The sequence below is a fragment of the Microbacterium enclense genome, assembly GCA_038182865.1.
Lineage (GTDB): Bacteria > Actinomycetota > Actinomycetes > Actinomycetales > Microbacteriaceae > Microbacterium > Microbacterium enclense_B.
Genome location: CP116226.1, coordinates 3,421,363 through 3,536,403, shown reverse-complemented (window position 1 = coordinate 3,536,403; position 115,041 = coordinate 3,421,363). Strand labels below are relative to the sequence as shown.

General features: G+C 69.0%; 105 protein-coding genes and 5 tRNA genes (1 of these 110 only partly in view). 30 read left to right on the top strand and 80 right to left on the bottom strand.

All coding sequences use genetic code 11. The features are described 5' to 3' along the window. Positions 1 to 941, top strand: the 3' portion of a protein-coding gene (locus tag PIR02_16805) for a hemolysin family protein (protein WZH36401.1). The gene continues 463 nt to the left of window position 1, outside the view; the window shows 941 of its 1,404 coding nt (coding positions 464-1,404); the start codon falls outside the window, past its left edge; the stop codon is at positions 939 to 941. Then, entirely contained in the window at positions 938 to 1,960 is a 1,023-nt protein-coding gene (locus PIR02_16800; protein WZH36400.1) for a CNNM domain-containing protein, read from the top strand. The genes PIR02_16805 and PIR02_16800 overlap by 4 nt, the downstream gene beginning before the upstream one ends. 58 nt (positions 1,961 to 2,018) lie before the next feature. On the opposite strand, the gene PIR02_16795 is transcribed toward PIR02_16800, so the two are convergent. Together PIR02_16795 and PIR02_16790 are read right to left on the bottom strand one after the other, a co-directional pair. Beyond that, positions 2,019 to 2,948 (bottom strand): methyltransferase, encoded by a 930-nt coding sequence (locus PIR02_16795; GenBank protein WZH36399.1) that lies wholly within the window; start codon positions 2,946 to 2,948, stop codon positions 2,019 to 2,021. Between the two features lie 99 nt (positions 2,949 to 3,047). Then, positions 3,048 to 3,998, bottom strand: coding sequence for a LysR family transcriptional regulator (locus tag PIR02_16790; GenBank protein WZH36398.1), 951 nt, complete (start codon positions 3,996 to 3,998; stop codon positions 3,048 to 3,050). A gap of 104 nt (positions 3,999 to 4,102) precedes the next feature. Here PIR02_16790 and PIR02_16785 point away from each other — a divergent pair, with 104 nt between their 5' ends. Next, positions 4,103 to 5,095: a DUF1852 family protein gene (locus tag PIR02_16785; protein ID WZH36397.1), complete on the top strand. Its 993-nt coding sequence runs from the start codon at positions 4,103 to 4,105 to the stop codon at positions 5,093 to 5,095. Then, on the top strand, positions 5,092 to 6,135 hold the full coding sequence (locus tag PIR02_16780; protein ID WZH36396.1) for a methionine synthase: 1,044 nt from the start codon (positions 5,092 to 5,094) through the stop codon (positions 6,133 to 6,135). Before PIR02_16785 ends, PIR02_16780 begins: the two co-directional genes overlap by 4 nt. Before the next feature lie 122 nt (positions 6,136 to 6,257). Here the strand turns inward: PIR02_16780 and PIR02_16775 are convergent. Both PIR02_16775 and PIR02_16770 read right to left on the bottom strand, forming a co-directional pair. Continuing rightward, positions 6,258 to 6,331, bottom strand: a tRNA-Ile gene (locus PIR02_16775). A gap of 187 nt (positions 6,332 to 6,518) precedes the next feature. After that, positions 6,519 to 7,481 (bottom strand): DMT family transporter, encoded by a 963-nt coding sequence (locus tag PIR02_16770; protein ID WZH36395.1) that lies wholly within the window; start codon positions 7,479 to 7,481, stop codon positions 6,519 to 6,521. Between the two features lie 41 nt (positions 7,482 to 7,522). On the opposite strand from PIR02_16770, the gene def reads away from it, so the two are divergent. Beyond that, the gene (def, locus tag PIR02_16765) at positions 7,523 to 8,089 is read left to right on the top strand and encodes a peptide deformylase (protein ID WZH36394.1); all 567 of its coding nucleotides are present in this window, start codon (positions 7,523 to 7,525) and stop codon (positions 8,087 to 8,089) included. Between the two features lie 55 nt (positions 8,090 to 8,144). Here the strand turns inward: def and PIR02_16760 are convergent, their stop codons facing one another. Both PIR02_16760 and PIR02_16755 read right to left on the bottom strand, forming a co-directional pair. Further along, complete coding sequence (locus PIR02_16760; GenBank protein ID WZH36393.1) at positions 8,145 to 9,449, bottom strand: glutathionylspermidine synthase family protein; 1,305 nt, start codon at positions 9,447 to 9,449, stop codon at positions 8,145 to 8,147. Further along, complete coding sequence (locus PIR02_16755) at positions 9,449 to 9,823, bottom strand: tRNA-dihydrouridine synthase (protein WZH36392.1); 375 nt, start codon at positions 9,821 to 9,823, stop codon at positions 9,449 to 9,451. Before PIR02_16755 ends, PIR02_16760 begins: the two co-directional genes overlap by 1 nt. Before the next feature lie 129 nt (positions 9,824 to 9,952). On the opposite strand from PIR02_16755, the gene PIR02_16750 reads away from it, so the two are divergent. Beyond that, a complete protein-coding gene (locus PIR02_16750; protein ID WZH36391.1) occupies positions 9,953 to 11,029 on the top strand; it encodes a hypothetical protein in 1,077 nt (358 codons plus the stop codon). Between the two features lie 10 nt (positions 11,030 to 11,039). Here the strand turns inward: PIR02_16750 and glsA are convergent, their stop codons facing one another. The 14 genes from glsA to PIR02_16680 all read right to left on the bottom strand — a co-directional run bounded on the left by glsA (position 11,040) and on the right by PIR02_16680 (position 24,924). Next, entirely contained in the window at positions 11,040 to 11,978 is a 939-nt protein-coding gene (gene glsA / locus PIR02_16745; GenBank protein WZH36390.1) for a glutaminase A, read from the bottom strand. A 41-nt stretch (positions 11,979 to 12,019) separates the two neighbouring features. After that, positions 12,020 to 14,407 (bottom strand): acyltransferase family protein, encoded by a 2,388-nt coding sequence (locus tag PIR02_16740; protein ID WZH36389.1) that lies wholly within the window; start codon positions 14,405 to 14,407, stop codon positions 12,020 to 12,022. 200 nt (positions 14,408 to 14,607) lie between these two features. Then, positions 14,608 to 14,680: transfer RNA gene (locus PIR02_16735), tRNA-Asn, on the bottom strand. 63 nt (positions 14,681 to 14,743) lie between these two features. Continuing rightward, positions 14,744 to 15,517 (bottom strand): ATP-binding cassette domain-containing protein, encoded by a 774-nt coding sequence (locus PIR02_16730; GenBank protein ID WZH36388.1) that lies wholly within the window; start codon positions 15,515 to 15,517, stop codon positions 14,744 to 14,746. A gap of 45 nt (positions 15,518 to 15,562) precedes the next feature. Continuing rightward, positions 15,563 to 17,410: a DNA primase gene (dnaG, locus tag PIR02_16725; protein ID WZH36387.1), complete on the bottom strand. Its 1,848-nt coding sequence runs from the start codon at positions 17,408 to 17,410 to the stop codon at positions 15,563 to 15,565. Next, complete coding sequence (locus PIR02_16720) at positions 17,410 to 18,744, bottom strand: deoxyguanosinetriphosphate triphosphohydrolase (GenBank protein ID WZH36386.1); 1,335 nt, start codon at positions 18,742 to 18,744, stop codon at positions 17,410 to 17,412. Before PIR02_16720 ends, dnaG begins: the two co-directional genes overlap by 1 nt. After that, entirely contained in the window at positions 18,734 to 19,900 is a 1,167-nt protein-coding gene (gene dusB / locus PIR02_16715; GenBank protein WZH36385.1) for a tRNA dihydrouridine synthase DusB, read from the bottom strand. Before dusB ends, PIR02_16720 begins: the two co-directional genes overlap by 11 nt. 81 nt (positions 19,901 to 19,981) lie before the next feature. Then, the gene (locus tag PIR02_16710; protein ID WZH36384.1) at positions 19,982 to 20,665 is read right to left on the bottom strand and encodes a DsbA family oxidoreductase; all 684 of its coding nucleotides are present in this window, start codon (positions 20,663 to 20,665) and stop codon (positions 19,982 to 19,984) included. 49 nt (positions 20,666 to 20,714) lie between these two features. Then, on the bottom strand, positions 20,715 to 21,518 hold the full coding sequence (locus PIR02_16705; GenBank protein ID WZH36383.1) for an isoprenyl transferase: 804 nt from the start codon (positions 21,516 to 21,518) through the stop codon (positions 20,715 to 20,717). Then, a complete protein-coding gene (gene recO / locus PIR02_16700) occupies positions 21,515 to 22,243 on the bottom strand; it encodes a DNA repair protein RecO (protein WZH36382.1) in 729 nt (242 codons plus the stop codon). The genes PIR02_16705 and recO overlap by 4 nt, the downstream gene beginning before the upstream one ends. A gap of 47 nt (positions 22,244 to 22,290) precedes the next feature. Then, positions 22,291 to 22,671, bottom strand: coding sequence for a hypothetical protein (locus PIR02_16695; GenBank protein ID WZH36381.1), 381 nt, complete (start codon positions 22,669 to 22,671; stop codon positions 22,291 to 22,293). A 1-nt stretch (position 22,672) separates the two neighbouring features. Beyond that, the gene (locus tag PIR02_16690) at positions 22,673 to 22,957 is read right to left on the bottom strand and encodes a MafI family immunity protein (GenBank protein ID WZH36380.1); all 285 of its coding nucleotides are present in this window, start codon (positions 22,955 to 22,957) and stop codon (positions 22,673 to 22,675) included. Between the two features lie 412 nt (positions 22,958 to 23,369). Continuing rightward, on the bottom strand, positions 23,370 to 24,125 hold the full coding sequence (locus tag PIR02_16685) for a hypothetical protein (protein ID WZH36379.1): 756 nt from the start codon (positions 24,123 to 24,125) through the stop codon (positions 23,370 to 23,372). Between the two features lie 55 nt (positions 24,126 to 24,180). Beyond that, positions 24,181 to 24,924, bottom strand: a complete 744-nt coding sequence (locus PIR02_16680; GenBank protein ID WZH36378.1) for a hypothetical protein — start codon at positions 24,922 to 24,924, stop codon at positions 24,181 to 24,183. A gap of 17 nt (positions 24,925 to 24,941) precedes the next feature. Between PIR02_16680 and PIR02_16675 the strand changes: the two genes are divergently transcribed. Next, on the top strand, positions 24,942 to 25,313 hold the full coding sequence (locus PIR02_16675; protein ID WZH36377.1) for a hypothetical protein: 372 nt from the start codon (positions 24,942 to 24,944) through the stop codon (positions 25,311 to 25,313). Between the two features lie 307 nt (positions 25,314 to 25,620). Here PIR02_16675 and PIR02_16670 read toward each other — a convergent pair whose 3' ends face one another. Continuing rightward, positions 25,621 to 31,029 (bottom strand): DUF6531 domain-containing protein, encoded by a 5,409-nt coding sequence (locus PIR02_16670; protein ID WZH36376.1) that lies wholly within the window; start codon positions 31,027 to 31,029, stop codon positions 25,621 to 25,623. Positions 31,030 to 31,275: 246 nt separating this feature from the next. On the opposite strand from PIR02_16670, the gene PIR02_16665 reads away from it, so the two are divergent. Both PIR02_16665 and PIR02_16660 read left to right on the top strand, forming a co-directional pair. Next, entirely contained in the window at positions 31,276 to 31,557 is a 282-nt protein-coding gene (locus PIR02_16665; protein ID WZH36375.1) for a pyrophosphorylase, read from the top strand. Between the two features lie 111 nt (positions 31,558 to 31,668). Next, the gene (locus PIR02_16660) at positions 31,669 to 32,373 is read left to right on the top strand and encodes a TRIC cation channel family protein (GenBank protein ID WZH36374.1); all 705 of its coding nucleotides are present in this window, start codon (positions 31,669 to 31,671) and stop codon (positions 32,371 to 32,373) included. A 15-nt stretch (positions 32,374 to 32,388) separates the two neighbouring features. Here the strand turns inward: PIR02_16660 and PIR02_16655 are convergent, their stop codons facing one another. Together PIR02_16655 and PIR02_16650 are read right to left on the bottom strand one after the other, a co-directional pair. Continuing rightward, positions 32,389 to 33,177, bottom strand: a complete 789-nt coding sequence (locus PIR02_16655; protein WZH36373.1) for an MOSC domain-containing protein — start codon at positions 33,175 to 33,177, stop codon at positions 32,389 to 32,391. A gap of 27 nt (positions 33,178 to 33,204) precedes the next feature. Then, the gene (locus PIR02_16650) at positions 33,205 to 33,744 is read right to left on the bottom strand and encodes a TetR family transcriptional regulator (protein WZH36372.1); all 540 of its coding nucleotides are present in this window, start codon (positions 33,742 to 33,744) and stop codon (positions 33,205 to 33,207) included. Positions 33,745 to 33,812: 68 nt separating this feature from the next. Here PIR02_16650 and PIR02_16645 point away from each other — a divergent pair, with 68 nt between their 5' ends. Then, on the top strand, positions 33,813 to 34,526 hold the full coding sequence (locus PIR02_16645; protein ID WZH36371.1) for an SDR family NAD(P)-dependent oxidoreductase: 714 nt from the start codon (positions 33,813 to 33,815) through the stop codon (positions 34,524 to 34,526). Between the two features lie 18 nt (positions 34,527 to 34,544). On the opposite strand, the gene PIR02_16640 is transcribed toward PIR02_16645, so the two are convergent. From PIR02_16640 to lepA, 15 genes are all read right to left on the bottom strand, one after another. After that, complete coding sequence (locus PIR02_16640; protein ID WZH36370.1) at positions 34,545 to 35,333, bottom strand: methyltransferase domain-containing protein; 789 nt, start codon at positions 35,331 to 35,333, stop codon at positions 34,545 to 34,547. Between the two features lie 20 nt (positions 35,334 to 35,353). Beyond that, positions 35,354 to 37,114, bottom strand: a complete 1,761-nt coding sequence (gene leuA, locus PIR02_16635) for a 2-isopropylmalate synthase (protein ID WZH36369.1) — start codon at positions 37,112 to 37,114, stop codon at positions 35,354 to 35,356. A gap of 171 nt (positions 37,115 to 37,285) precedes the next feature. Further along, positions 37,286 to 37,810: a GNAT family protein gene (locus tag PIR02_16630; GenBank protein WZH36368.1), complete on the bottom strand. Its 525-nt coding sequence runs from the start codon at positions 37,808 to 37,810 to the stop codon at positions 37,286 to 37,288. 59 nt (positions 37,811 to 37,869) lie between these two features. After that, the gene (locus tag PIR02_16625) at positions 37,870 to 38,817 is read right to left on the bottom strand and encodes an NADP-dependent oxidoreductase (protein ID WZH36367.1); all 948 of its coding nucleotides are present in this window, start codon (positions 38,815 to 38,817) and stop codon (positions 37,870 to 37,872) included. A 33-nt stretch (positions 38,818 to 38,850) separates the two neighbouring features. Further along, positions 38,851 to 39,744, bottom strand: coding sequence for a GTPase Era (era, locus tag PIR02_16620; protein ID WZH36366.1), 894 nt, complete (start codon positions 39,742 to 39,744; stop codon positions 38,851 to 38,853). After that, entirely contained in the window at positions 39,741 to 41,048 is a 1,308-nt protein-coding gene (locus PIR02_16615; protein WZH36365.1) for a hemolysin family protein, read from the bottom strand. Before PIR02_16615 ends, era begins: the two co-directional genes overlap by 4 nt. Then, positions 41,045 to 41,512 (bottom strand): rRNA maturation RNase YbeY, encoded by a 468-nt coding sequence (gene ybeY / locus PIR02_16610; GenBank protein ID WZH36364.1) that lies wholly within the window; start codon positions 41,510 to 41,512, stop codon positions 41,045 to 41,047. Before ybeY ends, PIR02_16615 begins: the two co-directional genes overlap by 4 nt. After that, entirely contained in the window at positions 41,509 to 42,534 is a 1,026-nt protein-coding gene (locus PIR02_16605; GenBank protein ID WZH39030.1) for a PhoH family protein, read from the bottom strand. Before PIR02_16605 ends, ybeY begins: the two co-directional genes overlap by 4 nt. Before the next feature lie 49 nt (positions 42,535 to 42,583). Next, positions 42,584 to 42,931, bottom strand: a complete 348-nt coding sequence (locus PIR02_16600; protein ID WZH36363.1) for an HIT domain-containing protein — start codon at positions 42,929 to 42,931, stop codon at positions 42,584 to 42,586. 56 nt (positions 42,932 to 42,987) lie between these two features. After that, on the bottom strand, positions 42,988 to 43,722 hold the full coding sequence (locus PIR02_16595) for a 16S rRNA (uracil(1498)-N(3))-methyltransferase (GenBank protein ID WZH36362.1): 735 nt from the start codon (positions 43,720 to 43,722) through the stop codon (positions 42,988 to 42,990). A gap of 2 nt (positions 43,723 to 43,724) precedes the next feature. After that, positions 43,725 to 44,846: a molecular chaperone DnaJ gene (gene dnaJ / locus PIR02_16590; GenBank protein WZH36361.1), complete on the bottom strand. Its 1,122-nt coding sequence runs from the start codon at positions 44,844 to 44,846 to the stop codon at positions 43,725 to 43,727. Between the two features lie 69 nt (positions 44,847 to 44,915). Beyond that, positions 44,916 to 45,956, bottom strand: coding sequence for a heat-inducible transcriptional repressor HrcA (gene hrcA, locus PIR02_16585; protein ID WZH36360.1), 1,041 nt, complete (start codon positions 45,954 to 45,956; stop codon positions 44,916 to 44,918). Positions 45,957 to 46,135: 179 nt separating this feature from the next. Then, positions 46,136 to 47,353, bottom strand: a complete 1,218-nt coding sequence (hemW, locus tag PIR02_16580) for a radical SAM family heme chaperone HemW (protein WZH36359.1) — start codon at positions 47,351 to 47,353, stop codon at positions 46,136 to 46,138. Beyond that, positions 47,353 to 47,997 (bottom strand): DUF1990 family protein, encoded by a 645-nt coding sequence (locus PIR02_16575; protein WZH36358.1) that lies wholly within the window; start codon positions 47,995 to 47,997, stop codon positions 47,353 to 47,355. The genes hemW and PIR02_16575 overlap by 1 nt, the downstream gene beginning before the upstream one ends. A gap of 14 nt (positions 47,998 to 48,011) precedes the next feature. Beyond that, positions 48,012 to 49,856 (bottom strand): translation elongation factor 4, encoded by a 1,845-nt coding sequence (lepA, locus tag PIR02_16570; protein ID WZH36357.1) that lies wholly within the window; start codon positions 49,854 to 49,856, stop codon positions 48,012 to 48,014. An 86-nt stretch (positions 49,857 to 49,942) separates the two neighbouring features. Between lepA and PIR02_16565 the strand changes: the two genes are divergently transcribed. After that, positions 49,943 to 50,665, top strand: coding sequence for an alpha/beta hydrolase (locus tag PIR02_16565; protein WZH36356.1), 723 nt, complete (start codon positions 49,943 to 49,945; stop codon positions 50,663 to 50,665). 118 nt (positions 50,666 to 50,783) lie between these two features. Beyond that, complete coding sequence (rpsT, locus tag PIR02_16560) at positions 50,784 to 51,044, top strand: 30S ribosomal protein S20 (protein WZH36355.1); 261 nt, start codon at positions 50,784 to 50,786, stop codon at positions 51,042 to 51,044. A 260-nt stretch (positions 51,045 to 51,304) separates the two neighbouring features. Here the strand turns inward: rpsT and PIR02_16555 are convergent, their stop codons facing one another. The 8 genes from PIR02_16555 to pabB all read right to left on the bottom strand — a co-directional run bounded on the left by PIR02_16555 (position 51,305) and on the right by pabB (position 61,878). Next, positions 51,305 to 52,342: a DNA polymerase III subunit delta gene (locus PIR02_16555; protein ID WZH36354.1), complete on the bottom strand. Its 1,038-nt coding sequence runs from the start codon at positions 52,340 to 52,342 to the stop codon at positions 51,305 to 51,307. Next, on the bottom strand, positions 52,339 to 54,684 hold the full coding sequence (locus PIR02_16550) for a ComEC/Rec2 family competence protein (GenBank protein WZH39029.1): 2,346 nt from the start codon (positions 54,682 to 54,684) through the stop codon (positions 52,339 to 52,341). Before PIR02_16550 ends, PIR02_16555 begins: the two co-directional genes overlap by 4 nt. 5 nt (positions 54,685 to 54,689) lie before the next feature. Next, the gene (locus tag PIR02_16545; protein WZH36353.1) at positions 54,690 to 55,310 is read right to left on the bottom strand and encodes a ComEA family DNA-binding protein; all 621 of its coding nucleotides are present in this window, start codon (positions 55,308 to 55,310) and stop codon (positions 54,690 to 54,692) included. A gap of 96 nt (positions 55,311 to 55,406) precedes the next feature. Then, positions 55,407 to 55,775, bottom strand: coding sequence for an SdpI family protein (locus PIR02_16540; protein WZH36352.1), 369 nt, complete (start codon positions 55,773 to 55,775; stop codon positions 55,407 to 55,409). Between the two features lie 110 nt (positions 55,776 to 55,885). Continuing rightward, positions 55,886 to 56,551, bottom strand: a complete 666-nt coding sequence (locus tag PIR02_16535) for a response regulator transcription factor (GenBank protein WZH36351.1) — start codon at positions 56,549 to 56,551, stop codon at positions 55,886 to 55,888. After that, a complete protein-coding gene (locus PIR02_16530) occupies positions 56,548 to 57,702 on the bottom strand; it encodes a histidine kinase (GenBank protein WZH36350.1) in 1,155 nt (384 codons plus the stop codon). Before PIR02_16530 ends, PIR02_16535 begins: the two co-directional genes overlap by 4 nt. 289 nt (positions 57,703 to 57,991) lie before the next feature. After that, positions 57,992 to 60,565, bottom strand: a complete 2,574-nt coding sequence (gene leuS, locus PIR02_16525; GenBank protein WZH36349.1) for a leucine--tRNA ligase — start codon at positions 60,563 to 60,565, stop codon at positions 57,992 to 57,994. A gap of 65 nt (positions 60,566 to 60,630) precedes the next feature. Then, positions 60,631 to 61,878, bottom strand: a complete 1,248-nt coding sequence (gene pabB / locus PIR02_16520) for an aminodeoxychorismate synthase component I (GenBank protein ID WZH36348.1) — start codon at positions 61,876 to 61,878, stop codon at positions 60,631 to 60,633. A 42-nt stretch (positions 61,879 to 61,920) separates the two neighbouring features. On the opposite strand from pabB, the gene PIR02_16515 reads away from it, so the two are divergent. From PIR02_16515 to PIR02_16495, 5 genes are all read left to right on the top strand, one after another. Continuing rightward, on the top strand, positions 61,921 to 62,601 hold the full coding sequence (locus PIR02_16515) for a DedA family protein (protein ID WZH36347.1): 681 nt from the start codon (positions 61,921 to 61,923) through the stop codon (positions 62,599 to 62,601). A 5-nt stretch (positions 62,602 to 62,606) separates the two neighbouring features. Beyond that, on the top strand, positions 62,607 to 63,638 hold the full coding sequence (locus PIR02_16510) for a DUF2183 domain-containing protein (protein WZH36346.1): 1,032 nt from the start codon (positions 62,607 to 62,609) through the stop codon (positions 63,636 to 63,638). 60 nt (positions 63,639 to 63,698) lie between these two features. Next, entirely contained in the window at positions 63,699 to 64,409 is a 711-nt protein-coding gene (locus tag PIR02_16505) for an SOS response-associated peptidase (GenBank protein ID WZH36345.1), read from the top strand. Further along, positions 64,406 to 65,311, top strand: a complete 906-nt coding sequence (locus tag PIR02_16500; protein ID WZH36344.1) for a 3-methyladenine DNA glycosylase — start codon at positions 64,406 to 64,408, stop codon at positions 65,309 to 65,311. Before PIR02_16505 ends, PIR02_16500 begins: the two co-directional genes overlap by 4 nt. 43 nt (positions 65,312 to 65,354) lie before the next feature. Beyond that, a tRNA-Ala gene (locus PIR02_16495) sits at positions 65,355 to 65,427 on the top strand. A gap of 80 nt (positions 65,428 to 65,507) precedes the next feature. Here PIR02_16495 and PIR02_16490 read toward each other — a convergent pair. After that, positions 65,508 to 66,896 carry an MFS transporter gene (locus PIR02_16490; protein ID WZH36343.1) on the bottom strand — a complete coding sequence of 463 codons (1,389 nt, stop codon included), beginning with the start codon at positions 66,894 to 66,896 and terminating at the stop codon, positions 65,508 to 65,510. Between the two features lie 188 nt (positions 66,897 to 67,084). Here PIR02_16490 and PIR02_16485 point away from each other — a divergent pair, with 188 nt between their 5' ends. From PIR02_16485 to PIR02_16475, 3 genes are read left to right on the top strand one after another with little or no spacing between them, the layout of a single operon-like run. Beyond that, positions 67,085 to 67,741, top strand: coding sequence for a response regulator transcription factor (locus tag PIR02_16485; protein ID WZH36342.1), 657 nt, complete (start codon positions 67,085 to 67,087; stop codon positions 67,739 to 67,741). Then, positions 67,738 to 69,126: a HAMP domain-containing sensor histidine kinase gene (locus PIR02_16480; GenBank protein WZH36341.1), complete on the top strand. Its 1,389-nt coding sequence runs from the start codon at positions 67,738 to 67,740 to the stop codon at positions 69,124 to 69,126. The genes PIR02_16485 and PIR02_16480 overlap by 4 nt, the downstream gene beginning before the upstream one ends. Beyond that, on the top strand, positions 69,123 to 70,058 hold the full coding sequence (locus PIR02_16475) for a TAXI family TRAP transporter solute-binding subunit (protein ID WZH36340.1): 936 nt from the start codon (positions 69,123 to 69,125) through the stop codon (positions 70,056 to 70,058). The genes PIR02_16480 and PIR02_16475 overlap by 4 nt, the downstream gene beginning before the upstream one ends. Positions 70,059 to 70,200: 142 nt before the next feature. Here the strand turns inward: PIR02_16475 and rsfS are convergent, their stop codons facing one another. From rsfS to rplU, 9 genes are all read right to left on the bottom strand, one after another. Further along, entirely contained in the window at positions 70,201 to 70,578 is a 378-nt protein-coding gene (gene rsfS, locus PIR02_16470; GenBank protein WZH36339.1) for a ribosome silencing factor, read from the bottom strand. Further along, the gene (locus PIR02_16465; GenBank protein ID WZH36338.1) at positions 70,575 to 71,588 is read right to left on the bottom strand and encodes a hypothetical protein; all 1,014 of its coding nucleotides are present in this window, start codon (positions 71,586 to 71,588) and stop codon (positions 70,575 to 70,577) included. Before PIR02_16465 ends, rsfS begins: the two co-directional genes overlap by 4 nt. Then, the gene (gene nadD, locus PIR02_16460; protein WZH36337.1) at positions 71,585 to 72,181 is read right to left on the bottom strand and encodes a nicotinate-nucleotide adenylyltransferase; all 597 of its coding nucleotides are present in this window, start codon (positions 72,179 to 72,181) and stop codon (positions 71,585 to 71,587) included. Before nadD ends, PIR02_16465 begins: the two co-directional genes overlap by 4 nt. 10 nt (positions 72,182 to 72,191) lie before the next feature. Continuing rightward, complete coding sequence (locus tag PIR02_16455) at positions 72,192 to 72,416, bottom strand: hypothetical protein (GenBank protein WZH36336.1); 225 nt, start codon at positions 72,414 to 72,416, stop codon at positions 72,192 to 72,194. A gap of 50 nt (positions 72,417 to 72,466) precedes the next feature. Beyond that, complete coding sequence (locus tag PIR02_16450) at positions 72,467 to 73,726, bottom strand: glutamate-5-semialdehyde dehydrogenase (GenBank protein WZH36335.1); 1,260 nt, start codon at positions 73,724 to 73,726, stop codon at positions 72,467 to 72,469. Positions 73,727 to 73,730: 4 nt separating this feature from the next. Continuing rightward, a complete protein-coding gene (proB, locus tag PIR02_16445) occupies positions 73,731 to 74,567 on the bottom strand; it encodes a glutamate 5-kinase (protein ID WZH36334.1) in 837 nt (278 codons plus the stop codon). Then, positions 74,564 to 76,108 (bottom strand): GTPase ObgE, encoded by a 1,545-nt coding sequence (gene obgE, locus PIR02_16440; GenBank protein WZH36333.1) that lies wholly within the window; start codon positions 76,106 to 76,108, stop codon positions 74,564 to 74,566. Before obgE ends, proB begins: the two co-directional genes overlap by 4 nt. Positions 76,109 to 76,206: 98 nt before the next feature. After that, on the bottom strand, positions 76,207 to 76,464 hold the full coding sequence (rpmA, locus tag PIR02_16435; protein WZH36332.1) for a 50S ribosomal protein L27: 258 nt from the start codon (positions 76,462 to 76,464) through the stop codon (positions 76,207 to 76,209). Between the two features lie 18 nt (positions 76,465 to 76,482). Further along, the gene (gene rplU, locus PIR02_16430) at positions 76,483 to 76,791 is read right to left on the bottom strand and encodes a 50S ribosomal protein L21 (protein WZH36331.1); all 309 of its coding nucleotides are present in this window, start codon (positions 76,789 to 76,791) and stop codon (positions 76,483 to 76,485) included. A gap of 212 nt (positions 76,792 to 77,003) precedes the next feature. Here rplU and PIR02_16425 point away from each other — a divergent pair, with 212 nt between their 5' ends. Continuing rightward, on the top strand, positions 77,004 to 77,282 hold the full coding sequence (locus PIR02_16425; GenBank protein ID WZH36330.1) for a DUF4031 domain-containing protein: 279 nt from the start codon (positions 77,004 to 77,006) through the stop codon (positions 77,280 to 77,282). Positions 77,283 to 77,353: 71 nt separating this feature from the next. Here the strand turns inward: PIR02_16425 and PIR02_16420 are convergent, their stop codons facing one another. Then, a complete protein-coding gene (locus PIR02_16420; GenBank protein WZH36329.1) occupies positions 77,354 to 79,975 on the bottom strand; it encodes an Rne/Rng family ribonuclease in 2,622 nt (873 codons plus the stop codon). A gap of 285 nt (positions 79,976 to 80,260) precedes the next feature. Here PIR02_16420 and PIR02_16415 point away from each other — a divergent pair, with 285 nt between their 5' ends. Together PIR02_16415 and PIR02_16410 are read left to right on the top strand one after the other, a co-directional pair. Then, positions 80,261 to 80,857, top strand: coding sequence for a vitamin K epoxide reductase family protein (locus PIR02_16415; protein ID WZH36328.1), 597 nt, complete (start codon positions 80,261 to 80,263; stop codon positions 80,855 to 80,857). Between the two features lie 37 nt (positions 80,858 to 80,894). Continuing rightward, positions 80,895 to 81,131, top strand: a complete 237-nt coding sequence (locus PIR02_16410; GenBank protein WZH36327.1) for a PLDc N-terminal domain-containing protein — start codon at positions 80,895 to 80,897, stop codon at positions 81,129 to 81,131. Positions 81,132 to 81,266: 135 nt separating this feature from the next. On the opposite strand, the gene ndk is transcribed toward PIR02_16410, so the two are convergent. The 8 genes from ndk to PIR02_16370 form a co-directional block, all read right to left on the bottom strand. Next, positions 81,267 to 81,683, bottom strand: a complete 417-nt coding sequence (gene ndk / locus PIR02_16405; GenBank protein ID WZH36326.1) for a nucleoside-diphosphate kinase — start codon at positions 81,681 to 81,683, stop codon at positions 81,267 to 81,269. 4 nt (positions 81,684 to 81,687) lie between these two features. Continuing rightward, positions 81,688 to 82,101, bottom strand: a complete 414-nt coding sequence (locus PIR02_16400; protein ID WZH36325.1) for a DUF4233 domain-containing protein — start codon at positions 82,099 to 82,101, stop codon at positions 81,688 to 81,690. After that, positions 82,089 to 83,441 (bottom strand): bifunctional folylpolyglutamate synthase/dihydrofolate synthase, encoded by a 1,353-nt coding sequence (locus PIR02_16395; GenBank protein ID WZH36324.1) that lies wholly within the window; start codon positions 83,439 to 83,441, stop codon positions 82,089 to 82,091. Before PIR02_16395 ends, PIR02_16400 begins: the two co-directional genes overlap by 13 nt. Then, entirely contained in the window at positions 83,438 to 86,848 is a 3,411-nt protein-coding gene (gene ileS, locus PIR02_16390; GenBank protein WZH36323.1) for an isoleucine--tRNA ligase, read from the bottom strand. Before ileS ends, PIR02_16395 begins: the two co-directional genes overlap by 4 nt. Before the next feature lie 318 nt (positions 86,849 to 87,166). Beyond that, complete coding sequence (locus PIR02_16385) at positions 87,167 to 88,732, bottom strand: ABC transporter ATP-binding protein (protein WZH36322.1); 1,566 nt, start codon at positions 88,730 to 88,732, stop codon at positions 87,167 to 87,169. After that, entirely contained in the window at positions 88,729 to 89,547 is an 819-nt protein-coding gene (locus PIR02_16380; protein WZH36321.1) for an ABC transporter permease, read from the bottom strand. The genes PIR02_16385 and PIR02_16380 overlap by 4 nt, the downstream gene beginning before the upstream one ends. After that, complete coding sequence (locus PIR02_16375) at positions 89,544 to 90,521, bottom strand: ABC transporter permease (GenBank protein ID WZH36320.1); 978 nt, start codon at positions 90,519 to 90,521, stop codon at positions 89,544 to 89,546. Before PIR02_16375 ends, PIR02_16380 begins: the two co-directional genes overlap by 4 nt. 36 nt (positions 90,522 to 90,557) lie before the next feature. Continuing rightward, positions 90,558 to 92,171, bottom strand: coding sequence for an ABC transporter substrate-binding protein (locus PIR02_16370; protein ID WZH36319.1), 1,614 nt, complete (start codon positions 92,169 to 92,171; stop codon positions 90,558 to 90,560). 268 nt (positions 92,172 to 92,439) lie between these two features. Between PIR02_16370 and valS the strand changes: the two genes are divergently transcribed. Together valS and PIR02_16360 are read left to right on the top strand one after the other, a co-directional pair. Further along, a complete protein-coding gene (valS, locus tag PIR02_16365; GenBank protein WZH36318.1) occupies positions 92,440 to 95,007 on the top strand; it encodes a valine--tRNA ligase in 2,568 nt (855 codons plus the stop codon). Continuing rightward, entirely contained in the window at positions 95,007 to 95,255 is a 249-nt protein-coding gene (locus PIR02_16360) for a hypothetical protein (GenBank protein WZH36317.1), read from the top strand. The genes valS and PIR02_16360 overlap by 1 nt, the downstream gene beginning before the upstream one ends. Before the next feature lie 55 nt (positions 95,256 to 95,310). Here PIR02_16360 and PIR02_16355 read toward each other — a convergent pair whose 3' ends face one another. Continuing rightward, complete coding sequence (locus PIR02_16355) at positions 95,311 to 95,532, bottom strand: hypothetical protein (GenBank protein ID WZH36316.1); 222 nt, start codon at positions 95,530 to 95,532, stop codon at positions 95,311 to 95,313. After that, a complete protein-coding gene (locus PIR02_16350; GenBank protein WZH39028.1) occupies positions 95,529 to 96,122 on the bottom strand; it encodes a helix-turn-helix domain-containing protein in 594 nt (197 codons plus the stop codon). The genes PIR02_16355 and PIR02_16350 overlap by 4 nt, the downstream gene beginning before the upstream one ends. A 78-nt stretch (positions 96,123 to 96,200) precedes the next feature. Here PIR02_16350 and PIR02_16345 point away from each other — a divergent pair, with 78 nt between their 5' ends. Further along, complete coding sequence (locus tag PIR02_16345; protein ID WZH36315.1) at positions 96,201 to 98,252, top strand: M3 family metallopeptidase; 2,052 nt, start codon at positions 96,201 to 96,203, stop codon at positions 98,250 to 98,252. 12 nt (positions 98,253 to 98,264) lie between these two features. On the opposite strand, the gene PIR02_16340 is transcribed toward PIR02_16345, so the two are convergent. From PIR02_16340 to PIR02_16310, 7 genes are all read right to left on the bottom strand, one after another. Then, the gene (locus tag PIR02_16340; protein WZH36314.1) at positions 98,265 to 98,738 is read right to left on the bottom strand and encodes a hypothetical protein; all 474 of its coding nucleotides are present in this window, start codon (positions 98,736 to 98,738) and stop codon (positions 98,265 to 98,267) included. Between the two features lie 89 nt (positions 98,739 to 98,827). Further along, positions 98,828 to 100,096: an ATP-dependent Clp protease ATP-binding subunit ClpX gene (gene clpX, locus PIR02_16335; protein WZH36313.1), complete on the bottom strand. Its 1,269-nt coding sequence runs from the start codon at positions 100,094 to 100,096 to the stop codon at positions 98,828 to 98,830. Positions 100,097 to 100,375: 279 nt separating this feature from the next. Beyond that, positions 100,376 to 101,038, bottom strand: coding sequence for an ATP-dependent Clp protease proteolytic subunit (locus PIR02_16330; GenBank protein WZH36312.1), 663 nt, complete (start codon positions 101,036 to 101,038; stop codon positions 100,376 to 100,378). Between the two features lie 23 nt (positions 101,039 to 101,061). Next, the gene (locus PIR02_16325) at positions 101,062 to 101,646 is read right to left on the bottom strand and encodes an ATP-dependent Clp protease proteolytic subunit (GenBank protein ID WZH36311.1); all 585 of its coding nucleotides are present in this window, start codon (positions 101,644 to 101,646) and stop codon (positions 101,062 to 101,064) included. A 78-nt stretch (positions 101,647 to 101,724) separates the two neighbouring features. Next, positions 101,725 to 102,213, bottom strand: a complete 489-nt coding sequence (locus PIR02_16320) for a tetratricopeptide repeat protein (protein ID WZH36310.1) — start codon at positions 102,211 to 102,213, stop codon at positions 101,725 to 101,727. Positions 102,214 to 102,383: 170 nt separating this feature from the next. Continuing rightward, a complete protein-coding gene (gene tig, locus PIR02_16315) occupies positions 102,384 to 103,904 on the bottom strand; it encodes a trigger factor (protein WZH36309.1) in 1,521 nt (506 codons plus the stop codon). Between the two features lie 72 nt (positions 103,905 to 103,976). After that, positions 103,977 to 104,050, bottom strand: a tRNA-Pro gene (locus PIR02_16310). Between the two features lie 190 nt (positions 104,051 to 104,240). Between PIR02_16310 and PIR02_16305 the strand changes: the two genes are divergently transcribed. Then, positions 104,241 to 104,314, top strand: a tRNA-Gly gene (locus PIR02_16305). A gap of 311 nt (positions 104,315 to 104,625) precedes the next feature. Next, the gene (locus PIR02_16300; GenBank protein ID WZH39027.1) at positions 104,626 to 107,406 is read left to right on the top strand and encodes a carboxypeptidase-like regulatory domain-containing protein; all 2,781 of its coding nucleotides are present in this window, start codon (positions 104,626 to 104,628) and stop codon (positions 107,404 to 107,406) included. Between the two features lie 12 nt (positions 107,407 to 107,418). On the opposite strand, the gene PIR02_16295 is transcribed toward PIR02_16300, so the two are convergent. The 4 genes from PIR02_16295 to PIR02_16280 form a co-directional block, all read right to left on the bottom strand. Next, the gene (locus PIR02_16295) at positions 107,419 to 107,814 is read right to left on the bottom strand and encodes a hypothetical protein (protein WZH36308.1); all 396 of its coding nucleotides are present in this window, start codon (positions 107,812 to 107,814) and stop codon (positions 107,419 to 107,421) included. Between the two features lie 32 nt (positions 107,815 to 107,846). After that, positions 107,847 to 108,194 (bottom strand): SdpI family protein, encoded by a 348-nt coding sequence (locus PIR02_16290; GenBank protein WZH36307.1) that lies wholly within the window; start codon positions 108,192 to 108,194, stop codon positions 107,847 to 107,849. Between the two features lie 36 nt (positions 108,195 to 108,230). Beyond that, complete coding sequence (locus PIR02_16285) at positions 108,231 to 109,439, bottom strand: IS110 family transposase (GenBank protein ID WZH36306.1); 1,209 nt, start codon at positions 109,437 to 109,439, stop codon at positions 108,231 to 108,233. Between the two features lie 258 nt (positions 109,440 to 109,697). Further along, positions 109,698 to 110,906, bottom strand: coding sequence for an IS110 family transposase (locus PIR02_16280; protein WZH36305.1), 1,209 nt, complete (start codon positions 110,904 to 110,906; stop codon positions 109,698 to 109,700). Positions 110,907 to 111,375: 469 nt separating this feature from the next. Here PIR02_16280 and PIR02_16275 point away from each other — a divergent pair, with 469 nt between their 5' ends. Beyond that, positions 111,376 to 113,016, top strand: coding sequence for a glycosyl hydrolase (locus PIR02_16275; protein WZH36304.1), 1,641 nt, complete (start codon positions 111,376 to 111,378; stop codon positions 113,014 to 113,016). Between the two features lie 10 nt (positions 113,017 to 113,026). On the opposite strand, the gene PIR02_16270 is transcribed toward PIR02_16275, so the two are convergent. Both PIR02_16270 and PIR02_16265 read right to left on the bottom strand, forming a co-directional pair. Further along, positions 113,027 to 113,587, bottom strand: coding sequence for a gamma carbonic anhydrase family protein (locus PIR02_16270; GenBank protein ID WZH36303.1), 561 nt, complete (start codon positions 113,585 to 113,587; stop codon positions 113,027 to 113,029). 14 nt (positions 113,588 to 113,601) lie between these two features. Then, positions 113,602 to 114,297, bottom strand: coding sequence for a prolyl oligopeptidase family serine peptidase (locus PIR02_16265; protein WZH36302.1), 696 nt, complete (start codon positions 114,295 to 114,297; stop codon positions 113,602 to 113,604). Positions 114,298 to 114,475: 178 nt separating this feature from the next. On the opposite strand from PIR02_16265, the gene PIR02_16260 reads away from it, so the two are divergent. Further along, positions 114,476 to 114,961, top strand: a complete 486-nt coding sequence (locus PIR02_16260) for a DNA starvation/stationary phase protection protein (protein ID WZH36301.1) — start codon at positions 114,476 to 114,478, stop codon at positions 114,959 to 114,961. Positions 114,962 to 115,041 lie beyond the last annotated feature (80 nt).

Below are 115,041 nucleotides of genomic sequence, written 5' to 3'. Positions count from 1 at the left end.
TCGGCTGGCTCATCACCGTCTTCGACGTCGCCGCCAACGCGTTGTTGCGTCTGCTGCGCATCGAGCCGCTCGAAGACGTCGATGAGAGTGCCACCGCGCGCGACCTGGAGGCCATCATCGAGGAGTCGCGCCAGAGCGGTGACCTCCCTGACGACCTGTCGATGATCATCGACCGCATCCTCGACTTCCCCCAGCGTGACGTCGAGCACGCGATGATCCCGCGCTCCCAGATCGACTCGGTCACCCCCGACACCACCGTGGGCGAGGTGCGCGCCCTCATGGCATCCGGTCATACGCGGTACCCGGTCATCGGTGACGAGGACTCCCCGGTGGGTGTGGTCGAGCTCATCGACCTTCTCCGCGAGCAGCCCTCCGACGATGCGACGGTCGCCACGGTCATGCGCCCCGCGGTCGTGCTCCCCACCTCGATGATGTTGCCGGTCGCCCTCGACCGGATGCGCAAGACCCGCAACGAGCTCGCGTGCGTGGTCGACGAGTACGGCAACTTCGATGGCATCCTCACCATCGAAGACCTCACCGAAGAAGTGATCGGCGAACTGTCCGACGAGCACGACGCCGAGACCGCGGAGGTCGCCGCCGTCGGCGACGACGCGTGGACGGTACCCGGCGACCTGCACCTCGACGAGCTCGAGCGCGTCATCGGCCACGACCTGGCCGAGACCGACGCCGAGACAGCAGCGGGACTCGTCATCGAGACGCATGGCGACCTGCCGACGATCGGTGCCGTCGTCCGCGTCGATCTGCCCGAGAGGCCGTCCGAGAGCGTGCAGGGTCTCGACATCGAGAGGTGGCTGACCATCGAGGTCGTCGAGGTCGATCGTCACGTGCCCTCCCAGCTCGCGGTGCGCCTGCACGAGGTGGACCGGGATGCCGAGCCCGTCACGCAAGAGCCGGGCCTCGACGAGGAGGTGGCCCGATGAACGGCTGGACAGTCGCCCTCGTCACCGCGTTGCTGATCGTCGCGAGCGCGTTCTTCGTGATCGTGGAGTTCGCGCTGCTCGCCGCGCGCCGTCACCGCCTCGAGGAGGAAGCGGCCACGAGCGCCTCGGCGCGCGCCGCCCTGCGCGGTGTCAACGAGCTGACCGTCATGCTCGCCTTCGCGCAGCTGGGCATCACCGCGTGCACCTTCCTGCTCGGTGCCATCACGAAGCCGGCGATCGACTATGCGCTCGCGCCGGTGTTCGAAGCGTGGGGTCTGCCGTACATCCTCGCCGACATCATCGCGTTCATGCTCGCGCTGATCGTCGTCACCTTCCTCCACCTCGTCATCGGTGAGATGGCCCCGAAGTCGTGGGCGATCGCGCACCCCGAGACAGCGGCGAAGGCGACCGGCATCCTGGCCCGAGCCATGACCTGGCCCCTGCGTCCGTTCCTGCTGTGGATCAACCACATCGCGAACCGCCTGGTGAAGGCGTCGGGAGTCGAGCCTGTCGACAAGGCGGCCGCGGGTGGACAGGACGCGGACACGATCCGCGAGCTCGTGGCGCACTCGCGTCAGGCGGGCACGCTCGAGGTGCAGTACTCCGAGCCGATCGCCCAGGCGATCGCCCTGGGTACGCTGACCGTCGGTGACATCGTGCGGACGGACCGCTCCCCCACGAGCGTCCCGGCCGAGGCAACCGTGGCGGACATCCAGGCCGTGGCGGCATCATCGACGCACTTGCGGATCCTCGTCGGCACGGGCGCGTCGTCTCGTGTCGCGCACGTGCGCGAGACGTTGACGGTCGACCCGGCGACCCCGGCTCTGGAGATCGCCCGCGAGCCTCTCGTGCTGGAACCGGATGCCTCTGCGTACGACGCCCTGGCCCGCATGCGCCGCGGGCGCGTGCAGTTGGCCACGGTGGTCGACGGAGAGCGCCTCCTCGGTGTCGTCACCCTCGACGATCTGCTGCGCGAGATCCTGCCCGGCCCGGGTGAGCTCGCGGAGGTCACGCGGTAACGACGAGTCGCCGGCCCCGCTCCCACCCGACGGGTGGGGGACGGGGCCGGCGTCGTGTTCACGCCCGCGCCGACAGTCGAGGCACCCAGCAGCGCACGTGCTCGCTGTATCGGCGATAGTCGTCGCCGAAGGTCGAGGCGAGGTCGGCCTCTTCGTGGGGGCGGATCGCGTAGTTCCACACGAGAGAACCCACGAGCGCCCACATCACCACGAGCCATGACTGCAGGATCAAGCCGACGCCGACCCCCTGGACGATTCCGGCGACGGCCATCGGGTTCCGTACCCAGCGGTAGGGTCCGGCGATGACCAGCCGGTTCGGCATCGCCGAGGGCAGCGGTGTTCCGTCTCCCTTCACCGTCAGCGCCGCGGCCGCGGCCAGGCCCAGCAGGCTCGCCGCACCGACGAGGACAGCTCCCACCAGGGCAGTTCCCGCGGGCAGCGGGAGGGCGAGACCCCACCGCTGCTCCAGGAAAGCGATCACCAGCGGGAAGACGACGAGGAACATCCCCCAGAACACGACGATCTGGACCGCCGTCGCACGCACGTGCGCGAGAGGAGATTCGCGCGGTCGGGCCGGGCGGAATGCGAACGGGCCGACCAGGAGCCAGGCCGTCGGGATCCGGCCGAGCCACAGAAGAGACAGAGCCAGCATCGACCCCGAGGATGCCGCGACCATGATCAGCACACCCCACCCGGCGAGAGTCGTGAGTGTCGCGTAGAGAGCGAGCGACAGGGTGACCGCGATCGTCCACGCGGTAGCGATCAGACCGGCGATGCGCGCAACGCGCCGCGGCGCCACGGCGGCGAGACCGGATGCCGCCACGAACAGCGGGATGTCGACGACCGCGACGATCACCGGGTCGAGACCGCCGAGCGTCGCGGTGCGAACGAGGGGAACGGTGAACACGGCGACCCACCATGCGGCTCCGCCGGTGGCCTGGACGGCGAAGTACAGCCGCGCCAGGACGTCGGCGGTGTTCCTGCTCACGCGATGGGGCTCCCGTCGTTTCGATCAAGCGTCTTGATCGAGCGTATTGGTCGCGTCGGATGCCGGCATCCGGGTGGGCGACGGGAAGCCCCGGCGGTGTCACGCGTTGTTCTCGGCCAGCGCCACTCCCGCCTCGACGACGACCGAACGCATCTCGGCGAGGTAGCGCTGGGCGAGCTCGGTGAGCGGGATCGCCGTGCGACCGATCCAGCCGATCTCGATGCGTTCGTCGACATCGAGCGGGACGGCGACGATCTCGGGGTCGAGGTCGTCGCTGATGATGCCGGTCGAGATCGTGTACCCGTCGAGACCGATCATCAGGTTGAAGATCGTGGCGCGGTCGGATACCCGGATCTCCTGCGCGCTCGAGAGAGTGGAGAGGATCTCTTCCGCGAAATAGAACGAGTTGTTCGCCCCCTGGTCGAAGGTGAGTCGTGGCAGCCCCACGAGATCGTCGAGGGTGGCGCGATCGCGTGACGCGAGCGGGTTGCGTCGCGAGACGAAGATGTGGGGGTCGGCGATGAACAGCGGGTGGAAAGCCAGCCCCGAGTCGCGGAGGAGCTTGTCGATGACATTGCGGTTGAAGTCGTTGCGGAAGAGGACCCCGAGCTCGCTGCGGAGCGTGCGGACGTCTTCGATGATGTCCCAGGTGCGGGTCTCGCGTAGGGAGAACTCGTACTCGGCCGCGTCCGTGGCCTTGACCAGGCGCACGAAAGCATCGACGACGAACGAGTAGTGCTGCGCCGAGACGCCGAGCAGGCGCCGGGACGGCGGGCGCCCGAGGTAGCGCTGTTCGAGGAGCTCTGCCTGTTCGACGACCTGACGCGCGTATCCGAGAAACTCGACACCGTCGTTGGTGAGGGTGACCCCGCGGGCGGAGCGCACCAGCAGGTCGCGCCCGACACGGCTTTCGAGGTCGCGCATGGCCGCCGACATCGTCGGCTGAGCGACGTACAGGAGGTCGGCCGCGGCGCTGATCGAGCCTTCCGCGGCGACCTCGATGAACGACTGAAGCTGTTGCAGCGTGATGCCGCTCGGACGACGGGACATAGCCTCAGGCTATACCTCCACATAGAGAGGCCGGATTACCCGATGTCTTCCGCTCGCGAGCACGATGAGGGGGCAGCATCCCGCCCCTCTCCGATTGGCATGCCATGGCGAACGACATCACGTTCAGCATCACCACCACCCGCTTCGACGAGGACTACGCTCCCGCCGAGAATTCACGCGTCACGACGAACTTCGCCAACCTGGCGCGGGGCGAGGGGCGACAGCAGAATCTTCGCAACGCCCTGTCGATGATGGATCGCCGTCTGAACGAGCTGGTGGCATCCCACGAGCCCGACCGTGACCGCTACCGAGTCGAACTCGACATCGTGTCGGTGCATCTGCAGTTCTCCGACGGCGCCGACGACGAGAAGTTCCCCGTCATCGAGGTGCTCGACGTCCACATCGTCGACTCGACCACGGGCGAGCGGCACCGAGGCATCGTCGGCAACAACTTCTCGTCGTATCTCCGGGACTACGACTTCAGCGTCGTGCTCCCCGCCGCCAATGCCGAAGGGACCGGCTTCACGGTTCCCGACGACTTCGGCGACCTGCACGGCAAGATCTTCCAGTACTTCCTGGAGTCGTCGGCCTACCGCGAGCTCTTCCCGCTGTCACCGGTGATCTGCATCAGCGTCTCCACGAGCCGCACCTACCGTCGCACCGGTGTGGAGCATCCTGTCTTGGGCGTCGAGTACGAGCAGGACTCCTTCTCGCTGACCGACGAGTACTTCGCCAAGATGGGCCTGCGCGTTCGCTACTTCATGCCGCGCGGGAGCGTGGCACCGCTCGCCTTCTACTTCCGTGGCGATCTCGTGGCCGACTACTCCGATCTGCAGCTCGCCGGGACGATCGCCACGATGGAGACGTTCCAGAAGATCTACCGCCCCGAGATCTACAACGCCGTCGCCCCCGCCGGTGAGGTCTACCGTCCCACCCTCGATCAGGCCGATTTCGTCCGTACCGACATCGACTACGACCGCGAGGAGCGCAGCCGACTGGCGGTCACTCAGGGCCGCTACGCGGAGGAGCACTTCGTCACCCCGCACCGCCGTGCCCTCGACGAGTGGGCCGCGAACGTCGAGGCGGTGCTGCGATGACCGATGCACTCCTTCCCACCGCGCTGGTCGGCAGCCTTCCCAAGCCCGCATGGCTCGCCCGGCCCGAGATCCTCTGGGCCCCGTGGGAACTGGAGGGTGACGCGCTCGTCGAGGGCAAAAAAGACGCGCTGCGCTCCGCCGTGCACGAGCAGGAGCGCCGTGGAATCGACATCATCAGCGACGGCGAGCAGACCCGCCAGCACTTCGTGACGACCTTCATCGAGCACCTCGACGGCGTCGACTTCGAGAACCGCGAGACGGTGCGCATCCGCAACCGCTACGATGCGAGCGTGCCGACCGTCGTCGGGGCGGTGAGCCGTCGCCAGCCGGTCTTCGTTCAGGATGCCGCGTTCCTGCGCACCCAGACCGACCGTCCGATCAAGTGGGCCCTGCCGGGACCCATGACGATGATCGACACGCTGTCCGACCGTCACTACCGCAGCCGCGAGAAGCTCGCCTGGGAGTTCGCGACGATCCTCAACCAGGAGGCGCGCGAGCTCGAAGCGGCGGGCGTCGATGTCATCCAGTTCGACGAGCCCGCCTTCAACGTCTTCTTCGACGAGATGAAGGACTGGGGCGTCGCCGCCCTCGAACGCGCGGCCGAGGGGCTGCGTGCCGAGACGGTCGTGCACATCTGTTACGGCTACGGGATCAAGGCCAACACCGACTGGAAGGCGACGCTCGGGTCGGAGTGGCGTCAGTACGAGGAGTCGTTCCCGCTGCTGCAGCGCTCGACGATCGACGCCGTCTCGCTCGAGAGCCACCATTCGCACGTGCCGATCGACCTGATCGAGCTCATCCGCGGCAAGAAGGTCATGCTCGGCGCGATCGACGTGGCCAGCGAGACGATCGAGACTCCTGAAGAGGTCGCGGACACACTGCGCCGGGCGCTGCAGTTCGTGGACGCCGACAAGCTGATCCCGAGCACGAACTGCGGCATGGCACCCCTGCCGCGTCCCGTGGCTTTGGAGAAGATGAGCGCACTCTCGGCGGGTGCTGCGATCGTGCGCGACGAGGTGTCGTCGCCGGCTCTGGTGTGACGCGCGGGGCCGCGTGACGGCAGGAGGGCCGGGGACGAACGGAGGATGGATGCCGGGTCCCGGCCCTCCGCTCGTCCCCGGCCCTCCGCTGATCGCGCGGACGGGTCGGGCGGGCGTCTCAGTAGGGCGGGTGGGACTTGAACCCACGATCGTCGGGTTATGAGCCCGCTGCCTTGACCAGCTTGGCCACCGCCCCCAGCGACGACGAGCCTACCGGCATCCGTGTCCCGTCACCCACGGCGGACCGGGTGCCTCGGTGATTCCCCTCGAGATCACACGTCCCGTCCGAGGTCGCACGATGAGGCGCGGCCGGTCCGTGTGCGCTCGCGCTGATCGTGTGATCTCGGCGCGCGAGCGCGGCGACGAGCGGCGCGCCACAGGCGTCAGTGGACGCGCGGCTGCTTCGGCTTGCCGTCGGCGGCGATCTGCGGGTGGTGCTTCGTCAGCTGGATGACGCCCCACGTGGCGATCGCGCCGGCGATCACGAACCCGATGAGTGCCCAGGCGGGAGCGGTCGAGGCTTCGCCGAGCACGAGAAGGCCGATCAGCACCGCGACGATCGGGTCGATGACCGTGAGGCCGGCGATGACGAGGTCGGGCGGACCGACGGAGTAGGCCGTCTGCACGAAGTAGGCCCCGACGGCGACGGCCGCGAGCAGCGCGACGACGCACAGCAGCGTCAGCCACTCGAAGTTGCCCGCCTGGATGCGGCTGATGATGACCTTCGCCAGGGTCGCCACGAAACCGTAGATGACACCCGCAGCCATGATGTAGAACAGCGCCTGGGCGCGGCGGCGCACCAAGACCCAGAAGACACCGAACACGAGGACCACGACGGCCAGGACGCCGAGGATGATCAGCAGCTCACGTTCGGTGACCTCGTGCTCTGTCGCGAAGAAGGCGGCGATCGTGACGAAGATGAAGATTCCGCCGACGCAGGCCGCGATCGCGATGAGCGACTGGCGGGTCGGCTTGTGGCGCGTGACGCGGGCATTGAGGATCGTCGTGATGACGAGCGCGATCGCCCCCAAGGGCTGCACGAGGATCAACGGCGCGACCGAGAGCGCCGCGAGCTGACAGACGATGGCGAGCCCGAGCATGATCGTGCCCGCGACCCACGAGGGGCGGGTGATCAGCGAGGTCAACTGCGAACGCGACAGACCACCGGTGGTCTTGCCCGAGAGGCGCTCGACCTTCTGCACACCGCGGTGCTGGTACTGCGCACCGAACGACATGAACACCGCGCCGAGCAGGGCCAGCGGAATGCCGAGGAGGATGCGGGGGTCGCGGAAGACACCGACGAGTTGGTCGATTCCGTCGCTGAGGGAGACATCGAGCGGGATCACTCTCCGACGATAGCCGCCTGCTCGCTGGATAGGCTGGTGACGTGGCCGTTCTCCCGATTCGCATCATGGGCGATCCCGTGCTGCATGCCCCCGCCGCCCGCGTCGACGAGATCACCGATGAGGTGCGCGAGCTCGTCGCCGACATGTTCGAGACGATGGATGCCGCACCCGGCGTCGGTCTCGCCGCGCCCCAGGTCGGCGTGGGTCTGCGCATTTTCACGTACACGTACGAAGACGACGAGGGCCTGCCGTGGCGGGGGGTCGTCATCAACCCCGAGCTCTGGATCCGCCCGCTCGAGCCGGGCTACCCCGATCCGGATGACGAGTCGGAGGGGTGCCTGTCGTTCCCCGGTGAACGATTCCCGCTTCGCCGGTCCGAGGCCGCTCTGCTGACGGGGGTCGACCTCGAGGGCCAGCCGGTCCGGATCGAGGTCACGGGTTGGCGTGCGCGCATCCTCCAGCACGAGTTCGATCACCTCGACGGCATCCTTTACGTCGATCGGCTCGACGACGACGACAGTCGAACGGTCGCGAAGATCGCCAAGAAGCGCAAGTGGGGCAAGCCCGGGGCCTCGTGGATGCCGGGAGTCGACGACATCGACGCGTGAATCACCGGTTTCTGTCGCCGGTCCGTGGGCGCCTCGTGGCGGCCGGACTTCCCCGTCAGGCCTCGATGATGTTCGGAGCGAACCGGCAGTAGTAGTCGGTGATCGGTCCGTCCGATTCTCGGATGCCGACCCCGTAGCTCTCGTCGTTCACGACCCACGACCCGAGCACGGGGTGGTTGCTCCCGTTCGATCCCGGGAAATCGGGGAGCTCGTGATACTCCTGCCACACGCGCTCGCGTCCTGTGCCTTCGCGGCGGTACTCCTGCCCGTTCGATGTGACGGTGCCGTCGGCGCGGTGGACGCGGATGCCGTCTCCCTCGCGGCCGAACACCGGCTTGACGACGTAATCGGTCATGCCGTTCGGGCCGTCGGCGTAGGCGGGCAGCAAGTTGGGGTGTCCGGGGAACAACCGCCACAGGGCGACGAGCAGGAGCTTGTTCGAGAGGAACATCTTCCACGCCGGCTCGTACCAGTGCCCGAACAGGCCGCGTCCGGCGATCAAGAGGGCACCGAACTCCTGGTCTCCCACGATGCGGTCCTCGCCCGAGACGAGGTCTTCCCAGGGGTAGAGCTTGAACAGGTTTCGGATGACGGGGTACTGCGTGCCGGGTTCGTCGCCGGGGAGGGCCGCGATGCTGCGCGACGAGCCCCACGCCTCGGGGACGCCGACGAACTGCCGCGCGCCATGGTGCCAGCCGATGTCCTTCATCTCGATACCCGTGTGCTCCCACCCCGCCTCGGCCGCGAGGTCGCGCATGTAGGCCACGGTGTCCCAGTCTTCGCCGTAGATATCGGCATCCGAGTGGGCGACGAACAACCGCCCGCCCTCACCCTCGGTGAGCGAGCGATGCAGCAGGACGCGCCAGCGCTCGACGAGGGCCTCGTGAAGTCCGTTCCACTGGTCGGTGTCGGCGGGGAGCGCGCCGCTCTTCAGACGGTCCTGCAGCCAGAACCACTGGGTGAGCGAGGCCTCGATGAGACCGGTGGGGGTGTCGGCGTTGTACTCGAGCATCTTTGCCGGGGAGCCGTCGCCGGTGTACGCGAGGTCGAAGCGGGCGTACACATCGGGTTCGTCCTGCTCGAGCGACCACTGAGCGAGTTCGAATGCTTTCGGGGTCAGCCCGAGGTTCCCCAGTTCTCCGGATGCCAGATACCTCGCCGCCTCGCGGCACATGCGGTGCAACTCCTCGGTCTGCCGCTCGAGCTCTTCGACCTCGGGCAGGGTGAAGACGTAGGCGGCGCCGTCGTTCCAGTACTCGACCGCGCTGCCGTCGTCGCGGAGGGAGCGCGAGTAGATCAGACCGGACTGCTTGATGGTGCGTTCCCAGTCGGGGCGCGGGTCGAGCTCGATGCGACGCATCAGCCGCCGTGGCTTCCGTCGGAGCCCGAGCCGCCGAAGCCTCCGCGCGAGACGCTCGCTCCGTCGCCGGAGATGCCTTTCGCCGCAGTCTTGCCGGACGGCAGCGCGTCGGTGCCGCCCGTGGCCGGCTGACCGACCGCGGGGACGTTCCTCCCGCTGGACCCGAGCGGCAGGAAGTACCAGTGCGCTCCCCCGCCGTGGTTGTTGCAATCGTCGTCGGGCAAGCGCTTCTCGGTCGCGTTGTCGCGGCAGATCTGCGCGTAGTCCTCGGATACGTTCGTGCCCTGGCCACACCCGGTGAGGGTTGCGGCGAGGGCGGCGACGACGCCGATCGACACGGAGCGAGAGGCGCGGCGGCGCACGGCGGGCTGCATCAGGTCTCCTTCGCGGACGCCACGGAGCCACGTCCTCGCCGATGCTCTCACATCCCGGCGGGTCTGCGACCCTCCGTGCAAGCCCTGGCTGTGAATGCGCACGGGCCGGTAGAGAGGAGCGGGGGGATCATGACACCGAAACGTTCCGGGGCGATGCTCATCGTCGTGGCTGTTGTCGCGGCGGTGATGTTCGTCACGCTGCTCCCAACAGGAGGAGGGGTGAGTCTTGCGGCGGCCATCGGGCTCGCCGCGGCTGTCGCCCTCGCGGGTTTGGGTGCCGTCTGGCTGAGCCGGACGACCTGGGGGCCCGAACCGGCGCCGTCCGGGGACACGTGGGATCCCGATCGGCGACGCCGGATGGCTGCCCGCGGCGCTTTCGTCCAGGCGTCGGTGCTCCTGTTCCTGGGAGCAACGGGTGCCGTGACGCTCGTTCTCTTCCTGCACGAGTACCCGGGCGAGATCGGCCGGTTGTCGATCCTCGCTGTGTTGGTCGTCACCTCGCTGGTGATCGGCATCGCGTCTCTGCGCGCCATCCGTGCGTCGAGCCGATCCGCGTCGCTCGAGGAGCCCCTCCCTGAGGCGGCGACGGAAACGGCGGCCGAACCGGTGGCCCCCGGATGGGTGCTCGTGACGGCTCGGGATGCCGGCACCATCGCTCTCTACAGTTCGGTCGGCGTCCTGGGCTTCGGTGTGCTGGCCTGGCAAGCGTTCAGCGTCCTCCTCGGCCGCGACCTGGGCGCGATCGGCACCGCGATCGTCCTGGGCGTACTGGTGCTCGCAGCGATCCTGCTGTGGCGCTGGCTCCTGCATCAGTTCCCGGAAGTGTGGGTCGACGTGCGGGCGCGCCGCCTGCGCGCGGGCACGAAGGAGGCGCCGTGGTCTGACATCACGGCGGCCCGGGTGTCCGTGGCGCGACTCGTGCCCGGTGCGCCCCGGACGCTCTTCCTGACGCTCGAGGGCACGGACAAGCTGACGGCGCCCCTCGTCCTGCGGCGCGGCGGGCGCCTCGGAATGACGGACGATCAGCGTCGCGCGGCTCTCGCTCTGGTCGAGGGGGCGGGCATCCGTCTCCCCCGGGCTCGCGAGGACGCGGGAGGCCGTTTCTCCCGCGCGCTCTTCCCCGCGCACGTCGACGCCGAAGAAGCGAGAGAACTCTTGACGCGACCGCCGCGGAGCGATGACGACCTGCCCGTGAAGCTCGTCTGAGCAGGCGTCGTCACGCGTTCCCGGTGGCGAAGCTGTGCAAGCGGAGCTCGTCGCTCAGCACCTCACTCGCCTTGTGTCCCCGTACGCTCGTGCCCTGCGCGTCCAAAGGCGGGCTCACGACGGCCGCGCCGAGGCGACCAGGAGCTGCGAGGACGATCGCGCCCGACACGCTGGACTTCGCCGGGATGCCCACCGCTCGCATCCAGCGTCCCGAACCGTCGTACACCCCGCAGGTCGCCATGACCGCGACGACGTCGCGCGCGATCCGCTCGGGCACCACTCGAGCGCCGGTCTGCGGGTTGACGCCGCCCAGCGCGAGGGTCGCCCCCATGATCGCGAGGGTCGCGGCATCCACCAGGGTCGCGCACGCGCGGGCGTAGACGGCGACAGCGTCGTCTGCGGAGGCGACGAGTGTGCCTTCGGCGCGCATCAGGTGCGCCAGGGCGTGGTTTCGATCGCCGAGCAGATGCTCGTTGTGCGCGACGTCTTCGTCGACCTCGAGGTCGCGACCGGCGAACGCGGCGAGGCCCCGCGAGATACGCGCGCTGCGCTCCTCCGGCCCGTTCCCCTCGACGAGCGACGCCGTGAGCAGGGCGCCCGCATTCACCATCGGGTTCGGCGGCCGACCGGTGCCGCTCTCGAGCTTGATCGCATCGTAGGACTCGCCCGTCGGTTCGATGCCGACCCGCTCCAGCGCGTCGCCGTCGGTGTCGAGCAGGGCGAGGGCGAAGAGGAACGGCTTCACCGCCGACTGGATGCTGAACGCGATCTCGGCGCTCTCGCTGCGTCGCACCGTTCCATCGGGCAGGGCCAGGGCGATCGCGCAGAGGTCGGGGTCGGCCTCGGCGAGCTGTGGGATGCTGTCGTCGACCTCTCCCCCGCGCTCATCGAGCAGACGGGAGCGGAGGGCATCCGGGTCGAAGTGGCGGGGGTCGGGTGCGGGGGTCACCGTCCCAGCCTCGCAGCGATCGTGGCTGCGCGGGCCGTGTGCTACAGCAGACCGCGGGCGTTCAGCTCGGCCATCAGGATCGGTGTCAGGCGCTCGGCGTAGGCGGGCGTGATGTGGATGTCGTCGTAGCGGACGGGCGTATCGCCGGCGAACGCGGGACAGACGAGGTTCACGCAGCTGAACGGCAGTGCGCTCACGGTCGCAGCCCCGGTGGTCGCGGCGTGCGCTTCGATCGCCGTCTCCATCTGCGTCCACACGTCGTCGACCGCGGCAAGACACGCCGCGGGTCCGGCGAGCGCGGAGTAGCAGCGCCCGAGATCGGCGCCGTGGGGTGGTGGAGACAGGTACACCGTCCGCCCGGCGGGTGCCCATGGTTCCACCTCCGCGGAGACGGCGGATGCCAGGTCGTCCGCGCTGAGATCGCGTCCGTCGACCGTACGTCCCAGAGTGAAGGCGTTCGAGACGACGACGAGGTCGGCGGGGGCGGCCGCGATCATGGCCGCGACGTCGCTCTTGCGCTGGGCGCACGCGGCCATGACCGCGGGGTCCCGGCTTTCGACGAGCACATCGGTGAAGCGGCATCCGTACATTCCGACGGTGGTGACCCGCCACTGATCCCCGCTGTTCTCGGCGAGCTTCGCGAACGCCGGGGCGTAGGCCATGGCGCTGGAGTCCCCCACGAGGTAGAGGTGGCGAGGCGCGTCGCCGTCGCCCCACGTGCACTGCTCCGCGCCGGGGAGCGGGTCGGGCGTGAAGCAGTCGTGCGCGCGGTTGGCGGCGGAGGACTCCCGCATCGCGTCGTCCATCGACGGATGCAGCTCCGGCCACGCGGTCGCGGCCGCTGCGGCCGCGAGGTCGGCCTGCAGCGTCGTGAGGGCGCTCGCCCCGTCATCGATGGGAGCGGGGGCTGCAGCGGCGGGAATCGATGCCGGGGCGAAGTCGGGCGCGCCGTACGCGACGATGAAGGTGAGCACGCTCGCCCCCGCTCCGATGACGAGGGTGGCGGCCGCGAGTCCCATCCGCGGTGCGAACCGGGAACGCCAGTCCGCCCACGTCGAGGCGGTCGGGGCGGCCGCCGCCGGAGTGGCTACAGGTGCCGTGGGAGGTGTCGCCGTGCGAGCCGGCGCGGCGTGCTCGGGGCGACGCGCCTCGATCGCCGCGCCTCCGGGGGCAGGAGCCCCAGCCCTCGGAGCCGGGCGCGACCCAGGATAATACCGCTGCCCCGGTACCCATCCCGCGGGACGTGAGGCGAGGGCCGCGGCGCGCGGGACCGACACCGGAGACGGGGCGAGGGGGGCCTCGGCCGGGATGCTCACGCGGTCATCACGGGACGGTTCCGCGGGGCGGCGGCCTCGCCGGTCCAGCCAGGGCGAGCGGTGGAGCGGCTGCTCGATGCCGAGGTAGGTCGAGACGGTGAGCACCGCAATGACCAGGGCGGTGAGGGGAAGAACCGCCGGCCCCGGAGCCAGCAGCAGCCCGGCCAACACGATCACGGGGAGGTGCCAGAGGTACAGCGAGTACGACACGTTGCCGATGGCCACCGTCAGCGGGTTCGTCAGAACGAAGAGATGCCGATGCCCGGGATCACCCCCGATCCCCCCTGCGATGATGAGGGCTGCCCCCGTGACAGGGAGGAGCGCCCAGGGTGCCGGGAACGCAGACGTCGAGTCGATGATGAGAAACGCCGTGATCACGACCGCGACGCCACTCCACGCGAAGAGAACCCGGAGCGCGGCGGGCAGACCGGAGAGCGCGGGCGCGAGGCCGGCCAGCGCGGCACCTACGGCGAGTTCTCCGGCGCGCGTGACCGTCGAGAAGTACGCCACGCTGGGATCGCTCGACGTCTGCCCCCACGCGATTGTCCCGGATGCCACGACGACCAGGACCGCGGTGGTCGTCACCGTGGCGCGTCCCCCGCGTCCCCGACGGGCGACCGCGGGGACGACCGCGAGGGCGAGCAGCACGAGAAGAGGCCATGCCAGAGAGAACTGCTCCTCCACCGACAGCGACCAGAAGTGCTGAAGCGGAGAGAGGTCGGCGGCGGAGAAGTAATCGCGCCCCTCGAGCGCGAAGCGCCAGTTGGAGACGAGCGCGACCGCACTCAGGGCGTCACCGAGCACGGCCTCCGCACGGACGCCCGGGAAGACGATGAAGCCTGCGCCGACCACGGTGACGAGAACGAGGAGAGCGGCGGGGAGGAGGCGCCGGACGCGACGGGCGTAGAACGTCGCCAGATGGACGGTGCCGCTGTCGCCGAGATCGCGAAGGAGGATCGTGGTGATGAGGAAACCCGACAGGACGAAGAACACGTCGACGCCGACGAACCCGCCTCGAGGCCACCCCGTGAGATGGGCGGCGACGACCGCCAGCACCGCGATGGCGCGAAGTCCCTGCAGATCGCGGCGCACCCGGGGTGTCACTGCCGGCACGGCGGAATCCTCTCCGGCCGCAGGCGACGGCCGGAGCGAGTCTAGTGGAACCGCTCCCATGACGCGGCGCCGGCTCCATGTTGCACCGGGCTGCGCGGGCGATGCGGACGCGACGGAGAGGTATCGCAGGAAAAGGTAAGGCCCGGGGTGGAAGCCCGGGCCTAAGGTGAGAGCCACGCTAGATAGGCGCGGACTTCTCGCTCCCCGGCTTGGACTCGAACCAAGAACCTATCGGTTAACAGCCGATTGCTCTGCCAATTGAGCTACCGAGGATCATGCCTCGCCTTGCGGCGGGCAACCACACGATACTAACAGCACCGCGGGCCGGGCGAAAAATCAGGCGGTCGAAACGCGACCGTCGGGCGCGCCGCCGGGGGTCCACTGCAGCTCCTCCGAACCATGGCCGTAGGCCACGGCATGACCCCCGTGCAGAACGAGAACGTCGGCGTCGAGATCTCGGGGCGCGTCGGCGTCGTTCGTCACGACGAGCGAGGCCATCCCGTGTCCGTCGCGGCGCCGCACGATCGCTGCGCGCGCTGCCGCGCGGACCTCGACATCGAGGTTGGCGTACAGGTCGTCCGCGACGAACAGGCGAGGCTCGAGCACGAACGCCCGGGCCAGGGCCACGCGCTGACGCATGCCGGCACTGAGCTCGTACGGGTACTTCGGAGCCGCTCCGAGGGGCAACTCCATCTCGTCGAGGAGGGTGGCCACGCGCACCGCCAGTGCCCGGCTGTTGACGCGCCGGTCACGAGCCGTGATCGGTTCAGCGATCACGTCCTGCACGGTCAACCGCGAGGGTAACGACGCACCGGCACCTTGCGGAAGGTACCCCGTGTGGAACGTCCACTCGCGTATCGCTCTCCCCGGTCGCCGGGCTGAGATGCCGTGCACGCGCGCGTCACCCCCCACTACGCTCAGGCCCTCATCGGGGCGGCCCGCCAGCATCGAGACGAGCGAGGTCTTCCCCGATCCTGTCGCGCCCTTGACGATCAGCGAGTGTCCGAAGGTCAACGTCAGGGTGATCCCGTCGATCACGCGGACGCCGCCTCGGGCGAGCGAGAGATCGTCGGCGCGGATGGCGACATCGGTGTCGAGGGTCCGAGGCATTTCCTCATCCTCTACGACGGAGCCGGACCGTGCCACCGCGACGCGCTAGACGCTGATGAGCTTTTGACGATCGGCGTCCAGTTCGCGCAGTCTGAGCCGCAGACGACGCCCTTCCTCAGAGTCGGCCGGCACACGCTGGATGCCACGAAGGAGCTCGTTCTTCTCGCGCTCCAGTTCGCGCACGAGGAGACCTCTCGCCAGATCGTTCGCCGACGCCACGGCTCCCTCCTCGGTGCGCGCGGGGAACTCAGCCGTCAGCAGTTCGGCCGCGAGCGAGCGGAAGGGTTCGCGGACGGCCTCGACAGCGGTCACGGCCCACCCCGGCTGCGACAGATCGGTGGCCGCCAATGCGCTTCGCACGGCTTCGAGGGCGGGGTGGCCGAACGGCGTCTGCAGGGCGCGGAGGAACACGTCGGGCTCGATCCGATGCCCGTACTGCAAAAAGGCCATCATGGCGCCTCGCTCGAGGGCGACATCGCGGGTGTTCGGCAGCGAGGCCATCGTCACGGAGATCGCGACGGGCGCGCGCTCCGGTTCCCCCGTCATGCGCTGGGCTTCGCGCTTCTCCGCCCGGTCGGCTCCGCGAGCAGCGCGCTCCACCGCTGACTGCACCTCGGGCATGTCGAGTCCGAGCCGACGGGCGAGGACGCGCACGTACCCGGGCCGCAGCGCGGGGTCGCGGATGTCGGCGACGATCGGTGCCGCAGCGCGAAGGGCACCCGCACGTCCCTCGACACTCGAGAGGTCGAAGTCCTTGAGCCTTTGATCGATGACGAACTCGAACATCGGAGCCTTGTTCTCCATCAGCGCCCTGACGGCGCCATCGCCTCGCTGCAGGCGCAGGTCGCAGGGGTCGAGTCCCTCGGGCGCGACCGCGACGTACGTCTGGGCGGCGAAGCGCTTCTCATCGGCGAAGGCGCGCAGCGCCGCCTTCTGCCCCGCGGCATCCGGATCGAAGGTGAAGACGACCTCGCCCGACGAGCTGTCGTCTCCCATGACGCGGCGCAAGACCGTGATGTGATCGCTGCCGAACGCGGTACCGCACGACGCGATCGCCGTGGTGACACCCGCGAGGTGGCACGCCATGACGTCGGTGTAGCCCTCGACGACGACGACACGGTGCGAGCGCGAGATGTCGCGCTTCGCGAGGTCGAGTCCGTACAGGACCTGCGCCTTCTTGTAGATGGGCGTCTCGGGGGTGTTGAGGTACTTGGGGCCCTGATCGTCGTCGTAGAGCTTGCGGGCGCCGAAACCGATGACCTGGCCCGTCACGTCGCGGATCGGCCAGACGAGGCGGCCGCGGAAGCGGTCATAGACGCCGCGCTGCCCCTGAGAGACGAGTCCCGCCTGCAGCAGCTCGTCGCGCGTGAACTTCTGGCCGAGCAGGTGGTCCATCAGGTTCGACCAGCCCTTGGGGGCGTAACCGACCCCGAAGTGCGCGGCAGCGCCGGCATCGAAACCGCGGTCGCCCAGGAATCGCCTGCCGGTGTCGGCTTCGGGCGTCATGAGCTGTGCGCGGAAATACTCCGCGGCGGCGGCGTTCGCCGCATACAGACGCGAGCGGCCGGTGGTCTCGGGGGCGGGACCGCCGTCTTCGTAGTGCAGCGTGTACCCGACTCGGGCGGCCATGCGCTCGACGGCCTCGGTGAAGGAGACGTGATCCATCGCGCGCAGGAACGAGTAGACATCGCCGGACTCGCCGCACCCGAAGCAGTGGTAGTACCCGACCTGGGGACGCACGTGGAAGCTGGGGCTGCGCTCGTCGTGGAAGGGACACAGCCCCTTCATGGAGCCGACGCCGGCCGACTTCAGCGCGACGCGCTCACCGACGACGTCCGCGATGTTGACCCGCGCTTTGACCTCGTCGACGTCGGATTGGCGGATGCGCGGCATCAGGCATCCGTTCCGCGGGATGCCCGGCCACCCGGAGCCCACACGCCGAGCTCGGAGGCATCGACTTCGCCCACGAGCCGGTTGTGCCAGGCGATCGCCAGCTGATCGGTGAGGCTCGCGACCTGGTCGACGATGACGCGGCGACGGGCGGTGTCGTCGTCGGCGGCGGCGAAATCAGGGGCGTGGAGCGCGTCGAGGGCGCCGGGGTTCTCCCAGAGAGCGGATGCCAGCCGCTTGAGCACGTGCCGCTGCTCTCGGTAGAGCACCTTCCGACCGTCGATCGAGACCACCGTGGCACCGATGATCCCCTTGAGCACCGCCATCTCGGTCTCGACCTCGCCCGGGACGATGACCTGGGCGCGGTACCGGGTGAGCTCGTCGGCGGGGTACGCCTCGCGTGTCGCGGAGGTCGCGGCGCGCGCGAAACGGCCGATGAGGTCGGAGGTGAGGTTCTTCAGGCGCGCGAGGGCCGGGCGTGTTCCGTCGAAGGAACCGATCCACTCGGGCATCGCCATGAGACGGTCAAGTCCCTGGGCAAGGTCGTCCCGGGGGAAGTCGTAGCCCACCCACCGCTGGATCGCGTCGAGCAGGCCCTCGCGGCCGACCCGGGATGCCAGACGCGCAGGATCGACGTAACGGTTCACGACAGCGTCCTCGAAGTCGTGCACCGAGTAGGCGATGTCGTCGGAGAGGTCCATGACCTCCGCTTCGATGCAGCGCTGGCGGGCGGGTGCGTCTCCGCGCATCCAGTGGAACACCGGCTCGTCGTCGGGGTAGACCCCGAACTTCAAGCGTCCTCCCGGGTCGGGCACGGGCTCGTCGACCGTCCACGGGTACTTGCAGGTGGCGTCGAGGCTGGCGCGCGTGAGGTTGAGACCGAACGGCTCCCCGTCGGCGCCGAACACCTTGGGCTCGAGACGGGTGAGGATGCGCAGCGTCTGCGCGTTGCCCTCGAAGCCACCGATGTCGGACGCCCAGTCGTTCAGCGCCCGCTCGCCGTTGTGACCGAACGGCGGGTGTCCGAGGTCGTGGCTCAGGCACGCGGTGTCGACGACGTCGGGTGAGAGCTGGAGGGCGGTCGCGAGCTCTCGACCCACTTGCGCGACCTCGAGCGAGTGCGTGAGGCGGTTGCGGGCGAAGTCCGCGGGGCTCGCCGGGCTCAGCACCTGCGTCTTCGCGGCGAGGCGTCGAAGGGCTGCCGAGTGCAGCACACGGGCGCGGTCACGCGCGAAGTCATCGCGCTGGGAGCGGTGCTTCTCTTCGTGGAACCGGGCGGCATCGGCATCCGCGTATCCGAGGGGCCGGGCGGCCGCCACCGTCACCTCAGCCCCCACTGTGGTGCAGCTCCGCTTCGGCCAGGTCGCGTCCGGCGGCGTCGCCGATCTCGTGCGAGTCGAGCCACCGGTCGGGCAGCGCGGGACGCTTCGGGGTGCCCGCGCGACCGCGCTGGCCCTCCGCCGCGGCTCCCGGGTAGGGGGCGTCGAGCTCCATCGTGGAGAGAAGCTCGTCGATCTCGTCAAGAGTTGAGGCGGTCGCGAGGCTCGCGCGCAGTTCTCCCCCGACCGGGTAGCCCTTGAAGTACCAGGCGACGTGCTTGCGGATGTCGCGGCATCCGCGCCCTTCATCCTCGAAGAACTCGACGAGCAGTTCGGCGTGGCGGCGGAAGGCGCGCGCGACGAACCCCAGGGTGGCGTTGACGGGCGCGCCGTGAGCGGCGCCCGGTTGACCCAGCGCGCGGGCGAGGTCGCCGAACAGCCACGGGCGACCGAGACAGCCGCGTCCGACGACGACGCCGTCGCAGCCGGTCTCGGCCATCATGCGCACCGCGTCGTCCGCCGACCAGATGTCGCCGTTGCCGAGCACGGGCACGCTCGTGACCGTCTCCTTGAGCTTCGTGATCGCCGACCAGTCGGCATGGCCCGAGTAGAACTCGCTCGCGGTGCGCGCGTGCAGGGCGATGGATGCCACGCCGGCGCCCTCCGCGATCCGTCCGGCCTCGAGATAGGTGAGGTGGTCGGCGTCGATGCCCTTGCGCATCTTGACGGTGAGGGGTTTGTCGCCCGCCGCGTGCACGGCCCGCTCGACGATCTCGCGGAACAGCGTGGTCTTCCAGGGCAGGGCGGCACCGCCGCCGCGCCGGGTGACCTTCGGGACAGGGCAGCCGAAGTTCAGGTCGATGTGATCGGCGTGGTCTTCGTCGACGATGATGCGCACGGCCGCTTCGACTGTCGCCGGGTCGACGCCGTACAGCTGGATCGAACGCGGTGTCTCGGACTCATGGTGGCGGATGAGCCGCATGGTCGTGTCGTTGCGCTCGACGAGGGCGCGCGTCGTGATCATCTCGCTCACGTACAGCCCGGCACCGTATTCGCGACACAGGCGACGGAACGCCGTGTTCGTGATGCCGGCCATGGGAGCGAGGACGACGGGGGCGTCGAGCTCGATGTTGCCGATGCGGAGCGTCCGCGCCGGAGCCAATGCCGTATCCACTGTCTCATTCTCCCAGACGTCGTGCGACAGCGGTGCCCGCGTCGGCCGAAGCCGGAAGCGGACACCGCTGTGAAGAGAAGGTCAGGCGTCGGCGGTCGCGGATGCCTCGCGCCGCTCGCCCCAGACCTGCCGCGCGATCTGCGAGAACGCCTCGACGGGCTGCGCCCCGCTCACGCCGTACTTCCCGTCGATCACGAAGAACGGCACGCCCGTGATCCCGAACTGCTGCGCCTGCTCCTGGTCGGCGCGGACCGCGCCGCGGTAGCGCTGGGACGCGAGCGCTTCGCGCGCGGCATCCCCGTCGAGACCGACCTGTACAGCGAGGGTGACCAGGTCGTCGTCACGACCCACGTGCTTGCCCTCGAGGAAGTACGCCGACATGAGGACCTCGGTCAGCTCCAGCTGCTTGCCGTTCTCCTTCGCGAAGTGGAGCAGCTCGTGCGCCTTCACGGTGTTGGTGTGCTTCAGGATGTCGAAGCGGTAGGCGAGCCCCGCGTCCGCGGCGACTCCCGTGACGCGGTCGAGCATCTCCCGTGCCTGCGCGGGCGAGATGCCCTTGTGCTGCGAAAGGTAGTCGACCTCTCCCCCGTCGAAGTCTTCGGGGGTGTCGGGTGACAGCTCGAACGAGTGGTACTCGATTTCGACAACCGGGGCGTCGTCATCGTCGGCCGTGGCAGCCAGGCCGTTCTCGAGGTTCCGCTTGCCGATGTAGCACCAGGGGCAGGCGATGTCGCTCCACACGTCGATCTTGATGGCATCCATCATATCACGTGCAACCTCTCGGATTCTCGATCTATTCCCGCAACGGCATCCGTCACGAGGTCGGGGTGTCGACGGCCCCGCCGAAGCGCCGATCGCGGGAGAGATAGAGCCCGATCGCGTCCCAGAGGTGGGTGCGGCGGAAGTCGGGCCACAGCGTGTCGAGGAAGACCATCTCGGCGTAGGCGGACTCCCACAGGAGGAAGTTCGAGGTGCGCTGCTCGCCGCTCGAACGCACGAACAGGTCGACGTCGGGCATGTCGGGTTGGTAGAGGTTCTTGCGGATGAGCTTCTCGGTCACGGCTGAGGGCTTGAGCTTCCCGGCGGCGATGTCTTCGCCGATCCGGCGCATGGCATCCACGATCTCCACGCGTCCGCCGTAGTTGACGCACATTGTCAGTGTCAGGGTCGAGTTGCCCTCGGTGAGGCGCTCGGCGTGCTGCAGCTCTTTGATGACGGAGCCCCACAGGCGCGGCTTGCGCCCCGACCACCGGATGCGCACGCCCCACTCGTTCAGCTGGTCGCGGCGGCGGTGCAGCACCTCGCGGTTGAACCCCATGAGGAAACGCACCTCGTCGGGTGAGCGCGACCAGTTCTCGGTCGAGAAGGCGTAGACCGACAGGTGCTTCACGCCGGCCTGGATGGCTCCCGCGACCACGTCGAGCAGCGCCGCCTCGCCGGCGCGGTGCCCTTCGACGCGCGTGAGTCCCTGACGGTTGGCCCAGCGGCCGTTGCCGTCCATGACGATCGCGACGTGCTCGGGTACCGACCCCTTCGGATAGACGGGCGGGTACTCCCCCGTCCAATCGAGCGGGCGGTACGGTACGGCGTCTCGGTGCGTGAAGGGCTTCGGTGTCATCGGTGCGACTCCAGGTGCGAGAGGGAACGGATGCCACGCTCCAGGTGGAACTGCGCGTAGGCCGCCACGAGGCCCGAGGCCGCCGAAATCGTTCGGCCGGGGGCAGCGTCGATGGTCTCCCACTCCCCCGCCATGAGCGCACGGAGCATGTCGACGGTGTCGCGGGCGACACGGGGCGAGCCCGCGGGGGCGCACGTCGAGCAGATGACTCCGCCGAGCTGGGCGAGGAAGTACGGATGGTCGCCGACCGTGCCGCACCGCGCGCACTCCGTGAGACCCGGCGCCCAGCCCGAGAGGGCCATGGCCCGCAGCAGGTATGAGTCGAGCACGCTCCGCTCAGAGTGGTCGCCGCGGGCGAGGGAACGAAGGCCCCCGACGAGGAGCAGGTACTGCTGCGGGGTCGCCTCGGCCTCATTCAGGCGGTCGGCGGTTTCGACCATGGCGCTGGCGGTGGTGTAGCGGTCGTAGTTCACGACGATGTCGGCGCCGTACGAGCCGAGCGACTCGGCCTGCTGCACGATGTCGAGGTTGCGTCCCTTGGACAGCTGCACGTCGGCGACCATGAAAGGCTCGAGACGCGAGCCGAACTTCGACGACGTGCGCCGCACGCCCTTCGCGACCGCGCGGATCTTGCCGTTGCGGCGGCTGAGGAGGGTGAGGATGCGGTCCGCCTCCCCGAGCTTGTGGGTACGCAGGACCACGACCTCGTCGCGGTAGGTGGGCACAGTCCATTATCGGACCCGGATGCCGTGAGCCGGCGGTGCGCCGCGCCTCAGGACGCGGGCGTCAAGGTGACGACAACGCTGCTCGCGTCGCCCGGGACATCGACGGAGACGGTCGCGCGGAAGGCGCCGGTTGTCGGCAGTGGCATCCGTTCGATCTCTCCGGACAGGAAGCTGCCGAAGGCGACGACGCCGTCGGGGAGCAGGAGCGTCGGGCTGATGATCGTCGTGAATCCCTCGAGGGCGGCCGTGTCGGTGCGGACGCGGACCGTGACCGGGCCCGCGAGATCATCGCGCGTGGCCACCAGAATCGCGGTCGTCGTGGCGACGGCGGGTTCGTCGCCGGTCTCCCACTCCGGGAACTCGGCAGAACTGGGCGAGAAGACCGCGACCTGCGCGCTCAGCGGCGTGACGCGGAGGTGTCGGTCCATGTCAGTCATCCTGCTCCCCCGGCGCGTCGACGAGGAAAGCCACGGTGTCATCGAGGCCCATCGCGCGTCCGACGGTGAGGAGGCGGCCGCGCTTCGCGACGTCGAGAGGAGCGTTCGCGTCGAGGAGTTTGTCGCAGAGCAGGTCGAGCGCGATTCCGGGCTCGGCGTGGTCGACCAGATCCGTCACATCGTGCAGCACAGCCGGATCCAGTATGCCGCCGAGCCCGGCGCAGAGCGAGGTGATCTCCGCGCGCGCCCATCGCGCGATTCCCGACGCGCCTGTCATCGGCGAATTCCCCGGTTGGGTGCTGAGGCGGCGGAGGCGCTCGTTCGTCGTGAGGCCGTCGGCGGGTACCGTGCGGTCCGTCCACATCCCGCCGCGCTGCGCCCACTCCGATCGAAATCGGCCGACGGATCTCGGCAGGGAGTCCTGGTGGCCCCACTCGACGCCGCAGCAGGGACAGTACTCGTAGGTCGGGCAGCACCCATCGAGCCCCCACGGAGGTACTTCTGAGAAGTACCCGCAGACGCGACACAGGTGCGCGAGAAAAGGGTTCATCCGCACATCTTGCGAGCGGGAACGTGGTGAGCCGTACTTCGGTCTGTTCGGCCCCCTGTCAACGCGTTGGCGAACGAGATGCGGTCGTCACCGACGGATCGAATGGAGTTCGGAGACAGATCGACGTGGGATGAGTCTGTCATTGGTCCACTCCACCCTCTGACGGGCTTCCCGGGGTGATCTGCCACCTGCGCTGCCGTTCGCGGAACGTCGTCTGCGATGCCAAGGCGGCGGCTGAGGCGTCTTTTTCGAGGAGGAAACACGGCCCGGTGTAGAAATCGTCCACGAAGGGGTCCAGGCCGAGTGCCCGACAGTACTGCTCGAGCATCCCCGGGGTGAAACGCTCGGTCGCACGGTGTCGTCGGTATGCCTCGACGTCCTCGAAGACCAGGGGTTCGCCCTTCGCCTCGAACAACCACCGGGATCCCGATTGTCGAGCGAGGTAGATCGTGCGCGACGGGACCGCGATCGAGCGTTCGTTGGCCGCATCGTATGCGGTGTAGGAGAAGACGCGCGCGCCTAGCCGGCCCAGCGTCACGCCGGACCTTTCGCGCACGTCGGGCGTGTAGACGACTTTGACCCCGTCCGTGCGAAGGTCCCTCGATAGCACGGCGATGGCGCTGGTCGGATCGTTCCCGCGCGCGGAGTTGGTGAAGACCGCAGACCAGTCGCGGTTCCGTGTCGCGGCGACGATCACTCGGGATGGATCGTGCGTGAGCGGTTCGAGGAGGGGCATCGTTCGACGCAGGTCGGTTTCGTGCGTCGTGGTGCGTGTCGGGAAGCCAAGCCTGCTCGACCACTCTCCGTAGGAGTGTGCGACGTCTTCGGCTGGTGCTCGAATGAATCCCAGTGCCTCGGTGGTGGGGTAGAACTCGTCCTGGAACAGAGTGTGCACGGCTCCTTTCCCTCTTCGGCAGCTCTCGGCGACACATCCCCCGCGGTGGCCCGGGTCAGGACCCCGGAACAATCTGCCATGTGCGTTGCTGTTCTTCGAACGTGGTGACGGTGCCGAGCGCGCTGAGATCAACGTTCTTCTCGATCAGGTAACAGGGCCCGGGATAAAAGTCTTCGTCGAAGGGGTCGATTCCGAGCTCACGACAGTACCGCTCCAGCATCTCGGGCATGAATCGGTCTTTCACCCGGCGCTGCTCGTAGGCGTCGAGGTCCTCGAAGCTCAGTGGCTCGCCCTTCGCTTCGAAGAGCCACTTCGAGCCCGATTGACGAGCCAGGTATATGCTCCTCGTCGGTGGCGCTATAGACCGCTGACTGTCAGGGTCGTACTCGGTGTAGCGGAAGACTCGGGCACCGAGCCGCCCTAGCTTGCCATCGGACGTCTCCCTTTCGTCGGGAGAGTAGCCGACAAGAACACCATCAGTTCGTAGCGCTTTCGTCAGAACCGCGATGTCGCTGACCGGGTCTCCCCCTGTTGCGAGGTTGTCGAAGATTGCTGACCATTCGGTGCTCCGCGTCGCGGCGACGACAATCCGTGTCGAGTCGCCCGTCAGAGGTTCCAGGAGCGGCATGACGCTGCGCAGGGGTGCTTCGTGAACCTGAACGCGGCAGGTGTGACCGAGCCGGTCGAACCACTCGCCGTATGCATGAACGACAGGCTCGGGTGAGCTGCGTATGAATCCCATACTCTTCGTCGCGGGATAGAAGGTGTCTTCGAACAAGCTCTGCATGTATCTGCCCATCAGTCGAGAGTGTGGAGATGGACGATCCCGAGAGGATCGTTTGCCAAGATTCTTTCTTCGTGAAGGGGGCCTCTGTTCGAACTGGTCCGGTCCCACTCCACGTAGTGTCGCTGCCCGTCGAGAGAGTACTGCAGGTCCGGACGGTTCACGCCGACGCGGTCACCGTCGAAGTTGACTTGCTGCTGGTTGACGCGAATGTCTCGTGCTCGCAACTCGATGAGACGGTTCACTTCGTCTTGTACCGCCAGGTTCTGAGAGGCGGAATTGCAATCCGTGCGGGAGCGGGGGTACCCATGGAGGGCGAAGCGCGGGATCAGGAGCTCCAAATCGCTAACTCGCCACCCGGCATCGAGATGATTTTTGTCGGAGGCTTCTCGGCGCCAGAGTAGCTCCACGCCTCGTAATCATCACTAGGCGGCACCCGTAGCAGCAGACGATTATCGAACTTAATTTGCAACTCTCCGTCGACAATGAGAACACTTGTGACCGTGCGACCGAAAAGGTCGAGGAATTCGCCAAGTGTCTTCTTATCACCGTCCGGGTCGAACCGCTGCTCGGGATCCCCATTCCTGAGCAAAAAGAAATCTGTCTCTATTGTGACAACCTCCCTCCCGGAGAAGCGAAGAGTGAGACGATGGTCGACGCCGATGAAATCGACCGTGCTACTTTCGGAGATAGTAATCAGTGCTGTGGGATCTATTGGGGCCATTGGAGATAAATCCCCTCGTAGTCGGCAGGTATATGGCTCGCTGGCTTCGAGCCTGGCTTGCCCGTTGTGGGGTCCAGCCATTGCCCGACGTCGTTGCTGTATCGCGAGTACCCGTTTGGATATCGGTCCGTTGGGTCCATGATTCGGATGGTGTTGGAGTCCGTGTTGTTGCCCGCGTTGATGACACCGACCATATCCGGATCCTGCGCGACCAGACCCTTCCCGTTGTTGGCTTCCCTGAACGCCCATCCGGAAGGTACGTCGTAGATGGTGCCTTGGGGAGTCGCAACGAAAGTCGTACCGCCGGACGGAATCACTGTCGTGTCAGTGACCGACGGTCGAACGGGAACCTCATCAAGTCTGGCGACCGCGTTGCTGGCGGGGATGCGGTTGAGGGCGCCGGCGGTGACGGTGGAGATGGCGGCGCCGGAGGCGGCGTTGGAGAGGAGGCCGCCGGGGGTGATGGGTTGGCCGCTGATGAGGTATTGGGCGGTGTTTTCGACGGCGCCTTGGGCGGCGTTGACGCCGCCGCGGGCGAGGAGGCCGCCGGCGGCTCCGGCTCCGGGGATGAGGCCGAATGCTCCGGTGAGGGCGACTTGGCCCCAGTTGACGTCGCCGGTGGTGGCTTTTTGGATGATGGTGTCGGCGCCGGCGCCGATGAGGGCGGCGCCGATGGGGCCGCCGACGCCGGTGGCGATCATGACGCCGCCGGCGATGACCATGGCGCCGCCGGCGACGTATTCCCAGTTCTCGTTCCACCATTCGCCGATGGCGTTGCCGGCGGTGGCGAGGGCGCCTTGGTGGGCGGTGGCGTAGGCGGTGAGTTGTTCGTCGGTGACGGGTTGGAGGCCGAGGGGGTCGGTGGCGTGGAGGGGGTCGTTGCCGGCGAACGAGTAGGGGTTGGCGGCCCAGGCGGCGCCGGCGGGCGCGGTGATCGGGTCGGTGCTGAGGAATCCGCGGGTGGTGGGGTCGTAGGCGCGGGCGCCCATCCACTCCAGCCCGGCGACCTCGAGTCCCCCGCCGGGGCTGAGAGCGACTGTCCCCCCGACGAGGGCGTTGGCGGTGGTGAGCGCGGCCCAGGGGTCGTCGGTGGTGGTGGTGCGGGTGCCGCGCCATCCGCCGGTGCTCCAGGCGTCGCCGATGCCGGTGATCGCGCCGGGGGCGTGGAACACGTCGGTGTCCCCGACGGTGAGCGGAGTGGACGCGTACGACCCGGCATCCCAGGTCAGGGGGATGCCATCGACCTCGGCCAGCTCACCCAGCGCATTTACCCGCAGCTCGGTGCGACGTTCTCCGTCGTCGCGGGTGCGCGCGGTGATCGCGCGGATCCAGCCACGGTCGTCCCAGTCGTAAGCGGTGTCGTCGGTGGGGGTGGTTTCCCGCGTGCGCCGGCCCTGCCCGTCGTAGGCGTAGGTCGTGTCACTGCCAGGGGCCGCGATGGTCAGCAACTGACCGGCGAGGTCGTATGCGAACGAGCGTTCGGTGTCGTCGAGAGTCTCGCGGACGAGGCGCCCCGCGGTGTCGTACTCCCACGTGTTCGCGTGTTCCTCGGACACGGCGGTGAGGAGTTGCCCGGCGTCGTCGTGCGTGTAGTGGGTGGTGCCGTCGGGTCCGTCGATGGCGGTGATGCGGCCGTCGTCGTCACGGGTGATGCGGGTGATGACCGCCCCGTCGGTGTCGGTGCGGGTGTGCGCGACGGGGTACCCGTCCTGGTATTCCCAGGTCTGGAGGCTGTCGCCGGCGCGGGCCTCCAGAATCCGTCCGAACGCATCGCGGGTGTAGTGCACCGCGCCCAGGCGGGAGTGGTCGATGCGGGTGAGGTGCCCGGCGGCATCCCTGGTGTAGTCGACGGTGGCCCCGTCGGGAGTGATCAGGCGGGTGCGGGCGCCGTCCGCGTCGTACTCCCACCGGGTGGAGCGACCCTCGCTGGTGCGCTCGGCGAGGCGGTCCAGGCGGGTGAACCGCAACGTGTGGGTGGTCGGTTCGTCGGTGGTGTGGTCGATGATCGTCGCCGTGCGGGTGCGCGCGTCGCGACGGATCTCCGTCACGACCCGTCCGTTGACGGTGAGCCCGGATTCGAGGCCGGCGTCGTCGTACGACCATTCCGTGACCGTCCCGTCGGGGCTGGTCTGCCGCACCTGCCGCCCCGCGGCGTCGTAGTCCGCGGTGGTGACCCGGCCGAGCGGGTCGGTTTGGGAGGCGACCTTGTCCAGCGGCGTGTACGTGCGGGTGGTGATCCCACCGGCGGGGTCGGTGATCGACACCACACGGCCCCGATCGTCGTACGCGTACCGGGTCACCCCACCGATGCCGTTGGTCGCGGCGACGAGTTGGCCGGCGGCGTCGTAGGAGAAGCGACGGATGCCGAACCGCGCATCCTGCGCGAACGTGGGGCGTCCGACCTTGTCGTACCCGAACCGCGCAACACCCGCACCCGGAACTCGCTCGCGCACCACCCGACCGACCTCGTCGTACTCGATCTCGGCACGCTCCCCCGTGGGAAGCACGCGCGCGATGACACGGGAGTCGGCGTCGTACTCCAGGGCGGTTCGCGCGCCCATGGGGTCGATCGCGGCGACGGGGCGACCACAGGAGTCGTACTCGTAGCGGGTGGTGCGACCGGCGGGGGTGGTGATGGCGGTGACACGACCCGCGCGGTCGCGTTCGAGGCGGGTGAGCCCGCCATCCGCGTTCAGCACCTCCACCGGACGGCCACACGGGTCGTACGTGATCAACGATGCGTCGCCCGCGGCATCCTGGATCCGTTCCGGACGACCGAAGGAGTCGTACCGGACCGAGGTCTCTTCGAACGCCGTCTGCACCGTGCGGGTCGCGTCCGCCCGTGACACCTCCGCCGACACACCCGTGGGATCCGTCGTCCGCACCAGCTCGCCGACGGCGTCGTACTCGTGGGTCCAGACGCCGCCGGCGGGGTCGGTGATCTCGCGGAGGCGGGAGAGGGCGTCGTGGGTGAAGCCCCAGGCGGCGCCGTCGGGGAGCGTGACGCCGGTGACGTTGCCGAACTCGTCGAACGACCGGTCGATCACCCGACCGAGCGGGTCGATGGTGCGGCTCAGGCCCCCGTGGGGCCCATACTCAAGTTCCGTGCGCGCACCGAGCGGGTCGATGACCGCGGTGATCTGCCCACCGGGACCGTGCTCGTACCGCCAGACCGCGCCGTCCGGGTCCTCCCGGGATGCCAGGGAACCGGTGCCGTCGTACACGTACCGGGTGACCGCCCCCAGCGGCGTGATCGCTTGGGTCACCCGACCGGACCCGTCGCGCACCATCCGCGCCACCGCGCCGTCGGCGTTGCGGGTCGCGACGAGTTCACCGTGCGCGTCGTAGTCGAAGCGGACGACGACACCCTCGGGGTCCTCCACCCGGCGGAGGAGGCCGTCGGCCCAGTCGAGTTCGGTGACCCCACCGCCGGGGTCGGTGACCCGGGACGGGTTGCGCTCGAGGTCGTTCGCGTAGTCGTACTGCACGATGCCGCCGCCGGCGGTGACGACCGTGGTGACCCGATCCTGCTCGTCGTACCCGTAGGTGATGTCCGCGCCGTCGGGGGTGACGGTGCGGGTCTTCCGCCCCCGGGCGTCGTACGCGTGGACCGTGACACGGCCCTCACGATCGGTGACGGACACGAGGTTGCCGGACGCGTCGTAGGCCATGGATTGGCGGTTGCCGTCCGTATCGATGACACCGACCAGACGGCCCTTACGGTCGGCGATCCAGGTGTTCGCGTTCGCCCCGTCCGCGTCAGCGACCTCCGTCACCCGCCCGGAAAGGTACGTGAAGCGGGTGTGACGCCCGAACTCGGTGATCTGCTCCCGCACCCGGCGCTGCGCGTCGTACACGTTCGTGCACTCAATGACCCCGGTCGCGGCGACCACCTGGTCGATGAGGTCGTCCTCGGTCCACCGATACGATCTGGTCCCCGCCGGACCCGTCACCGCCGTCAAGCGACGCTCGTCGTCGTACAGGTACTCCACCCGGCGACCGTCGGAGGAGGTGACGGATGCCACCCGCCCGTCCGCGTACTCCACCTCGACACGGCGATCGCGGGAGTGCTCCAACGCGGTCACCGCCCCGGCGGCATCCCGGATCACGGTCACGACATTGCCTGCCCCGGCACCTGTGCCGACCCAGTCGCCGCCGGTGGTGAACGCCCACCACCCGCCGGTGTTGTCGGTCACGAGCAGCCCGTCCGGGGCGTCGAGGCCCCGCGCACGGAGGTCGGCCGACCTCACGCGCGCCAGCCAGTAGTTCTCCCCCGCAGCCCGCGCCCACTCCCGCCCGTCGGCGCCGAACACGACGTGACGCCCGTCCGCCATCACGAACCGCGCCTCGTCCTCGCCCAGGCGCAGGGTGGTGTCGAGGATGGAGGACCACCCGCGGCCGAACACCCCGCCACCGTCGTCGAGGGAGTTGTACATCCGCGTCACCGACAGCAGCCCCGTCGCCGCGGGGAAGGGAAGATCGTTCTCCGGCTCCAAGAAGTTGCCCGTCGCGGAGTTCACCGGGTCGTTCACGAACCCCGTCGTCGGAGCCCCACCCCACGCCGTCGGCGGATCGATCACCAGATCCTGACGCGTCGCCGACACCCCCGCCGCCGCCAAAGACGCCGCCAACGCGGCATCCGACACCGTCCCCACCCCACCATTGGTCCCGGCATCCTCGAACGCCTGCGCGATCGTGTTCGCCCACGCCGTGTCGTTCGCATTCGCGTCGAGCCAGGCTTGGAAGCCTGTGACGACCGGGCTGACGTCGATCCCGCCGAAGTCGCACGTGCTCATGAAGTCACTCGCCGCCGACGAGAGGCGCCCGGGGTACGCCGACAGTGACGCGTCGAGATTCGCGTTGCCCGTGGCGAAAGTGCGCAGGTTCTCGGGCCGCGCCGACGAGGTGCCGCCTCCGCCGCTGCCCCCGCCCGGCGTCTGGCGTGCTGAAGCGTTCACTGCCGCCGCGTGGAACACGGGAGGTTCGATCTCGCCGCCCTGCGGCGGCGGTTCTTCACCGAAGATGTCATCCCACGTGGCATCCAGCCAGTTCGACCTTCGGGCCTCGACCCGGGCCTTCCACTCGCGTGCCCGCTTGCGACGGGCGTTCTCTTCCCGCGCCGCATCGTTGAGACGGCCGATGAACGATGAGACGTCCCGTAGACGCGTTGCCAGCTCCCGAGCGTCCCCCGCTGCGGTCGTCGCGTTGGCCGCGAAGAGTTCGCTGAAGTACCCCTGGAAGTCCTGCTCCGCGGTCGCGACGTAGGAGGCGCGTGACCCTGCTTGGCCCTCCACCGCCGATGCCGCCGCATTCGCCGCGGCGGCCACTGCGTCAGCCAGACCGAAGTCGTAGGTCAGATCCGGTGCCCCATACACCTCGAGATCGACATCGCTCATCGCTACCCCCACTCGTCACCCGGTCGCAGAGCAACCGTTCACGGCCGCAAGAGCTTAGCTCGCGCCGTCGGGGGTGTCAGCGTCTTCCGAGAGGTTCTCATCGATCGCTCATAATCGCTGGTCCAACCCCATTAAAGGGCGGCGTCGGCCCTCGTCAACACCTGGACACCTCGTGCCAGGTTGTTTATCGTCGTCACGTCACAAACGGCGTGCAGTGGGCGCGCCGCGCGAAGCAAAGGGGAAACGATGTCGCGCGTTCTTTCTACCGAGCAGGCCAAGTCGGCCATTCAGCAGATCCAGTCGATCGTCAACGGGGGCTTCACAGATCAGATCTCGCAGCTCGACGCCCAGGGCCGCATCCTGTCGGACCCGAATGTCTGGGACGGCCCCCTCGCCGCCCAGTTCCGCGGTTCGACCTGGCCCGAGACCAAGGCAGCCCTCGACAAGGCCAAGCAGGAGCTCGAGGAGCTGCGCACGCAGCTCAACTCGATCTCGCAGAACATCTTCTCGGCGGGTGGCGGCTCCTGAGCCCTTCCACCCTTGACGCGGGACACCTCGCGTGAGAACCGGCTCGCGGCCGCCCACGACACGGGTGGGCGCGAGCCGGTTCTGTTCTTCGGGTCGCGGAGAATGGATGCCGTGAACCCGCCCGTCTTCATCATCCCGCTCTGGGCCGATCTCACCGCGGTCGCTCTGGGCGGTGTGCAGGGCGCTCTTTTCGCCTCGGGCTTCCAAGGTCAGCGACGCCTCGATCTCCTGGGCGTCGCGATCATCGGCATCCTGCTCGGAATGGGCGGGGGTCTCATCCGCGACCTTCTCCTCGGCCTCACCCCCGCGACGCTGCAGAACAACTGGTATCTCCTCACCGCGACGGGTGCGGCCATCGTCGGCATGCTGCTGTCGGGGGTGTTCCAGCGGCTCAACCGGGTCATCGTCATGCTCGACGCGGTGGTGATCGGCCTGTTCGGCGTCTTCGGTACGAGCAAGGCGCTCGCTCTCGGACTCCCCGCCGTCCCGGCGGTCTTCGTCGGTGTGCTCGCCGCCGTCGGCGGCAGCGTGCTGCGCGACGTTCTCATGGGTCTTCCCGTCGCCATCATGCACGTCGGTTCGCTCTACGCGGTCGCCGCCGGAGGGGGATGCGCGGTCGTCGCCACCGCGGCTTCTTTCGGCGTGCCCCTCCCGATCGCCGCGGTGGTCGGCCTGGTCGTCACCACGATCATCCGAGTATTGGCTGTCATCTTCGATCTGTCTCTTCCGGAGCAGCGGAAGCTCTATCGTCGCAAGGTCGCCGTGGAGACAACGGGTATTCCGATCATTCGCCCTGAGAACGGTTCGCAGAGCTGATCGTCTGGACCACCCTCAGTCGACGGTGACCTCATCCCCCGCGCGGATGACCCCGCCACGTCCGACGGGAAGCAGAAGGATCCCGAGCGTCGCCTCGTCTTGCCCGAACTGGCGCGTGAGCACACCGAGCAACCGCGCATCTCGTTCGCCCGTGTCAGGATTCGCCATGATCGCCGCGCAGCGGCCGATCGGACGCTGCACCTCGAAGACGACCTCGCCGATGCGCACTCGGCCGCGCCAGTCGAGCTCGGCCCACGGTGCGGTCCCCGAAACGACGATGTTGGAGCGGAAACGGCGGTCGTCGATGGGCGCGGGAACCGTGGCATCCACCGCCTCCACGGACGCCGCCCCGTGCAGCGACACGAACCCCCGCGCGCGGTCTTGGAAGCGCGACGTGTGTCCGTCGCCGATGAGACGCAGGGGCAGGACGCCTTCGCGCTCGAGGGCGCCGGCTTCGGTTGTTGTCTCGATGTAGGCCGTGATGGCCGCTTCCAGCCGTTCACGCCCCGCGGCATCGAGCGGCGCGTCGGCCAGCAGGCGCCCGTCGGCGCGGAGGCTGAGTCGACCGTCGCGGAAAGTCGCCGTCAGCCGGGCCAGCGAGGGGAAGTCCATGAGGGCGAGACCGCGGCTCTTCGGCCAGGCCTCGAGTCCGCCGTCGTCGATCGGATCGACCGCGTCGGCGAAGCGGAAAGCGAGGACGCGGTCTCCCTGGATCCTGCCGTCATCCTGGACGATCAGCTCGTCTCGGCGCTCCGGCGTGAGGCCCTTGACGGGGTATCGGTAGAGGGCGGAAACGGTCGGCATCCCGCCATCCTCGCAGGTCGGCGTGTCTCAGTGTTCTGTGGTGGGGAGGATGCCGCTGAGCGCTCGTGCCACGTCTTCGGGGTCGGCCGCGTGGAGCGCGGGCAGTTCGAGGAAATGCCGCGCGATCGTCACGCCCAGAATGCTCGACACGAGAACAGCGGCGCGAAGCTCCGCATCGTCGCACGTTGCGGCGGCCGTCAGCTTCTCGGCGCGCTCCCTCAGGTGATCACTCATCGCTCTCGCCGCGTCCGGGGACGTGAGCATCGACCGCAGCAAGACACGGGTGGCGGCCGGAAGCTCGCGAAGCCGGACATCGAGCACCTCCGCGAGATGGCCCGGCACGTCACTCCCCTCGACCTCTGCCACCGGGGCGACGGCGAGGGCGAAGAGCTCCTGTTTGCTTCCGAAGTGCTGCATCACGAGAGACGGATCGACGCCGGCGCGGCGGGCGATGGCGCGGATCGTGGCTCCCTCTTTCCCGCGGTCGCCGAACTCGTCGCGAGCGGCGCGGAGGATGCGATCGGCGGTGGCGGCGCGACGCTCCGCACGCGACGGTGTGGATTCCATGTTCTCACTCTACAAGCGGTGAGCGAAGGTGTAAGGTTCTGCTCAACATGCGTTGAGTGGAGGATCTCATGGATACAACGGAACTCTCAGCTCACGCGTCGGTGCTGATCGTCGGCGCGTCGCGGGGACTCGGTCTCGCCATCGCGGAGGAGTACGCGAGACGCGGAGCGCAGGTCATCGCGACGGCGCGCCAGGCGGAACCCGACGCACTGAGCGCGCTGCAGCAGCGCTACCCCGGAAAGGTGGAGGTCGAACAGGTCGACATCGATGACATCGAGCAGATCGACGCACTCGCCCGGCGGCTGGGCGACCGCGAGGTCGATCTGCTTTTCGTCGTCGCAGGCGTCTCCCTCGCCCCGGTCGATCAGCCCGCAGCCGACATCGCGACCCCCGACTTCGTGCGAACGATGACGACGAACGCCCTCGGCGTCGTGCGAACGGTCGAGCGCCTCGCCGGGCACGTCTCGACATCCGGGACCATCGCGGTGATGTCATCGGGTCAGGGAAGCATCGCCAACAACACATCCGGGGGCTTCGAGGTGTACCGCGCGTCCAAGGCCGCCTTGAACCAGCTCATGCGCAGCTTCGCGGCGCGCCACGGGGGTGACGGCCGCGCGCTTCTGCTGCTCGCGCCGGGATGGGTGCGCACCGACATGGGCGGAGAAGGTGCAGGCTTGGAGATCTCCGAGGCCATTCCCCCGCTGGTCGACACCGTCGACGCACAGCGCGGGACGCCGGGTCTTCGCTACCTCGACCGCCACGGGGCGACCGTGCCGTGGTGACGCGGTCGCCCCGTCGGCTCAGGCGCGCGCGAGCACCTCTCCGTGCGGCAGCAGGATCCACCCGTCCGGGTCGGCGGCCCACTCGCGCCACGCGGCGGAGATGCGATGAAGAAGAGCGTCATCGGCGACCCCGAGCCGTCGCGCATGACCGGCGAACGCCGACGCGAGAACGCGATCCGCCCACATTCCACCCCACCAGGCGCGCTTCTCATCGGTGTCGAAGACCCAGACGCTCGCGCTGGCCTCGATTCGAGTGAACCCCGCTTCGCGGACCCAGGCCTTGAGGACTCGTCCCGCGTTCGGCTCCCCCGAGACGCCGCGGTGCACGGCGTCGTAGAGCACGAGCCATTCGTCGAGGGCCGGGATCCGCGGATGCCAGATCACGCCGCCGTAATCGACGTCGCGCACGGCCACCAGGCCCTCGGGTCCGGCTACCCGTCGGAACTCGCGCAGCGCGTCCACGGGGCGCGCGAGGTGTTGCAACGTCTGGTGGGCGTGCACGATGTCGAAGGACGCGTCGGGGACGTCGAGCGCGTATGCGTCGCCGGTGCGGAACTCGACGTTGGTGCGATCACCGATTGAGGCTCGCGCGACGTCGATGACATCCGGGGCGGCATCCACCCCGACGACACGCCCCGGGAAGACCCGGTCAGCGAGGTCGACGGTGATGGTGCCGGGACCGGCGCCCACATCCAAGATGCGTGCACCGGCAGACAGCGAAGACACCAGGTACGCCGCCGAGTCGGCGACGGTTCGTGCCGCGTGGGAACGCAGCACGCTCTCGTGGTGTCCGTGGGCGTAGGCCACGGTCGTCTCCGCGCTCGTTGTCAGACGCCGGCCAGCGCGCCGCTGGTCTGGCGGGTGCGGATAGCGCGATTCACGCCCGACACGATCGCCTTCAGCGACGCGGTCGAGATGTCGTTGTCGATACCGACACCCCACAAACGCTGGTCGTCGACCTGCAGCTCGATGTACGCGGCAGCCTGCGCGTCGCCACCTGAGCTCAGAGCGTGCTCGACGTAGTCGTAGAGCGTGACCTCGAAGCCCTGGGCTCGCACGATCTCGAGGAACGCCGCCACCGGGCCGTTGCCCACGGCGGACGCGGGGTTCGCCGACTCGCCGTCGCGCAGAGTGACGTCGAGATGCACGTCACCCGACATATCGCTCGAGGAGCGCGTCGACAGCAGCTCGAAGCGGCCCCAGCGCTGGTCGTCGTCCGTCGACGGCAGGTACTCGTCGGTGAAGATGTCCCAGATCTGATCGCTGGAGACCTCGCCGCCCTCCGCGTCGGTGCGGGCCTGCACGACGCCCGAGAACTCGATCTGGAGCTTGCGCGGCAGGTCGATGGCGTGGTCGGCCTTCAGCAGGTAGGCGACGCCGCCCTTGCCCGACTGCGAGTTGACGCGGATGACGGCCTCATACGAGCGGCCCAAGTCCTTCGGGTCGATCGGCAGGTACGGGACGGCCCACTCGATGTCGTCGATGCTCTTGCCCTCGGCCTCCGCGCGGGCCTCCATCGCTTCGAAGCCCTTCTTGATGGCATCCTGGTGCGATCCGCTGAACGCGGTGAAGACCAGGTCGCCGGCCCAGGGGCTGCGCTCGGGCACCGGCAGCTGATTGCAGTACTCGACCGTGCGCTTGACCTGGTCGATGTCGCTGAAGTCGATCTGCGGGTCGATGCCCTGCGTCAGCAGGTTCACGCCCAGGGCCACCAGGTCCACGTTGCCGGTGCGCTCTCCGTTGCCGAAGAGGCATCCCTCGATGCGGTCGGCGCCGGCCATGTAGCCCAGCTCGGCCGCAGCCACCGCGGTACCGCGGTCGTTGTGGGGGTGCAGCGACAGGATGACGTTCTCACGGTGGTTCAGGTTGCGGGACATCCACTCGATCGAGTCCGCGTAGACGTTCGGCGTGGCCATTTCGACCGTGGCCGGCAGGTTCAGGATGACCTTGCGCTCGGGCGTGGGCTGGAAGACATCGAGCACCTCGTTGCAGATGCGCAGGGCGAACTCGAGCTCGGTGCCGGTGTAGCTCTCCGGCGAGTACTCGTAGTAGACCTCGGTCTGCGGGATCGTCGACTCATACTTCTTGCACAGACGCGCGCCCTCGAGGGCGATGTCGACGATGCCCTGCTGGTCGGTGCGGAAGACGACCTCGCGCTGCAGCACGCTCGTGGAGTTGTACAGGTGGACGATCGCTTGCTTCGCGCCGGCGATGGCTTCGTAGGTGCGGGCGATCAGATGCTCACGAGCCTGCGTCAGCACCTGGATGGTGACGTCGGCGGGGATGAGGTCGTCTTCGATCAGCTGCCGGACGAAGTCGAAGTCCGTCTGGCTCGCCGAGGGAAAGCCGACTTCGATCTCCTTGTAGCCCATCTTCACGAGCAGATCGAACATGACCCGCTTGCGCTCGGGGCTCATCGGGTCGATGAGGGCCTGGTTGCCGTCGCGCAGATCGACCGCGCACCAGCGCGGCGCGACCTCGATGCGGTTGCTCGGCCATGTGCGATCGGGCAGGTCGACCCGGATCTGCTCGTGGAACGGACGGTACTTGTGCACCGGAGCGGACGTGGGCTTCTGGGTGTTCTTCATGGTGTGTCGCTTCTCTTGTTCGTGGTTCCCGCCCGGGAAGGGGCATCAGGAGGGGCCGACGACGAGCTCCGCGACGAGGATGGCCCTAGATCGAGGACTCGTCGCGGCAGCTAAGAAGAAGCAGACCACCGAAGCGCATTCTGCGATCGTACCAGCCTCGCGTCGGACGGTTCACTCCCCCGCCGTCCACTCGCGCTGCAGAAGGCCGAAATCGATCTCATCGCTCCAGCGCCCTTTGAACCACTCGTTCTCGATGAGGTGCGCCTCCCGGCGCATCCCCAGGCGCGCCGCCAGAGCGAGGGACCGGGCGTTCTCGGCGTCGATGCGCGCGACCAGTCGCCGGAGCCCGTACAGGCCGAATGCCGTGTCGATCAGGGCGCGTACGGCCTCGGTGGCAAGCCCTGCACCGGATGCCGCCGGGTCGATGACCCACCCGATCTCGGCGGTCCCCGTCAGGGCGTCGAGGTGGAAGAGCACGAGGTCGCCGACCACCGCGTCGTCGGAGGTCCGCTCGATGACCAGGACGACCCCGCCACGCTCCCCCGTCAAGGCCGTGCCCCCGAAGAGGTGGCCGATGCGGGAACGGATGTCGTCGGCTGTCTGCGGCTCGAACGGGAGGAACCGGCATACCTCCGCGTCGCCGCGGTAGCGCACCATCGCGGGGAGATCGGCATCGACGACCGGTCGCAGGCGCACCCTTCCTCGCCTCACGTCGAGCTGTGTCGGTGCCGGAGGCAGAACGAAAGGTGAAGAGGTCACGGCACCAGTGCGACCTTGCCGCCCGGGTGCCCGGCCATGACGAAGCGCACCGCGTCGACGGCTTCGGCGAGCGGGTACGTGCGGGCCAGCGGGACCTCCAGGGCCCCGGATGCCGCGAGCTCGAGGACGCGCGCTCGGGCGATGTCCCGGAACCGCGCGCTCTCGGGCCGAGAACCGGCGATCCAGAGGAAACCGTCTCGTTTCGCCCGCTCGGGATCGACGATCGTGACGATGCGGTCGCGCTCGGCGACGACGGCGAGCGAGACGTCGATCGCTTCGTCGGTACCGACGGCGTCCCACGCCGCCGCGATGGGCGCCCCGTTCGCCGCTTTCTCCACACGCTCACGCAGGCCCGGGCCATAGGCGACGGGGATGCCGCCGTATCCACGGACGCGATCCGCCGAGGCAGGCGAATCCGAGCCCACCGTGCCGATCACGCGGACACCGAGTTCACGCGCCTGCTGAAGGAGGCTCACACCCACCGCGCCCGAAGCCGCATGAAGGAGGACGGTATCGCCGGCCTCGACGCGGGTGACCTGGATCATCTCGGCGGCGGTGGTGCCGGCGAGCAGGAGGTTCGCTGCTTCCGGGTGGGACAGGTTCGCGGGCTTGGCGAACACATCGCGCGCGGGCACCGTGATGTCGGTCGCGTACGCTCCCTGCACGCGGAACGCGACCACGTCGTCGCCGACGGAGAGTTCACCCGTGCCGCCCACCGCGTCCTGACCCACCGCGACGACCTCACCGGAGAGCTCGTACCCGATCGGTACGGGGAAGGTCGCCCCGGGTCGTGCCTGAGCCACGTGCTTGGCATCCGCAGGATTGACACCCGCCGCGTGGACGCGGATCGTGACCTCGCCGCGACCGGGCGGGCTCACGTCGATCTCGTCGAAGCTCCACGTGTCGATCGGCCCCGGAGCCGACGCCGTCCACCTCTTCGCCATCATCGCGCCTTTCGTCGTACGGGTGCGGGTCGTTCAGAAACCGAGGCGGCCCAGTTGCTTCGCGTCGCGCTGCCACTCTTTCGCGACGCGGACGTGGAGCGACAAGTACACCCGACCACCGACGAGCGGCTCGATCCCGGCGCGGGCGCGGGCCCCGACATCGGCGAGGCGCGAGCCCTTGCGACCGATGATGATCGCCTTCTGGCTGTCGCGCTCGACGACGATATTGGCCCACACATCGGTCAGGTCGCTGCCCTCGCGGGGCGCGACGTCGTCGACGGTCACCGCGATCGAGTGCGGCAGCTCGTCGCGGACGCCATACAGAGCGGCCTCGCGGATGATCTCGGCGATGCGGTCTTCCACGGTCTCGTCCGTGGTCACTCCGGCGTCGTACAGCGCGGGCCCCTCGGGCATCAGCGCCAGCAACTCGTCGCTCAGTACGTCGAGCTGGTCGTTCGTCACCGCCGACAGAGGGATGACTGCGGCCCAGTCCTCGCGCAGGCTGTCGACCTCGATGAGGCGCTCGGTGATCTGCTCGCGTGTGGCAGCGTCGGTCTTCGTCACCAGCGCGACCTTCTTGGCGCGTGGATATCCCGACAGCGATTCGGCGATCCGCCGATCACCGGGGCCGACCTTCTCGGTCGCCGGAGCGCAGAACGCGATGACGTCGACGTCGCCGAGCACCTGTTCCACCAGGTCGTTCAGACGCTGGCCCAGGAGGGTGCGAGGGCGATGGATGCCGGGAGTGTCGACGACGACGAGCTGACCGCCGGGGCGGTTCACGATCCCGCGGATCGCTCGGCGGGTCGTCTGCGGCTTGTCGCTCGTGATGGCGACCTTCTCGCCGACGAGTGCGTTGGTGAGCGTCGACTTCCCGACGTTCGGGCGCCCCACGAAGGTCACGAATCCGGATCGGGTGTCGCTCATCTATCGTTCCTTTCGCGCGCGGATTCGTCCGCATCGGCGTCGTCGTCCGTCGGATCTGCACGCTCCACGAAGACGGTCGCGATGCCGCGATTGCGTCCCCGTGAGGCTCCCCCGGTCATTACCAGACCGGAGTGTTCTGCGGTGGCTCCGGGTTGCGGGATCCGCCCGAGAGCTTTGCCGAGGAGTCCGCCGATCGAGTCCACGTCTTCATCGTCGAGCTCGAGGCCGAACAGGTCGCCGACCTCGTCGAGCCCCAGGCGTGCACTCACCCGGTAACGGCCGTCGTCGAGGGCGACGACCTCGGTGGAGGGGGCGTCGTACTCGTCGGCGATCTCGCCGACGAGTTCCTCGATGAGGTCCTCGAGCGTGACCAGGCCGGAGATGCCGCCGTACTCGTCGACGGCGAGGCACACGTGCACCGCGTCGCGCTTCATCTGCTGGAGCAGCGTCTCGGCCTTCATCGACTCCGGAACGAACACGGCAGGTCGCGCGATCCGTCGGATGGGGGCATCACGCCACCCGGCTTCGTCGCGGAAGCCGAACTGGACGAGGTCTTTCAGATAGAGCATCCCCACGACGTCGTCGGCATCGTCGTCGGCGAGAGGGACGCGAGAGACGCCCTTCTCGAGGAACAGGGCGAGGGCTTCGCGGGAGGTGGCTGCGGCATCCACGGTCACCATGTCGGTACGCGGAACCATGACCTCGCGGACATAACGGTCGGTGAAGTCGAACACCGAGTGGATGAGCTCGCGGTCGTCCTGCTCGATGAGCTCGTTCTCGGCGGCCTCGTCGATGATGCTGAGCAGTTGCTCTTCGGAGGCGAACGACGTCGACTGCGACAGACCCGGGGTCACGCGGTTGCTGACCGACACGAGCCCGTGGGCGAGGGGCCCGAGGATGATGCGCATCCCGCGGATGAGGGGTGCCCCTCCGCGCAGCAGCCCCCGAGCGTGCTGCCGACCGACCGAGCGCGGGCTCGCGCCGACGGCGATGAAGGAGATGCCCGTCATCAGGACGGCGGCCGCCGCGATGGCGAGCCAGATGTTGTCGAAGATCAGCACGAACGCGGCCGTGACGAGGACGGCCGCGGTGGTCTCGGCGAGCACGCGGATGAATCCCACGGCCGTCACATGGGCGCTCGGGTCGTCGGCGATGCGCTGGAGGGCGCGGGCGTTGCGTCCGGAACTCCCCAGCTCGAGCAGGTCGGATCGGGAGGTGACACCCAGGGCCGCCTCGGACGCCGCCATCAACCCGCCGAAGGCGACGAGCAGCAGAGCGGCGACGAGGAGGAGAGCCTCGGTCATGCGCTGCGGCGGCGCTCGACGGCCTGGAAACCCGTGATGAGCTCGCGCTGCAGGCCGAACATCTCGCGCTCCTCGTCGGGCTCGGCGTGGTCGAAGCCGAGCAGGTGGAGCAGACCGTGCGTAGTGAGCAGGATCAGTTCGTCCTGCGTCGAGTGCTTGGCCGTGACGGCTTGCGCCTCGGCGACGGAGGGGCAGAGCACGATGTCGCCGAGGAGCCCGGCGGGAGTAGGTGCGTCTTCCGACCCCGGGCGGAGTTCGTCCATCGGGAAGCTCAGAACGTCGGTGGGACCCGGCTCATCCATCCACTGCACGTGCAGCGACTCCATCGCGCCCTCGTCGACGAGCACGATCGCCACATCGGCGTCGGCGCTCACATGGAGCTCGGCGAGGTTGTACTCCATCAGACGCAACAGCACCTGCTCGTCGATGTCGTAGCCGGATTCGTTGTTGATCTCGATCGTCATGAGCGGTTTCGTCTCGGGAGGTGATCGCGGGGACCCGCGGCCCGGGGGCCGCGGCGCTCCGCACGGTTGGCGAACTCGGTGGCCTCATCGCGCTCACGTCGCGCGACGAGGCGCTTCTCGTCGTACTCGGTGTAGGCGTCGACGATACGGCCCACGAGGGTGTGCCGGACGACGTCGTCGCTGGTCAAGTACGAGAAATGGATGTCGTCGACGTCGCTGAGAACCCGTGTGACGAGCCGGAGCCCCGACGCCCCCTGGGGAAGGTCGATCTGGGTGATGTCACCCGTGACCACCATGCGGGTTCCGAACCCCAGGCGCGTGAGGAACATCTTCATCTGCTCGGGCGTGGTGTTCTGTGCCTCGTCGAGCACGACGAACGAGTCGTTGAGCGTGCGTCCGCGCATGTACGCCAACGGAGCGACCTCGATCGTTCCCGTCGCCATGAGCTTGGGGACGATTTCGGGGTCCATCATCTCGTTGAGCGCATCGTAGAGCGGGCGCAGATACGGGTCGATCTTGTCGGTCAGCGTGCCCGGGAGGAATCCGAGCCGCTCCCCCGCTTCGACCGCGGGACGGGTGAGGATGATGCGGCTGACCTCTTTGCGCTGCAGGGCCTGCACGGCCTTCGCCATCGCGAGGTAGGTCTTTCCCGTACCGGCGGGCCCGATGCCGAACACGATCGTGTTCTCTTCGATCGCGTCGACGTAGGCCTTTTGTCCCGCGGTCTTGGGGCGGATGACCTTGCCACGCGACGAGAGGATCGCCTCCCCCATGACCTCGGACGGACGAGGGCCGCCGTCGGAGCGCAGCATGCGATTCGAGCTCGACACGTCGGAGGGGTCGAGTCCTTGACCGGACCGCGTCATCGCGAGCAGTTCGTCGACGAGTCCGCGTGCCGCGCGTACGGCGCCGGCCTCACCCGACAGTGTGACCTCGTTGCCGCGGACGTGCACGTCGACGGTGGGGTGCTCTTTCTCGACCACGCGCAGGAGGCGATCCTGCGGGCCGAGGAGCTGCACCATGGCGACGCCGTCGACCTCGATGCGATCGACGACGTGTTCTTCGGGGGAATCAGCCACCCAGGCTCTTTTCGTTCAGGCCGCCCGCGAGAACGTGGGCGTGCACATGGAAGACGGTTTGACCGGCACCCTCGCCGGTGTTGAAGATCAGACGGAAGTCACCGTCGGCGTGCTCGGCGGCCACGGTGTTCGCCAGTCCGACGACCTCGGTGAGGAGATCGGGATCTGCGGCGGCCAGCTCGACCACATTGCGGTACTGCTGCGTCTTGGGGATCACCAGCAGATGCACCGGGGCCTGAGGAGCGATGTCGCGGATCGCGAAGACGTTCTCGGTCTCGGCGACGATCTCGGCGGGGATCTCGCCCTGCAGGATTCGCGTGAAGATCGACGGTTCGCTCATGGCAGCAGTCTATCGACGGGCTCCGACACACGAGGCGGGTTGCGCCCGGCCACAGCTCACCAGCGCCCGTGGGCCGCCGACAGCACCGAAATCGCCGCGGCTCCCGCGGTCGAGGTGCGCAGCACCGTGTCTCCGAGGCGCACGAGCCGGGCACCCGCTTCGAGAAGCGCGTCGAGTTCCTCGGGGGCGATTCCTCCCTCGGGGCCGACCACCAGCACGACATCCCGGCCGTCGGAGGTCTCCGCGGCGACGGAGGTCAGGCGGTCGGATGCCGAGGGCTCCAGGACCAGCACGGTGGCCGTCGCGGCGAGCCGGACGAGGTCGGCCGTCCGCGCGATCCCGTCGACCTCGGGGATCCACGCGCGGTGGGCTTGCTTCGCCGCCTCGCGGACGATCGTGCGCCACCGGGCGAGACCCTTCTCAGCCTTGGCGTCCCAGCGCGAGACACTGCGGGCCGCCTGCCAGGGAACGATCGCGTCGATGCCCAACTCCGTCGCCGCCTGAACGGCCAGCTCATCGCGATCACCCTTGGCGAGGGCCTGCACCAGCACGAAACGCGGGACGGCAGCGGCGACGTCGACGCGTCCCGTGACACGCACGTCGACCTGCTTCGGCGTCGCGGCGACGACCACACCGTCGAGCCATGCGCCGTGGCCGTCGCCCAGTGTGACGGCCTCGTCGACACGGACACGGCGCACGGCCGCGGCGTGGTGCGCCTCGGCGCCGGTAAGGGAGATCGCGTCGCCCGGCTGAGCGGATGCCGCCTCGTCGGTGACGAAGTGCAGGGCCACGGTCAGTGCCGGAAGCGGTCGCGGAACTTGCTGAACATGCCCTGCTGGTGCTCCGCCAGGCGCGGCTTGGGCGCTTTCGTCCGTTTGGCGAACTCCTCGATGAGAGCGCGTTCCTTGTGGTCGAGGCGGGTGGGCGTGACCACGTGCACCCCGACCTTCAGGTCGCCGCGCTGGCTTCCGCGGAGCGGGGTGATGCCGCGTCCCTTGATCGTCAGCACATCGCCGGACTGCACGCCCGGTCGCACCTCGAGGTCGACCGAACCGTCGAGCGAGTCGATCGAGGTGGTCGTGCCGAGGATGGCATCCGGCATCGACACCTCGAGGGTGGCGACGAGGTCGTCGCCCTCCCGGCTGAACGACTCGTGCGTTTCGACCGTGACCTCGATGTACAGGTCACCGTTGGGGCCGCCGGCGGGTCCCACCTCGCCGGATCCGGGGAGCTGCAGACGCAGCCCCGACTCCACTCCGGCGGGGATGTCGACCGAAACCGTCCGCCGGGCGCGGACGCGGCCCTGACCCTGGCACGTGTTGCAGGGGTACGGGATGGTCGTGCCGTGCCCCTGGCAGACGTTGCACGGCTGGCTCGTGACGACGTTGCCGAGGAGGCTGCGGACCGTGCGCTGCACGTGGCCCGAGCCGTGGCAGATGTCGCAGGTGACCTCGCTCGTCCCGGGTGCCGTGCAGGCGCCCTGGCAGGTCTCGCACAGCACGGCGGTGTCGACCTCGAGGTCGCGGTGAACGCCGAAGACCACGTCGCCGAGCGAGAGGGTGACGCGCACGAGGGCGTCCTGCCCCCGTTCGCGCCGCGACCGCGGGCGCGGGCCGCGGCCACCGCCTCCCTGTGCTCCCCCGAAGAACGTCTCGAAGATGTCGCTGAAGCCGCCGAACCCGCCCGCTCCCCCGCCCCCGAAGGGGTTCTGGTCGCCGCCCATGTCATAGCGCCGCCGCTGCTCGGGGTCGCTGAGCACGTCGTAGGCGTGGGTCACGAGCTTGAAGCGTTCGGACGCGTCGGCGCCCGGGTTCACGTCAGGGTGCAATTGGCGGGCGAGGCGCCGGTATGCCTTCTTGATGTCTTCCGGGCTGGCGTCTCGTTCGACACCCAGGACCTCGTAGTGGTCAGCCACAATCGCCTTCCTGCCCGCTGATGCGGGGTTCGTTCTCGTCGGTGGTTCTCGTCGTCGCCGTGCGCGGTGTCAGCGCGCGCTGTCGTCGTCTTCGAGCATCCGGGTCAGATAGTGCGCGACGGCGCGGACCGCCGCGAGGTTGGAGGAGTAGTCCATGCGTGTCGGACCGAGCAGACCGACACGCGCTCCGCCCGTCGAGCCGTCGTACCGGCTGGCGAGGACGGACGCCTCGATGAGGCCGAACGGCTCGTTCTCACGACCGATGCTGGCCGAGAGGCCCTTGTCGTCGGCGACCATCTCGCTCATCAGGCGGAGCAGCGTCACCTGCTCCTCGATCGCCTCGAGCAGGGGATAGATGCTGCCGCGGAAGTCGGACTCGCGTTTGGCGAGGGTCGCGGTACCGGCCATCACGAGCCGGTCCTGGCGAAACTCCTCGAGCTCTTCGCCGACGACGCGCAGGATCGCATCCGTCACGGCGTCGAGGGCGACGCCCGGGCGAGGCCCCGCGGAGACGATCGACGCCACGTCTTGCACGCAATCGGCGACGCTGCGCCCGACGAGCGTGGCCCCTACATGCGCGCGGAGCTGGACGATGTCGGCATCCGTCGGTTCGATCGGCACGAGCGAGATGCGCTGCGAGACCCGACCGGTGTCGGTGACGAGGATCACGAGGACGCGCGGGCCGCCGAGGGCGACGAGTTCGACGTGCGAGACGTTCGCCCGCGCGAACGATGGGTACTGCACGATCGCGACCTGTCCCGTCAGCTGCGTGAGCGCGCGCACCGTGCGTGCGAGGAGGTCGTCGAGGTCGCCCGCCTGGTCGAGGAACGATGTGATCGCGCTCCGCTGCGCGGTGGAGAGGGGACGGAGCTCGGCCAGGTGGTCGACGAAGACGCGATACCCCTTGTCGGTGGGGACACGCCCCGACGAGGTGTGGGGCGCGACGATGAGCTCCTCGTCTTCGAGAAGAGCCATGTCATTGCGGATGGTCGCGGCGGACACCCCGAAGGCGTGGCGGTCGACGATCGCCTTACTGCCGACGGGTTCGCGCGTGTCGACATAGTCCTGCACGATCGCGCGGAGCACCTGAAGGCCGCGTTCCGACACCATGAGCTGCTCCTCCCGTTTGGCACTCCGGATACCTGAGTGCCAATTCTACGGGATCGGCGCAGCTGGTCGCCGGGGGCTCGCGGATGCCGCGCCGCGACAGACGCTTCTGGTGAAGACGAGCGTCTCTTCCGCGTCCGACGCCTGCGCCGTGCGCGGTCGGCATGCAGCCCCGCGTGCGATCAGGCCGTGAGCGCGCGCACCACGGCATCCGCCAGGAGGCGACCGCGGCGGGTCAGGACGATGCGCCCCCGCACGGCATCCGCGCCCTCGATGAGACCGTCGGCGATGAGGGATGCCACGGCCTTGCGGCCCTCGCCGAGGAGCTCGCTCACCGCGAGGCCCTCACGGATCCGGCTGCGCAGGAGCACCGATTCCAACCGTCGCGCCGTCTCGTCCGGCCGTTCGCGGGCCGCGGCGGGCGATTCCTCGCCGGCGAGTCGCTGCGCGTAGGCGGCCGGATGTTTGACGTTCCACCAGCGCAGCCCGGCGACGTGACTGTGGGCACCGGGGCCGAAGCCCCACCAGTCGGTGCCGCGCCAGTAGGCGAGGTTGTGACGCGAGCGATGCGCGGCGCCGCGAGACCAGTTCGACACCTCGTACCAGTCGTAGTCGGCCGCGGCGAGCAGCTCGTCGGCGAGCTCGTACATGTCGGCCTGCAGGTCGTCCGACGGCTCCGCCACGACGCCGGAACGGATCTGACGGGCGAGCTTCGTGCCGTCTTCCACGATGAGCGCGTACGCCGAGATGTGGTCGGGCTCGAGGGCCGTCGCGGCCTCGAGCGATGCCCGCCAATCGTCGAGAGATTCCCCCGGTGCTCCGTAGATGAGGTCGAGGGAGACGTCGAGCCCGGCCCGGCGGGCGGCGGCCACGGCGGTGGCGACGTTGGCGGGGTCGTGCGTGCGGTCGAGGGCTGCGAGGACGTGGGGCCGAGCCGACTGCATGCCGATCGAGACCCGCGAGACGCCGGCCGCGGCGAGCGTCGCCATGACGGCGTCGTCGACCGTGTCGGGATTGGCTTCGACGGTGACTTCCGCGCCGTCGGCGATCCCGAACTCCGCGCGCACCGCGTCGAGCATCTTCGCGAGGTCGCCGGGCGGGAGGAGCGTGGGCGTGCCTCCCCCGAAGAACACCGTGGATGCCGCACGGCGGCCGCCCGCGGCATCCATCACCTGTCCCGCCAGACGCACCTCGGCGACGAGTGTGTCGGCGAAATCGTCTTGCCGGGCGCCGCGCAACTCGCTCGCGGTGTAGGTGTTGAAGTCGCAGTAGCCGCAGCGCACGCGGCAGAACGGTACGTGCAGGTAGACGCCGAAGTCGGTCGCCGGGTCGATCGTCAGATCGTCGGGCAGCCGACCGTCCGCGGGAGCGGGATCACCGAGAGGAAGAGGCCCACCCATCAGGACGTGTACAGCGGCGAGATCGCGCGCAGGTACTGCGTGAAGAGTGCGCGACGGCGGCGACGCAGGCGGCTCGTGAACACCCGGTACGACGGCACGGTCGGACGGTCGAAAGCGCGCACGACGAACCACACCTCGTCGTTGTCGCGCCACTCGATCACGAACAGCTCCTCGCCGCTCACGATCGAGTGCCCGACGGTGCCGAGGATGAAGCCCACGCGTCGGGGCTCCTCGAAGACCGAGATGACGCGCAGCTCCGCGTCGGCGCGGTGGCCGTCGACCTTGCCGTGCAGGCGCACTCCGGTTCCCGGGCTGACGTACGGGGTGCCGTCGGCGGCGAAACGCTGCTCGGGCGCGAGGCTGCTGGGGGCCACGGGAGCGCCCTCGGCATCGAAGCCGACGCCGGAGTATCCCCCTCCTGATGCGGGGCGCACGTCGGTGATGTGGAGATCGCCCGAGCGCAGCGGAGCCCATGAGAGCAGCAGTTCGCTTGCCGCGGTGAACCGCTCCTCGCCGCTGCCGATGCGCCAGGCGTCTTCGGCGGGTACCGAATGCTCGGGCGGGTACTGCATGAGGTCGTGCGCCTGAGTGGCGCCGACCGCGGCGTAGTCGACCGTGTCGTCCGTGAAGTTCTGCCGGCGCATGCTGCCTCCCCGCTCTACTTCTTCGCCTCGACGTCTCCCGACAGGGCGGCGATGAACGCCTCCTGGGGAACCTCGACGCGGCCCACCATCTTCATGCGCTTCTTGCCCTCTTTCTGCTTCTCGAGGAGCTTGCGCTTACGGGTGATGTCACCGCCGTAGCACTTGGCGAGCACGTCTTTGCGGATGGCGCGGATGGTCTCGCGCGCGATGATGCGCGCGCCGATCGCCGCCTGGATGGGGACCTCGAACTGCTGGCGCGGGATGAGCTTGCGCAGCCGCTCGGCCATGAGCGTGCCGTAGGCGTACGCCTTCTCGCGGTGCACGATCGAGCTGAACGCGTCGACCTTCTCACCCTGGAGCAGGATGTCGACCTTGACGAGATCGGCGGTCTGCTGGCCGGCCGGTTCGTAGTCGAGGCTTGCGTAGCCCTGGGTGCGTGACTTCAAGTGGTCGAAGAAATCGAACACGATCTCGCCGAGGGGCATGTGGTACCGCAGCTCGACGCGGTCTTCGCTGAGGTACTCCATGCCGAGCAGGGTGCCGCGGCGCGACTGACACAGCTCCATGACGGTTCCGACGTAGTCCTTCGGGAGCAGGATGCCGACCTTGACGATCGGCTCCGAGACCGAGGCGACGCGGCCGTCGGGGTACTCACTGGGGTTCGTGACCGAGACGGTCTCACCGGTGTCGGTGGTGACCTCGTAGGTCACGGATGGAGCGGTGGTGATGAGGTCGAGACCGAACTCGCGCGAAAGGCGCTCGGTGATGATCTCGAGGTGCAGCAGACCGAGGAACCCGGCGCGGAAGCCGAAGCCCAGCGCGACCGAGGTCTCGGGCTCGTACTGCAGCGAGGCGTCGGAGAGCTTGAGCTTGTCGAGCGCTTCGCGCAGCTCGGCGTAGTCGCTGCCGTCGATCGGGTAGATGCCCGAGAAGACCATGGGCTTGGGGTCGGTGTAGCCGGGCAGCGCGTCGGTGGCGGGCTTGCGGTGGGTCGTGATCGTGTCGCCGACCTTCGACTGCCGCACGTCTTTCACGCCGGTGATGAGGTAGCCGACCTCGCCGACGCCGAGACCCTTGGTGGGAACAGGCTCGGGGCTGGACACACCGATCTCGAGAGCCTCGTGCGTCGCGCCGGTCGACATCATCTGCAGGCGCTCGCGCGGTTGCAGGGAACCGTCGATCATGCGGACGTACGTGACGACACCGCGGTACGCGTCGTAGACCGAGTCGAAGATCATGGCGCGCGCCGGGGCGTCGGCCTTTCCGACAGGCGCGGGGATCTTCTCCACGATCAGGTCGAGCAGCTCTTCGACGCCCATGCCGGTCTTGCCGCTGACGCGCAGCACGTCGGCGGGATCGCCGCCGATGAGGCCGGCGAGCTCGGCCGCGTACTTGTCGGGATCGGCGGCGGGCAGATCGATCTTGTTCAGCACCGGGATGATCGTCAGATCGTTCTCGAGCGCGAGGTAGAGGTTGGCCAGCGTCTGGGCCTCGATACCCTGGGCGGCGTCGACCAGCAGAATCGCGCCCTCGCACGCGGCGAGCGAGCGGCTGACCTCGTACGTGAAGTCGACGTGGCCGGGCGTATCGATCATGTTGAGGGCGAAGGTGCCGTCGGCGGTGGCCCACGGCATCCGCACCGCCTGCGACTTGATCGTAATGCCGCGCTCGCGCTCGATGTCCATGCGGTCGAGGTACTGCGCCCGCATGTCGCGGTCGCTGACCACGCCGGTGATCTGCAGCATGCGGTCGGCCAACGTCGACTTGCCGTGGTCGATGTGAGCGATGATGCAGAAGTTGCGGATCTGCTCCGGCGGGGTGGCAGACGGCTCGAGGGGCTTCAGGGCGCGCGGTGACATGTTCCGTCGATTCTACGGGGGCGGGCCGACATCACCGTCCGCGGATGCCCAGGCAGCAGATGTCCACCGCTCCTACAGTGGATGTCATGACGGTCCAGGTCGTGCTCGTGCACGGCATCCGCACGTCGGCGACGATGTGGCGCGCGCAGGTGGCCTATCTGCAGGAACGCGGCACCCCCGTCACCGCCGTGGATCTGCCCGGACACGGCACGCGCCGCGGCGAGGAGTTCACCCTCGACGAGGCGTTCGCGACCATCGACCGGGCGGTTCAGGATGCCGCGACCCGCGGGCCCGTGCTCCTCGTCGGGCATTCGATGGGCGGTCTCCTCTCGATCGAGTACGTCGGGCGAGAGGATCCGCCGCCCGTCGCCGCGTTCATCGCGGCCTCCTGCACGTCTCTCCCCCGCGGGGTGGGCCTCGCGGCCTACCGCTTCCTCGCGCGACGGTTCGACAGCCTTCCCGACCGGGGGTTGGCGCTCACCAACCGCGTGCTCGATCGGACGCTTCCGCCCGAGACTCGGCCGGACTTCGGCGCGGGCGGGTACGCCTTCGACGCACAGGACACGGCGCTGGCGTCGCTGTCGGTGCTCGATCTGCTGGCATCCGTTCGTCGTATCCGCGTTCCGCTGTGGTTCATCAACGGGCAGTGGGATCAGCTGCGCGTGAACGAGAAGCTGTTCGCCTCGCTCGCCCCGCACGCGGAGGTGATCGTCGTACCGCGCACCACCCACCTCGTCACCGCGATGCGGCCCAGGGTGTTCAACGCGCTGCTGGAGGTGGCGCTCACCACGATCGAGGCGTCGACCTGATAGAATCAGTCCTTGGCTTGCGTGTGGGGTTTTTCCCGACCTCCACGACCGCCGGTGCAGCGTCCCTCTACCGCTCGCCCGGCACTTCCAACACTCACTCAAACGAAAGACCGATGACGTGGCGAACATCAAGTCGCAGATCAAGCGCAACAAGACCAACGAGAAGGCGCACGAGCGCAACAAGGCCGTCAAGAGCGAGCTGAAGACGCACGTGCGTCGCACGCGCGAGGCCGTCCTGGCCGGTGACAAGGAGGCCGCCGAGAAGGCGCTCGTCCTCGCCACCAAGAAGCTCGACAAGGCCGTGAGCAAGGGTGTCATCCACCAGAACCAGGCCGCGAACCGCAAGTCGGCCATCGCGAAGTCGGTCGCCGCTCTCTGAGCCGCAGCACTTCTTCGACAGCCCGTCCCGCACTGTGCGGGGCGGGCTTCGTCGTTCTCGGGGCCGGGTGGTCGGCGGAGGGACGGGAGTGGTGCGTCCGACGATCTGGGCTCCGGCGCGGGGTGTAAGCCTTCCTCCGCGGCGAGGGGAGGAAATCCCGGGAGCGGAGGACGGCAGGGTCGCGTCTCGATTCTCCCGTAGCCGTATCTCCTGCCATCCCCGGGGGCGAGGTCGGACCGCCGCGGGAAGGGTGGACGGCGTCAGCGCCCGTACGGGGTGCGGGTCGCGATGACGGTGATCATCCGCTCGAGAGCGAAGACGGCGTCGCGAGACGCTCCCTTCACCTCGGCGTCGGCGCGGGCCGTCGCGTGGATCGCCCTTCCGAGGCTCGTGGCGTTCCATCCGACGAGGTCGCGGCGGGCGCGGTCGACCTGCCAGTCCTTCATTCCGAGACGCTGCGCAACCTGCGACGACGATTCGCGGGTTCCCGCGACCCGCGCCATGGTGCGCAGCTTCATCGCGACGGCGGCGACCAGCGGAACAGGGTCGGCTCCGGATGCCAGGGCGTGGCGCAGCGCGAGCAGTGCCGGGCCGTACTGTCCGGCGATCGCCGTGTCGGCCACGGTGAACGCGGAGGTCTCGACGCGACCGCCGTAGTACCGCTCGACCGTGCGCTCGTCGATGTCGCCGGGCACGTCGGCGATGAGCTGCTGGCACGCGGCTGCGAGCTCGGTGACATCGTCCGCGAAAGCGGACACCAGGGAACGCAGCGCGATGGGAGCGATGCGCTTGCCCGCGGCCTTGAACTCCCCCACCGCGAAGTCGAAGCGGTCGGAGTCGCGCTTGATCGCGGGGCACGCGATCTCGATGCCGCTCCCCTGGCCCGCGCGGATCGCGTCGAGCAGCTTCTTCCCGCGAACACTCGCGCCGGTGTGCCGGAGCACGACCGTCGCGCCGTCCTGCGGTTGTGAGAGGTACGACAACGCCTCACTCAGGAAGACGTCGCTGCACTTCTCGACCCCGCCGATGCGGACGAGGCGGGGCTCGCCGAAGAGGGACGGGGATGTGACCGACAGAAGCGTGCCGGCAGCGTAGTCGTCGGCGCGGACGTCGGTGACCTCGAGGCTCGGATCTTCGCTCTTGAGGAACTCCCGGATTCCCGCGGTCGCGCGCTCCGCGCACACCTCTTCTGGGCCCGAGACGAGAACGACCGGCGCGGGCTGCGGCGTACGCCACGACACCTGCGGGATGGCTGTCTTGGCCTTCGCCGGGGCGGAGCGTCGAGGAGCCGGGGTCACTCGTCCAGCCTACCGACCGGCTCCGACATCGCGGTCTCCGCCGGTGTGGCCGCTGACTCCCCGGGTCGAGCCCGCCAGAGGGTCAACTCGCCGTCGTCGAGGCTGACGGTGAGATCGCCGTCCGTGTCGGTGCGGCCGACGGCGACACCCAGCGCGGACAGCGTCGACAGCAGGGTCGCCGTCGGATGGCCGTAGCGGTTCTCGGCTCCCACCCCGATCAACCCCACCGCGGGGTGCAGCCGACGGTAGAGCTCGGGGTCCTGATCCGCGCTGCCATGGTGCGACACCTTCACGACCTCGACCTCCGGGACGTCGATGCGGCGCATGAGCGCGGCTTGCGCGTCGGCGCCGAGATCGCCGAGGAGGACCGTGCGGGGGAAATCCGGACCGACCACGTCGAGAGCGACGCTGGCGTCGTTGCCGGGTTCCTCATGCGCTGTCGGGCCGAGGGCCTGCCATCGCGTCTCCCCCACCGCGCCCGTCATCCCCGTCGTCGCTTGCTGCAGCAGTGCGCCTCCGGCCGCGAAGCGGTCGAGCAGTCTCTGGTCCTCCGCCGTGTCGACCGGTCCATGGATGACAAGAGCTGCCCGTTCGAGCACCGCCTCCGAACCGCCCACGTGGTCGAGATCGAAGTGGGTCAGCACGACCAGATCGAGGCGGTCGATGCCCAGGGTCTGCAGGCACTGGGCGAGGCGCTCCGGTTCGGGGCCGGTGTCGACGAGAGCGACCGCCCTCCCCGACCGCCACAGCGTCGCATCACCCTGACCGACGTCGCACATGGCGACGTCCCACGTCGTCGGCACGGTGAGTGGCCCGGCCACAGTCCGCACGGTCGTCTGCCCCGCGACCAGTCCGACCGCGACGGCGAGCAGGGCTGTCGCGATCGCGGTCAGGCGCGGGACGCGTGCGGGGCGGACCACGGCGACGACGATCGCCGCGCTCACCACCGCCAGGAGTGTCGCACCGAACATCCCGTCGGGCCAGGGCAGGTTCTGTGCCCCGATCGCGCTCGTCGTGTGGGCGACCGCGGCGATCCACGCGGCCGGGATCCACGCGAGGGCGGTGAGCCCGTCGCGTAGCCACGGCCAGGCTGAGATGCACGCGAGCACTCCCGCAATCGTCGCGGGTGCGGCGGCCGGATCCGAGACCAGGTTCGCCGCGATGCCCAGGAGCGGAACGTGGGGGTCGATCAGCACGATGAGCGGGCCGCAGACCAGCTGCGCCGCCGTGGGCACCGCGAGCGCGAGTGCCAGTGCCCGCGGCATCAACCTCTCCAGACCGCGCGCCAGGGGCCGCGCGAGCACGAGCAGCGCGCCGGTGGCCGCGGCCGACAGCGCGAACCCGAGAGACGTCGAGAGCCACGGATCGGCGACGAGCAGCACCGTCACCGCGCCGGAAAGCACCGCGACCCCTGCCGCAGGGCGACCGAGGACCACGGCGAGGAGCGCGATCGCGGCCATCGCCGCCGCGCGAACCACGCTCGGTTCGGGGGTGACGAGCATCACGAAGCCGGCGAGAACGACGAGGGCACCCACGACGCGTACCCACCGGGCAGCTCCCGCCAGAGCCAGCAGTGCGAAGGCCGCTCCCACGACGAGGGCGCAGTTCGCCCCGGAGACGGCCGTGAGATGTGAGAGGGAGGAAGCGTTCATCGCGGCGTCTGTCGCGGGGTCCAGACTCGACGTGTCGCCGACCGCCAGCCCGGGAACGAGTCCCGCGCCCGGCTGCGGGAGCCCGCGTGTCGACGCGACCAGTCCGTCGCGCACCTCCTCGAACCATGCCCACACCCCGGCGGGCGGCGGAGCACGCATCACCTCCTCGGCGCGCAGGACGAGGACGGCGCGCTCGCCTGCGCGCGCCGGGATCGCGCGTGCGCTCAGGTGCACCTCGCTCCCCTGCCCCGCCGCCGCGACCGCTGCGCGACCGTCCGCATCGACGCCGACGCGGGCCGGGATGCCTCCCGTCACCGTCACAGCCCCGGCGGCGACACGGGAGGCCACGGCGTCGAACCAGGCACCGCCGTCCGCCGTCGCGGACACATGCCCGACGACGGTCACGTCGACTTCGAGCTGGCGCCCTCCCTCGACCTGTAGAGCCTCGATCTGCGCGCGCACCGGCGCCATGGCGGCGACACTTCCCGCCGCTCCCGCCGCGCAGGCGAGCGCGACGGCGGCGATGCCGAGCGCGGGACGCCGGAGGCGGGCGAACACTCCTGCGCACGCAATCGCACAGACCGCCGCCACGGCGGCGAACCATGTGAGATCCGGAGCTGACGTGGCGAAGCCCGCTGCGGCCCACGTGACGAGCGCGACGGCGGCCGGACGGAGCGCGCGTCGGCGCATCGTCGTCACACCCGCACCAGATCGCGCAGACCCTCGAGCATCTTGTCGCCGATCCCCGGGACAGACCCCAGGTCGTCCACGCTGGTGAACCGCCCGTTCTCCTTCCTCCACGCGATGATGCGGTCGGCGATGGCCGGACCCACTCGCGGCAGAGTGTCGAGCTGCTCGCGCGTCGCGGTGTTGAGGTCGATCAGATCGCCCGCTGCGGTGGTTCCCGTCGCTCCGCCCGTCGCCGGATCGGGCGATGACCCCATCACCGGAACCACGATCTGCTCCCCGTCGGCGACCGCGCGGGCGAGGTTCACACCGGCCCGCTCGGCATCGTCCGCGAACCCGCCGGCGAGAGCGATGGCATCCGCGACGCGGTCCCCGGCTTCGAGACGGTACAAGCCGGCGGCACGAACGGCGCCTGCGACGTGCACGTAGAGGCCGGCCTCGGCGGGTACGAGCGCCGTGGCGCTCTGTGACGGACCTGCGGACACGACCTGCGTCCCGGTCGTTCCGCGCAGCATCCCGATACCGACGGTGACCGCGAAAGCCACCAGAACCAGGACGATGACGGCGCCGACGCCGAGCCGCCGCCGCGCCGGGAGGGCGACGGGTGCAGGTTCGGGATCGGCGGTCACCCGGCCACCCTAGAAAGGCACATCACACCCTCGTGGGCGCGCAGTCGCCAACCGTGGACGGATCCCGCGGCGAGTGCTGTGGGGAGGAAGGAGCCGTCACACGGACGTGCGTCGCAGCCGGTAGCGCCGTGCCGCCCGATGTGCCGGGATGATCCCCAGAATCGTCCACAGCAGAAGCCAGGCCATCCCCACCCCGAGGAAGGCCGGCGCAATGGCGCCAGCTCCGAAGAGAGCGAGCACGAGGGCCGCGAGCGCGGCGATGCCTGCGCCGATACCTCCCGTCAACGCAAAGGGGGCTGGAGCGCGGTTGACCGTCGTCCAGGCGTCTTTGTCGGAGAGCGTCAAGGGCGTCCGGTAACCGAGGAGCCAGTTCCGCGGCAGCGTGCCGCGCAGGGACGCGCGAGCCCACCAGAGCGCGAGCAGCCCGGCCACCAGCACCAAAACGGAGGCGGCAACGATCCCCATGATCTCTTCATCCCTTACGGCCGACGGCGACTCTTCTGTGAGGAACGTACTGCCGTGCTGGAAACGGCGACCACCAACCACGGGTTGAATTCATGCCGGGAAGCCGCGGCTCATGACCCCGTGATGTTCAGGCGGTGCGCGAGGATGACGGCATGGACGCGGTCGCGGAGCTTCAGTTTGCTGAAGATCTTGTTGATGTGGCTCTTCACGGTTGCCGGTGACAGGAACAGCCGTTCGCTGATCTCCGCGTTCGTCATGCCGGTCGCCATCGCCAGGAACACGTCCTGCTCGCGCGGGCTGAGGACGGAGAGCTCCGCGGACATGCCGGTCCGGCGAGAAGCGGTCCGTTCGTCGTCAGATCTCAGAGCACGATCGATCAGCTTCTGAGTGATGCGGGGCTCGACCACCGCGTCTCCCCGATGAACGGTGCGGATGGCGTCGATCACGCGTTCGGGGGCGGTGCTCTTCAAGAGGAACGCGCTGGCCCCCGACTCGAGAGCTCCGAATGCGTACTTGTCGAGGTCGAACGAGGTGAGGACGACGATCCGTGTCGTCGGGCTGGCCGAGGTGATGGCGTGAGTGGCGCTGATGCCCCCCATCCCCGGCATCCGGACGTCCATGAGGACGACGTCGGGTTGCAAGGTCTGTGCGAGGGCGATCCCCTCTTCTCCGGTCGACGCTTCTCCGACGACGCGAAGATCTGCCGCGCTGTCGACCACGAGCGAGTTTCCGAGTCGTGCAAGTGCCTGGTCGTCGACGATGAGGACGTCGATCATCGCGGCTTCTCCGTTCGCAGTGTCGTGCGTACCGCCCACCCACGCGGCGTCCGCGGGCCGTAGGTGCAGCTCCCTCCGAACGAGGCGGCTCGCTCGGAGACACCGATGAGACCGCGACCTGTTCCGAGGCTCGGAACGCTGGTGAGAAGGCCATCATCGTCGATGTCGATCGTGACGGTGCCCGTCCGGGCGGAGCACTCGATGGTGACGTCGACGCGGGTGGCCCCCTGCGCGTAGCGCAGGGCGTTGGTCAGGCATTCCTGCACAATGCGGTGAATCGCCGCGTTCAGCATCGCGCTGTCGGGGAGGTCATCGCCACGTGGGTGCAGGCGCACGGGCATCCCCGCGGCATGGAAGACCTCGACCATGCGTGCGATGGCGGGGAGGTCGGACCCGGAGTCGTGGAGCGCATCGTCGAGCTGGTGGTCGGAGTCGCGAAGTACGCGGAGGGTCCGTTGCATGTCGTCGAGGGCGGTGGCTCCGACCTCGCCCAGGTGGGTCAATGCCTGACGCGAGCGTTCCGGGTCGGTGTCCCACGCCGAGCGAGCACCGTTGGCCAGCGACACCATCACGGTCAGCGCGTGTCCGACGACATCGTGCATCTCGGCGGTGATTCTGGTGCGTTCCATCGCGCGAGCACTGTCGATCCTCTCCTGCAGAAGGGCTTCCTGCGCCCGGCGCCGCTCGACGACGTTGCGCACGACGATCCCGCCGGCGCACGCGACCACGACGTAGGGGTCGACGAGGCTCGTGCCTATTCCGACAGCGGCGTTGAAACCACCGACGGCGGGAGCGGCGAGACCCAGGGCGACCTTCATTGTCGTTCCGAGCAGCGGTATCCCGACGGCGAGGAGGTAGCCCAGCCCCGCCCGTCCCGTGGGCACCCGCACGGCAACCGTGTAGACCGAAAGGCAGAGCGCCAGCGTGAACGCGCGACCGTCGGCGGTCGATGCGAGGACCGAGACGAGGACAAGGATCGCCCACGGCATCCGCCGCCGCGCGCACAAGATCACCGCGACGACGACGAGAAGGGCCGATGTGGGTCGTTCTCCGCCTGCGCCGATAAGCCCGGGGAGGACCGCGGCCACAGCCAGCGCACCATCGACGAGCGCCCGCTGCCAGCGAGAGAAGGGGGTGCGCGTCTCGACCATGTGCGGGGAAGTCTACTGAGGGGTCCCCGCGCGCGCCGCCGACCGACGAGCGCTCTTCGAGCACCGGGCGACCCGCGTCCTCGCGGCCGGCGACACCGTCTCCGAGGCCGAGATCAACGCGCGGCTCACCGAAGTGACCGACGACGTCGCGGGCCTTCAACGCGCCCGCATCCACCAAGGTCTCGCCGCGCGCAGATCCGACGGATCCGCGTACTCCGTGGCCTGAGAACGCCGGATGCCACGCCCCCATCCGCTCGCAGGAGCGTCGGGGACGTGGCATCCAAGGTCGTCACTTGGTCGAGAAGCTGACCACCTTCGGCGGACGCACGACCGCGCGCACGATCTCTCGCTCGCCCAGTGCCCGTCGAACCTTTTCGTCCGCGCGAGCGAGCTTCTCGAGCTCGTCGCCGCCGATCTTGGCCGAGACCTCGAGGGTGCCGCGCACCTTGCCGTCGATCTGCACGACGGCCACCACGTTGTCTTCGACGAGCAGCGTCGGGTCGGCCTGACGCCAGGTCGCGAGTCCGACGAAGCCCTCGTACCCGAGGGTCTGCCACATCTCTTCCGCGGTGTGCGGGGCGAACAGGTCGAGAGTCATGGCGATGACCTCGGCGGCTTCGCGGACGGCGGGGTCGGTTGCGCCGGCCTTGCCGTCGATCGCCTTGCGGGTGGCGTTGACGAGCTCCATGAGGCGCGCGACGACGACGTTGAACTTCGTCTGCTCGACGAGGTTCGGTGCCTCGGCGAGCAGACGATGCGTCACGCGGCGCAGGGCCTGGTCGCCCTCGGCCCACACGACGTCCTTCTCGCTGTCCACGTCGTGCGCGATGCGCAGGGCGCGAGCGAGGAACTTCGCCGCACCGGTGGTGGAGACGTCGTTCCAGTCCTTGTCGTCTTCCACAGGGCCGGCGAAGGCGAGAGCCACGCGCAGCGCGTCTGCGCCGTGGGCGTCGAGCTCTTCCTGGAAGAGCACGAGGTTGCCCTTGCTCTTCGACATCTTCGCGCCGTCGAGGATCACCATGCCCTGGTTGATGAGGCTCGAGAACGGCTCGGTGAACTCCACCAGACCCATGTCGAACAGCGCCTTGGTGATGAAGCGCGCGTAGAGCAGGTGCAGGATCGCGTGCTCCACGCCGCCGATGTAGAAGTCGACCGGGCCCCACTTCGACGCCTCGCGGCCCGAGAAGGCCTCGGTGTCGCTGTTCGGCGACAGGAAGCGCAGGTAGTACCACGAGCTGTCGACGAAGGTGTCCATCGTGTCGGGGTCGCGCAGCAGCGTCTGACCCGTCTCGGGGTCGGTGACGTGCACCCATTCGGTGGCCGCGCCGAGCGGCGACGTGCCCTTGGGCTTGAGGTCGAGCCCCTCGACCGAGGGCAGCACGACCGGCAGCTGGTCGGCGGGGACGGGAGTGACCGAGCCGTCCTCCCCGTGGAGCATCGGAATCGGCGTGCCCCAGTAGCGCTGGCGCGAGATGAGCCAGTCGCGGAGGCGATAGGTCTTCGCCGCGCGGCCGACGCCCTTGGCCTCGAGCTCCTCGATCATGCGGGTGATCGCATTGCGCTTGGACAGCCCGTTGAGCGAGCCGGAATTGATCATGCGACCGTCACCGGTGAGCGCGATCCCGGTCTTCACCGGGTCGGTCTCCTCGACGTCGCCCAGCGGGTCGATCGGCACGCCTTCGTCGTCGAGTTCGATCACGGGGATCGCGCCGGTCACCGGAGCCTGCGTGTCGACGACGACCTTGACCGGGAGGTCGAAGGCGCGGGCGAAGTCGAGGTCGCGCTGGTCGTGCGCGGGTACGGCCATGACCGCGCCGTGACCGTAGTCGGCGAGCACGTAGTCGGCCGCCCAGATCGGCAGCTTCTCGTCGTTGATCGGGTTGATCGCGTAGTGACCGAGGAACACGCCGGTCTTCGGGCGGTCGGTGGCCTGACGCTCGATGTCGGTCGAGCGCTGCACCTGGGCGAGGTAGGCCTCGAACGTCTCGCGCACACCCTGATCAGCGGATGCCGCGAGCTCGGCCGCGAGGTCGGATTCGGGCGCCACGACGAAGAACGTCGCCCCGTGCAGGGTGTCGGGACGGGTGGAGAAGACCGTGATCTTCTCGTCGCGACCCTCGATCTCGAAGGAGATGTCGGCACCGACGGAGCGGCCGATCCAGTTGCGCTGCATCTGGATGACCTTGCTCGGCCAGAAGCCCTCGAGCTGGTTCAGGTCGTCGAGCAGACGGTCCGCGTAGTCGGTGATCCGGAGGAACCACTGCGTCAGCTTCTTCTTGACCACGACGGCGCCACTGCGCTCGCTCGTTCCGTCGGGGAGCACCTGCTCGTTGGCGAGCACGGTCTGATCCACCGGGTCCCAGTTGACGAGCGCATCCTTGCGGTACGCCAGACCCTTCTCGTACAGCTTCTGGAACAGCCACTGGTTCCAGCGGTAGTACTCGGGGTCGCTGGTGTGCAGTACCCGGCTCCAGTCGAACGAGACGCCGTAATCCTTCAGGCTCTCCTTCTGCTGGGCGATGTTCGCGTACGTCCACTCGACGGGGTCCGCGCCACGCTTGATGGCCGCGTTCTCGGCGGGCAGGCCGAAGGAATCCCAGCCGATGGGGTTCAGCACGTTGTAGCCGCGGTGGCGCCAGAACCGCGCCACGATGTCGGAGTAGAGGTAGTTCTCGGCGTGCCCCATGTGCAGATCCCCCGAGGGATACGGGAACATCGCGAGCACGTATTTGCGCGGGCGCTTGTCGTCGTCGCCACCGGCGCGGAACGGATCCTTGTCCGCCCACGCACGCTGCCACTTCGCCTGGATCGCGTGGGCGTCGAAAGCGCCCTCGCCGGGCACAGGTGTGGTGTTCTCAGACACGGGTGAAGCCAATCGTGAGGTCGGGAGGCCGCGGGGCCAACGTCCAGGCTATCGGACCGTGCCCGTCACCATCCCGGAGGGACGTCCGCGCCGAGCGCCGCGAGGGGCGCTCGGGCCTTGATGCCCACCTCACGCACCTCGGATGCCGCGACCGAGCGCCACGTGATGCCTCCGCCCGCGCCGACGAAGGCGGTATCCGCTTCCACGACGATGCTGCGGATGATCATCGCGAGGTCCGCGGACCCGTCGTCGCCGACCCAGCCGAACGCACCGGAGTAGATCCCGCGGGGAGCCCCCTCGAGGCGGGCGAGGATCTGCATCGCGGAAGCCTTGGGCGCACCCGTCATACTCCCGGCGGGAAAGGCGGCCGCGAGCAGCCCGCCGATCGTGGTCCCGGGCAGAAGCCTCCCCGAGACCTCGCTGACGAGCTGATGCACGTGCGGATACGTCTCGACCTCGAGGAGGCGATCCACGCCGACGCTCGACGGCTCGCACACCCGGGAGAGGTCGTTGCGCATCAGGTCGACGATCATGACGTTCTCGGCGCGCTCCTTGGCATCCGTCCGCAATTCCTCGGTCAGTGCGGTGTCACGCTCCGCGTCCGTGGCGCGCGGACGGGTGCCTTTGATGGGGTGAGTATGCACGGTTCCGTCGCGCACCTCGAGGAACCGCTCGGGGGAAGCGCTCACCAGTGCGGTCTCGCCGACGCGGATGAAGCCACCGTGGTGCGATGCCGACGTGCTCCGTAGCCGGCGGAAAGTCGTGAGCGCGTCGAAGACCCCGGCCACCGTGAAGCGCGTGGTGAGGCAGAGCTGATAAGCGTCGCCCTGCCGGATGTGCTCCCGGCAGGCCGCGATGAGACCGGCGTACTCCTCCGGTTCATGACGCCCGGATGCCACCCCTCCGGGCTCGGCCGGGGCGACGGGGCGCGGTGTCGAGGCGTCCAGCGCCCGCACGGCGAGGTCGGCGAGGGCTGCGGCATCCGTCCCCACCGCCCACACGCGGTGTGTGTCGTGATCGAAGGCCAGCGCGGCATCGACGCGGATCCACGTGGCCTCCCCCTCGTATGAGACCCAGCCGACCCACCCGCCGTGGAAGGCGCCCGCGTGGTCGTGCGACGCGTGCCCCGCCTCATGGACGAGCGGGGCGGATTCGTGGTCGGGGTGCCCGGCTCCCATCCAGCTCCAGCCCGTTGCGGCGTCGGGACCACCGTCGAGCCAGAACGCCGAGGGGTGCCTCGCCCACAGGCTCGTGAACACCGCCTCGGGGTCGACCCATCGCGGGAGGGCGAGTGGGGGCACGGAACGCGGCACGCTCTCAGGCTAGGCCGCGTCCGCGCCCCTAGAGTGACGGAGGTGAACGAGATCCTCACGTGGCTGCTCGACGTCGTGCAGAACGTCGACCCCGTGCTGCGCACGATCCTCGCGGGCATCGCGGTGATGCTCGAGACCAGTGTCCTGGTCGGTCTCATCGTCCCGGGCGACACGATGGTGATCGTCGCGGGGACGGCGATCGCCTCGCCGCTGGAGGGCGTCATCCTGGGCGCCGCGGTCGTCGTGGGGGCCCTTCTCGGTGAGAGCGGTGGCTTCTGGCTGGGGCATTACTTCGGCCCGCGGATCCGGGCGTCGCGTCTCGGTCAGAAGCTCGGTGAGCGTAACTGGGAGCGGGCCGACCGGTACCTCCGGCGCCGGGGCGGGCCCGCGATCTTCCTCTCGCGCTTCCTGCCCGTCCTGCATTCGCTGGTGCCGCTCACGGTCGGGATGAGCGGATACAGCTACCGCCGGTTCCTGGCGTGGACGGCCCCGGCCTGCGTGCTGTGGTCGACTCTGTACGTCTCGGTGGCGGCGACCGCGGCCGGCACCTATCGCGAGCTTTCCGACCGCATCCACTACGCCGGCTACATCTTCGTCGGCATCCTCGTCGTGTTCCTCGTGCTGGTGTTCGTGGGCAAGAAGCTCATCGAACGTGCCGAGCGACGGCATCTCGCCGACGACGTCCACCCCCTCGAACCCGCGGACGGTGACGTGAAAGACTAGCCCGGATGCCTCGCTCTCCTCGCGCCAAAGTGCTCTGGTTCGCCCGACTGGAGCGCCGTTTTCATCGGTGGCGCGAACGGCGTGCCCGCGCCCGTGGTCTGCGTCCCGCTGTGACGGGGTTTCCGGGGTACGGCACGGAGGAGTGGGTCCGCGTCCTGGGCCGCGTCCTGATCGCGCCGCCGATCAAGCGGACGTCGACGGGCGAGTTCGCAAGCCTGCGCGGGTGGCGGAGTTTCGCGGCCGTCCCGGTGGGAATGGCGCGGGTCAGCGTCGTCATCGACGGAGTCACCCATCACGTCTCGGCCGATCGCGGCGGCGTGATCGACGCACGCCTTCCGGCGTCGCTGCCGCCGGGCTGGCAGACGATCACGATGTCGGTGGAGGGCAGCGAACCCGCGGAGACCCGGGTTTTCATCGTCGGCTCCGATGTCCGATTCGGCGTGGTGAGCGACATCGACGACACCGTCATGGTGACGGCCCTCCCCCGCCCCTTCCTCGCCGCCTGGAACTCGTTCGTCCTGGACGAGCACGCCCGCCAGCCCGTTCCCGGTATGGCCGTGATGCTCGAGAGGCTGACGCGCGAGCACCCCGGCACGCCCGTCATCTACCTCTCCACCGGCGCGTGGAACGTGGCTCCGACGCTGACTCGCTTCATGCGCCGGCATCTGTTCCCGGCGGGGTCGTTCCTGCTCACCGACTGGGGCCCGACGCACGACCGATGGTTCCGCAGCGGTCGCGATCACAAGGAGCAGAACCTCCGTCGCATCGCGAGCGAGTTCCCCGACGTCAAGTGGCTGCTCGTCGGCGACGACGGTCAGCACGACGACGCGATCTACACACAGTTCGCGATCGAGCACCCGCAGAGCGTCGCGGCAGTCGCCATCCGTCGGCTCCTGCCCGCCGAAGCCGTCCTGGCCGGTGGGCGCACGGTCGTCGATGACCATTCCGCGGCCGAGGTGCCCTGGGTCACCGGATCCGACGGGGCCGCGCTCCTCGATCGCCTCGAGAGTGTCGGGGTCATCTCGACCGACGCCTGAGGCGGGACGCTGTCCGGCGCTGCCACGGCCGATGTCGGAGGGGGCGCGTACGGTGGAGGCATGTGCGGTCGATTCGTCGTGGCCAATGTGGCCTCGGAACTCGTGGGCGTTCTCCGTGTCGACGTCGAGAGCGATGAACTCCCCTCGCCGTCGTACAACATCGCACCGACGTCGTCCGTGGCGATCGTGCTCGACTCCGTGAAGACCGAACCCCCCGTGCGTCGCCTCGAGGTCGCCCGGTGGGGACTCGTGCCCGGGTGGGCGAAAGACGTCAAGGTCGGGGCGCGAGCCTTCAACGCGCGCTCTGAGGAGGTCGAAGACAAGCCGATGTTCCGCAATGCGCTCATCAAACGACGCGCGGTGATCCCGGCATCCGGGTATTACGAGTGGAAGACGACCGACGAGGGCAAGACGCCGCACTACATCCACCCCGCCGACGGCTCCCCCCTGTTCTTCGCGGGTCTGTACGAGTGGTGGAAAGACCCGGCGCGCGCCGACGACGACCCCGCGCGGTGGGTGCTGAGCTGCACGATCCTGACGCGCGACTCCATCGGCCGACTCGGTTCGATCCACGACCGGATGCCGTTGTTCATGGACCCCGATTTCGCCGATGCGTGGCTCGACCCGACCACCGAGAACGTCGGTGACATCCTCGACGCCGCGATCGATGCGGCCCCCGACGTCGCCGAGACCCTCGACGACCATGTCGTTTCGTCGGCGGTGGGGAACGTGCGCAACGACTCGTCCGCCCTCATCGAGCCCGTCGAGTGAGCACCGTCACCGACACACCGACGCTGTCGCGGGCCGAGTGGAGCGCGGCAGCGGCCGCGCATGCGGCGCGCGCAGACGCCCTGACCGCGGCGCACCGCGAACGCGCCGGTCGCGCCGAGAAGCACCCCGTCGAGGACTTCCTCTTCACCTACTACTCCTACAAGCCGGCGATCCTGAGGCGGTGGCATCCGGGCCCGGGCGTCATCCTCGAGGACGCCGACGAGCGCGCGCGGTGGCGCTGGTACCGCGGCGCTGCCGACGGCGTGCGAGTGGATGCCGAGGCCTTCCGCGCAGAGCGCGGGTCGCTGTACCGCGGCATCACGAACCTCCTGCGCGCGACGCTGCACCGGCCCGCGCAGTTCGGGTGCTTCGGGCTGCACGAGTGGGCCATGGCCTACCGCGTCGATGAGGTCCGTCATTCCGTGCCTCTGCGCCTCGGACGTGCGGGAACCGATGCCGTCGTCGAGACGCACGACCTCCGGTGCACGCACTTCGATGCCTTCCGGTTCTTCGCCCCCGACGCGGTGCCTCGCAACCGGCAGTCGCTGTCGCGGGACACACAGAGCGCCACCGAGCAGCCGGGTTGTCTGCACGCCGGGATGGACGTGTACAAATGGGCGGTCAAACTCGGACCCCTCGTTCCCGGTTCGTTGCTGCTCGAGGCGTTCGAGCTTGCGCGTGACATCCGCACCCTCGACATGGAGGCGTCCCCCTACGACCTGAGCGGGTGGGGGTACTCCCCCGTGGCGGTGGAGACGCCCGACGGCAAAGCAACCTACGTGGCTCGCCAGCGCGCTCTCAGCGAGCGAGCTCAGGTTCTGCGGCGCGCCGTTCTGATCGCCGTCGGTGCGGATGACGACACGCCCGGTCGGGCCGATTTCTTGCGTCGTGATCCCGTGTAGTAAGCTCATGGAGTTGCCTCGAAAGGGGCGGAAAACAAAAAACGGGCCTGTGGCGCAGCTGGTAGCGCACCTGCATGGCATGCAGGGGGTCAGGGGTTCGAGTCCCCTCAGGTCCACCTCACGAAAGAAAGCCCCCGCCTCGGCGGGGGCTTTCTTCGTCTCCGTGTGAAGCCGCGGCGACGGCGCCGGGGTCGGCTCAGCGCGGCGACGCCGCCTTGTGGGACCGCTCCTGCTGGGCCTCACGCATGACGAGCTCGTCGTCGAGCCAGTTCGGCGCCTTGTTGCGCAGAGCGAAGATGTACACCGCGAGCGAGGCGGCGATGATCACGGTCACGTAGACGATGAACAGGGGCACCTGCTGCGTGGTCTGCGCTCCCGCGTAGAGCAGCGGGGCGGTTCCCCCGAAGAGGGAGTTGGCCAAGGCGTAGCCGAGTCCGACACCGAGGGCGCGCACGTGGGTGGGGAACAGCTGCGCCTTCACCAGGGCGTTGATCGAGGTGTACCCGGTGAGGATGACGAAACCACCGACGAGGATCGCGAAGGCCGCGAATTCGTTGGTCTGCTGCGGGAGCACGGTGATGAGGAACCAGGTGTAGATCACGCCGCCGACGCCGAAGAACACCAGGAGCGTCTTCCGACCGACCTTGTCCGACAGCCAGCCGCCCAGGGGCTGCATGAGCATGAGCGCGGTGAGGGCGACGAGGTTGATGATCGTGCCGGCGACGACATCGCCGCCGGAGAACGCGGTCTTGACGATGTTCGGGCCGGTGACCGAGTAGGTGTAGAACGCGACCGTGCCGCCGGCGGTGACGGCGAAGCACAGCAGCAGCGGACGCCAGTTGTTCACGAACAGGTCGCGCAACGAGCCCGAGTCCTTCGAGCGACCCGATTTGGTGTCGGCGATGACGCTCTTCTCGAGCGACTCGTCCATGGTGCGCCGCATCCAGAACACCGCGACGGCCGCCACGCCGCCGATCGCGAAGGCGACACGCCAGCCCCACGACGAGATGGCCTCTTCGTCGAGAGTCAGCACCATCACGAGCAGTGTCGTCTGCGCCAGCACGTGGCCGCCGACGAGGGTGACGTAGTGGAACGACGAGAGGAACCCGCGGCGACCGGGCATCGCCGCCTCGGACATGTACGTGGCGCTCGTGCCGTACTCGCCTCCGGTCGCGAACCCCTGGACGAGACGCGCGAACACGAGGATGACCACGGCACCGGCGCCGATGGCCTCCGCGGTCGGGGCCAGAGCGATGACGAGGGAGCAGAACGCCATCAGCGAGACCGACACCGTCAGCGACAACCGACGCCCGTGTCGGTCGGCGAAGCGCCCGAAGAACCATGACCCGATCGGACGCATGAGGAAGGTGACGGCGAAGATCGCCCACACGTAGATCGTGGAGTTCTTGTCGTCTGAACTGAAGAACTGCGATTCGAAGTACACCGCGAAGACCGAGTAGACGTACACGTCGTACCACTCGACGAGGTTGCCCGCCGAGCCCTTCAGCGTGTTCGAGATCGAGCGCCGAAGGCTCGTGGGAATCGTCGTGGTGGTCGCCGGAGTGGCGGATGTCGTCGTTGACATGAGAGATCCGATCGGTCGATGGACGGTTCTCGTCTCGCGTGCCGTCGGACGGTCCCGGCGGCGGCGGCGAGGCGTATGTCCCTCCATGGTGAAGCGATCGCCCGGCGGCATCCGAGATCCTTACATCCGCCTTACATTCGTCGGACCGGCTGCGCGAGCACGGCGCCCGTCTTCCTTACGATGAAGCCATGCACGTACTCGTGGCCGAGGACGACGGCTCTGTCGCCGCAGCTCTCGTGGCGGCGCTGCAGCGCGCCGGCCATTCGTGCACGCGCGTCGCGCGCGGCAGCGACGTGCTGCTGCGCCACCGAGACGCCCAGGTGGTTCTGCTCGATCTCGGCCTGGAAGACATGGACGGCCTCGACGCGCTGCGTCAGCTGCGAGCGGTGAGCCCGATTCCCGTGATCGTCGTGACCGCCCGGGGCGACGAGCGCTCGACCGTCCGGGCGCTGTCGGCGGGCGCCGACGACTATCTCGTCAAGCCGGTGCGGCTGCACGAGCTCCTCGCCCGGCTGGTGGCCGTCACACGTCGCTACAGCCCGCCCGATGAGCCGACGCGGGTCGAGGTCGGTGACGTCGACATCGACGTCGACGCCCGCCGCGTGATCGCCGGCCACCGCGAGGTCGCACTCACCCCGAATGAGTTCGGCATCCTCGTCGCGCTCGCGCGGCGGGCGGGACAGGCGGTCAGCCGGCAGCGTGTGCTCGACGAGGTGTGGGGTGACGCGTACGCGACCTCGTCGCGTTCGTTCGACGTGCACCTCGGTCAGGTGCGCCAGAAGCTGCCGGAGCTGACCATCACAACCATCCGCGGGTTCGGCTACCGTCTCGAGGTCGCCGGGTGAAGCTGCGCGTCCTCCTCCCCCTGCTCGTCTTCGGACTCATCGCCGTGATCGCGGTGTTGATCCCGATCGCCCAGTCCATCGCCGACTCGCGTACGCAGCAGCTCGCCCTGCAGCGCACGGCCGCGCTCGACCAGGTGGTGCAGCGTGCACGCACGGCCCTCGTTCAGGGCGACACGGAGAGCCTGCAGGCCTACCTCGAGCGTTTCCACGCCGTCTATACCGAATCGGTGCTGGTGATCGACGAGAGTGGCGAGGTCGTCGCTGCCGCGGGAGACCTCGACCGGGATGCGCGCGTCGACGAGGTCGCCACGGCGGCGTCGCGGGCGATCCCACAGCTCACCCTGCCGCGGGTCACTCCGTGGGCGGATGCCTCCGCGCTCGTGGCCGTGCCCGTGATCGCGGCCGGAGACCTCTCGACCGGCGTGGTGGTGCTGTCGGTCGATCTGCGCGACGCGCAGGCCGACGTGACCCGTGCCTGGACGCTCATCGCGGCCATGGGGGTCCTCTTGCTCACCGCGCTGATGGTGGCTTCGCTGCTGTGGACCAGGTGGGTCCTCCGTCCCGTCCGCGCTCTCGACGCCGCCGTCGCCGACGTGACCGCCCACCGCGACCCGGCACCGCTGCGTCCCTCGGGCCCGCCCGAGCTCCGCCGGTTGAGCCGCGCGTTCGCGACCATGGCGGACGAGGTCGAGAACAGCCTCGAGCGGCAGCGCGGCTTCGTCGCCGACGCCTCCCATCAGCTGCGCACACCTCTTGCGGCCATTCGGCTGCGCGTTGACGGACTCCCGCGCGAGGGCGAGGCCGGCGACGATCTCGCCGCCGTCGACGGAGACCTCGACAGACTCGAGCACACGGTCGAGCGCATGCTCACGCTGGCCGACGCCGAGCACCGCGCCGCGGCGCACATTCAGGGGCGTGATGACGCCCGAGCGGAAGGAGCAGATCGCGAGTGTGTCGTCTCCGCCGCCGATCTCGTTGCGCGGCATCGCCCCCTCCTCGACGCGGCCGACGTGCGTCTCGAGGTCGTCCGTGGTCCGGCGGTGGCGGTGCCCTGCGGGCGAGTGGACCTCGACGAGATGGTCGACGTCCTGCTCGACAACGCCGTCAAGTACGCGGGTACGGGGGCCACGGTGCGTGTCGCTCTGACCCCGGATGCCGGGGGCCCAGCGTTGACGGTGGAAGATTCGGGGTCGGGTCTCGCCGATGGAGATCTCATTCGCATGGGCACGCGGTTCTGGCGGGCCGGGCGCGACGCGACGCAGGGTGGGACAGGACTCGGACTGGCGATCGTCGCCGAGCTGATGCGGGCGGCGGAGGGGCGTCTGGAACTCGGCCGGTCGTCGCTCGGCGGTCTGCGGGCCCGGCTCGTCTGGGAACGATCGTGACCGGCATCACTCGCCGAGGGTTTCTGGGTGCCGGGCTCACCGTCGCCGCGTTCGGGCTGACGGGGTGCTCCCCCACCGCGCCGTCGTCGGTGACGCTCGGGTGCGGTGAGGCCGGCGGGAGCTATCTGCAGTTCGGCGACCTTCTGGCGAACGTCTCGCGGGTCCGCGGCGGCGTGCAGATCTCGGCGCTCGAGACGCAAGGGAGCGTCGACAACCTCTCCCTCCTGAACGACGAGCGGATCGATCTTGCTCTGTCCCTGGCAGACGCCGTCGCGGCCTCCCCCGCGCGTGCGGAGTTCGTCGCCGTCGGTCGGGTGTACCAGAACTACCTGCAGTGCATCGTGCGCTCAGAGGATGGCCCGCGGTCGCTCGCCGATCTCGCGGGGCGCGTCGTGTCCCTCGGTGCTCCTGGCTCCGGTGCCGCGGGGACCGCTCGTCGGGTTCTGGATGCCGCAGGATTCGGTTCCGGTGAAACGGCTCCTCTCACGGTCGAACGGCCCTTCCGGGAGGCCGTCACCGACCTCGAGGAGAGCCGCATCGATGCGTTGTTCTGGTCGGGGGGAATACCGACCCCGCAGATCGCCGATCTGGCGACTCGATGCCCCATCGTGGTGCTCGACACCACGTCCGTGCTTCCCGAACTGCGCCGCCGCTCCCCCGATGCGTACGTCGCCACCTCGATCCCGGCGGGTGTGTACGGCGCGGCAGCCGCGGTTCCCGCGATCGGCGTGGCGAATCTCCTGCTCTCACGCCCGACCCTCGACGACGCGATCGTCCAGCGGCTCGTCGACGTGCTCATCGACGACGCCGCCGACCTCGTGCCGCCCGGGGCTCTCGGCATCCAGTACCTGACACCGGCGAGCCTCATCGACACGCTCCCGATCGCCCTGCATCCTGCGGCGGAGAAGCGCTATCGCGAACGGTACGGATGACGATCCCGTCTCTCGGCGGGCTTTCCGAAAGGTGACCGAGAACCTTCGCGCGGGTCCCGGGGTCGCTGAGGCATCGGGTCGGACGCCTGCAGCAAACGATGCTGCCCCGCGCCTCTGGGCACGGGGCAGCATCGTTCATCGGTCAGTCCGCGGTCGCCGGAGTGGGCAACTCGAGCGGGACGACGGGGCAGTCCTTCCAGAGCCGCTCCAGGCCGTAGTACATGCGCTCCTCTTCGTGGAACACGTGCACGACCAGGTCACCGAAGTCGAGCAGCACCCAGCGCGACTCCTGTCGGCCCTCGCGACGAAGCCGCTTGTGACCCGCTTCGAGAAGCTTCTCCTCGACCTCGTCTGCGATTGCCGCGACGTTGCGCTCGTTGCGTCCTGTCACGAGGAGGAAGATGTCGACGAGCGGCAGTGGCTCGGAGACGTCGAGGGCGACGAGGTCTTCGCCCGACTTGCTGTCGGCGGCGAGAGCGGCGATCTGCGCCATCTCCCGCCCGTTCGCGGTCGCGGTCATCCGAATACTCCTGTCGTGACGGCGATGGCGAGAGCCACCGCCACGGCGATCGCCAGAGCGCCGGTGGTGATGATGAGGCCGATGACGAGCTTGCTGCCCTTCTCGGGAGCCGGGGGGCGAATGATGTCGCCCGGCTGCTTGACGGTGCTGATCGCCGCGCTGGCGGCGATGGGGGTGGGAGACGAGGCGGCGGGGAGTTCTCCGTCGAGGAGGACGGCATCCGCTTCTCTCCCGTCGGTCGTTCCGGGGGCGTGTCCCACGGATCCGAGGCCCTGCGGCAACTCGAAGGTGCCGGTGATCATGACCTCCCCCGTCGCGGTGACGGGAGCCACGAGAGGGCCTCCGATCGGTGTCTCCGACAGGATGAGGGCGTTCGGCGTCGAGACGGAGCCTGTAGCCGCACCGCTGCGCGCGATGAGCTGGTCGAACGACGGGGGTAGCGACACATCGGGTGCCGCCCCACTCAGGAGGTCGGACCCGAGGTCGGGGTTCACGGTCGAGGAGACGGCGGGAGGGGTCGCGGGTTCCGCCCCCTCGGCCTCCTCCGCCGCGGCGGGACGGAAGATCGCGGGGAGGGCGTCCGAGGGCGCGTCGACGCTCTGGCGCGGAGCGGCCGGCGTCAGGTCGGGAGAGATCACCGGGACGGAGGCGGTGCGGATCTTCTCCTGTGCCCGCACCTGGCGTCGGGTGAGCCCGGCCGGGGCGTATGCGGACCCCTCGTCGGCCAGCGGCGTCTCGAAGCCGATCACCGCGGGATCCGGTGTGGTGCGGGGCTGGGTCGGCTCCGCCGGAGCGATCGGCGTGGCGGCACCGTCTTCTGCGGGGGCCGGACTCGCCTCGCGAGACGGCTCGACGGCGGGCTCGACCTTCTGCGCCGGCTCCTCGGGAGTCGTCTCGGCGGCGGGCTCCAGCGGGGGCACCGGGATGATCGGTGTCGCGCCGGTGTTACGGATCTCGCGCAGCTGGCGCCGCGTCAGCGGCGGGGTGCCGTTGTTCTCGGAAGTGCTCATGCGTTACTCCGGTAGAGGTGGTGCTTCGCGATGTACTGCACGACACCGTCGGGCACGAGGTACCACACGGGGTGTCCTCGGCGCACGCGGGCGCGGCAGTCGGTGGATGAGATCGCCAGGGCGGGGATCTCGAGCTGGCTGACGTCCTCGGTGGGCAGCCCCTCGGTCGTCAGCACGTGGCCCGGGCGCGAGACGGCGACGAAGTGCGCCAGGTCCCAGAGCTCCTGGTGGTTGCGCCAGCTCAGAATCTGCGCCACGGCGTCGGCCCCGGTGATGAAGAACAGCTCTGCACCCGGGCGCTGGCTCTTCAGATCTCTCAGGGTGTCGATCGTGTAGGTCGGGCCGTCGCGATCGATGTCGACCCTGCTGACGGTGAACTGCGGGTTGGACGCCGTGGCGATGACCGTCATCAGATAACGATGCTCGCTCGCCGTGACCTCGTCCTTCTGCCACGGGCGTCCGGTCGGGACGAACACGACCTCGTCGAGATCGAACGACTGCGCGACCTCGCTCGCCGCGACCAGGTGACCGTGATGGATGGGATCGAACGTCCCACCCATGACCCCGATCCGAGGGGCGCGCGTCACCGACATACGGTGGGCCTCAGTGGCCGTGCGCCTCGGGCGTCGGCTTTCCGTGCGTGCGCGTGTAGGCCTCCGCCTTGTGCGCGTGGCGGTTCGAAACGTTGCGGTAGGACAGGGTCACGAGGCTCAGCGCCACGAACCCCAGGAACGCCAGAGCGCCGATCCAGAAAGTCTCGGCCTGCACGTTGCCGCCGTGGTGGCCGGCCTCTTCGGCGGCGTGGGCGAGAAGTGAGGCGAAAGTCATCAGTGCTCCGTTTCGGGTGTCTGCGCGGGACGCAGTGCCATTTTAGGCGGTTAGGCGCGTACCTGTCCGTCGCCGCGCCCGAGCCACTTGGTGCTCGTGAGTTCGGCGAGACCCATCGGTCCGCGGGCGTGCAGTTTCTGAGTGGAGATTCCGACCTCGGCGCCGAAACCGAACTCGCCGCCGTCGGTGAATCGCGTGGAGGCGTTGACAAGCACAACGGCCGAGTCGACTTCCGCGAGGAAGCGCCGAGCCGCCGCATCGTCGTCGGTGATGATCGACTCGGTGTGGTGGGTGGAGTAGAGCCGGATGTGCTCGAGAGCGGCGTCGAGATCGTCGACCACGCGGACGGCGAGGTCGAGACTGAGGTACTCGGTCGCCCAGTCGGCCTCGGTGGCGGCGAGCACGCGAGGATCGTAACCGGTCACGGTCGCGTCGCCGTGGACCGTGACGCCGGCCTCGGCGAGAGAGACGAGGAGTTCGGGCAAGAGGCGGTCGGCAGCCTCGCGGTGCACCAGAACCGTCTCGACCGCATTGCAGACGCTCGGACGCTGGGTCTTGGCGTTGAGCACGATGTCACGCGCCCAGTCGGCTCGCGCCGTCTCATCGAGGTAGACGTGCACGACTCCCGCACCCGTCTCGATGACGGGCACCGTCGACTCCGTCACGACCGTCTCGATGAGGGAGGCGCTGCCCCGCGGGACGAGGACATCGACGAGACCGCGTGCGTTCATCAGGGCTCGCGCTCCGTCGCGACCGAAGTCGTCGACGCTCTGGATCGCCTCCGGCGAGACGCCCCGGGCAGCCAGGGCCGCACGCATCACGGCCACCAGGGCCGCGTTCGAGCTCTGCGCCGCCGAGCCGCCCCGAAGGACGACCGCGTTTCCGGACCGCAGCGCGAGTGCCGCGATGTCGACCGTCACGTTCGGCCGGGCCTCGTAGATCGACCCGACGACACCGAAGGGCACGGCGACCTTCTCGAGCTCGAGTCCGTTGGGCAGCGTTCGCCGATCGAGCACGCGGCCGACGGGATCGGGCAGGACGGCCACGTCGCGCACGGCCGCAGCCAGAGCGGCGACGCGGTCGGTGTCCAAGCGAAGACGGTCGAGCAGCGCGTCGCCGATGTCGGCGGCGCGGCCGCGCTCGATGTCGTCGGCATTCGCGGCGACGATGTCGTCGGTCGCAGCCTCGAGAGCATCGGCGACCGCGATCAGCAGAGCGGACTTCTCGTCGCTGCCGAGAAGACCGACCTCTCGAGCGGCGTCTTTCGCGAGACGCAGGCGCTCATCGACGGAGACGGCGATCGTGGTCATCGTGTCAGTCTACCGCCGCGACGACGGCCCCCACCGGGCCGGTCGAGAGGGTCACGGCATCCGGATTCGGAGCGAACCAGGTGCCGACAGACTGTCCGGAGAGCGCCTCCGCGACGAGGTCGGCACTCGTGACGAGGACCCCCACCCCGGCGGCCGAGGCGAGCTTGGCGGCCGATGCCTTGGTCGCCGCTCCCCCGGTGCCGACACCGTTGACGACACCCGCGCCGAACTCGAACTCCGAAAGGTCGTCGCCCCACGCCACGTCCGTGATGGGCCGGGCGCCGGGCTCGTTCGGGGGCGCCGTGTACAGGCAGGCGATGTCACTGAGCAGGACGAGCGCGTCGGCGCCGATCAGCTGCGCCACGAGGGCGGCGAGCCGGTCGTTGTCGCCGAAGCGGATCTCGTGGGTCGCGACCGTGTCGTTCTCGTTGACGATGGGCAGGATGCCGAGACCCAGGAGTCGCTCCATGGCTCGACGGGCATTCGACCGGGGTGTGGTGTTCTCGAGATCGCCCGCGGTGAGCAGCACCTGTCCGGCGAGGAGCCCGAAACGATCGAGAGAGGTCTGGTAGCGCCACATCAGGACGTTCTGCCCGACGGCCGCGGCCGCCTGCTGCGTTGCGAGGTCGTTCGGACGACCCTCCAGATCGAGCAGCGGGAGCGCCGTCGCGATCGCGCCGGACGAGACCAGCACCACCTCGACGCCTGCGGCATGAGCGCGGGAGAGTGCCTCGACGATCGTGTCGATCCGGTGGGCTCCGTCACCGCTGATCGATGACGATCCGACCTTCACGACGACGCGCGACGCGCGCGGGATGGCGGCGCGACTTGCGGCCGTCACCGATCCTCATCCTCGCTCAAGAAGGACGACGAGTCACCGTCGGGCGTGATCCCCGCGGCACGCGCCGCGCGACGCTCGTTCTCGAGTTCGGCACGGGCCTCGGCCTTGGCATCCATCCGCTCGTGATAGCGCTCGCGACGCTCGGACGACGTGCGACGCGGATTCTGCACGAGACGCGGGTCGGTACCGCGCGGAGCGGTCATGAGCTCCGCGGCCGAGGTGAGCGTGGGCTCCCAGTCGAAGACGATGCCGTCGCCGGGGCCGATGACGACGGTCGCGCCGGCGACAGCTCCGGCCCGGAACAGACCGTCCTCGACGCCGAGACGCGCCAGACGGTCGGCGAGATAGCCCACCGCCTCCTCGTTCTGGAAGTCGGTCTGCTGCACCCACTTGACCGGCTTGTCGCCGAGGATGCGGTAGACGGGACCATAGGTGCCGCCCTCGACCTTGATCTCGAAGTCCTTCTTCGAGCCCTGCGGACGGATGACGATGCGCTCGGCGGGGGCGTCCTCGATCGTCGCGATGCGGTGCTGCTCGACGACGTCGGCGAGGGCGAACGTGAGTTCGCGCAGACCCGCGCGGCTGACCGTCGAGATCTCGAACACGCGGAACCCGCGAGCCTCGAGATCGGGTCGCACGAAGTCGGCGAGCTCGCGGGCCTCGGGGACATCGATCTTGTTCAGCGCGACGAGCTGCGGACGCTCGAGCAGAGGGGTCTGCCCTTCGGGGACCGGGTACGCGCCGAGTTCGGCGAGGATGACGTCGAGGTCGCTGAGGGGATCGCGGCCCGGGTCGAGGGTGGCGCAGTCCAGGACGTGGACGAGAGCGGTGCACCGCTCCACGTGGCGGAGGAACTCCAGGCCGAGGCCCTTGCCCTCGCTGGCACCCTCGATGAGGCCGGGGACGTCGGCGATGGTGAAGCGCACGTCGCCGGACTGGACCACGCCGAGGTTGGGGTGCAGGGTCGTGAAGGGGTAATCGGCGATCTTGGGGCGCGCTGCCGAGACCGCGGCGATCAGACTCGACTTGCCCGCCGAGGGGAAGCCGACGAGGGCGACGTCGGCGACCGTCTTCAGCTCGAGGACGACATCGCCCTCCCACCCGGGAGTGCCGAGCAGTGCGAACCCGGGAGCCTTGCGCTTGGGCGAGGCGAGAGAGGCGTTGCCGAGACCGCCGAGACCGCCCGGGGCGACGACGAATCGCATTCCGGGGGTGAGCATGTCGACGAGGACCGAGCCGTCGGGGTTCTTCACGACGGTCCCGAGCGGAACGGGGAGCTCCTGGTCTTCGCCCTCCGCGCCCGAGCGGTGGTCGCCCATGCCGAACCCGCCGTTCCCGGCCGAACGATGGGGAGAGTGGTGGTACGACAGCAGCGTGGTCACCTGCGGGTCCGCGACGAGCACGACGTCGCCGCCGTTGCCGCCGTTGCCCCCGTCGGGACCGGCCAGCGGCTTGAACTTCTCGCGGCGCACCGACACGCAGCCGTTGCCGCCCTTGCCCGCACGCAGGTGCAGAGTGACGCGGTCGACGAAGGTGACCATGGAAGTCCTTTCGGGACGGACCGGCCGATGACCGGGGGAAGAAAAGAAGAGGGGGCGGGCTGTGCCCACCCCCTCTATCGCGCGTTCAGCGCTGTGGATTACTCCGCTGCGGCGACGATGTTGACGACCTTGCGGCCGCCCTTGTTGCCGAACTCGACCGCACCGGCGGCGAGAGCGAAGAGCGTGTCGTCGCCTCCACGGCCGACATTGGCGCCGGGGTGGAAGTGCGTGCCGCGCTGGCGGACGAGGATCTCGCCGGCGTTGACGGCCTGGCCGCCGAAGCGCTTCACGCCGAGGCGCTGTGCGTTGGAGTCACGACCGTTACGGGTGGAGCTTGCGCCCTTTTTGTGTGCCATCTCTGCGTCTCCTGGCTCTTACTTGATGCCGGTGATCTTGACGCGCGTGAGGTCCTGGCGGTGGCCCTGGCGCTTCTTGTAGCCGGTCTTGTTCTTGAACTTCTGGATCACGATCTTCGGACCGCGCTCCTCGCCGAGCACCTCGGCCGTGACCGAGACCTTCGCGAGCTTGTCGGCGTCGGTCGTGACCGCGTCGCCGTCGACGAACAGGACGGCGGGCAGCTGGATGCTCTCGCCGATCTTCGCCTTCTGGCGGTCGAGCACGACGACCGTGCCGACCTGGACCTTCTCCTGGCGGCCGCCGGCGCGCACAACTGCGTAAACCACTTCACACCTGTTTCGTTCGGGAGCGCGGGGCTCCGGTTGTCTGATGACGTTGGGAGGGTCTGATGACCCAAGTCTCGGTGCGGTCCGGCCGACGAAAGTCAGCGGGGTCACGCTCCCGTAGGGCGGACGCGACGCACCAAGGGTCAAGTTTAGCTCACCCGGCGGCATCCGGCAAAAGCATTCGACCCGCGTGTCGACCGTAGGATCGCGGGATGGCAATCCTCATCGACGACCCGCAGTGGCCCGCGCACGGTCGACTCTGGGCCCACCTGGTGAGCGACAGCGATCTCGACGAGCTGCACGCCTTCGCCGCAGCGGCCGGAATCCCCCGACGGGCGTTCGATCTCGACCACTACGACGTGCCCGATGAGCGCCACGCCGACCTCGTCGCAGCGGGAGCAGTGCACGTCGGCGGGCGCGAGCTCGTCCGCCGCCTGCGGGCCTCGGGGCTGCGCATCACGGCGCGCGAGCGTCGCTCCCGCCGCGCGTGACGGGCCGTACTCCGCCGCTTCCTTCAGATCGAAGCGGCGGAGAACGGCCCCTCGCGCGGGTGTGATGCGGGTCAGGACTCCGTCGAGGGCTGCGCGTCGACCGGGGTGCCGGTCAGGGCCGCGGTGGTGACGCGGCGGCGCGAGCGACCTTGACCCGGCGCCTTCGGCTCCGGAAGAGCCTCGAGCACGGACTCCAGCAGCGCGTCCTTCTCGGTGCGCGGAGCGCGGGGCTCGCGCTTCTTGCGCGGACGCTTCTCGCGGACGGGTGTCTCCACCTTGGCATCCAGCACCGCCTCGACCGAGGCGACCACGGCCGCTTCGACGACAGCGGGGTCTTCGACCGTGGGGTGGATCGTGGATGCCGCGATCTGCGCGAGGGCGGACTTCACGCCTTCGGTGATCACGTGCGTGCCTCCGGGAGCGGCAGCCGCTCCCCCGTTGCCGTTCGAGCCCCCGTTGCCGTTGCCGGCACCGCTGGGAGCGGGAGCGCCGTTTCCGTTGCCGTTGCCTCCGCGCGAGCGGCGGTTGCCCTGGCCCCCGGTACCGCCGCCGTTGCCGTTCGCGGGCGTGCGGTGGCGGACGACGGGGTCGTGGTGAACGACGACGCCGCGACCGGCGCAGACCTCGCACGCCTCGCTGAAGGTTTCCAGGAGTCCGAGACCGAGCTTCTTCCGCGTCATCTGCACGAGACCGAGCGAGGTGACCTCGGCGACCTGGTGCTTCGTCCGGTCGCGGCTGAGGCACTCGATCAGGCGGCGCAGCACGAGGTCGCGGTTGGACTCGAGCACCATGTCGATGAAGTCGACGACGATGATGCCGCCGATGTCGCGCAGGCGCAGCTGGCGCACGATCTCCTCGGCCGCCTCGAGGTTGTTCTTCGTGACGGTCTCTTCGAGGTTCCCGCCCGAGCCGACGAACTTGCCGGTGTTGACGTCGACCACGGTCATCGCCTCGGTGCGGTCGATCACGAGGGAACCGCCGGAGGGCAGCCAGACCTTGCGGTCGAGCGCCTTCTCGATCTGCTCGGTGACGCGGAAGGCGTCGAACGGGTCCTGCTCGCCCTCGTACTTCTCGACGCGCTCCAGCAGGTCGGGGGCGACGCCGGCGAGGTAGTTCGAGATCGTCTGGAGCGCTTCATCGCCCTGGATGAGCATGCGCGTGAAGTCTTCGTTGAAGACATCGCGGACGATCTTGACGAGCAGGTCGGGCTCGGAGTGCAGCAGCGCGGGGGCCTGGATCGTCTTCAGCTGCGTGCTCACGTGCTCCCACTGCGAGGTGAGGCGCTGCACGTCGCGCGTCAGCTGGTCTTCGGTGGCCCCCTCGGCGGCGGTGCGGACGATCACGCCCGACGACTCGGGAAGGACCTCCTTGAGGATCTTCTTCAGGCGTGCGCGCTCGGTGTCGGGGAGCTTGCGCGAGATCCCGTTCATCGTGCCGTTCGGCACGTACACGAGGTAGCGGCCCGGCAGCGAGATCTGGCTCGTCAGGCGCGCACCCTTGTGGCCCACGGGGTCTTTGGTGACCTGCACGAGCACACGGTCGCCGGACTTCAGGGCGAGCTCGATGCGGCGGGGCTGGTTGCCGGTGTCGATACCGTCCCAGTCGACCTCGCCCGAGTAGAGCACGGCGTTACGGCCGCGGCCGATGTCGACGAAGGCGGCCTCCATGCTGGGCAGGACGTTCTGCACGCGACCGAGGTACACGTTGCCGATGAGCGACGCGTCCTGATTGCGGGCCACGTAGTGCTCGACCAGCACGTTGTCTTCGAGCACGGCGATCTGGATACGACCGGCCTTGGAACGCACGACCATCACGCGGTCGACGGCTTCGCGGCGCGCGAGGAACTCGGCTTCGGTGACGACGGGGCGGCGGCGACCGGCCTCGCGACCGTCGCGGCGGCGCTGCTTCTTGGCCTCGAGGCGCGTGGAGCCCTTGATGCGCTGCGGCTCCGTGACGACCTCGACCGCGCGCTGGCGCGCGGGTGCGGGCGCAGCGTCCTCACGGTCGTCGGTCGTCGGAACCGTCGCGCCACCGCGGCGGCGGTTGCGGCGGCGGGCGTTCGCCGAGGTGCGCTCGGCAGGTGCGTCGTCGTCACTGTCGTCGCGGAGGCCGCGCTCATCGGACTCGTCGCGCAGGGCCGCCGGAAGCGGCTCCGGAGCGTAGAAGTGCAGTTGCGTCGAGACGGCCGAGACGAACACCTCGGGCAGCAGACCCAGCGAGACGGCGGTCGGGCGCTCCGGCTTCTCCGGGATCGTCGCGTCCTGGGTGGGGGCGTCGGATGCCACGGCCTCGGCGGGCTTCTCCGTCTCCTCGGTCGCGGACGCGGCGGCGTCCGCGGGAGCAGTGTCCGCCGGAGCGGTGTCCGCTGGAGCAGCGTCCTCCGGTGCGCCGGCGGGTGCCGACTCGTCGAGGACCGCGGGTGGGGCCGTGTCGAGCGCCGCAGCGCTCTCGGCATCCTGAACTGCGCCTTCTTCTTCGTCGACACCCGGGGCGTCGACGGCGGGGGTCTCGCCCGCGTCCGCCGCCGTGGCGAGGGGTGCGTCAGCGGCGGGCGCCTCCTCGGCGGCGGGAGACTCGACGGCCGCGGTGTCATCCACGGCGTCGGGCGCGGAGACCGTGCTGTCGGCCTGCTCGACCGCTGCGTCGGGCGCCGTCTGCTCGGTGCTGTTCTGTTCGTCGCTTGCGTCTGCCATTGTGGCGTACTCCCTGGCGGGGCGACACCGCGCGTCGCCCGGCGAAATCTCGTGCGGCGCCGCACCCGGCGGGGCCGCGAACTCACTCGGTCTGCAGCAGGCCGGAGGCTCGTGCTGCGAAGGGCGGTCATCGCCCGAAGTCTTCTGGTGATGCTCTCGCGGCGCGGCCGCGGTACATCGGAACACCATTATCGCACGGTCCGCTCCCAAACCTCCGCACGCGATGCTGTTCGACGCCGAGCGATCCTCAGCCGACAGCGAAGGACGCGGTGACACAATCGAGCCATGAGTGACTCCGTGCCCGCACGCCGCCCCGTCGTCGTTGCGATCTGGCTCGTCTTCGCCGGCGTCGTCGGCTGGTGGGCGGCGTTCTCACTGACCATGGAGCGCTTCGCCCAGTTGACGAACCCGGGTGAAGCGGCATCCTGCGACTTCAGCGTCCTCGTGCAGTGCTCGGCGAACCTGCAGTCGCCGCAGGGAAGCGTGTTCGGATTCCCCAATCCGATCATCGGTCTCACCGCGTGGGCGGCGCCGATCGTGGTGGGGATGGCTCTACTCGCGGGGGCGCGCTTCGCGCGCTGGTTCTGGGCGCTGTTCTGGGTCGGCTTCGCCTTCGCGCTCACCTTCGTGATCTGGCTGATCTCCCAGAGCATCTTCGTGCTCGGGACGCTGTGCCCGTGGTGCATGGTGACGTGGTCGGTGGTGATCCCGTCGTTCTTCGTCGTCACGCTGCACGTTCTGCGGGAGGGCGTCATCCCCGTCGCGCGCGTCCGGTCGATCGCCGACCGTCTGATGCCCTGGGTCCCGCTGATGACGCTCGCGGCCTTCGTCGTCATCGCGGTGCTGGCACAGCTGCGTCTGAACGTGCTCGCACAGTTCTGAGCTGGTCTCCCCCGGCCATCTGCCGTACGGTCGGGGCATGGATGCCGTGAACCCGCTGATCCCGACGGCGTACGACCTCGTCTGGTCGGGGCTCGTCATCGTCGCGCTGGGGCTGGCGGTGTGGGCGATCGTGAGCCTGTCCCGCGCAGCACCACGCCTGACGTCGGGGTCGGTGCTGGTCTGGGTGGTCGTGATCCTCTTCGTACCCGTCCTGGGGGCGCTCGCCTGGCTCGCGGCCGGGCGACGGGCCGGGGGCGAAGTCTCCCGCACCTGAGCACGTCGATCGGCGACTCCGAGACGGACCCGTCCGTGTGTCGGCGCGGCGATCGTGAGTCGGCAGACGGACGGGAACGCCCTCACGACGAAGGCCGCCCCCCTCTCGGGGTGGCGGCCTTCGTGGCATCCGGGGTCAGGCGAACCAGATCGCGAGCTCGCGCTCGGCGGATTCGACGCTGTCGCTGCCGTGCACGAGGTTCTGCTGCACCTTCAGGCCCCAGTCGCGACCGAAGTCGCCGCGGATCGTGCCCGGGGCCGCGGTGGTGGGGTCGGTGGTCCCGGCCAGCGAGCGGAAGCCCTCGATGACGCGGTTCCCGGCGAGGCGGATCGCGACGGAGGGGCCCGAGAGCATGAACTCCAGGAGGGGCTCGTAGAACGGCTTGCCCTCGTGCTCGGCGTAGTGTTGGGCGAGGGTCTCGCGGTCGGGCTCGACAAGGCGGATGTCGACGAGGGCGTAGCCCTTCGCCTCGATACGCGCGAGGATCGCGCCGGTCAGACCGCGGGCGACGCCGTCGGGCTTGACCAGGACAAGGGTCTCTTCGGTGGCCATGGGGTCATTCTCCGTTCGAGAGGTTGGGCTGAGCGGCGCGTCGGGCGTTCTCCCGGTCCAGCGCCGCTCCCTTGATGGTCGCATACGCCCACATGCCGCCGAAAATGAGAGCGACGGCGGCGAGGGCCGGGACGAGGAAGCCGCCGAGCAGCAAGAGCACCTGCAGACCCCAGCCGGCCCATACGGCCCATCGACGCTGGAGCAGTCCCGAGACGACGACCATCGCGAGCGCCATGATGACACCACCGACGATCCCCCACCACGGGTCGATGCCGAACGGCAGGACCTTCAGGCCGTACACCACGAGGCCGCCGAGGAAGACGACGATCGACTCGAAGCCGAGGACCACGGCTCCGAGTGACTCGAGGGCTCCGCGCTGACGGCGCACCCGGGGTTCGCGGGGGCTCACTCCTGCCACCCGGCCTTCCAGTCTTCGAGTTCGGAGAGCCGGAGGGCCTCCCCCGCCAGGACCACGGACCCGGCGATGACCACCGCGCGCCGGTCGGACTCCGCGGCCCACGCACGCGCGGCATCAGCGGCGTCTTCGAGGGTCGGGTGCACCGTGACGGGCAGGTCGGCCGCCTCGGCGACGTCGGCGATCGTGTCGGGATCGGTCGCGCGGTCGCTGTCGGGAGCGGTCGCGAACACCCGTGCGACAGCGGGGACGAGCGCGGTCACGATACCCACGGCATCCTTCCCGTCGAGGATGCCGACGACGGCCCCCCACTCGTCGATGTCGAATGCCTCGTCGAGAGCGGCGACCAGGGCGCGCGCGCCGTGGGGGTTGTGCGCGGCGTCCACGAGCACGGTCGGCGCCGTGCCCAGCAGCTGCAGGCGCCCCGGCGAGGTCGCGTTGCCGAGGCCGTCGGCCACGACCTCGGCGGCCAGCGGCTGGGTGCCCCCGCCGATGAGCGACTCGACCGCGGCGACGGCGAGAGCGGCGTTGTGCCCCTGGTGCGCACCGTACAGCGGGAGGTACACCTCGGGGTACGAACCGACGACGCCGCGGATGGTGAGCTGCTGCCCGCCGACGGCGAGCGTCTGCGCGGCGAGGGCGAACTCGCCGCCCTCCACCGCCACGGAGGCGCCTTCCTTCTCCGCACGCGCACGGATGACGCGGAGCGCCTCCGGGGGCTGGGCCGCGGAGACCACGGCGGCGCCGGGCTTGATGATGCCGGACTTGACCGTGGCGATCTCGGCGATCGTCGAGCCGAGACGGTCGACGTGGTCGATGTCGATCGGGGTGAAGACCGCGACGTCACCGTCGGCCGTGTTCGTCGAGTCCCACTCCCCGCCCATGCCGACCTCGAGGACGAGCACGTCGATCGGTGCGTCGGCACAGGCGACGAAAGCGAGGACGGTCAGCAGCTCGAAGAAGGTCAGCGGGGCGTCTCCCGTGTCGGCCAGCTCGCCATCGACCATCTGGACGAAGGGAGTGATCTCGTCCCACGCGTCGGCGATCGCGGCATCCGAGACCGGTTCACCGTCGATGAGGATGCGCTCGGTGAACCGCTCGAGGTGCGGACTGGTGAACAGCCCGGTCCGCAGCCCCATCGCGCGCAACAGGCTCTCGATCATGCGGCTCGTCGAGGTCTTGCCGTTCGTCCCGGTCACGTGGATCACGCGGTACGTCCGCTGCGGGTCGGCGAGCAGCTCGAGCACGCGGCGCGTGCGCTCGACGCGCGGCTGCACCCACTGCTCGCCCTGGCGCTCCAGCAGCGCCGCGTAGACGGCGTCGGCTCGGGTGCGATCGCTCATGCGGGGGCTCCGATCCGCGCGACGGCCACCGTGACGGCACCGACGTTCGCGTAGGTTCTGGCCGGGATCTCCGTCTCGTACTCGGCGGGGAGCGGCGCGCCGCGCTCGATGAGTCGGGCCTTGGGGCCAGCGAGCACGACGGCTTCGGCGAGGGTCTCGGATGCCACGCCCGCAGCGTCGAACGCCTGGGCGACGGCGTGCGCGTCGGCGTCCTCGACGAAGGTCAGGGACAGGAAGATGCGGTCGCTCACGTCGAAGCCGGCGGCCTTGCGCGTGTCCTGGACACCGCGGATCATGTCGCGTGCCAGGCCCTCGGCTTCGAGCTCGGGAGTGGTCGACGTGTCGAGCAGCAGGAATCCCTCGGCAGCGACGAGGATCGCCACCGCTTCGCCCTCCGCCAGGCTCGAGGCGTCGGTCTCGAGCGTGCCCTCGCCGTCGCCGAGCACGACCTCGCCGTCGGCGGTCTGCACGACGATGCCTCGCTCCGTCTCGGTCCAGTTCCCGGCCTTCGCCGCCTGGATGACCTGCTGCACGCGCTTGCCCAGACGAGGGCCGGCGGCGCGCGCGTTGACGACGAGCCGCTGCGCGAGGCCGAACTCGTCGAAGGACTGCGGCGTCAGCTCGACCACCTGGACGCTCTTGACGTTGAGCTCCTCGCGCACGAGGTCCTCGAACTGCGCCAGGCCTGCGGCATCCGGAGTCACCACCGTCAGGCGAGGCAACGGCAGGCGCACGCGCTTGCCCTCGCGCTTGCGCAGCGCGTTGGCGACGCTGGAGACGTCACGGACGGTGTCCATCGCGGTGCGGATGTCTTCCGCCCCGGGGAACGCCGACGCGTCGGGCCAGTCCTCCAGGTGCACGCTGCGCCCACCCGTCAGGCCCTGCCACACGCGCTCTGTCACGAGCGGCAGCAGCGGGGCGGCGACACGGGTGAGGGTCTCGAGCACGGTGTAGAGCGTGTCGAAGGCCTCGCGGCTGGACGGGTCCTCGGTCACCCCCACCCAGAAGCGGTCACGGGAGCGCCGGATGTACCAGTTGGTCAACACCTCGGCGAAGTCACGCAGACGTTCGGACGCGGTCGTGGAGTCCAGGCCTTCGAGATCGGCGGCGACGCCCTGCACGAGGTCACCGGTGAGCGCCAGGATGTACCGGTCGAGCACGTCGGTCGAGTCGGTGCGCCATTCGGCGGTGTAGCCGTCGGGGCCGGACGCGTTGGAGTACGTCGCGAAGAAGTACCACGCGTTCCACAGCGGCAGGAGGAACTCGCGCACTCCCGAGCGGATCCCCTCCTCGGTCACGACGAGGTTGCCGCCGCGGAGCACCGAACTCGACATGAGGAACCAGCGCATGGCATCCGAGCCGTCGCGGTCGAACACCTCGCGCACGTCGGGGTAGTTGCGCAGCGACTTCGACATCTTCTGGCCGTCGTTGCCGAGCACGATGCCGTGGCACGACACCCCGGTGTACGCCGGACGGTCGAACAGCGCGGTCGAGAGCACGTGCATCACGTAGAACCAGCCGCGGGTCTGGCCGATGTACTCCACGATGAAGTCCGCCGGGGCGTGCTCATCGAACCACTCGTGGTTCTCGAACGGGTAGTGAACCTGGGCGAACGGCATGGAGCCCGAGTCGAACCACACGTCGAGCACGTCTTCGATGCGGCGCATCGTCGACTGCCCCGTCGGGTCGTCGGGGTTCGGGCGCGTGAGGTCGTCGATGTAGGGGCGGTGGAGGTCCACCTCGCCGTCGGCGTTCACCGGCAGGCGGCCGAAGTCGGCTTCCATGTCGGCGAGCGAGCCGTACACGTCGACGCGCGGGTAGTTCGGGTCGTCGCTCTTCCACACCGGGATGGGTGAGCCCCAGTAGCGGTTGCGGCTGATCGACCAGTCGCGCGCGCCCTCGAGCCACTTGCCGAACTGGCCCTCCTTGACGTTCTCGGGCACCCACGTGATCCGCTGGTTGTTCGCCAGCAGGTCGTCCTTGATGTCGGTCACCCGCACGAACCAGCTCGATACGGCCTTGTAGATCAGGGGGTTCCGGCAGCGCCAGCAGTGCGGGTAGGAGTGCTCGTACGACGCTTCGCGGAGCAGCCGACCGCCCTGCTTGAGCAGACGGATGAGCGGCCGGTTGGCCTCCATCCAGAGCTCCCCCGCGACGTCTGTCACGGCCGACAGGAACCGGCCGCCGTCGTCGAGCGAGATGATCGTCGGCAGGCCCGCGGCATCCGCGAGGCGCTTGTCGTCCTCGCCGTAGGCCGGGGCCTGGTGAACGATGCCGGTGCCGTCCGAGACCGTGACGTAGTCGTCGACGAGGATCTTCCACGCATTCCGCGTCCCCCACGTCTCGGCGTCGGCGTAGTAGTCGAACAGGCGGTCGTACGACACGCCCTCGAGCTCCGAACCCAGGATCGTCGTCTGCACCGCCTGGCGGGCGGCATCCGGGGTCTCGTATCCGAGGTCTTTCGCGTAACCCGGCAGAAGGTCCTCGGCCAGCAGGTAACGGTGAGCGGTCGCCTCGATCGCCTCGTCGGGGGTGCCGTCGGGCGCGCGGTACACATCGGCGGCGCCGTGCGGACCGCCCTCGACGACGGCGTACCGGATGCCGGGACCCACCGCGAGCGCGAGGTTGGTCGGCAGGGTCCACGGCGTCGTCGTCCACGCGAGGGCCCGAACGCCGGTGAGGCCGAGGGCCTCTGCCTTTGCGCCCACGAGCGGGAAGGTGACGGTCACCGACGGGTCCTGGCGCATCTTGTAGACGTCGTCGTCCATGCGCAACTCATGCGTCGACAGGGGCGTCTCATCGCGCCAGCAGTACGGCAGCACGCGGTAGCCCTCGTACGCGAGGCCCTTGTCGTGCAGGGTCTTGAAGGCCCACAGCACGCTCTCCATGTACGACGTGTCCAGCGTCTTGTAGCCGCGCTCGAAGTCGACCCAGCGCGCCTGGCGAGTGACGTAGTCCTGCCACTCGCGGGTGTACTCGAGCACCGACTCGCGCGCCTTGGCATTGAAGGTCGCGACCCCCATGCGCTCGATCTCGTCCTTCTCGGTGATCCCGAGCTGCTTCATCGCCTCGAGTTCGGCGGGAAGACCGTGGGTGTCCCAGCCGAAGACGCGGTCGACCTTCTTGCCGCGCATGGTCTGGAAGCGCGGGAAGACGTCCTTGGCATACCCGGTGAGCAGATGCCCGTAGTGCGGCAGGCCGTTGGCGAAGGGCGGGCCGTCGTAGAACACCCACTCCTCGGCGCCGTCGCGGTTCGCGATCGAGGCGCGGAAGGTGTCGTCGGCCTCCCAGAACGCGAGCGTCTCCTGCTCGATCGCCGGGAAGCGGGGGCTGGGGACGACGGATGCCGTCTCGGCTGCCGTGCCGTCAGCGGCGGGGCCGAAAGATGAGGGGCGTGGGTAGGTCATGTCTCTCCGCAGGTTGGATCCACCTGCGGGGACGACCCTCACGGACCGCGGTACCACCCCGCGTTGCGCCTGTCCCGTTCGGAACCGGCGCCCCTCTCACTGCGGCTGTGACGGGCCTGCCCCGCGCGGTTCTACTGTCCCGGCCCCAGGTGTCGAGGGATCGGAGGTTCTTCCGCGAGCTCCCCGGTGATGGCCGGATCGGTGCTGATGGACCCAGTCTACGCGCTCTCGTCCGTCCGCGCCGCGGGCGAGGGGGTCCCGACCGGTGTCGGGGACACTCCGCGCAGGCACGGGCGCGGCAGCGCGTTCGCCTGACGCCTAGCTGGCGGCGGCGGCGCCGGTGGCCGCGAGCAGTTCCCGGGTGAAGGGATGCCGGGGCTCCGTGAAGATGTACGGCACGGGGCCGGAGTCGACGACGCGGCCGTCCTTCATGACGAGCACGTTGTCGGCGATGCCCGCGACGACGTCGAGGTCGTGGGTGATGAACACCATGGCCAGATCGCGCTCGCGCTGCAGGCTGCGGAGGCGATCGAGGATACGCGCGCGCACGGTCGCATCGAGCGCCGACACCGGTTCGTCGAGCACGAGCAGGTCGGGGCTGGTCGCGAGGGCGCGGGCGATGGCGACGCGCTGTCGTTGCCCGCCGGAGAGCTGTGCGGGCAGACGCCGACCGAACGCGGGGCTCAGTCCCACTTCGTGGAGGAGGGCATCGACCTCCGCTCGACGGCGAGCGCGCGGCACCCCCGCCGCCGCGACCGCCTCGCACAGCGTGCGTGTCACGCTCCAGCGCGGATTCAGGGAGCCCCACGGGTTCTGCTGCACCAGCTGCACGCGGCGGCGCGCCGGGCCGGTCGCGGCGTGCGGCGACCAGGGGCGACCGTCGAAGGTGAGGGTACCGGCATCGGGTTCGCTCACTCCGACGATCATGCGGGCGAGAGTGGTCTTGCCCGACCCGGATTCTCCGACGATCGCGAGGGTGCGTCCCCGCTGGAGCGCGAAGCTCACGTCGTCGACCGCGGTCCGGTCCCCGAAGCGGCGGGTCAGCCGCTCGCCGGAGACGAGGGGTGCGTCGAAACGGGGAGCGCGCAGCATCTGTTCGTGCTGCGTCGCCGCGACGAGCGCACGCGTCTGCGGGTCGCGCGGAGCGGCGAGCACGTCGGCGGTCGTCCCCGTCTCGACCACGCGACCGTCGTGCATCACGATCACCCGATCCGCGACCCGACGCACAGCGCCCAGGTCGTGGCTGATGAAGACGACCGCGACACCGCTCTCGGCGACCTCGCGCAGCTGGTCGAGGACGCGTGCCTGCACGGTGGCATCCAGAGCCGTCGTCGGTTCGTCGGCGACGATGATCGCCGGATCGGCGGCGAGCGCGGACGCGAGGAGGGCACGCTGGCGCAGACCTCCCGACAGCTCGTGGGGGTATTGCCGCGCGCGCCGATCCGGTTCGGGGAGCGCGACACGGTCGAGGATCTCGTGGACGCGCGCACGGAGCGCGGCACCGCGCAGGGCGGGTTCGTGGATGCGAAGAGGCTCCGCGACCTCGGCTCCGACGCGGCGCAGGGGGTCGAGGGAGACGAGAGCGTCCTGGGAGACGAGGGCGATGCGGCGTCCGCGGAGGCGGCGCCATCCACGTTCGTCGAGCGTGCGGGCGTCGACGCCGTCGACCTCGAGCATCTCGGCGCTCCACGACAGCGACCCCGGGACGAGCCCGAGCAGGGCCTTCGCCGTCAACGACTTCCCCGTACCCGACTCCCCCACGATCGCGACGCACTCCCCCGGCGCGACCTCGAGATCGAGGCCGCGGACGAGCTCGGTCGTGCCGGCCGCGACCCGCAGGCCGCGGACGCGCACCCCTCCCTCGACGACGGGTGCCTCGCTCATGTGGCGCTCTCCTCGGTCCGTGCCCGCAGGATGCGGCCGATCACGCTCACGCTCACGACGGTCGCCGTGATCGCGAGCCCGGGATACACCGCGACCCACGGGGCCTGCAGCAGCAGGTTGCGACCGGCCGACAGCATCAGCCCCCATTCGGGCGTCGGCTCGGTGGGACCGAGGCCCAGGAAGCTCAGGCCGGCGGCGGCGAGGATGCTCGTGCCGATTCCGATCGTGGCGAGCACGCTCACCGCGCCCAGGACGCCGGGAAGCACGTGGCGTACGTGCACGAGGGTGGCGGGGACGCCCACGATCCGCGCGGCCTCCACGTGCTCGGCGGCAGCGAGCGTTCGCGTCTGGGCGCGCGCAAGGCGGATGTACACCGGTACGGCCGCGATCGTCACCGCCACGGCGACGTTGACCGGCCCCGGGCCGAGGATCGCGACGACCAGGAGAGCGACGAGGAACTCGGGAAAGGCGAGCAGGACGTCGACGACGCGCATGGCGCCGGCATCCACGATCCGAGGGGCGACGGCGGAGAGCGAGCCGGCCGTGACCCCCGCGACGAAGGCGAGGGTCGTGGCGAGAAGACCGATGCCGACCGAACGACCCGCGCCGTGGACGACGCGTGAGTAGACATCGCGTCCGCTCTGGTCGGTCCCGAACCAATGCGCCGCGCTGGGCGGCTGGAGGGCCGCGCGGACGTCGGTGACGAGAGGGTCGTGGGTCGCGAGGAGCCCGGGCGCGATCGCCGCGAGGACGATGACGGCCAGCACCGTGCCCGCCACGGACAGTCCGATCGTTCGCGCCCGCCGCGCCGTCATGCCGGAACCCCCGCCCGCGTCTGCACCGAGGCGGCTGCGCCCCGCAGCCGCGGGTCGAGCAACGGCACCACGAGGTCGACGACGGTGTTGACGACGACGAAGACGAGCGCGCTGAGGAGGATGACCCCCGTGATGACGGGCAGATCACGATCGGTGATGGCCGTGAGCGTCACGCGGCCGATGCCCGGGCGAGCGAACACCGTCTCGACGAGGACCGCGCCGCCCAGAAGCGAGCCGACGAGGTACGCGGCGAGAGTCACCCCTCCCACGCTCGCGTGCCGAAGCGTGTGGTGCACGCTCTCACGCAGCGGCGTCGCCCCGCGGGCCCGGACGGTGAGCAGGAACGCCTCCCGCTCCGCCGACTGCACCCCGTCGCGGAGCACCTGCGCGAGCAGGGCGGCTACGGGGAGGGCGAGGGTCACCGCCGGCAGGACCATCGCCGCACCATCCCGGGCCCCCGATGCGGGGAACCACCCGAGGCGGAAGGAGAACACGCTCAACAGCACGAGGCCCGTCCAGAACACCGGCGACGACAGCACCACGAGCTCGATTCCGGATGCCACCGCCCGACCGGCGCGGCCGCGCACCAGCAGCGCAGAGGCGAGAGCCAGGACGATCGCGAGGAGGAGCGCGAGCGCGGAGAGCTGCAGGGTGGGGCCGAGCTGTCGCCCGATGACCTCGGTCACCGGCAGTCGCAGCTGATACGACTCCCCGAGATCACCGCGAACGAGCCGGGCGAGGAACGCCGCGTACTGCTCAAGTACCGGGCGGTTCAACCCCAGTTCGTCGCGGATGCCGTCTTTCACGGCCTCGCTGACCTGCGCCTGCGGCCCGAGCATCACGTCGACGGGGTCGCCCGGGATGATCCGGAACGCCACGAAAGCGAGAGTCGCCGCCCCCCAGAGCACCAGAACGACGGATGCCACGACTCCACCGATGCGCGACAGGATCGTGCGCGAGCGAGAGCGTGGCATCCGGGGTCCCGGTTCAGCGAGGAGGTCGGCGCGGGGTCAGCCGACCGACGCGGTGGCGAAGAGGGGGCGACCGTAGAGGTCGAACGTCAGGCCGGTGACGTCGGGGCGGACGGCACTGATCAGCGCGGGGCTGTACAGCGGCACGATCGCAGCGTGCTCGAGGTTCCACTGCTGCACCTGGGCGTACACGGTGTTGCGCTCCGCCTGGTCCGTGGTGGACGCACCCTGCTCGAGAAGAGCGTCGAGGGCGGGGTCGCTGACCTGTGAGGCGTTCTGGAAGCCGTCGGTGGCGAGGTGGCTGCGCAGGAGGTCGGGATCGACGCCGGAGAAGCCCCAGTCGGTCAGATCGAAGGTCTTCGGACCGTACTGCTCGTTATAGGCGCCCGGCTCGAGCACCTCGCGCTGCAGATCGAAGCCGACGGCCTTGAGGTCGCTCTGAATCGCGTTGGCGAGAGCGGCGCGGTCGTCCGGCACAGGGGTCCAGGCGATCCACCGGGCGGAGAGGCGCTGACCGTCCTTCGTGCGGATGCCGTCGGCATCCCGTCCCGTCCATCCGGCGGCGTCGAGCAGGGCATCGGCTTCGGCCGGATCGAAGGGCCAGGAGTTCTCCAGGCTCGCGTCGTAGCCGGGGGTCGTCGCGCCGAGGATGCTCCATGCCCGCGGGTACTGGCCGAAGAAGATCTCCTGCACCGCGGTGTCGACGTCGATCGCCCGGCTGAAGGCCTGACGCACGTTCTGGTCGGCGAAGACGCCGTACTTCTCGTTGAGGTAGAGCGAGTAGGGCAGCCCGGGATAGGCCAGCGAGTCGACCGTGTCGTCGGCGGGGACCTGCGAGACGAGGTTCGGCGGCAGGTTGGTGACGACGTCGGCCTGGCCGCTCGAGAGAGCACCGACGCGCACCGAGGCCTCGGGAAGGATATCGACGCGCAAGGTCTTGAAGGCGGGCTTCCCGCCCCCGTCGGGGCCCCAGGTGTAGTCGTCGTTGCGGGTGTAGACGATGTCCTGGTCGGGCGTGTACTCGGTGAGCTCGAACGGGCCGGTGCCGATGTTCACGTCGGGACCGCCGGCCTTGAGCTGGTCGGCCTTGGACGAGAGGACCGCCGGCGAGTAGAAGCCCAACAGCGCGGTGCTCGCCGCCTGGAGGAACGGCGCGTAGGGCTGCGAGAAGCGCACGCGCACGGTGTGCTCATCGACCACGTCCGTTCCGGCGTACAGCTCGCCGCCGAGCATCGACGCCGCTTGCGCCGACGCCGTCTCCGGGTCGGCGATGCGGTCGAAGTTCGCCTTCACGGCGGCCGCGTCGAAGGTCGTGCCATCGTGGAAAGTGACGTCGTCGCGAAGCTGGAAGACGTAGGTGGCTCCCCCGTCCTCGACCTCCCAGGAGCTTGCGAGCCACGGCGAGAAGGAGCCGTCGGCCTCCTGGAACACGAGCGAGTCGAGGACCGCGCGCTGCACCATCGCCGACACGTCGAGCTGGCTGGTCTGCGGGTCCATGTGCCCGGCCGACAGGTTCGCGCCCTCGATCGCCCACACGATCTCTCCGTCGCCCGAGGCCGCGGGGTCGGAACCGGCGCACGCCGAGAGGGACAGGGCGGCTACCGCCGCGACGGCGACCGCGGAGAGCACACGGCGGGAATGCACAGAAGGCATGGAGGAACCTCAGAGTTCTCGATGGGGAACCTCCAGACTACCCGTGTTCCTGGACCGGGTGCGGAAAGTCCGGACCGTGCGACCGCTTGTGACGCACATCCGGAAACGGGCCGCGAATCCGGAGGAATCGCGCGGATCGGTCCGGATCCGGCGCTCCTTCCCGGATCTGCGCCTCGAGCACGGCACATGGGGACCACCGGTATCGTGGAGGCCATACCCATCAGGCACGCTCACACAGTGCCGCCCATATCGCTCGAGGAGTACCGCCATGGCCACGATCCCTGACAAGCCCGCCCTGGAAGGCCTCGAGCAGAAGTGGGACGCCGCGTGGCGTGAGAGCGGCACCTATGTCTTCGACCGCATCCGCGCGGCCGAAGCCGGCCGTCAGGGCGTCTACTCGGTGGACACCCCGCCGCCGACGGCATCCGGAAGCCTGCACATCGGTCACGTGTTCTCATTCACGCACACCGATGTGAAGGTGCGTTTCGAGCGGATGCGCGGCAAGACCGTGTTCTACCCCATGGGCTGGGACGACAACGGCCTGCCGACCGAGCGTCGCGTGCAGAACTACTACGGCGTGCGCTGCGACCCCTCGCTCCCCTACGACGCTGATTTCACCCCGCCGTTCGCAGGTGGCGACAACAAGAGCAGCAAGGCCGCCGACCAGGTGCCCATCAGCCGCCGCAACTTCATCGAGCTGTGCGAGCAGCTGACGATCGAAGACGAGAAGCAGTTCGAGGAGTTGTTCCGCGAGCTGGGCCTCAGTGTCGACTGGACGCAGACCTACCGCACGATCTCCGACGACTCGATCCGCACGAGCCAGCTGGCGTTCCTGCGCAACATCGAGCGCGGCGAGGCGTACCAGGCGCTCGCGCCGACGCTGTGGGACGTCGACTTCCGCTCCGCGATCGCCCAGGCCGAGCTCGAGGACCGCGACCAGCCTGCGGCCTACCACCGCGTGGGCTTCGCGAAGACCGATGGCTCGGGCGACGTGTTCATCGAGACCACCCGCCCCGAGCTGCTTCCCGCGTGCGTTGCCCTTGTCGCCAACCCGGATGACGAGCGCTACCAGCCGCTGTTCGGCACGACCGTGCGCACCCCGCTGTTCGACGTCGAGGTGCCGGTGCTCGCGCACCCGCTGGCGCAGAAGGACAAGGGATCGGGTATCGCCATGATCTGCACCTTCGGCGACGTGACCGACATCATCTGGTGGCGTGAGCTCGACCTGCCCAACCGCACGATCATCGGCAAGGACGGTCGCATCGTCGCCGAGGCTCCCGACGTGATCGTCACGGACGCCGCGAAGGCGGCGTACACGGAGCTCGCAGGCAAGACGGTGTTCAGCGCCAAGAAGCGCATCGTCGAGCTTCTGCAGGAGTCCGGCGCCATGGAGGGCGCGCCGAAGCCCTTCACGCACCCCGTGAAGTTCTTCGAGAAGGGCGACCGGCCGCTCGAGATCGTGTCGACGCGCCAGTGGTACATCCGCAACGGCGCGCGGGATGCCGAGCTGCGCGAGCGTCTGATCTCCCTCGGGCGCGAGATGTCGTGGCATCCCGACTTCATGCGCGTGCGCTTCGAGAACTGGACGAACGGCCTCACCGGCGACTGGCTCGTGTCGCGTCAGCGTTTCTTCGGCGTGCCGATCCCGGTCTGGTACGCGCTGGACGAGAACGGCGAGCGGGACTACGCGCGCGTGCTGACCCCCGACCTCGCGTCGCTGCCGGTCGACCCGACCACGGATGTGCCCCCGGGCTACACCGAAGACCAGCGGGGCGTTCCCGGCGGCTTCGACCCCGAGCGCGACATCCTCGACACGTGGGCGACCTCGTCGCTCACCCCGCAGCTGGCCGGAGGCTGGCAGCGCGACGAGGAGCTGTGGAACCTCGTGGCCCCGTTCGACCTGCGCCCGCAGGGCCAGGACATCATCCGCACGTGGCTCTTCTCGACGATGCTCCGCAGCGCCCTCGAAGACGACCGGAGCCCCTGGTCGGATGCCGCCATCTCAGGCTTCATCGTCGATCCCGACCGCAAGAAGATGTCGAAGTCGAAGGGCAACGTCGTCACGCCCGCCGACATCCTGAAGCAGCACGGCTCCGACGCGGTGCGGTATTGGTCGGCGTCGAGCCGCCTCGGCACCGACGCGGCCTTCGACCCGCAGAACCCGACGCAGGTCAAGATCGGCCGGCGCCTCGCCATCAAGCTGCTGAACGCGGCCAAGTTCGTGCTGTCGTTCCCCGTGCCCGAGGGTGCGGAGGTCACGCACGCGCTCGACGCGTCGATGCTGTCGACTCTGGATGCCGTCGTGCGCGACGCCACCGCCGCCTTCGAGGCGTGGGACCACGCGCGAGCCCTGGAGATCACCGAGTCGTTCTTCTGGACCTTCTGCGACGACTACCTCGAGCTCGTCAAAGAGCGCGCGTACGACCAGACCGACGTCGGGCAGGCCTCGGCAGCCCTCGCCCTGCGTACAGCTCTGTCGACGCTCGTGCGCCTGTTCGCGCCCGTCCTGTCGTTCGCGTCGGAAGAAGTGTGGTCGTGGTTCGAGGACGGTTCGGTGCACACCGCCGTCTGGCCGGAGCCGCTCGGCATCGAGGGCGACCCGGCGGTCCTCACCGCCGTGAGCGCAGCGCTCATCGGCATCCGTCGCGCCAAGACCGAGGCGAAGGCCTCGCAGAAGACGCCGGTCACCTCGCTCACCGTTTCGGGGCCGAACGTCGAGGCGCTGCGTCTCGCCGAAGGCGACCTGCGCGCGGTCGGTCGCATCGAGAAGATCTCGTTCGCCGCGGCCGAGACCACCACCGTCACCGACATCGTGTTCGCACCCCAGGAGGACTGATGCAGCTCGGAACCCGTTGGACCGCCCGTGAGCAGCCGCCGAAGGCCGTCCCCGAGGCGCTGCACGCTCAGATCGCTGCGGTCGAGGCCGCGCTCACGCCCGATGGCCTGAGCGCGCCCGCCCCGCGGTGGACGCTCACGTTCCTGGAGGGACGCCCGGTCGCCGAGCTCGATACCGGGGTCGTCGTCACGCAGGACGCCTCGGGTGAGGTCGTCGTGCGCTACGACGAGGACGACGAGTTCGCCTGAACCGGAGTCCGTGCCATGGTGACGGTGGCGAGGCAGGGCCGATGACCCGCCGACGTCATCGCACGCGCAGCGTGAACTCCGCCTCGGCCATGGGAGAGCGGCCGCGGTCGCGGGCCGTGCGCCGGGCGTGATCTCGCGAGCCGCGATCCGCGCGCGCTTGCATGCGTGATTCCGCGGCGCGCGCAAGAGCCCGGGAGAGGGCGAGGAGCGCCCGTTCGATCGCGGTCGGAGTGAGCGTGACCGACGAGGCGGGCATCGAGGTCGTGACGGCGGTCATGAGGGTGATCCTTCTGCGGGGAGGGGGAAGACGTCGGCGCGCATGGTGACGACGCGCAATCCGTCGCCGGTCTGATCGCGGTGGCGTTCGACCGTCTCGGCGATGACGGCCTGGAGTCGATCCGCCAGCTCTGCCATCTGCTCCACCGTCAGTCGTGCGCTGGCGGTGGAGATGAGACTCTTGTCCAGCCACTGTTCGTCTTCGTCCCATCCGTGTGTGACGAAGGTCATGAGCTGCTGCTGGCGGAGTGTCAGCGTCTCGGAATGCACGGCTTCCATGACCGCGCGGCCCGCCGGCGTCGAGGCCATCTCGGGATTCACCAGGGTCACCGATCCGGCGGGGCGCTCCCACCAGCGCTCGCGTGCCGTGCCGCGTCCCGCGACCTCTCGGATCAGGTCGTGCCGTGCGAGAGCCCGCAGGTGGTAGCTCGTCGCCCCGGTGGACTCGCCGGTCAGGGCGGCCAGGCCGCTCGCGGTCTGCGCGCCGTACTGACTGAGCAGGTCGTAGAGGCGCACACGCAGCGGGTGAGCGAGGGCGCGCAGCGCCCCGGCGTCGAGGACGCGTCCTTCAGGTCGGGAATCGTTCACAATGCAAAGATATCTTTGCAAGCGCAGTTATGCAAACGATCCTTTGCATACGAGTCGACGGTGCATGATTAGGCTGGTCTGATGACGGCTGCCGTGACCAATCCCCTCCTCTCACCGCCCGCTCTCCCCTACGACCTGCCCCCGTACGGCAGCATCCGCGCCGAGCATTACCTCCCCGCCTTCCGCGAAGCGTTCGCCGCCCAGCGCGCCGAGGTCGCTGCCATCACGGAGCAGACCGCTGCCCCCACCTTCGAGAACACCCTGGTCGCTCTCGAGCGCAGCGGTGTCCTGCTCGACCGCGTGGCTCGCACCTTCTACACCGTCACCTCCGCCGACGGCACCGCGGACATCCAGGCGATCGAGGAGGAGCTCGCCCCGCTGATGGCCGCCCATCGCGATGCCATCCAGCTCGACGCGGCTCTCTTCGCCCGCATCGCCGAGGTGCACGCACACCTCGATCACCTCGACCTGGATGCCGAGAGCCGTTACCTCGTCGAACGCCACCACCGCGAGATGTCGCTGGCCGGCGCGGGACTCGACGACGGCCAGAAGGCCCGCCTGACCGATCTGAACCAGCGCTTGTCCGTTCTCACGACGACGTTCGAGAAGAACCTCCTCGCCGACACGAACGACCTCGCCGTCGTCTTCGACGATGCCGCCGAACTCGACGGTCTCAGCGAGGGTGAGCTCTCGGCCGCAGCGCAGGCGGCCACCGTTCGCGGTCTCGACGGCCGCTACGTCGTGACACTGACGTTGTATACGGGCCACCCGTACCTCGCGTCATTGACGAACCGCGAGAGCCGTCGTCGTCTCCTCGCGGCGTCACGAGCGCGGGCGGCGCGCGGCAACGACCACGACAATCGCACCGTCCTGCGCGAGATCGTCCGGCTGCGAGCCGAGCGCGCCGCCCTGCTGGGCTATCCCTCTCACGCCGCAGCGATCCTCGCGGATCAGACAGCCGGATCGCCGCAGGCCGTGCACGACCTCCTCCGCCGACTCGCCGTCCCTGCCGCCGCCAACGCCCGCGCCGAGGAGACGGCACTGCAGCGCATCGCCGAGGCCGACGGCATCCGTATCGAGGCCCACGACTGGGCGTTCTACACCGAGAAGGTCCGCGCGGCCGAGTACGACCTGGATCGCGCGGCGCTGCGCCCCTGGTTTGAAGCCGAGCGCGTCCTGCGGGATGGGGTGTTCTTCGCCGCGGAGCAGCTCTACGGCGTTCGCATCACCGAGCGGCATGATCTCCAGGGATATCACCCCGATGTGCGCGTTTTCGAAGTGCACAATGCCGATGGCACTGAGCTCGGCCTCTTCCTCCTCGACCTGTACACGCGCGACACGAAGCGCGGAGGTGCCTGGATGAACTCGATCGTCACGCAGTCGCGCCTGCGCGGCACGTCGCCCGTCGTCATGAACAACCTGAACGTCAACAAACCTGCCCCGGGCACCCCGACGTTGCTCACGCTCGACGAGGTCACCACTCTCTTCCACGAGTTCGGCCACGCCCTGCACGGGCTGTTCGCGACCGTGACGTACCCTCACTTCGCCGGCACCGCGGTGCACCGCGACTTCGTCGAGTTCCCGAGCCAGGTGAACGAGATGTGGATCCTCTGGCCCGAGATCCTGACGAACTACGCCCGTCACATCGACACCGACGAACCCCTTCCCGCCGATGTCGTCGAGCGTCTGCACGCCTCGGAGGCGTTCAACCAGGGCTTCGCGACGAGCGAGTACCTCGCGGCCTCGTGGATCGATCAGGCGTGGCACGGTCTCTCGATCGACGACTCCTCCGTCGACATCGACGTCGCAGCCTTCGAAGGCGCGGCCCTCGCCGACATCGGGCTCGACAACCCCGCCGTGCCCACCCGCTACTCGTCCACGTACTTCGCGCACGTCTTCTCGGGGGGCTACAGCGCGGGCTACTACTCCTACATCTGGAGCGAGGTGCTCGACGCCGACACGGTCGAGTGGTTCCGCGAGAACGGCGGACTCACGCGCGCCAACGGCGACCGTTTCCGGCAGCGTCTCCTCGGCGTCGGCGGATCGGCCGACCCGCTCGCCGCGTACCGCGATTTCCGCGGCCGGGATGCCGAGATCCAGCCGCTGCTCGAGCGTCGAGGACTGTCGGGCTGACCCGGGGGCTCCCTACCGCCAGCCGAGGACCTCGCGCACGAAGGCCTGAGACGCCGGCGCCCCATCGTTCGGGATGCCGTGCATCTTGGTCCGCGATACGACGCGGCCGGTGGCGTCCACCCGGTCGAGAGCTGCGGTGAGCAGCGGAGCGGCATCGTTGGATGATGTCCATCCGCGAACGGTCGGGTGCGAGAAGACGACGACCTCTGCACCGTCCTCGTGCGCTCGTGCGCTCGCGACGACGACGGTCGGTGTGGCGCGGCGCCAGAGACCGGGGACGACTGTCAGAACGGTGTCCGAGAGCATGGCATCCACGAATCCGGTGTTCCACGCCGGATCGGGGTGCCCGATTCGGACGTCCTGCGCCACCCACTCCGACCCGCGCTGCCGGAGCGCACGGGCGATGCGATCGTCGCCGAGATCGAAACGCTCCTCCCGCAGGGCATTCACCACGTGCGCCAGAGCGACGTCCGGCGTCTCGCGCACGATCAGACGAGCGCCACGCGCGAGGCCGCCGACCGAGAAGGGACGGACGCGGAGTTCCGCTCCTCGTCCCCGCCACCCGGGCACGGGGCTCAGGCGCTGCGGCGCTTCTGCGCCAGGACGATCGTCGGCTGCGCGCCGTCTTCGACCGCCGCGCGCGTGATCACGACCTTGGCGATGTCGTCGGCCGAGGGCACGTCGAACATGATCGGGCCGAGCACGTCTTCGAGGATCGCCCGGAGGCCGCGGGCGCCGGTCTTGCGCGCCACGGCGAGGTCGGCGATCGCTCGGAGGGCGTCTTCGTCGAACTCCAGCTGCACGCCGTCGAGCTCGAACATGCGCTGGTACTGCTTGACGAGGGCGTTGCGAGGCGCCGTCAAGATCTCCATCAGCGCATCCTGATCGAGGGGCGAGACGGACGCCACGACCGGCAGACGACCGATGAACTCCGGGATCAGGCCGAACTTGTGCAGATCTTCGGGAAGCGCCTCGCTGAACAGGTCGGGCGCATCTTCCTTGCGGTGCAGCGGAGCCCCGAATCCGACGCCGTGCTTGCCCACGCGCGCGGAGATGATCTCCTCCAGGCCGGCGAAGGCACCGGCCACGATGAACAGGACGTTCGTCGTGTCGATCTGGATGAACTCCTGGTGCGGGTGCTTGCGCCCGCCCTGCGGCGGGACGGAGGCGACCGTCCCCTCGAGGATCTTCAGAAGCGCCTGCTGCACGCCCTCCCCCGACACGTCGCGGGTGATGGAGGGGTTCTCGGCCTTGCGGGCAATCTTGTCGACCTCGTCGATGTAGATGATCCCTGTCTCGGCGCGCTTGACGTCGAAATCGGCCGCCTGCAGAAGCTTCAGGAGGATGTTCTCGACGTCTTCACCGACGTACCCCGCCTCGGTGAGGGCCGTGGCATCCGCCACCGCGAAGGGCACGTTCAGTCGCTTCGCGAGCGTCTGCGCGAGGTAGGTCTTGCCGCAGCCCGTGGGGCCGAGCAACAGGATGTTGCTCTTGGCGATGTCGATCTCTTCCGCGCGCGCCTCGGCGGTCTGCAGCGTGCCGTGCGAACGCACCCGCTTGTAGTGGTTGTAGACGGCGACGGCGAGGGCACGCTTGGCCGGCTCCTGGCCGACCACGTACTCCTCCAGGAAGGAGAAGATCTCGCGCGGCTTCGGGAGGTCGAACTCCGCGACCTCGCCCGCCGACGACTCGGCCATGCGCTCTTCGATGATCTCGTTGCAGAGCTCGACGCATTCATCGCAGATGTACACGCCGGGACCGGCGATCAGCTGTTGCACCTGCTTCTGGCTCTTGCCGCAGAAGGAGCATTTGAACAGATCGGCGCTTTCCCCGATGCGTGCCATGCTGTTCCTCCTCGTCACCCGGCGCCCACACGCCTGTGTGCCACCGAGCCTAACCCGTGCCCGTGCGAACCGAGGGCATTTGCGCGCGCGAGCGGGATCCTGATCGCCCAGAGCGAAGTCCCGCGCGCTCTCCGTCCGCGACGCCGACGTACGGCGGCCGGAGTCGTCCCGCGAACGGCCGTCCGCGGGGCACCTGCGGTGCCGCACGGAGCGCTCGGCGCACAAGAAGACGCCCCGCAGACCGAAACGGGTCTGCGGGGCGTCGTGCCGTGCGGCGCCTCAAGCGGTGAGAGCCGCCGGGGTGCGCTTTCGCGTGGTGAGGACCTGGTCGACGATGCCGTACTCCAGGGCTTCCTGGGCCGAGAGGATCTTGTCGCGATCGATGTCCTTATTGACCTTCGCCGCGTCCTGGCCGGTGTGACGCGCCATGGTCTCTTCGAGCCAGGTGCGCATGCGCAGGATCTCGGCTGCCTGGATCTCGATGTCGGACGCCTGCCCGTGACCGGCCTCACCCATCGCGGGCTGGTGGATCAGGATGCGGGCGTTCGGAAGCGCGAGACGCTTGCCGGGGGCGCCGGCGGCGAGCAGGACGGATGCCGCCGAGGCGGCCTGCCCGAGCACGACCGTCTGGATCTGCGGCGAGACGTACTGCATCGTGTCGTAGATCGCCGTCATGGCCGTGAACGAGCCGCCGGGCGAGTTGATGTACATGATGATGTCGCGGTCGGGGTCCTGCGACTCGAGCACGAGCAGCTGGGCCATGACGTCGTCGGCCGAGGCGTCGTCGACCTGCACGCCGAGGAAGATCACGCGGTCTTCGAACAGCTTGTTGTACGGGTCTTGGCGCTTGTAGCCGTAGGCCGTGCGCTCCTCGAACTGAGGAAGAACGTAGCGGCTCGAGGGCATGTGCGACGCGGCGCCGCCGAAGGTGGGGATGTTCATATCGGTGTCCTTTTCCTCTCGACTCAGGCCGCGGTTCCGCCGCCGCCGGTGACGTCGGTGGCGTGCTCACGCATGTGGTCGACGAAGCCGTACTCCAACGCCTGCTGGGCCGTGAACCAGCGGTCGCGGTCACCGTCCTCGTTGATCTGCTCGACGGTCTTGCCGGTCTGCGCGGCGGTGATCTCGGCCAGACGGCGCTTCATGTCGAGGATGAGCTGCGCCTGCGTCTGGATGTCGCTCGACGTTCCGCCGAACCCGCCGTGCGGCTGGTGCAGCAGCACGCGCGCGTTGGGCGTGATGTAGCGCTTGCCCTTGGTGCCACTGGTCAACAGCAGCTGGCCCATCGACGCCGCCATGCCGATACCGACGGTGACGATGTCGTTCGGCACGAACTGCATCGTGTCGTAGATCGCCATGCCGGCCGTGATCGAGCCGCCGGGCGAGTTGATGTAGAGGTAGATGTCCTTCTGCGGGTCTTCTGCGGCGAGCAGGAGGATCTTCGCGCAGATCTCGTTCGCGTTCTCGTCGCGCACCTCCGAACCGAGCCAGATGATGCGGTCCTTCAGCAGCCTGTCGAAGACGCTCGTTGCCATAAGGGGTTCGGGCATTAGTGCTCCTCTTCCGGTGATCTGCAACGAATCTACCGGCGCGTTCCGGGGCGGGATGCCGTGTTCGCCGCGGGCGGATCAGGGCGACTCGTCGGCGATTTCTCGCGCGTATCCGGTCACCGACCGGGTATAGCGCGGCAGGTGCGGTGCGAGGGCTTCGAGGGCGACGGACGCCGCACGCTCGGGCTCCCCGTTCGACACGAGTGCGAGAGCATAGAACGCGGCCGCCGCGTCGTGCAGCGGTCCGCGTGGTTCGCGGTCGTACTCCGCTCGCAGCAGCGCGAGCGCCTCCTCGGTCTTGCCGAGGTTGCGGATGGTGCTGGCGAGCTGGATCGTCGCGCGCGTGCGCTGCTCATCGTCCAGGCCGATCTCGAGAGCGCGGCGGTACAGCTCCTCGGCCTCGTCCTCGATCCCGGCCGAGTCGCGCGCCCCGGCGCGCTCGAACAGCGCGAGCGCGTCGTCCGCGTGCCGCTCCCCCGCCAGCGCGTCAATGCGGGCGATCACTTCGTCGGGCGTCAGCGCGTCGTCGGCCCACACGGCATCCACTCTGTTCTGCCAGTCGTCCATGTGTTCCTGCCTCTCTCCATTCTCAGTGCGCCCCGCACGCGCCGCTCAGTGTCCAAAACACCCGGGCGACTCGAAAAACTCTCCGGGTGTTTTGGACACTCAATCGTCAGAGCGGCGCTCGCGAACGCGAAAGGGGGCGGATGCCTCGGCATCCGCCCCCTCATCACGACTTACTCGCTGTCCGCGGCCTTCTTCTTGGCCGGGGCACGCTTCTTGGCCGGAGCCTTCGCGGGGGCTTCCTCGGCGGGGGCCTCGTCAGCGGCGGGCGCCTCCGCGGCCTTCTTCTTCGCGGGCGCACGCTTCTTGGGGGCGGGCGCCTCTTCGGCCTCGATGACGGCATCGGCGTCGGCCGCGGCGTCAGCGAGCTCCTGGGCCTCTTCGACGACCTCGTCCTCAGCGGACACTTCTTCGCCCTCGACGGCGACGAAACCGGTCAGATCAACCGGCTTGCCGTTGGTGTCGACGACGGTGACCTTGCCGAGCGCGATGGCGAGAGCCTTGTTGCGCGCGACCTCACCGACGAGCGCGGGCAGCTGGTTGCCCTGCTGGAGCGCGTTGACGAAGTCCTGCGGCGCCATGTTGTACTGCGCGGCGGACTGGATCAGGTACTGCGTGAGCTCGTCCTGCGAGACCTGCACGTCAGCGTCCTCGGCGATCTTGTCGAGCACCATCTGCGTGCGGAACTGCTTCTCGCTCGCCTCGGTGACCTCGGCGCGGTGCACGTCGTCCTCGAGACGGTTCTCACCTTCGAGGTGGTTGTGCACCTCGTCTTCGATGAGCTGCGGCGGCACGGGGATCTCGACGGCCTCGAGGAGGGCGTCGATGAACTTGTCACGCGCGGCCGAGCCCTGCGTGAAGACGGCCTGCTGCGAAACGCGCTCGCTGAGCGACTCGCGGAGCTCGCCGATGGTGTCGAACTCGGATGCCATCTGGGCGAAATCGTCGTCGGCTTCGGGAAGCTCGCGCTCCTTGACCGCGGTGATGGTGACGGAGACCTCGGCCTCTTCACCGGCGTGGTCGCCACCGACGAGCGTGGACCGGAAGGTGGTCTGCTCATCAGCGGTGAGGGACTCGATGGCCTCATCGATGCCCTCGAGCAGCTCGCCCGAGCCGACCTCGTACGAGACGCCCTCGGCGCGGTCGATCTCGGCGCCGTCGATGGTGGCGACCAGGTCGAGCTCGACGAAGTCGCCCGTCGAAGCGGGACGGTCGACCGTGACGAGCGTGCCGAAGCGCGCGCGCAGGCGGTCGAGTTCGGCGTCGATGCCGGCCTCGTCGGCCTCGACCGCGTCGACCGTCACCGTGATCGAGTCGTACGACGGCAGGTCGAACTCCGGACGCACGTCGACCTCGACGTCGACGATCAGGTCGCCCGAGAAGTCCTTGAGGTCGGGCAGCTCGACGATCTCGGCGTTGGGGCGCCCGATCACGCGAAGCTCCTGTGCCTCGACGGCCTCGCGGTAGAACCCGTCGAGACCCTCGTTGACGGCGTGCTCGATGACCGCACCGCGACCCATGCGCTGATCGATGATGGGAGCGGGGACCTTGCCCTTGCGGAAGCCCGGGATCTGCACGTCGCGGGCGATGTGCTCGTAGGCGTGCGCGATGCTCGGCTTGAGCTCGTCGGGCGAGACCGTGATGTGGAGCTTGACCCGGGTCGGGCTGAGCTTCTCGACGGTGCTGTTGACCATGCGGTGTGTTCTCCTTGTGTGGCCCGCGCGCACGCGGGGGCCGGCTAGGCCTGTGGTCTGGGGGCCGTCACGTCGGGGCGACAGGATTTGAACCTGCGGCCTCCCGCTCCCAAAGCGGGCGCTCTACCAAGCTGAGCTACGCCCCGGGGCGACGCGCGGTGCGCGTTCGACGAAACGACCCCTGAGAGTCTAGTCGATCGCGCCGCGGGGGCCGGTGCGACAGGGATTGATCGCTCGGCACGCCGGGGTGCGGGGCGCGAACCGGCCGAAACGGCATCGTGTTCGTGGCATCCCTCGTGGTGAAGTAGAGTTGTCGACGCTGCGGTTCGCCGCCGCGGGGATGTAGCTCAATGGTAGAGCCTCAGTCTTCCAAACTGATGGTGCGGGTTCGATTCCCGTCATCCCCTCCACTTCTTCCTCCCGAGCGTGATCTCCCCCATCGCTTTCCGACGCGTGGACGCTTTCCGACGCGTGGACGCTTTCCGACGCGTGGACGCTTTCCGACGCGTGGACGCTTTCCGACGCGTGGACGCCGCGGGGCCCGCGTGGTACAAGTAAGTCGAGGTTCGCATGGCCACCGGGTGCCTCGACGAGGTGGCTGCGTGCGATCCCAGGGGGGCCTGCGGTGACAACCGTCCGTGCGCGCGTGCGCACTCTTCTGTCCGTTGCGTTGACGACCGTGGTCGTCGCGACGCTCTTCACTGGCGCGCCCGGTGCAGCCATGGCCGCGACCGAATCGCTTGCGAGCGCGCCGACGACGCCGTCGCCCGCGCCGAGCACGCCCGCTCCCGCGCCGAGCACGCCCGCTCCCGCGCCGAGCACGCCCGCTCCTGCGCCGTCGGTGGCGACTCCCACCTCGACGACCACGCCGTCTCCCGGCGTGTCCTCAGCGCCGGTCGTCACCCCGTCCCCGGCGATCTCGCCGACGACATCGGCCCCGCCCGCACCCAAGGCCGTCTCGACACCGGCACCGACGCCGGCACCGACGCCGAGCGTTGCGTCGCCGCCTCCGTCGGCTACGCCGTCGGCCTCGACGGGGTTGTCCATCTCGGGGCGGGTCGTCGCGCCCTCCGGCACGACATGGCCGAGCTCAGGTGTATCGGTGAGCGTGTTCGAGGGGTGGAACACGAACGCAGCTGTGAAGACGGTCGCTGTCGACTCGTCGGGCGCGTTCACCTTCACCGGGCTTCAGGCCCGTGGGTATCACGTCCGTATGGACGTCGATGCGTCGTCGGGATTCGCCGGCGCGTGGTACCCCGCGGCACAGCTCCGATCACAGGCGAAGCTCGTCAATCTGTCTTCGGGAAATGACGCCTCGGGACTGGTGTTCCAGATGAGGAAGACCGCATCGATCGCCGGTGTGGTGACCGTCCCCGTGGGCACGATCGGCGGGGTCTCGACGGTGACCGTGACCGTTCGGACCTCCTCTGAACCCGGCCCCAACGATCAGCCCGTCGATGTGTCGGTGACCCCCGCCGCGGATGGGTCGTTCAGAGTCACGAACCTCGTCCCCGGCAACTACTACGTGGCCTACACCGCGCGCCCCGAGTCCGGTCTGATCGACATCGTGGACCGCACTCGCTATGTGTGGCTGGGGCCGGGAACGGAAAGCAAGCTCACCACGACCATGAAGGGTAGCGGGTCGATCACGGGTCGTGTGACGGTTCCGCAGAACGACTCCCTCCCTTCCGTCACCGTCTATCTCTACGACGCCCACCAGAAGGTGGTTGCCAGGGCGGGCATCATCGACGACTACGGGGCGAACTACTACCGGTTCGACAACGTCCCGGCCGGCGACTTCCGAGTGCTGTTCGACTCCCTGGACACGGGCGAGATGGTCGACAAGTGGTACGACAAGGGTTATGTCTTCTCGGCGGCCAAAGTCGTCACCGTAGCCCCAGGTCAGAAGGTCACGGGCATCGACACGACGTTGACGCGCGCGGCATCCATCTCCGGGACGGTCACCTTACCGTCGACGGTGTCGTGGAAAGACACCACGGTGAAGGTGACCGTACACAGCGTCAGCAGTGGGGCCGTGTGGACGAGAAGCACCAACTCGACGGGCGGCTACCGCGTGACGGGGCTACCTCCCGGCACCTACCGAATCGAATACACGCCTTCGGCCGCGACGCTCAAGGGCGAGTGGTGGAACGACAAGCCGGATTATGCCCGTGCGACGAACATCGCCCTGGCCTACACCCAGCAACTCAAACGCGTCGATGTCGCGCTCGCGTCGACGACGGGTCCGGCGCCGTCGCCCACTCCTCCGCCTTCCTCAGGGTGGTCGATCTCGGGCCGGCTCGCGGCTCCGTCCGGAACGGTGCTGCCGTCGTCGGGCGTGTCCGTCAGTGTGTTCGAGGGGTGGAATACGGGGCCGGCGGTGACGACGGTGCCTGTCGGGCCGTCGGGTGAGTTCGCGTTCACCGGGCTCCAGGCTCGCGGATACCACCTTCGAGTGAACGCGGAAGCCTCGACGGGACTGGCGAGCACGTGGTACTCCGCGGGGCAGGTCCGCTCGAATGCGTCGATCGTCAATCTCAGTTCCGGACGAGACGTCACAGGGTTGGTCTTCCGTGCGCAGAAGACCGCGTCGATCAGCGGGGTGGTGACGGTCCCGGCGGGCACGATCGGCGGTGCGTCGACGGTCACAGTCACTGCTCGCACGGCGGCATACGGACAGTTGCCGAGCGATGAGATGGTCGAGCTCAGCACGACGGCCGCAGCGGATGGGTCGTTTCGTTTGGCCGGCCTGACTCCCGGTTCCTACTCGGTCTCGTATGCGGCGAGACCGGAGTCCGGCCTCCGCGACGTGCAGCTGAGCAATGCGATCTATGCAGGAGGGGGCTCAGACCAGAAGCTGACCCAGACGATGGTGGGCACGGGATCGATTTCCGGCCAGGTGACGGTCCCTGCTGGTGGGTACCCGACCTCCGTGACCGTCTATCTGTATGACGCGCAGCAGCGCGTGGTCGCGAAGACCAGCGTTCGTGACGCCTACAACGGCAACTTCTTCTCGTTCGAGAACGTGGCGGCGGGTGATTTCCGCGTGCTGTTCGATTCGTCGGACGCGGGCGAAATGGTCGACAAGTGGTACGACAAGGGCTACGTGTTCTCCGCCGCGAAAGTCGTGTCCGTCGCGCCCGGACAGAAGGTCGCCGGTATCGACACGACGCTGACGCGTGCAGCATCCATTTCCGGCACCGTGACCCTCCCGTCGTCCGCGACCTGGAAGAGCACGACCGTGACGGTGTCGGTGCACAACGTGACGACCGGAGTCGTGTGGAACAGGACGACGAACGCACAGGGCGGTTACCGCGTGACCGGACTCCCCCCTGGCACGTATCGCGTCAAGTACATCCCGTCGTCAGCGACGCTCAAGAGCGAGTGGTGGAATGACAAGCCCGATTACGCCCGGGCAACCAATATCGCTCTTGCGTACAACCAGCAGCTCAAGCGTGTCGACGTCGCCCTCGCGACGGCGACGGCACGTTCCCTGTTCTGACCGGCCCGGTGCCTAGGGCACGTACTCCTGGGAGAAGTAGTCCAGAGTGAGTCCGAGCGTGCCCTGCTTCGGCCACGCCATCACGTTCACGGTGCGCGGGTCGAAGAATGACCCGGGGACCCGCAGCTGAGGCGTTGCGCCCATGGCGTTCGCGAGTTCTTCGGGGGTCATCCCCGCGGGCGGGAGAACGATGAGCTGCGTGGCACAGCCGCCACTGCCACACGACACGTCCTCGGAGAGGACGCGTGCCCCCGCCGGCAACGACACTCGGGATGCCGATGGGTGGTCGCCCTCCTCCGCCATCACGAACAGGTAGCCGACGAAGAGGCCGTACGCGAGAGCTGCCACGACCAGCGCGGGCAGCGCGAGACGAACTCCGACACGTCGGTGGCGGGTGGACGCCGTCACGGTCTGACGCGAGCGGGGATCCGGCTCCTCGTTCATTCCTGAGCGGCCCGGCGCGCGGCTTTGTCCGCTGCGGCAGATCCGACGACGAGCCAGACGACGATCCACGCGCATCCCGCCATGGCCGCGTAGATGGCACCGTCTTCGCCGGCGAGGACCGCCGCCGCGGACGCGACCACGAGCCCGAGCCCGCCGACCGCGACAGGGACAGCCGCTGCGGCATGCCCGAGACGCCACGCTTCTGTCGAGCGCAGGGTCGCCGTCGTGCGGATGCCGATCCAGAAGTTCATCGGGAGGAGTTGTCTGTGCGCGCGGTAGGCCGTCCACAGCACGAGGACGCCCGCGGCGAGAAGGGGAACGGCGGTACTGATGGCGATGATCATCGAGGTTCTCCGGGGGGGGTGCTCCTATGTCCTTTGTCAAGCTGCGAGGGGTAGTCGGGGTTGGTAGAGGGTGCCGTCGCGGAGCATGGCGTAGAGGACGTCGGAGCGTCGTCGGGCGAGGGCTATGAGGGCTTGGTTGTGTCGTTTGCCTTGGGCGATTTTGCGGTCGTAGTAGGCGCGAGAGTCGGGGTCGCGGAGCGCCGCGAAGGCGGAGAGGAACAGGGCGCGTTTGAGGATTTTGTTGCCGCGCCTGGAGGGGTGTTCGCCGCGGATGGAGGTGCCGGATCGTCGTGTGACGGGTGCGAGGCCGGCGTAGGCGGCGAGGTGCCCGGCGGTGGGGAAGGTCTTCCCTGCGACTTCGGTGAGGAGTCTGGCTGCCGTCCTGACGCCGACTCCCGGCATGCTCGTCAGGACGGGGTGAAGAGGGTGCGCCTCGACCAGGCGTTCGACCTCGGCGGCGATCTGGTCGCGCTGGGTGCGAAGCGTCTGGAGTTGCTCTGCCAGTCGCGGCAGGACGAGAGCTGCGGCGTTCGTGCCGGTGACGGTCACTGTCTGCTGTGCGAGTGCGGCGGCGATCTCCTCCGCCCAAACCCGTCCTTTGCGGGGTGCGTGCTTCAGGAGCAGGTTCCCGAGGCGCTTCACGCCAGCGGTGCGCAGGGCGTCTGGAGAGGGGTGCTTGCGTAGGAGGGCGAGCATCGCGGGGTGATCCAGGCGTGGCCCGATGACGCGTTCGAGGGTGGGATGGATCTGGGTGAGCAGCCCGCGGATGCGGTTGCTGACCTGGGTGATTTGCCCGGCGAGGTCGTCGTCGAAGCCGCAGAGCATCGTCAGTTCCGCTACCTGCTCGTCCGCGATGGCGATGGAGCGGAGCGTGTGGGGCATGGTGCGGGCGGTCTCGGCGATAATGGCCGCGTCCCTCGCGTCGGTCTTCGCCTCTCCAGGGTGCAGGTCGGCGATGCGCCGCATCGCCAGCCCCGGCAGGTAGCCGACGGTCGCGCCCGCGGCTTGGGCGACTGCGACAGGCAGGGCGCCGACGGTGGCTGGCTGGTCGACGACCAGCAACACAGGTCCGTGCTCCGCGAGGTCAGCGATGATCTGCCGCAGCCGGGTCTCGTCCTGCGGCAGCGCCCGATCCAGCAGGTGTTTCCCAGCGCGGTCGAGGGCGACGGCATGGTGCTCGCTCTTGCCGACGTCCAGCCCGACGAACACCGCGATGGTGTCGTAGCCGGCGATGGCTGTGGTCATTGTGCTCCTCCGTTCTGTCGTGCGAACGGCAACCGGAGGGGCGGCATGCCTCGGCATCCACGTTACGGACGGCCTCGCCAGCTGGCGGGTCGAGCTCCTATCAGCGATCACACACCGCCGACCAGGCCCGGCGACAACACCCCCCAGATCATGGGTGACAGGGGGCAGAGAGCCATACCGGGCCCGGCAGGCTGCCACCACTCAGCATGCCGCCGAGCGGATCACGGAAAAAGTAACGGGGTGCTCCTATGTCCTTTGTCAAGCTGCGAGGGGTAGTCGGGGTTGGTAGAGGGTGCCGTCGCGGAGCATGGCGTAGAGGACGTCGGAGCGTCGTCGGGCGAGGGCTATGAGGGCTTGGTTGTGTCGTTTGCCTTGGGCGATTTTGCGGTCGTAGTAGGCGCGAGAGTCGGGGTCGCGGAGCGCCGCGAAGGCGGAGAGGAACAGGGCGCGTTTGAGGATTTTGTTGCCGCGCCTGGAGGGGTGTTCGCCGCGGATGGAGGTGCCGGATCGTCGTGTGACGGGTGCGAGGCCGGCGTAGGCGGCGAGGTGCCCGGCGGTGGGGAAGGTCTTCCCTGCGACTTCGGTGAGGAGTCTGGCTGCCGTCCTGACGCCGACTCCCGGCATGCTCGTCAGGACGGGGTGAAGAGGGTGCGCCTCGACCAGGCGTTCGACCTCGGCGGCGATCTGGTCGCGCTGGGTGCGAAGCGTCTGGAGTTGCTCTGCCAGTCGCGGCAGGACGAGAGCTGCGGCGTTCGTGCCGGTGACGGTCACTGTCTGCTGTGCGAGTGCGGCGGCGATCTCCTCCGCCCAAACCCGTCCTTTGCGGGGTGCGTGCTTCAGGAGCAGGTTCCCGAGGCGCTTCACGCCAGCGGTGCGCAGGGCGTCTGGAGAGGGGTGCTTGCGTAGGAGGGCGAGCATCGCGGGGTGATCCAGGCGTGGCCCGATGACGCGTTCGAGGGTGGGATGGATCTGGGTGAGCAGCCCGCGGATGCGGTTGCTGACCTGGGTGATTTGCCCGGCGAGGTCGTCGTCGAAGCCGCAGAGCATCGTCAGTTCCGCTACCTGCTCGTCCGCGATGGCGATGGAGCGGAGCGTGTGGGGCATGGTGCGGGCGGTCTCGGCGATAATGGCCGCGTCCCTCGCGTCGGTCTTCGCCTCTCCAGGGTGCAGGTCGGCGATGCGCCGCATCGCCAGCCCCGGCAGGTAGCCGACGGTCGCGCCCGCGGCTTGGGCGACTGCGACAGGCAGGGCGCCGACGGTGGCTGGCTGGTCGACGACCAGCAACACAGGTCCGTGCTCCGCGAGGTCAGCGATGATCTGCCGCAGCCGGGTCTCGTCCTGCGGCAGCGCCCGATCCAGCAGGTGTTTCCCAGCGCGGTCGAGGGCGACGGCATGGTGCTCGCTCTTGCCGACGTCCAGCCCGACGAACACCGCGATGGTGTCGTAGCCGGCGATGGCTGTGGTCATTGTGCTCCTCCGTTCTGTCGTGCGAACGGCAACCGGAGGGGCGGCATGCCTCGGCATCCACGTTACGGACGGCCTCGCCAGCTGGCGGGTCGAGCTCCTATCAGCGATCACACACCGCCGACCAGGCCCGGCGACAACACCCCCCAGATCATGGGTGACAGGGGGCAGAGAGCCATACCGGGCCCGGCAGGCTGCCACCACTCAGCATGCCGCCGAGCGGATCACGGAAAAAGTAACGGGGGTAGGGATGTTCGTGGAGCGCGTCCGGCCTGCGCGGCGCAACGGGGCGGCGCGTCTGGCGCACAGTTCGGAGACGAACTCCCTCCCGAGGCTACGACATCGTGCCCGACGGCCCTCACGGCGCGAGGCGACCGACGCGCCCGGGATACCGGAGCGCATCAGCCGTTCAGCATCCACACAAGGCAACCCCAATACGGTGGGGCGCGATGGACGTGCGGGAGGAGCGCTGGTGAAGAGCAAGGCGGGTCTCGCCGCGATCGGCATGACTCTCACCCTGGCGTTGGTGGCAGGCATCGTCGTCCTCGGCTCTGGCGCCCCGTTCGGCGGCGACCGCTACGCCCCCGACCCGGCTGCTGCTCCTCTACAGCTCACCAGTCCCTCCCTTCTGTTCGCCTCGCCACAAACGGTCGACCTCACCGTCGACAACGCGCGCGGCGATCTGAACTGGTCCGTGCGTGATGACTCCGGCGGCCTCGTGGACTCCGGTACCACCGCCCCGTCCGCCTCCGCCCAGATCGACCCGGCAGTGCGGGAACCGGGCTTCTACACCTTCACCGTCGATGACGGACGCGGTCCCCTCGAGGCGGACTTCGTGGTCACAGGGCAGATGCCGAAGACTTCGGAGTCGTTCTTCTCGGTGGCGACGCACTGGGGGAAGCAGACCTTCGCCGCATCGACCTGGCCGCTCGCGAAGACCATGCCCTTGGTAACCGGTCTCGGCATCCGGCAGTTCCGTGACGAGACCACCTGGACGAGCGTCGAGCGCACAGCGGGCGAGATCACGATCCCCGATTTCGCGACCGATCTCACATCAGCCGCCAAGACGAACGACATGCACATGCTGTTCGTCGCCAGCTACGGAAATCCGCGCGCCTATCCGGGCGACATGGACGGCCCCATGACGCCCCCGACGACGGATGAGGCACGAGCCGCGTTCGTGAAGTACATCAACGGCGTACTGGACGCGAATCCGACCATCGACAAGGTCGAGGTGTGGAACGAGTTCAACCGCGAGCGCCGCAACACCAGCGATTGTCAGACGGGCGCGTGTTACGCCACCCTCGTCAAGGCCGTGTACCAGGGCGTGAAGGCCGAGCATCCCGACGTCAAGATCGTCGCGGGGAACACCCATGGCATCCCCACCGATTGGTTCACCGATTTCGCCGAAGCGGGCGGCCTGAAGTACGCCGACATGATCTCCGCTCACGGCTATGCCTCGGACGTCGCCGATCTCCGCAACGGCATCCGGCGTCTCGACACGATCATTCGCAACCACAACAACGGGCGCTCCAAGCCGCTCATCGTCAGCGAAGTCGGATTGACGAACACGACCGTGACTCCCCCGCTCGGCAACGTCAGCCGTGTGCTGAACGAAGACCAGGCGGCCGGGGGTCTGGTTCAGATATTCGTGACTCTCAAGTCGCTCCCGGCTGTCGAACAGACCGTTTGGTACGACGCCGTGGACGACGGCACGAATCCCGAGGAGACCGAGGCGAACTTCGGACTCTTCCGACAGCCCGCCGAGAACGTCGCGGCGTTCCAGCCCAAGGTCGGCGCCGCCGCGATGGCCACGACCGTGCGACAGCTGGACGGCTTCCACTTCACCTCTGTCACGCGCGTCGGAGGTGACGTCACCGCCTACACGTTCACGAACGACGCCGGTGACGTCCGTCGCGTTCTCTGGAAGAACCAGCCGTACGCCAGCACCGACACGAGCACGACCCCGGTCCCCCTCGAAACGTCTGCCGGACACGAGACGAAGGTGCTCTCCACGACGGGGAAGACTCTGGCGGTCCTGAAGCCTGGATCCGCGGTGTTCCCGGTCGGGGGGATGCCCGTGTTCGTCGACGAGCAGCCGGTGCGCGGCTGAGGCGTGCCCCTCACTCCTCCCCGTCGGCCGAGACCGCAACCGCAACCGCGCCCGCGTGGCGGGCCGCATGCCCCAGGTAGGTCTCGGCGTTACGTCGGATGCCCTCTCGCTCCTCCGCAGTGAGCGCACGCCGCACCTTTCCCGGAACGCCCGCGACCAGCGAGCCTTCCGGAACCACAGTCCCCTCCAGCACGACGGCACCACCGGCGACGAGACATCCGGGTCCGATCTGGGCGCCGGACAGCACGACGCTTCCCATTCCGATGAGAGAGCCGTCGCCGATCGTGCAGCCGTGGACGACGGCGTTGTGACCGACCGAGACATCCGCGCCGATGATGGTCGGTCGCCCGCGGTCGACGTGGATGGACACGTTGTCCTGCACGTTGGAGCGCGGACCGATGACGATCGCCGCGCCGTCACCGCGCAGGACGGCGTTGTACCAGACGCTCGCGCCGGGTCCCAGGGACACGTCCCCGACGAGGCGGGCTCCGGATGCCACGAACGTGTCGTCGAGGAGGGTGGGCGCCGCGTCGGGAAGCGCGAGGATGGTGGCGTCGTGGGCGACGGTCATGCGAGGGCCTTTCGTCACGCGTTCAGGCGCTGCCGCATCCACGCCCAGGCCGATGGCCAGTGCGGGGCGTCGGGGTCGATGAGCAGCATGTGGTCGAGCTGAGCGAACTCGAAGTAGTCCACGGCGGCCTCCGTCCGCCGGGCGAGGTCCGCGAAGCTGCGGGAGTGACTCACGGGGACACGGTCGTCGTCTATGCCGTGCACGAGGAGGGTCGGCACCGCGGAGGGACGCGGTGTCGCGGTGTCGTAGGCCGCGGGGTGCTCGAGCGGTGACCCCCCGAGCAGGTCCGCCACCGCGTTCGATCCGATGCCGGCCGCGTAGCCGCCCCTCAGATCCGTCACCGGGGCGAGGGCGATGATCAGGTCGGCCTCGTCGGCCGACACCAGCGCGAGCTGACCGCCCGCGGAATGGCCCACGACGACCCTCGAGGCACGCGGGAACGCGCCGGCGGCGCGACGAAGCGCGGTGCGCACGTCGGCCTGCATCGCCTCGGCGTCCGCTTCGCGCCGGTACTCGATGTTGACCGCCGCCATGTCGAGAGAGGCGACCCGTTTCGTCAGCGGCTCCATGAGCTCGGCCGTGTAGCGGGGACGCCAGTAGCCACCGTGGACGAAGCAGACGCAGACGTCCGCCGAGACGTCTCCGTCGATACGCATCCACTGGTCGGGGTGACTGCCGTAGGCGTCGATGCGAGCGAGGCGACCATGCATGCCTCGATCTTCACACGCCGCCGAGGGGTCCGGTCCATGGCGGTGCCGTGCGGGCGCAACTCAGGTGAGGATTGCCTATTCATCAGGGATTTAGCCGAGCCTCATCTTGCTTGCGGAATGCGTGAGCCTGAGTAGCGTTGCATCCAACAGACGTCGTTCGCTGCGAGAAGGAGCAGATATGAGCACCGTAGAGACCCCCGCCGCCACCACCGTCGACTCGACCATGGCCGCCGGAACCGCCCAGTTCCTCTCCCCCGTCGTGATCGGCCTCGAGGCTCTCGTCGTCAACGGGAAGCAGGCGCACTGGCACGTTCGTGGCTCGAACTTCATCGGCGTGCACGAGCTGCTCGATTCGGTCGTCGCTCACGCGCAGGACTGGGCCGACCTGGCCGCCGAGCGCATCGTCGCCCTGGGTCTGCCCATCGACTCGCGTCTGTCGACCGTCGCGGCCAAGGCGAAGGCCACCGAGGTTCCCGCCGGCTTCGCGCCGTCCGACGTCGTGATCCGCGCCGTCATCGCCGACATCGACGCCGTCCTCGTCGACATCGAAGCAGCCATCGAGGGGCTCGACGAGATCGACATGTCGAGCCAGGACGTGGCCATCGAGATCAAGCGCGGCCTCGACAAGGACCGCTGGTTCCTCTTCGCGCACCTCGCCGCGTAAGACGGATCTCGACGACGGGGACGGTGCTTCGGCACCGTCCCCGTCGTCGTTTGCCGGGGGCGCTTGTGCGCCGGGTGAGG

Excerpts from the sequence above, each read along its gene's own strand:
- PIR02_16550 (WZH39029.1), bottom strand. The coding sequence starts at position 54,684 with ATGCGCCGACGCGCGCTCCGTCCGGCCGCCGTCGCGCTCGTCACGTGG.
- PIR02_16565 (WZH36356.1), top strand. The coding sequence starts at position 49,943 with ATGACGGTCCAGGTCGTGCTCGTGCACGGCATCCGCACGTCGGCGACG.
- PIR02_16750 (WZH36391.1), top strand. The coding sequence starts at position 9,953 with ATGACACCGAAACGTTCCGGGGCGATGCTCATCGTCGTGGCTGTTGTC.
- PIR02_16285 (WZH36306.1), bottom strand. The coding sequence starts at position 109,439 with ATGACCACAGCCATCGCCGGCTACGACACCATCGCGGTGTTCGTCGGG.
- PIR02_16260 (WZH36301.1), top strand. The coding sequence starts at position 114,476 with ATGAGCACCGTAGAGACCCCCGCCGCCACCACCGTCGACTCGACCATG.
- PIR02_16540 (WZH36352.1), bottom strand. The coding sequence starts at position 55,775 with ATGGGGATCGTTGCCGCCTCCGTTTTGGTGCTGGTGGCCGGGCTGCTC.
- tig (WZH36309.1), bottom strand. The coding sequence starts at position 103,904 with ATGGTCAACAGCACCGTCGAGAAGCTCAGCCCGACCCGGGTCAAGCTC.
- PIR02_16265 (WZH36302.1), bottom strand. The coding sequence starts at position 114,297 with ATGCATGGTCGCCTCGCTCGCATCGACGCCTACGGCAGTCACCCCGAC.
- dnaG (WZH36387.1), bottom strand. The coding sequence starts at position 17,410 with ATGCCGCGCATCCGCCAATCCGACGTCGACGAGGTCAAAGCGCGGGTC.
- PIR02_16375 (WZH36320.1), bottom strand. The coding sequence starts at position 90,521 with ATGCCACGCTCTCGCTCGCGCACGATCCTGTCGCGCATCGGTGGAGTC.
- PIR02_16380 (WZH36321.1), bottom strand. The coding sequence starts at position 89,547 with ATGACGGCGCGGCGGGCGCGAACGATCGGACTGTCCGTGGCGGGCACG.
- PIR02_16465 (WZH36338.1), bottom strand. The coding sequence starts at position 71,588 with ATGAGCACTTCCGAGAACAACGGCACCCCGCCGCTGACGCGGCGCCAG.
- PIR02_16605 (WZH39030.1), bottom strand. The coding sequence starts at position 42,534 with ATGGTGCAGCTCCTCGGCCCGCAGGATCGCCTCCTGCGCGTGGTCGAG.
- ybeY (WZH36364.1), bottom strand. The coding sequence starts at position 41,512 with ATGACGATCGAGATCAACAACGAATCCGGCTACGACATCGACGAGCAG.
- nadD (WZH36337.1), bottom strand. The coding sequence starts at position 72,181 with ATGTCGGTGACGCGCGCCCCTCGGATCGGGGTCATGGGTGGGACGTTC.
- lepA (WZH36357.1), bottom strand. The coding sequence starts at position 49,856 with ATGTCACCGCGCGCCCTGAAGCCCCTCGAGCCGTCTGCCACCCCGCCG.
- PIR02_16600 (WZH36363.1), bottom strand. The coding sequence starts at position 42,931 with ATGAGCGAACCGTCGATCTTCACGCGAATCCTGCAGGGCGAGATCCCC.
- PIR02_16330 (WZH36312.1), bottom strand. The coding sequence starts at position 101,038 with ATGAACATCCCCACCTTCGGCGGCGCCGCGTCGCACATGCCCTCGAGC.
- hemW (WZH36359.1), bottom strand. The coding sequence starts at position 47,353 with ATGGGTGGGCCTCTTCCTCTCGGTGATCCCGCTCCCGCGGACGGTCGG.
- PIR02_16395 (WZH36324.1), bottom strand. The coding sequence starts at position 83,441 with ATGAGCGATCGCACCCGAGCCGACGCCGTCTACGCGGCGCTGCTGGAG.
- PIR02_16790 (WZH36398.1), bottom strand. The coding sequence starts at position 3,998 with ATGTCCCGTCGTCCGAGCGGCATCACGCTGCAACAGCTTCAGTCGTTC.
- PIR02_16650 (WZH36372.1), bottom strand. The coding sequence starts at position 33,744 with ATGGAATCCACACCGTCGCGTGCGGAGCGTCGCGCCGCCACCGCCGAT.
- valS (WZH36318.1), top strand. The coding sequence starts at position 92,440 with ATGGCCACGATCCCTGACAAGCCCGCCCTGGAAGGCCTCGAGCAGAAG.
- PIR02_16695 (WZH36381.1), bottom strand. The coding sequence starts at position 22,671 with ATGGACCGACACCTCCGCGTCACGCCGCTGAGCGCGCAGGTCGCGGTC.
- PIR02_16270 (WZH36303.1), bottom strand. The coding sequence starts at position 113,587 with ATGACCGTCGCCCACGACGCCACCATCCTCGCGCTTCCCGACGCGGCG.
- PIR02_16680 (WZH36378.1), bottom strand. The coding sequence starts at position 24,924 with ATGGGCAGATACATGCAGAGCTTGTTCGAAGACACCTTCTATCCCGCG.
- PIR02_16450 (WZH36335.1), bottom strand. The coding sequence starts at position 73,726 with ATGACCACGATCGCCGTCTCCGTCGATGAGCGCCTGCGTCTCGCGAAA.
- PIR02_16705 (WZH36383.1), bottom strand. The coding sequence starts at position 21,518 with ATGACACCGAAGCCCTTCACGCACCGAGACGCCGTACCGTACCGCCCG.
- PIR02_16675 (WZH36377.1), top strand. The coding sequence starts at position 24,942 with ATGGACGATCCCGAGAGGATCGTTTGCCAAGATTCTTTCTTCGTGAAG.
- PIR02_16655 (WZH36373.1), bottom strand. The coding sequence starts at position 33,177 with ATGCCGACCGTTTCCGCCCTCTACCGATACCCCGTCAAGGGCCTCACG.
- PIR02_16730 (WZH36388.1), bottom strand. The coding sequence starts at position 15,517 with ATGCCTCGGACCCTCGACACCGATGTCGCCATCCGCGCCGACGATCTC.
- obgE (WZH36333.1), bottom strand. The coding sequence starts at position 76,108 with ATGGTCACCTTCGTCGACCGCGTCACTCTGCACCTGCGTGCGGGCAAG.
- PIR02_16710 (WZH36384.1), bottom strand. The coding sequence starts at position 20,665 with ATGATGGATGCCATCAAGATCGACGTGTGGAGCGACATCGCCTGCCCC.
- ileS (WZH36323.1), bottom strand. The coding sequence starts at position 86,848 with ATGACCTACCCACGCCCCTCATCTTTCGGCCCCGCCGCTGACGGCACG.
- PIR02_16320 (WZH36310.1), bottom strand. The coding sequence starts at position 102,213 with ATGGACGACTGGCAGAACAGAGTGGATGCCGTGTGGGCCGACGACGCG.
- PIR02_16645 (WZH36371.1), top strand. The coding sequence starts at position 33,813 with ATGGATACAACGGAACTCTCAGCTCACGCGTCGGTGCTGATCGTCGGC.
- PIR02_16625 (WZH36367.1), bottom strand. The coding sequence starts at position 38,817 with ATGGCGAAGAGGTGGACGGCGTCGGCTCCGGGGCCGATCGACACGTGG.
- PIR02_16785 (WZH36397.1), top strand. The coding sequence starts at position 4,103 with ATGGCGAACGACATCACGTTCAGCATCACCACCACCCGCTTCGACGAG.
- PIR02_16280 (WZH36305.1), bottom strand. The coding sequence starts at position 110,906 with ATGACCACAGCCATCGCCGGCTACGACACCATCGCGGTGTTCGTCGGG.
- PIR02_16410 (WZH36327.1), top strand. The coding sequence starts at position 80,895 with ATGGATGCCGTGAACCCGCTGATCCCGACGGCGTACGACCTCGTCTGG.
- PIR02_16360 (WZH36317.1), top strand. The coding sequence starts at position 95,007 with ATGCAGCTCGGAACCCGTTGGACCGCCCGTGAGCAGCCGCCGAAGGCC.
- rpmA (WZH36332.1), bottom strand. The coding sequence starts at position 76,464 with ATGGCACACAAAAAGGGCGCAAGCTCCACCCGTAACGGTCGTGACTCC.
- PIR02_16690 (WZH36380.1), bottom strand. The coding sequence starts at position 22,957 with ATGACAGGCGCGTCGGGAATCGCGCGATGGGCGCGCGCGGAGATCACC.
- PIR02_16455 (WZH36336.1), bottom strand. The coding sequence starts at position 72,416 with ATGACTTTCGCCTCACTTCTCGCCCACGCCGCCGAAGAGGCCGGCCAC.
- PIR02_16490 (WZH36343.1), bottom strand. The coding sequence starts at position 66,896 with ATGTCAACGACGACATCCGCCACTCCGGCGACCACCACGACGATTCCC.
- PIR02_16780 (WZH36396.1), top strand. The coding sequence starts at position 5,092 with ATGACCGATGCACTCCTTCCCACCGCGCTGGTCGGCAGCCTTCCCAAG.
- PIR02_16385 (WZH36322.1), bottom strand. The coding sequence starts at position 88,732 with ATGAGCGAGGCACCCGTCGTCGAGGGAGGGGTGCGCGTCCGCGGCCTG.
- PIR02_16755 (WZH36392.1), bottom strand. The coding sequence starts at position 9,823 with ATGCAGCCCGCCGTGCGCCGCCGCGCCTCTCGCTCCGTGTCGATCGGC.
- PIR02_16670 (WZH36376.1), bottom strand. The coding sequence starts at position 31,029 with ATGAGCGATGTCGATCTCGAGGTGTATGGGGCACCGGATCTGACCTAC.
- PIR02_16425 (WZH36330.1), top strand. The coding sequence starts at position 77,004 with ATGGCAATCCTCATCGACGACCCGCAGTGGCCCGCGCACGGTCGACTC.
- PIR02_16300 (WZH39027.1), top strand. The coding sequence starts at position 104,626 with ATGGCCGCGACCGAATCGCTTGCGAGCGCGCCGACGACGCCGTCGCCC.
- PIR02_16615 (WZH36365.1), bottom strand. The coding sequence starts at position 41,048 with ATGACCGAGGCTCTCCTCCTCGTCGCCGCTCTGCTGCTCGTCGCCTTC.
- era (WZH36366.1), bottom strand. The coding sequence starts at position 39,744 with ATGAGCGACACCCGATCCGGATTCGTGACCTTCGTGGGGCGCCCGAAC.
- ndk (WZH36326.1), bottom strand. The coding sequence starts at position 81,683 with ATGGCCACCGAAGAGACCCTTGTCCTGGTCAAGCCCGACGGCGTCGCC.
- PIR02_16535 (WZH36351.1), bottom strand. The coding sequence starts at position 56,551 with ATGATCGACGTCCTCATCGTCGACGACCAGGCACTTGCACGACTCGGA.
- rsfS (WZH36339.1), bottom strand. The coding sequence starts at position 70,578 with ATGACCGCGACCGCGAACGGGCGGGAGATGGCGCAGATCGCCGCTCTC.
- PIR02_16530 (WZH36350.1), bottom strand. The coding sequence starts at position 57,702 with ATGGTCGAGACGCGCACCCCCTTCTCTCGCTGGCAGCGGGCGCTCGTC.
- PIR02_16505 (WZH36345.1), top strand. The coding sequence starts at position 63,699 with ATGTGCGGTCGATTCGTCGTGGCCAATGTGGCCTCGGAACTCGTGGGC.
- PIR02_16800 (WZH36400.1), top strand. The coding sequence starts at position 938 with ATGAACGGCTGGACAGTCGCCCTCGTCACCGCGTTGCTGATCGTCGCG.
- PIR02_16420 (WZH36329.1), bottom strand. The coding sequence starts at position 79,975 with ATGGCAGACGCAAGCGACGAACAGAACAGCACCGAGCAGACGGCGCCC.
- PIR02_16510 (WZH36346.1), top strand. The coding sequence starts at position 62,607 with ATGCCTCGCTCTCCTCGCGCCAAAGTGCTCTGGTTCGCCCGACTGGAG.
- PIR02_16290 (WZH36307.1), bottom strand. The coding sequence starts at position 108,194 with ATGATCATCGCCATCAGTACCGCCGTTCCCCTTCTCGCCGCGGGCGTC.
- PIR02_16325 (WZH36311.1), bottom strand. The coding sequence starts at position 101,646 with ATGCCCGAACCCCTTATGGCAACGAGCGTCTTCGACAGGCTGCTGAAG.
- hrcA (WZH36360.1), bottom strand. The coding sequence starts at position 45,956 with ATGGTGTCGGAACGCGGCCTTCAGGTGCTCCGCGCGATCGTGCAGGAC.
- leuA (WZH36369.1), bottom strand. The coding sequence starts at position 37,114 with ATGAAGAACACCCAGAAGCCCACGTCCGCTCCGGTGCACAAGTACCGT.
- PIR02_16355 (WZH36316.1), bottom strand. The coding sequence starts at position 95,532 with ATGACCGCCGTCACGACCTCGATGCCCGCCTCGTCGGTCACGCTCACT.
- clpX (WZH36313.1), bottom strand. The coding sequence starts at position 100,096 with ATGGCACGCATCGGGGAAAGCGCCGATCTGTTCAAATGCTCCTTCTGC.
- PIR02_16665 (WZH36375.1), top strand. The coding sequence starts at position 31,276 with ATGTCGCGCGTTCTTTCTACCGAGCAGGCCAAGTCGGCCATTCAGCAG.
- PIR02_16760 (WZH36393.1), bottom strand. The coding sequence starts at position 9,449 with ATGCGTCGCATCGAGCTCGACCCGCGCCCCGACTGGGAACGCACCATC.
- PIR02_16575 (WZH36358.1), bottom strand. The coding sequence starts at position 47,997 with ATGCGCCGGCAGAACTTCACGGACGACACGGTCGACTACGCCGCGGTC.
- PIR02_16485 (WZH36342.1), top strand. The coding sequence starts at position 67,085 with ATGCACGTACTCGTGGCCGAGGACGACGGCTCTGTCGCCGCAGCTCTC.
- PIR02_16415 (WZH36328.1), top strand. The coding sequence starts at position 80,261 with ATGAGTGACTCCGTGCCCGCACGCCGCCCCGTCGTCGTTGCGATCTGG.
- PIR02_16345 (WZH36315.1), top strand. The coding sequence starts at position 96,201 with ATGACGGCTGCCGTGACCAATCCCCTCCTCTCACCGCCCGCTCTCCCC.
- PIR02_16370 (WZH36319.1), bottom strand. The coding sequence starts at position 92,171 with ATGCCTTCTGTGCATTCCCGCCGTGTGCTCTCCGCGGTCGCCGTCGCG.